Source organism: Waltera acetigignens, from assembly GCF_025567015.1.
GTDB classification, from domain to species: Bacteria; Bacillota; Clostridia; order Lachnospirales; family Lachnospiraceae; genus Acetatifactor; species Acetatifactor acetigignens.
The window spans coordinates 57,672-173,014 of record NZ_JAOQJO010000002.1; the positions used below are offsets into that span (position 1 = coordinate 57,672).

The 115,343-nt window shown below is 45.5% G+C and carries 87 protein-coding genes and 2 pseudogenes (2 of these 89 cut by a window edge); 11 read left to right on the plus strand and 78 right to left on the minus strand.

The window, feature by feature from the left end; genetic code table 11:
• The 20 genes from clpX to OCV96_RS03080 all read right to left on the minus strand — a co-directional run.
• A protein-coding gene (gene clpX, locus OCV96_RS02985; protein ID WP_262593455.1) for an ATP-dependent Clp protease ATP-binding subunit ClpX crosses the window boundary here: on the minus strand, nucleotides 1-891 show its 5' portion. The gene continues 693 nt to the left of window position 1, outside the view; only the first 891 of its 1,584 coding nucleotides appear in the window; its start codon is at nucleotides 889-891; its stop codon lies off the left edge, out of view.
• Between the two features lie 382 nt (nucleotides 892-1,273).
• Nucleotides 1,274-2,737, minus strand: coding sequence for a S1C family serine protease (locus OCV96_RS02990; RefSeq protein ID WP_262593456.1), 1,464 nt, complete (start codon nucleotides 2,735-2,737; stop codon nucleotides 1,274-1,276).
• Between the two features lie 200 nt (nucleotides 2,738-2,937).
• Entirely contained in the window at nucleotides 2,938-4,764 is a 1,827-nt protein-coding gene (gene glmS / locus OCV96_RS02995; protein WP_022313599.1) for a glutamine--fructose-6-phosphate transaminase (isomerizing), read from the minus strand.
• Nucleotides 4,765-4,766: 2 nt separating this feature from the next.
• Nucleotides 4,767-5,705 (minus strand): glycosyltransferase family 2 protein, encoded by a 939-nt coding sequence (locus tag OCV96_RS03000; RefSeq protein WP_227731975.1) that lies wholly within the window; start codon nucleotides 5,703-5,705, stop codon nucleotides 4,767-4,769.
• Between the two features lie 178 nt (nucleotides 5,706-5,883).
• Nucleotides 5,884-7,116 carry an LCP family protein gene (locus OCV96_RS03005; protein ID WP_118502320.1) on the minus strand — a complete coding sequence of 411 codons (1,233 nt, stop codon included), beginning with the start codon at nucleotides 7,114-7,116 and terminating at the stop codon, nucleotides 5,884-5,886.
• 17 nt (nucleotides 7,117-7,133) lie between these two features.
• Nucleotides 7,134-8,540 (minus strand): undecaprenyl-phosphate glucose phosphotransferase, encoded by a 1,407-nt coding sequence (locus OCV96_RS03010; RefSeq protein WP_227063632.1) that lies wholly within the window; start codon nucleotides 8,538-8,540, stop codon nucleotides 7,134-7,136.
• Between the two features lie 101 nt (nucleotides 8,541-8,641).
• On the minus strand, nucleotides 8,642-9,658 hold the full coding sequence (locus OCV96_RS03015; protein ID WP_022313595.1) for a glycosyltransferase family 2 protein: 1,017 nt from the start codon (nucleotides 9,656-9,658) through the stop codon (nucleotides 8,642-8,644).
• Entirely contained in the window at nucleotides 9,655-11,079 is a 1,425-nt protein-coding gene (locus OCV96_RS03020; RefSeq protein WP_262593457.1) for a glycosyltransferase, read from the minus strand. Before OCV96_RS03020 ends, OCV96_RS03015 begins: the two co-directional genes overlap by 4 nt.
• A 149-nt stretch (nucleotides 11,080-11,228) precedes the next feature.
• Entirely contained in the window at nucleotides 11,229-12,950 is a 1,722-nt protein-coding gene (locus OCV96_RS03025) for a phospho-sugar mutase (RefSeq protein WP_117467082.1), read from the minus strand.
• Between the two features lie 97 nt (nucleotides 12,951-13,047).
• On the minus strand, nucleotides 13,048-15,114 hold the full coding sequence (locus tag OCV96_RS03030) for a glycosyltransferase family 2 protein (RefSeq protein WP_022313588.1): 2,067 nt from the start codon (nucleotides 15,112-15,114) through the stop codon (nucleotides 13,048-13,050).
• Nucleotides 15,115-15,165: 51 nt separating this feature from the next.
• Nucleotides 15,166-17,199 (minus strand): glycosyltransferase family 2 protein, encoded by a 2,034-nt coding sequence (locus tag OCV96_RS03035; RefSeq protein WP_262593458.1) that lies wholly within the window; start codon nucleotides 17,197-17,199, stop codon nucleotides 15,166-15,168.
• A gap of 13 nt (nucleotides 17,200-17,212) precedes the next feature.
• Nucleotides 17,213-19,285, minus strand: a complete 2,073-nt coding sequence (locus OCV96_RS03040) for a class I SAM-dependent methyltransferase (protein ID WP_262593459.1) — start codon at nucleotides 19,283-19,285, stop codon at nucleotides 17,213-17,215.
• Between the two features lie 3 nt (nucleotides 19,286-19,288).
• The gene (locus tag OCV96_RS03045; protein ID WP_262593460.1) at nucleotides 19,289-20,629 is read right to left on the minus strand and encodes an ABC transporter ATP-binding protein; all 1,341 of its coding nucleotides are present in this window, start codon (nucleotides 20,627-20,629) and stop codon (nucleotides 19,289-19,291) included.
• 5 nt (nucleotides 20,630-20,634) lie between these two features.
• Nucleotides 20,635-22,161, minus strand: coding sequence for a hypothetical protein (locus OCV96_RS03050; RefSeq protein WP_262593461.1), 1,527 nt, complete (start codon nucleotides 22,159-22,161; stop codon nucleotides 20,635-20,637).
• A gap of 152 nt (nucleotides 22,162-22,313) precedes the next feature.
• A complete protein-coding gene (locus OCV96_RS03055; RefSeq protein WP_227063619.1) occupies nucleotides 22,314-23,306 on the minus strand; it encodes an ABC transporter permease in 993 nt (330 codons plus the stop codon).
• Complete coding sequence (gene rfbC, locus OCV96_RS03060; protein ID WP_117467090.1) at nucleotides 23,293-23,865, minus strand: dTDP-4-dehydrorhamnose 3,5-epimerase; 573 nt, start codon at nucleotides 23,863-23,865, stop codon at nucleotides 23,293-23,295. The genes OCV96_RS03055 and rfbC overlap by 14 nt, the downstream gene beginning before the upstream one ends.
• Before the next feature lie 31 nt (nucleotides 23,866-23,896).
• A complete protein-coding gene (locus OCV96_RS03065) occupies nucleotides 23,897-25,189 on the minus strand; it encodes a glycoside hydrolase family 25 protein (RefSeq protein WP_262593462.1) in 1,293 nt (430 codons plus the stop codon).
• Nucleotides 25,179-26,048 (minus strand): glucose-1-phosphate thymidylyltransferase RfbA, encoded by an 870-nt coding sequence (gene rfbA / locus OCV96_RS03070; protein WP_022313580.1) that lies wholly within the window; start codon nucleotides 26,046-26,048, stop codon nucleotides 25,179-25,181. The genes OCV96_RS03065 and rfbA overlap by 11 nt, the downstream gene beginning before the upstream one ends.
• Before the next feature lie 97 nt (nucleotides 26,049-26,145).
• Nucleotides 26,146-27,231: a dTDP-glucose 4,6-dehydratase gene (gene rfbB, locus OCV96_RS03075; RefSeq protein ID WP_118502337.1), complete on the minus strand. Its 1,086-nt coding sequence runs from the start codon at nucleotides 27,229-27,231 to the stop codon at nucleotides 26,146-26,148.
• A gap of 478 nt (nucleotides 27,232-27,709) precedes the next feature.
• Complete coding sequence (locus tag OCV96_RS03080) at nucleotides 27,710-30,562, minus strand: GH25 family lysozyme (protein WP_262593463.1); 2,853 nt, start codon at nucleotides 30,560-30,562, stop codon at nucleotides 27,710-27,712.
• Between the two features lie 207 nt (nucleotides 30,563-30,769).
• Between OCV96_RS03080 and OCV96_RS03085 the strand changes: the two genes are divergently transcribed.
• Nucleotides 30,770-31,996, plus strand: a complete 1,227-nt coding sequence (locus tag OCV96_RS03085; RefSeq protein WP_227731955.1) for an SGNH/GDSL hydrolase family protein — start codon at nucleotides 30,770-30,772, stop codon at nucleotides 31,994-31,996.
• Nucleotides 31,997-32,070: 74 nt separating this feature from the next.
• On the opposite strand, the gene OCV96_RS03090 is transcribed toward OCV96_RS03085, so the two are convergent.
• From OCV96_RS03090 to OCV96_RS03235, 30 genes are all read right to left on the minus strand, one after another.
• Complete coding sequence (locus OCV96_RS03090) at nucleotides 32,071-32,838, minus strand: hypothetical protein (RefSeq protein ID WP_022312211.1); 768 nt, start codon at nucleotides 32,836-32,838, stop codon at nucleotides 32,071-32,073.
• An 18-nt stretch (nucleotides 32,839-32,856) separates the two neighbouring features.
• The gene (locus tag OCV96_RS03095) at nucleotides 32,857-33,927 is read right to left on the minus strand and encodes a DUF6077 domain-containing protein (protein WP_262593464.1); all 1,071 of its coding nucleotides are present in this window, start codon (nucleotides 33,925-33,927) and stop codon (nucleotides 32,857-32,859) included.
• Between the two features lie 38 nt (nucleotides 33,928-33,965).
• Complete coding sequence (locus OCV96_RS03100) at nucleotides 33,966-35,738, minus strand: hypothetical protein (protein ID WP_262593465.1); 1,773 nt, start codon at nucleotides 35,736-35,738, stop codon at nucleotides 33,966-33,968.
• Nucleotides 35,739-35,760: 22 nt separating this feature from the next.
• Nucleotides 35,761-37,632, minus strand: a complete 1,872-nt coding sequence (locus tag OCV96_RS03105; protein ID WP_262593466.1) for a DUF6044 family protein — start codon at nucleotides 37,630-37,632, stop codon at nucleotides 35,761-35,763.
• A gap of 36 nt (nucleotides 37,633-37,668) precedes the next feature.
• A complete protein-coding gene (locus tag OCV96_RS03110; protein WP_262593467.1) occupies nucleotides 37,669-39,138 on the minus strand; it encodes a hypothetical protein in 1,470 nt (489 codons plus the stop codon).
• Between the two features lies 1 nt (nucleotide 39,139).
• Nucleotides 39,140-40,291, minus strand: a complete 1,152-nt coding sequence (gene rffA / locus OCV96_RS03115; RefSeq protein WP_227063603.1) for a dTDP-4-amino-4,6-dideoxygalactose transaminase — start codon at nucleotides 40,289-40,291, stop codon at nucleotides 39,140-39,142.
• A 25-nt stretch (nucleotides 40,292-40,316) separates the two neighbouring features.
• Nucleotides 40,317-41,285 carry a glycosyltransferase family 2 protein gene (locus tag OCV96_RS03120; protein ID WP_262593468.1) on the minus strand — a complete coding sequence of 323 codons (969 nt, stop codon included), beginning with the start codon at nucleotides 41,283-41,285 and terminating at the stop codon, nucleotides 40,317-40,319.
• Between the two features lie 3 nt (nucleotides 41,286-41,288).
• Nucleotides 41,289-42,845: a glucosyltransferase domain-containing protein gene (locus OCV96_RS03125; protein ID WP_118537918.1), complete on the minus strand. Its 1,557-nt coding sequence runs from the start codon at nucleotides 42,843-42,845 to the stop codon at nucleotides 41,289-41,291.
• A 7-nt stretch (nucleotides 42,846-42,852) separates the two neighbouring features.
• Nucleotides 42,853-43,701, minus strand: coding sequence for an SGNH/GDSL hydrolase family protein (locus OCV96_RS03130; RefSeq protein WP_022312219.1), 849 nt, complete (start codon nucleotides 43,699-43,701; stop codon nucleotides 42,853-42,855).
• 20 nt (nucleotides 43,702-43,721) lie between these two features.
• Entirely contained in the window at nucleotides 43,722-44,771 is a 1,050-nt protein-coding gene (pseG, locus tag OCV96_RS03135; RefSeq protein WP_262593469.1) for a UDP-2,4-diacetamido-2,4,6-trideoxy-beta-L-altropyranose hydrolase, read from the minus strand.
• Nucleotides 44,772-44,780: 9 nt separating this feature from the next.
• A complete protein-coding gene (pseI, locus tag OCV96_RS03140) occupies nucleotides 44,781-45,854 on the minus strand; it encodes a pseudaminic acid synthase (protein ID WP_022312221.1) in 1,074 nt (357 codons plus the stop codon).
• Between the two features lie 12 nt (nucleotides 45,855-45,866).
• The gene (locus OCV96_RS03145; RefSeq protein WP_262593470.1) at nucleotides 45,867-46,412 is read right to left on the minus strand and encodes a GNAT family N-acetyltransferase; all 546 of its coding nucleotides are present in this window, start codon (nucleotides 46,410-46,412) and stop codon (nucleotides 45,867-45,869) included.
• Nucleotides 46,409-46,630, minus strand: a complete 222-nt coding sequence (locus OCV96_RS03150; protein ID WP_022312223.1) for an acyl carrier protein — start codon at nucleotides 46,628-46,630, stop codon at nucleotides 46,409-46,411. The genes OCV96_RS03145 and OCV96_RS03150 overlap by 4 nt, the downstream gene beginning before the upstream one ends.
• 84 nt (nucleotides 46,631-46,714) lie before the next feature.
• A complete protein-coding gene (locus OCV96_RS03155) occupies nucleotides 46,715-48,364 on the minus strand; it encodes an HAD-IIIC family phosphatase (protein WP_262593471.1) in 1,650 nt (549 codons plus the stop codon).
• Between the two features lie 20 nt (nucleotides 48,365-48,384).
• On the minus strand, nucleotides 48,385-49,077 hold the full coding sequence (gene pseF, locus OCV96_RS03160; protein WP_022312225.1) for a pseudaminic acid cytidylyltransferase: 693 nt from the start codon (nucleotides 49,075-49,077) through the stop codon (nucleotides 48,385-48,387).
• Nucleotides 49,078-49,116: 39 nt separating this feature from the next.
• Nucleotides 49,117-50,148: a glycosyltransferase family 2 protein gene (locus OCV96_RS03165; protein ID WP_262593472.1), complete on the minus strand. Its 1,032-nt coding sequence runs from the start codon at nucleotides 50,146-50,148 to the stop codon at nucleotides 49,117-49,119.
• A gap of 5 nt (nucleotides 50,149-50,153) precedes the next feature.
• Nucleotides 50,154-51,908, minus strand: coding sequence for an ABC transporter ATP-binding protein (locus tag OCV96_RS03170; protein WP_118731088.1), 1,755 nt, complete (start codon nucleotides 51,906-51,908; stop codon nucleotides 50,154-50,156).
• A gap of 15 nt (nucleotides 51,909-51,923) precedes the next feature.
• Nucleotides 51,924-53,009, minus strand: a complete 1,086-nt coding sequence (locus OCV96_RS03175) for a glycosyltransferase family 52 (protein WP_022312305.1) — start codon at nucleotides 53,007-53,009, stop codon at nucleotides 51,924-51,926.
• A gap of 340 nt (nucleotides 53,010-53,349) precedes the next feature.
• Entirely contained in the window at nucleotides 53,350-55,107 is a 1,758-nt protein-coding gene (locus OCV96_RS03180; protein ID WP_262593473.1) for a DUF6044 family protein, read from the minus strand.
• The gene (locus tag OCV96_RS03185; protein WP_262593474.1) at nucleotides 55,094-56,836 is read right to left on the minus strand and encodes a glucosyltransferase domain-containing protein; all 1,743 of its coding nucleotides are present in this window, start codon (nucleotides 56,834-56,836) and stop codon (nucleotides 55,094-55,096) included. Before OCV96_RS03185 ends, OCV96_RS03180 begins: the two co-directional genes overlap by 14 nt.
• A 32-nt stretch (nucleotides 56,837-56,868) precedes the next feature.
• Nucleotides 56,869-58,362: a glycosyltransferase family 39 protein gene (locus OCV96_RS03190; protein WP_262593475.1), complete on the minus strand. Its 1,494-nt coding sequence runs from the start codon at nucleotides 58,360-58,362 to the stop codon at nucleotides 56,869-56,871.
• 80 nt (nucleotides 58,363-58,442) lie between these two features.
• On the minus strand, nucleotides 58,443-60,119 hold the full coding sequence (locus OCV96_RS03195; protein ID WP_262593476.1) for a hypothetical protein: 1,677 nt from the start codon (nucleotides 60,117-60,119) through the stop codon (nucleotides 58,443-58,445).
• Between the two features lie 34 nt (nucleotides 60,120-60,153).
• A complete protein-coding gene (locus tag OCV96_RS03200) occupies nucleotides 60,154-61,095 on the minus strand; it encodes a glycosyltransferase family 2 protein (protein ID WP_227731920.1) in 942 nt (313 codons plus the stop codon).
• Between the two features lie 9 nt (nucleotides 61,096-61,104).
• Nucleotides 61,105-61,707 carry a GNAT family N-acetyltransferase gene (locus OCV96_RS03205; protein WP_262593477.1) on the minus strand — a complete coding sequence of 201 codons (603 nt, stop codon included), beginning with the start codon at nucleotides 61,705-61,707 and terminating at the stop codon, nucleotides 61,105-61,107.
• A gap of 12 nt (nucleotides 61,708-61,719) precedes the next feature.
• Nucleotides 61,720-62,826: a DegT/DnrJ/EryC1/StrS family aminotransferase gene (locus tag OCV96_RS03210; RefSeq protein ID WP_262593478.1), complete on the minus strand. Its 1,107-nt coding sequence runs from the start codon at nucleotides 62,824-62,826 to the stop codon at nucleotides 61,720-61,722.
• 123 nt (nucleotides 62,827-62,949) lie between these two features.
• On the minus strand, nucleotides 62,950-63,675 hold the full coding sequence (locus OCV96_RS03215) for a glycosyltransferase (protein WP_262593479.1): 726 nt from the start codon (nucleotides 63,673-63,675) through the stop codon (nucleotides 62,950-62,952).
• Nucleotides 63,672-64,631, minus strand: coding sequence for a glycosyltransferase (locus OCV96_RS03220; protein WP_118537909.1), 960 nt, complete (start codon nucleotides 64,629-64,631; stop codon nucleotides 63,672-63,674). The genes OCV96_RS03215 and OCV96_RS03220 overlap by 4 nt, the downstream gene beginning before the upstream one ends.
• 22 nt (nucleotides 64,632-64,653) lie before the next feature.
• Entirely contained in the window at nucleotides 64,654-65,784 is a 1,131-nt protein-coding gene (locus tag OCV96_RS03225) for an FAD-dependent oxidoreductase (protein WP_262593480.1), read from the minus strand.
• Entirely contained in the window at nucleotides 65,777-67,501 is a 1,725-nt protein-coding gene (locus OCV96_RS03230; protein ID WP_262593481.1) for a DUF6020 family protein, read from the minus strand. Before OCV96_RS03230 ends, OCV96_RS03225 begins: the two co-directional genes overlap by 8 nt.
• Nucleotide 67,502: 1 nt before the next feature.
• The gene (locus OCV96_RS03235) at nucleotides 67,503-68,444 is read right to left on the minus strand and encodes a glycosyltransferase family 2 protein (RefSeq protein WP_227731906.1); all 942 of its coding nucleotides are present in this window, start codon (nucleotides 68,442-68,444) and stop codon (nucleotides 67,503-67,505) included.
• A 228-nt stretch (nucleotides 68,445-68,672) separates the two neighbouring features.
• Between OCV96_RS03235 and OCV96_RS03240 the strand changes: the two genes are divergently transcribed.
• Complete coding sequence (locus tag OCV96_RS03240) at nucleotides 68,673-70,379, plus strand: hypothetical protein (RefSeq protein ID WP_262593482.1); 1,707 nt, start codon at nucleotides 68,673-68,675, stop codon at nucleotides 70,377-70,379.
• 252 nt (nucleotides 70,380-70,631) lie between these two features.
• On the opposite strand, the gene OCV96_RS03245 is transcribed toward OCV96_RS03240, so the two are convergent.
• Together OCV96_RS03245 and pseC are read right to left on the minus strand one after the other, a co-directional pair.
• A complete protein-coding gene (locus OCV96_RS03245) occupies nucleotides 70,632-71,924 on the minus strand; it encodes a hypothetical protein (protein ID WP_262593483.1) in 1,293 nt (430 codons plus the stop codon).
• A 42-nt stretch (nucleotides 71,925-71,966) separates the two neighbouring features.
• Nucleotides 71,967-73,166: a UDP-4-amino-4,6-dideoxy-N-acetyl-beta-L-altrosamine transaminase gene (gene pseC, locus OCV96_RS03250; protein WP_227731901.1), complete on the minus strand. Its 1,200-nt coding sequence runs from the start codon at nucleotides 73,164-73,166 to the stop codon at nucleotides 71,967-71,969.
• Between the two features lie 191 nt (nucleotides 73,167-73,357).
• Between pseC and OCV96_RS03255 the strand changes: the two genes are divergently transcribed.
• On the plus strand, nucleotides 73,358-74,773 hold the full coding sequence (locus tag OCV96_RS03255; protein ID WP_227731895.1) for an SGNH/GDSL hydrolase family protein: 1,416 nt from the start codon (nucleotides 73,358-73,360) through the stop codon (nucleotides 74,771-74,773).
• Here OCV96_RS03255 and OCV96_RS03260 read toward each other — a convergent pair.
• From OCV96_RS03260 to OCV96_RS03275, 4 genes are all read right to left on the minus strand, one after another.
• A complete protein-coding gene (locus OCV96_RS03260; RefSeq protein WP_262593484.1) occupies nucleotides 74,727-76,049 on the minus strand; it encodes a sugar phosphate nucleotidyltransferase in 1,323 nt (440 codons plus the stop codon). The two genes, OCV96_RS03255 and OCV96_RS03260, sit on opposite strands and share 47 nt — an antisense overlap.
• Before the next feature lie 12 nt (nucleotides 76,050-76,061).
• Nucleotides 76,062-76,871, minus strand: coding sequence for a hypothetical protein (locus tag OCV96_RS03265; protein ID WP_262593485.1), 810 nt, complete (start codon nucleotides 76,869-76,871; stop codon nucleotides 76,062-76,064).
• Nucleotides 76,868-77,533, minus strand: a complete 666-nt coding sequence (locus OCV96_RS03270) for an ArnT family glycosyltransferase (protein ID WP_262593486.1) — start codon at nucleotides 77,531-77,533, stop codon at nucleotides 76,868-76,870. Before OCV96_RS03270 ends, OCV96_RS03265 begins: the two co-directional genes overlap by 4 nt.
• Nucleotides 77,534-77,640: 107 nt before the next feature.
• Nucleotides 77,641-77,985 carry a helix-turn-helix domain-containing protein gene (locus OCV96_RS03275; RefSeq protein WP_262593487.1) on the minus strand — a complete coding sequence of 115 codons (345 nt, stop codon included), beginning with the start codon at nucleotides 77,983-77,985 and terminating at the stop codon, nucleotides 77,641-77,643.
• 296 nt (nucleotides 77,986-78,281) lie between these two features.
• Between OCV96_RS03275 and OCV96_RS03280 the strand changes: the two genes are divergently transcribed.
• Entirely contained in the window at nucleotides 78,282-81,302 is a 3,021-nt protein-coding gene (locus OCV96_RS03280) for a hypothetical protein (RefSeq protein WP_262593488.1), read from the plus strand.
• A gap of 3 nt (nucleotides 81,303-81,305) precedes the next feature.
• Here the strand turns inward: OCV96_RS03280 and OCV96_RS03285 are convergent, their stop codons facing one another.
• A complete protein-coding gene (locus OCV96_RS03285) occupies nucleotides 81,306-82,406 on the minus strand; it encodes a glycosyltransferase (RefSeq protein ID WP_178163221.1) in 1,101 nt (366 codons plus the stop codon).
• Between the two features lie 190 nt (nucleotides 82,407-82,596).
• Between OCV96_RS03285 and OCV96_RS03290 the strand changes: the two genes are divergently transcribed.
• Both OCV96_RS03290 and OCV96_RS03295 read left to right on the plus strand, forming a co-directional pair.
• Nucleotides 82,597-83,517 (plus strand): tyrosine-type recombinase/integrase, encoded by a 921-nt coding sequence (locus OCV96_RS03290; RefSeq protein WP_148446905.1) that lies wholly within the window; start codon nucleotides 82,597-82,599, stop codon nucleotides 83,515-83,517.
• A 135-nt stretch (nucleotides 83,518-83,652) separates the two neighbouring features.
• Complete coding sequence (locus OCV96_RS03295; RefSeq protein WP_262593489.1) at nucleotides 83,653-86,856, plus strand: hypothetical protein; 3,204 nt, start codon at nucleotides 83,653-83,655, stop codon at nucleotides 86,854-86,856.
• Between the two features lie 30 nt (nucleotides 86,857-86,886).
• Here OCV96_RS03295 and OCV96_RS03300 read toward each other — a convergent pair whose 3' ends face one another.
• The 6 genes from OCV96_RS03300 to OCV96_RS03325 all read right to left on the minus strand — a co-directional run bounded on the left by OCV96_RS03300 (nucleotide 86,887) and on the right by OCV96_RS03325 (nucleotide 93,800).
• Nucleotides 86,887-87,861, minus strand: a complete 975-nt coding sequence (locus OCV96_RS03300; protein WP_227733912.1) for a glycosyltransferase family 2 protein — start codon at nucleotides 87,859-87,861, stop codon at nucleotides 86,887-86,889.
• Nucleotides 87,862-87,924: 63 nt separating this feature from the next.
• Entirely contained in the window at nucleotides 87,925-88,917 is a 993-nt protein-coding gene (locus OCV96_RS03305; RefSeq protein WP_227733910.1) for a DUF4868 domain-containing protein, read from the minus strand.
• Nucleotides 88,918-89,571 carry a hypothetical protein gene (locus OCV96_RS03310; RefSeq protein ID WP_262593490.1) on the minus strand — a complete coding sequence of 218 codons (654 nt, stop codon included), beginning with the start codon at nucleotides 89,569-89,571 and terminating at the stop codon, nucleotides 88,918-88,920.
• Nucleotides 89,564-89,917: a helix-turn-helix domain-containing protein gene (locus OCV96_RS03315; protein WP_148446909.1), complete on the minus strand. Its 354-nt coding sequence runs from the start codon at nucleotides 89,915-89,917 to the stop codon at nucleotides 89,564-89,566. Before OCV96_RS03315 ends, OCV96_RS03310 begins: the two co-directional genes overlap by 8 nt.
• 147 nt (nucleotides 89,918-90,064) lie before the next feature.
• On the minus strand, nucleotides 90,065-91,633 hold the full coding sequence (locus OCV96_RS03320; protein WP_262593491.1) for an FRG domain-containing protein: 1,569 nt from the start codon (nucleotides 91,631-91,633) through the stop codon (nucleotides 90,065-90,067).
• Nucleotides 91,634-91,646: 13 nt separating this feature from the next.
• Nucleotides 91,647-93,800 (minus strand): zinc-ribbon domain-containing protein, encoded by a 2,154-nt coding sequence (locus tag OCV96_RS03325; RefSeq protein ID WP_262593492.1) that lies wholly within the window; start codon nucleotides 93,798-93,800, stop codon nucleotides 91,647-91,649.
• A gap of 207 nt (nucleotides 93,801-94,007) precedes the next feature.
• Here OCV96_RS03325 and pseB point away from each other — a divergent pair, with 207 nt between their 5' ends.
• Complete coding sequence (gene pseB, locus OCV96_RS03330; RefSeq protein WP_262593493.1) at nucleotides 94,008-95,006, plus strand: UDP-N-acetylglucosamine 4,6-dehydratase (inverting); 999 nt, start codon at nucleotides 94,008-94,010, stop codon at nucleotides 95,004-95,006.
• A gap of 87 nt (nucleotides 95,007-95,093) precedes the next feature.
• On the opposite strand, the gene OCV96_RS03335 is transcribed toward pseB, so the two are convergent.
• The 6 genes and pseudogenes from OCV96_RS03335 to OCV96_RS03360 all read right to left on the minus strand — a co-directional run.
• Nucleotides 95,094-95,822: a hypothetical protein gene (locus OCV96_RS03335; RefSeq protein ID WP_262593494.1), complete on the minus strand. Its 729-nt coding sequence runs from the start codon at nucleotides 95,820-95,822 to the stop codon at nucleotides 95,094-95,096.
• An 18-nt stretch (nucleotides 95,823-95,840) separates the two neighbouring features.
• Nucleotides 95,841-98,963: a metallopeptidase domain-containing protein gene (locus OCV96_RS03340; RefSeq protein WP_262593495.1), complete on the minus strand. Its 3,123-nt coding sequence runs from the start codon at nucleotides 98,961-98,963 to the stop codon at nucleotides 95,841-95,843.
• A 22-nt stretch (nucleotides 98,964-98,985) separates the two neighbouring features.
• On the minus strand, nucleotides 98,986-99,939 hold the full coding sequence (locus OCV96_RS03345) for a hypothetical protein (protein WP_262593496.1): 954 nt from the start codon (nucleotides 99,937-99,939) through the stop codon (nucleotides 98,986-98,988).
• Between the two features lie 134 nt (nucleotides 99,940-100,073).
• The gene (locus OCV96_RS03350; RefSeq protein WP_262593497.1) at nucleotides 100,074-100,736 is read right to left on the minus strand and encodes an RloB family protein; all 663 of its coding nucleotides are present in this window, start codon (nucleotides 100,734-100,736) and stop codon (nucleotides 100,074-100,076) included.
• Nucleotides 100,737-100,738: 2 nt separating this feature from the next.
• Nucleotides 100,739-102,040 (minus strand): AAA family ATPase, encoded by a 1,302-nt coding sequence (locus OCV96_RS03355; RefSeq protein ID WP_262593498.1) that lies wholly within the window; start codon nucleotides 102,038-102,040, stop codon nucleotides 100,739-100,741.
• 292 nt (nucleotides 102,041-102,332) lie between these two features.
• Nucleotides 102,333-103,304: pseudogene (locus OCV96_RS03360) on the minus strand (acyltransferase); the annotation flags it as partial.
• A gap of 109 nt (nucleotides 103,305-103,413) precedes the next feature.
• On the opposite strand from OCV96_RS03360, the gene tnpA reads away from it, so the two are divergent.
• The 3 genes from tnpA (at nucleotide 103,414) to tnpC (ending at nucleotide 105,869) form a co-directional block, all read left to right on the plus strand.
• Complete coding sequence (tnpA, locus tag OCV96_RS03365) at nucleotides 103,414-103,803, plus strand: IS66 family insertion sequence element accessory protein TnpA (RefSeq protein ID WP_262593500.1); 390 nt, start codon at nucleotides 103,414-103,416, stop codon at nucleotides 103,801-103,803.
• On the plus strand, nucleotides 103,797-104,138 hold the full coding sequence (gene tnpB / locus OCV96_RS03370) for an IS66 family insertion sequence element accessory protein TnpB (RefSeq protein WP_262593501.1): 342 nt from the start codon (nucleotides 103,797-103,799) through the stop codon (nucleotides 104,136-104,138). Before tnpA ends, tnpB begins: the two co-directional genes overlap by 7 nt.
• Before the next feature lie 120 nt (nucleotides 104,139-104,258).
• On the plus strand, nucleotides 104,259-105,869 hold the full coding sequence (tnpC, locus tag OCV96_RS03375) for an IS66 family transposase (protein ID WP_262593502.1): 1,611 nt from the start codon (nucleotides 104,259-104,261) through the stop codon (nucleotides 105,867-105,869).
• Between the two features lie 196 nt (nucleotides 105,870-106,065).
• On the opposite strand, the gene OCV96_RS19575 is transcribed toward tnpC, so the two are convergent.
• The 7 genes from OCV96_RS19575 to OCV96_RS03410 form a co-directional block, all read right to left on the minus strand.
• Nucleotides 106,066-106,263, minus strand: a complete 198-nt coding sequence (locus OCV96_RS19575; RefSeq protein WP_262593503.1) for a mobility-associated LCxxNW protein — start codon at nucleotides 106,261-106,263, stop codon at nucleotides 106,066-106,068.
• A gap of 166 nt (nucleotides 106,264-106,429) precedes the next feature.
• Nucleotides 106,430-106,873 (minus strand): ATP-binding protein, encoded by a 444-nt coding sequence (locus OCV96_RS19485; protein WP_330672120.1) that lies wholly within the window; start codon nucleotides 106,871-106,873, stop codon nucleotides 106,430-106,432.
• Nucleotides 106,874-107,031: 158 nt separating this feature from the next.
• Nucleotides 107,032-108,582: an IS21 family transposase gene (gene istA, locus OCV96_RS03390; protein ID WP_262593504.1), complete on the minus strand. Its 1,551-nt coding sequence runs from the start codon at nucleotides 108,580-108,582 to the stop codon at nucleotides 107,032-107,034.
• A 137-nt stretch (nucleotides 108,583-108,719) separates the two neighbouring features.
• The gene (locus OCV96_RS03395) at nucleotides 108,720-108,890 is read right to left on the minus strand and encodes a sigma factor-like helix-turn-helix DNA-binding protein (protein ID WP_262593505.1); all 171 of its coding nucleotides are present in this window, start codon (nucleotides 108,888-108,890) and stop codon (nucleotides 108,720-108,722) included.
• Nucleotides 108,891-109,118: 228 nt separating this feature from the next.
• Nucleotides 109,119-109,946, minus strand: a complete 828-nt coding sequence (locus tag OCV96_RS03400) for a hypothetical protein (protein WP_262593507.1) — start codon at nucleotides 109,944-109,946, stop codon at nucleotides 109,119-109,121.
• A gap of 2 nt (nucleotides 109,947-109,948) precedes the next feature.
• Complete coding sequence (locus OCV96_RS03405; protein ID WP_262593508.1) at nucleotides 109,949-110,713, minus strand: alpha/beta hydrolase family protein; 765 nt, start codon at nucleotides 110,711-110,713, stop codon at nucleotides 109,949-109,951.
• Nucleotides 110,714-110,943: 230 nt separating this feature from the next.
• Complete coding sequence (locus OCV96_RS03410) at nucleotides 110,944-111,699, minus strand: WbqC family protein (protein ID WP_262593510.1); 756 nt, start codon at nucleotides 111,697-111,699, stop codon at nucleotides 110,944-110,946.
• Between the two features lie 436 nt (nucleotides 111,700-112,135).
• On the opposite strand from OCV96_RS03410, the pseudogene OCV96_RS03415 reads away from it, so the two are divergent.
• Nucleotides 112,136-113,508 (plus strand): annotated as a pseudogene (locus OCV96_RS03415) (IS4 family transposase).
• Nucleotides 113,509-113,957: 449 nt separating this feature from the next.
• On the opposite strand, the gene OCV96_RS19705 reads toward OCV96_RS03415, so the two are convergent.
• Together OCV96_RS19705 and OCV96_RS03420 are read right to left on the minus strand one after the other, a co-directional pair.
• Entirely contained in the window at nucleotides 113,958-114,554 is a 597-nt protein-coding gene (locus tag OCV96_RS19705; RefSeq protein WP_425609800.1) for a class I SAM-dependent methyltransferase, read from the minus strand.
• Nucleotides 114,555-115,106: 552 nt separating this feature from the next.
• Nucleotides 115,107-115,343, minus strand: the final stretch of a protein-coding gene (locus OCV96_RS03420) for a hypothetical protein (RefSeq protein ID WP_262593512.1). Its footprint extends 1,284 nt past the window's final position; only the last 237 of its 1,521 coding nucleotides appear in the window; the start codon falls outside the window, past its right edge — the gene reads right to left on this strand; its stop codon occupies nucleotides 115,107-115,109.

Below are 115,343 nucleotides of genomic sequence, written 5' to 3' on the forward strand. Positions count from 1 at the left end.
ATCCCGGGAGTTGGTGTTTTTCTTCTTGGCGATCTTGTCGATCTCATCGATGAAGATGATACCTTTTTCCGCCTTTTCTACGTCATTGCCCGCCGCTGCCAGCAATTTGGATACCACGCTCTCGATATCATCACCGATATAACCGGCCTCAGTCAGAGAGGTGGCATCAGCAATAGCCAGAGGCACATCCAGAAGTTTTGCCAGTGTCTTTACCAGATAGGTCTTACCGGAACCGGTGGGGCCGATCATGAGGATGTTGGACTTTTCGATCTCAATCTCATCCATAGTGTCAGTGGCCACTCTCTTGTAATGGTTGTATACTGCTACAGAGATGACCTTCTTGGCTTTTTCCTGTCCTACCACGTATTCATCCAGACTGGCCTTGATCTTATGAGGTGCCGGAATGTCCTTGATATTGAATACCGGTTTGGGACCTTCCGCCTTCTTTTTCTTCTTGAGTTTCTGCTTGTTGGGAATACCGCCGTCTCCCTGAAGATCCGCCAGATTCACAAAACTGATGTTGGGGAATCCGTTCTGTCCGTTAAACTGGTTGAAATCATTGGGATTGTTCAACATTCCCTGATAATCGAACTGGCTCACAGTCTCCATGGTCTTGTGCATGCAATCATCGCAGATGCAGATATGGTTGGGCAGCTTGAACATTCTGCCGGCTTTGCTCTCCGGTCTGCGGCAGATAAAGCAGACATCTTCGTATTCGCTGCTGTCCTTTTTGTCCTCTGACTTTTTTTCGGTGGAATTTTCTTTTGCAGTATCCGCCACCTGTGTGTTTCCATTATTTTTTTCGTTATCCTGAGTTTCACTCACATCGGTCTCTGTTTTTTCCTCCTCAGGGATCACTTCTCTATAATCATCATTATAATTATCTGTCATGTTATTCTCCTCTTTGTTTCCTACCACTATTCCGCAGTGTATCTCGGTAACACTTCGTGTTCCCTCGATATCCGGGCTTCGCCCTATCATCCCCGGCTCCAAAGCATCTTCGCAGTGTATCTCGGCAACACTTCGTGTTCCCTCGATATCCGGGCTTCGCCCTATCATCCCCGGCCATTATGCAATAATGCCTGCAAGCAGTCATATTGCATAATACCCGTGTCTGACACTTCTCATTGCCTACGCTTATTATACTCAATGAAGTAGCGGGGCACAAGTTAAGTTTTTCTAAACCATTTATAACTATTCATATTTTGGTAAATATTACAAGACCCGGGCAAAACCATATGTCTCGCCCGGGTCTCTTTCCATTTCCTTTTATTTACCTGTTATTTCTTTTTTTCTGGCTTGCAGGTCTGCTGCCCAGTGTCAGATTCAGCTCGATGGATACATATTCACCGTTCTGAGGTCTCTGTACCGTTACGGTTACGGAATCACCGGCCGCATAATACTGTAACGTTTTCTGCAGATCAGAGTAGGAAGAGATACTGCTGCCGTCAAATTTGGTAATGATATCACCTTTCATGATACCGGCATTGGCTGCTGCGCTGCCTTCCTCTACAGATACTACATAGATACCTTCCGGCATGTTGTACATCTGGGAGATCTGGGAAGTTACTTCCTGCAGGGAGATGCCGATGTAACCGACTTCATCCTCAGCTACCTTGGTTCTGGTCTGACGCTCCATCAGATCTGCAATGATAGGACTTGCCGAAGTAATCGGGATAGCATATCCCATACCTTCTACGGCAGTACCACCGATCTTGTTGGAGTTGATACCGATAACCTCACCATTCATGTTCAGCAGTGCACCGCCGGAGTTACCGGGGTTGATGGCTGCGTTGGTCTGGATGAAAGTACCGGTAGAGCCGTTCTCCAGACCGGTAGAGCCGTTCTCCAGAGTGATCTCACGATTCAGGGCACTTACAATACCGTTGGTAACAGACTGACCATAGCCAAGGGCATTACCGATAGCGATGACCGGCTCACCAAGCTTCAGATCATCACTGCTGCCAAGTGTTGCTACTGTAATAGCATTCTTGGTATCATCACTCAGATCATTTAAAGATACTGCGATCACTGCCAGATCCATGTCGGAATCCAGTCCTTTGACCTGTGCCTGTGCTTCACTGCCATCGATAAAAGTAACGGTCAGAGTATCTGCACTCTCTACTACATGATTATTGGATACGATCAGCAGTTCATCATCGGTCTTACCTACAATGATACCGGAACCACTGGCTGCTTCTTCCTGTGTGTACTGCTGTCCGAAGACATTGGCTGTCTCGGTAAAGTTATTTACGATGGATACCATGGCAGGCATTACTTTTTCTACCACATTGGATACATCGGACTCTACATAAGTAACATTGGTAGCCAGCTGTGCACTCTGGGTACTTTCTGTCGTTGCCTCAGAAGCGATCTCATCTACCACTGCGGTATCTGTGCTGGTCGTAAACATCCCGGTTCCCTGCTGTACTGCATAGAAACCGATTCCTGCGAACAGTCCGAAGAACAATCCCAGGCTGACACTTACCATTGCCTTCCGGAAGTAACCGCCATGTTTTTGGGTTTTCTTAGGCTCCGTATTGTTGCTGCCTGTGGTTCCGCCCATCTGATAAGTGGTGTAACCATTCGTGCTTCCTGCTGCACTCTGGGTAGTACTATGATTTTCATAGCCATAACTGTTTTCTGTTCTTGTCTCATTCAGATCTGCTCCACTGAATGTACCGGTTGTATTTTCATTGCCGGTTCCGTAACCGGAAAAATTATCATTCTCGTACATATTGCTTCCTCCTATCCTGTTGCAAGTGAGAAACTCTTTTTACCATTACCTGTTTCATTTCTTCCTCTCACCTTATGAACACAGTATATCCGTCAATTGTGTCCGAATTGTGATAACTTTCTGAAGCAATTATGAATCCTGAAAAAACAGAGAGTCTGTTCTGCCTGCAAGCAGTCTCTCTATGGGTAAGTTATTACACTCTACTCAACAGTAACGGATTTTGCCAGGTTTCTGGGTTTATCCACGTCACAGCCGCGTCCCACTGCCACATAGTAGGAGAACAACTGCAAAGGAATGATTGCCAGAGAATTGGTAAAGTACGGATTGGTCTCGGGGATGTATATTACATAATCCGACGCTTTCTCAATGGCCTTGTTGCCTTCAATGGTGACTGCCATAACAAAGGCTCCTCTTGCTTTTACTTCTACCATATTACTGATGGTCTTCTGGAACAGATCCGGCTGGGTTGCCAAAGCCACTACCAGCGTACCATCTTCGATCAGAGAAATCGTACCATGCTTCAGTTCTCCGGCTGCATAAGCCTCGGAATGAATATAGGAGATCTCCTTCAGTTTCAAGGATCCTTCCAGTGAAATCGCGTAATCAATACCGCGTCCGATGAAGAAGATATCTCTTGCTCCCACGTAACGGTTGGCAAAATGCTGGATCTTCTCCTTCTGTCCCAGAAGCAGTTCGATCTGATCCGGCAGGCATCTTAAATCTGTCAGCATACCGGCGAACTTCTCCTGATCAATAGTACCACGTACCCTGGCGAATTTCATAGCCAACATGTAAAGTGCAGTTAGCTGTGCACTGTAAGCCTTGGTGGTAGCCACTGCGATCTCGGGACCTGCCCAGGTATACATAACACTGTCTGCCTCTCTGGCAATGGAGCTTCCCACCACATTGACAATGCCCAGTACCTTGAAGCCCCTTTCCCTGGACTCTCTCAGTGCTGCCAGAGTATCTGCCGTCTCACCGGACTGGCTGATGACAATGACCATATTACCCTTCTGAAGAATCGGATCACGATAACGGAATTCACTGGCCACATCCACTTCTACCGGGATTCTTGCCAGACCCTCGATCACATATTTTGCGGTAACTCCGGTATGATATGCGGAGCCGCAGGCCACAATATGGATCTTCGTAATCTCTTTGATCTCTTCATCACTCATGTTCAACTCTTCGATCACAATATCATTATCCTTGATTCTCGGAGAGATGGTATCGTTGATGGTCTTCGGCTGCTCATAGATCTCTTTCAGCATGAAGTGCTCATATCCAGCCTTTTCTGCCGCATTGGCATCCCAGTCAATGGTCACCGGCTGCTTCTCGATCTCTTCCTCATCCACGGAGAAGAAACGCAGACTACCCTGCTGTAATTCCACAACTTCCTGATTGTCTACATAATATACGGTTCTGGTATATTTCAATATCGCAGGAACATCGGAAGCGATAAAGCTGCCGTTGTCGCTCTTTCCTACGATCAGCGGGCTGTCCTTGCGGGCTGCAAAAATCTTATCCGGCTGATCTGCAAACATGATCCCCAGCGCATAAGAGCCTTCCACACGATGAAGCACCTTCGTGATGGCTTCCAGAGGATTTCCCTTGTAATAATAGTCTAACAGATGTGCCAATACCTCGGTATCAGTCTCGGATACGAACTGATACCCCTTATCCTGCATCTTTTTCTTCAGGGGAATATAGTTCTCGATAATGCCGTTGTGTACCACGGCAATGGTTCCCGCATTGTTCATATGCGGATGGGAATTGATATCGCTGGGAGCTCCGTGAGTTGCCCAACGGGTATGTCCGATACCGGAGGTTCCTTTCATATTCTCTCCGCCGTGGGTCAGGTTCTCCAGAACCTTAAGTCTTCCCACTGCTTTTCTGGTGTTGATCTTCTCACCGTCAAAAATCGCCATACCTGCGGAATCATATCCACGGTATTCCAACTTGGACAGACCGTCCAGAATGATCGGTGCTGCCTGTTCTGTTCCAATATAACCTACAATACCACACATAGTCATACATCCTTTCTGTTCTGTTTCCAGTATTCCTTGTTGGAAGTAAAAGCAAGTACCCATTTTTTCGGGAGCCTGCGATAGTTCTTTCCCAGTAAATAACCTGCATATTTACAGGCGCATTGCATATAAAAATGGGGCAATCCGGCAGACATATGGTTGCTGCGCAAATATACCGTCACATCTTTCACCATTCGTTTTCCCTCGGACTCCGAAGGATATGCTGCAAAAATCTCGGGATGCTCTGCCTGCGATACTCCCAGGTCAAAGTTTCTGTGGAACTGCTGCCCGTTGGTATAATTATGAGAATGCACCACCTGCGCATCCGCCGCATAAGCCACAGAGTATCCTGCTTCCACCGCCTTTGCCGCATAGATCATATCTTCATTAAATATCGTATGTCTGACGAACCCGCCCAGTTCCTCATAGATCTCCCGGCGATAGGCCGCACAGACATTGGAGCAGAAAAAGGTCTTGATCCCCAGGCTGTCCAGGTCTGCTGCCGATTTGATCCGGGACTTTGCCGGATAGTTAAATTCTCTGGTATAGCTCTCCACCGGTGTCGAATCCTCTCGGGGCAGCTGTCTCGCATAGGCCACCGCCACTTCCCCCTGCAGGGGTTCCACCAGTTTTTCGATCAGCCTGTCATCTTTCGGCATGGCATCCTGTGTCATCATCACGAAGACATCCGCAGAAGACTTTTTTACTCCCATCCGTCTCGTACCGCCATGATCGAACTCTCTTTTGGATACATGGTATATCTTGATATTCTGATAGGTTTCCAGAAATCTGATTCCGTAGATCAGCTGTTCAAAATATTTTTCTTCCGTATTCAGAAGAATCACCTGATGTACCGGTACGCTCTGACTGCCCAGTTTATCCAATAATGTAAATAATTCTTTTCCCGGCTTATACAGGGGAATGATCACATCTATCTCCATGTCAGAGTGCTCCTCACTTTTCCAATCTCTGGTTCATTATACTTTAACTCTTATTGCGGCACAAGCCTTTTCCTACTGTCCAAGAGGATTATAACCTTCTGGGTAATGCACAAGGGAGCCCCGGCAGATTCCGGAAGACTCCCTTGTATTCCTGTTGCTTTACTCTATACACTGTTTCTTACTTATTCATATAAGGTGATGTGTCAGATTCAATCTTATTGCTGTATTCCTTCACGTTGCTGGTTACGGAATAGTTGGCATCATCAAACAGGAACTGATGCAGCCATACTACATTGCTTTCGAGATTTACCGGAATAACACAGCTTCCCTTTGCACCGATATTGCCGGTGTCACGCATGGTCTCTTCGGGGAAACCTCCTTCGTCCACTATGCGATAATTTGAAATATTGCCCAGCAGATCCAGGATGTCCTTGGAATCCAGACTGGTGTAAATGTCGTCGATGGCACTGTTGAATACCTTGGACAATGTTGCATAATCTGCTTTCTTTGCCTGATCTTCGATTGCCTGAATAACTTCACGCTGACGGGCAGCACGCTTAAAGTCGTTACCAGCGGTATAACGGATACGGCAGTAAGCAGTAGCCTGCAGACCATTCAACAGCTGCATACCGGTCTCAGTTACCGGTGTATAATCGCATTTCAAAACTTCTGCAATACCGATCTGATAGTTGTTGATATGCTTGATCTCCTCAGAGTCCACATCAATATAGATACCGCCCAGACCGTCGATCACTTCGCTCAGTCCTTTATAGCCTACGGTCACAAAGTTCGTAATATCCATATCCAGATTCATGTTCAGCATCTTAACCGCCTGCTCTGCTCCGCCATAGGAATAAGCGGCATTGCATTTCTGGTAGGAATCCGTACCGATATTCAGGTACGTATCACGATATACGCTGACCAGTTTGATATCACCGGTATCCATGTTGATGCTGGCGATCATGATACTATCGCTTCGGCTGCCCTTGTACAACAGGCTTTCCTTGGTGGCATCCACACCGAACAGGGCAATGTTCATATAGCCCTTCATAGTTTCATCCTGCTGCACCTCTTCGGGAATCTGAAGTTCTTCTGTCTCCAGAACGGTTACCTTGGGGCCCTCATTGCTGGTATGAGTCATTACCAGATACAATAATGCTACCATGAACAGGATCACTACGATCTCTATGCCAAAGATGATAACCTTTTTTCTCTTCTTGGCTGCACGCTGTTTGGCAGACATTCTCTTCTGTCCGTTCGCAGCTCCGGTTCTCTGTCCACTGCCGGCAGGTCTCTGACCGCTTCCGGCGGGTCTCTGTCCTGTAGGTCTCTGTGCGCTTCCGGAAGGTTTTCTTCCGCTTCCGGCAGGTCTCTGACCATTGCCGCCATTGTTGTTAGAATTTGTTGCCATCTTGTCTTCTCCTTGTACTAATAAGCATTTTTATTGATAAATCCTGTAAAGAACGTCATAAGAATGATCTTGATATCAAATCCAATGGTCCAGTTCTCAATATAGTAAATATCATATTCGATTCTCTTCTTGATGGAGGAATCACCGCGCAAGCCATTCACCTGTGCCCATCCGGTCAGTCCCGGCCGTACCTGATGTTTTACCATGTAACGGGGAATCTCTTCCTTGAACTTTTCCACAAACTGCGGTCTTTCCGGTCTGGGACCGACCAGACTCATATCTCCTTTTAAGATATTGAACAGCTGGGGAAGTTCATCGATACTGGTACGTCTGAGAATCTTACCGATACCGGTGACTCTGGGGTCATTGCGTACCGTCCAGCCCTTTTTCTCTTCCGCCGCCGTCTGCATTGCCATGCTGCGGAATTTGTACATATAAAACGGCTTATTATGAAGTCCTACCCGTTCCTGCTTAAAGATCACCGGTCCCGGGCTGGACAGCTTTACCAGAATTGCTGATATGAGCATGATCGGTGAGGTAATAATGATACCGAAAATGGAACCAACGATATCCATTGCCCGCTTGATCACCATATTGCCTGTATTCGTCAACGGTACATACCGGATATTGATCACCGGTAACCCCATCAGATCCTCCGTATAGGGTCTGCTGGGGATCAGACTGCTGTAATCCGGAATGAATTTGGTGTGCACCCCGGATTTCTCACAGATATCCACCACACCTTCCAGATAATCATAATCCTTCAGGGAAAGTGTGATTGCGATTTCATCCAGCTTGTTCTCCGGAAGGATGTATTCCAGATTACCAAGCGTTCCCAGTACTTTCACTCCCTTATAGGTCGTGCCGCCCGGGATGTGCTCATCCAGAATACCACACACTACATATCCCCATTGGGGATTGCTGAGGATTCTGTCAATATATTCCTCCGCCGCCCGGGAATAACCTACCAGCAAAATATGCTTCAGATTGTATCCTTTTTTCCGTATGGAACGCAATGCCTTGCGCATGATGATACGGAATACGGAAGTCAGAAAAACATTCAGGACATAAAAAATTGCCATGACGGATCGTGAAAAATTGATCTCACGGATGATCATATACAAAATAATGATCAAAGCCGCCAGGCCAATGGTATTCGCCTGCAGGATACTGTATATCTCATGTCTGCGGCGAACCGTACGCTTCGGGGAATACACACTGCACCGGTAATACAGGAACATATAACCGGGTACAATAAAGGGAAGCAGCATATAATAATCCTGCACCGGCAGGACACCGATCCCCGGACCGTCATTTAAGATATAAAATTTGATATAATAGGCAAGGACAAAAGATACTGCCGTGATCAGCGCATCTATTATCACAAGAAGCCTGTTAAAGACTTTCTGGTTGTCTTTTATCATACGGGTCACCCAATCTTTAAGTCCGAAAAGCTTCTTTTCAACGATTTCATTCTACAATAACGGTGGTTTTTTCTCAACTTAAGAATTTATGAAGCAATTTCTTAAGATTTCATAAGAATTCGAAAAACATTCAGGTATAATTGCCACTGAATCTTCACATAATTCCATAGATGGCTCCATTGAAAGTGCACCTTTGCCTGCTTTCCCACAGGACCCACGGTACGTTTCCACCCTTCGGCCAATCCCTTTAAATATAGTTTTCCCATTCTCTTCTTACAAAAAAACAGAAATTTTATGCCAAATCCAAGCAAAAAGAACGGCAGATTCAGGATCCACTGTAGTAGCGGCATATTTTTGCCGATGACATAGATATTATTGGAAGAAGAAAGTTCCGTTTTCCGGGAATTGTAGCGGGATCCCGTAGAAGCACTGCCGTAATGCAGAACGGATGCCGTCGGCTCGTACCGGTTCTCATAGCCGTAGATCCGGGCACGGTAACCGATATCCAGATCTTCCAGATAAGCAAAATGCGCTTCGTCAAAATAGCCGATCTCCTCAAATACCTGACGTCTGTAAATTGCCGCTCCGCCACAGGCTGAGAATATGCTGACATTCTTGTCATAATCCACAGCAGGCCGGCCTTTTCCCCGGGAATATGCCCATCCCAGAACGCAGTAGCGGTCTCCCGCATCATCCAGCAGCTCTGGCTTATCCCACATAAGCATTTTGGCGCTGACGGAAAAGATCTTTTCATCCTTCCGAATGGCATCATACAGTCCTTTCACAAATCCAGCTTCTACTCTGGTATCGTTGTTCAACAGGATCACATAGGGGCTTCGTGCCTCCCGGATTCCCAGATTCACCGCATGACAGAAGCCGGTGTTCTCCGGCAGGGCGATCAGACGCACCTGCGGTTTTCCCCCCTCTTCTGCCGGTGCCTCTTTTTTGCGACACCATTCGCTGTCCAGATATTCCACGCTCCCGTCAGCAGAACCATTGTCTATGATCAGCACTTCATATTCCGGTGCATTTTCCTGTCCCTGACACAGGGAAGCCATGCATTCCGGTAAATATTTCATTCCGTTGTAATTGGGTATAACGACGGTTACTTCCTTCATAGTCTCTCCCATTTCTCCGGATACTCCGGCAGATACAGCAGTCTTCCCCGTTTTCGTAATGCTTCCGATAATTGCAGACTTAAAAGCCGGATATCTGCCCCGGCAGGCAGTGTGGAGCTGTCAAATACCGGCTGTTGTTCCGGACCTCTTACTACTTCCGTATAAGGCACTCCCACGATTTTTTCAAACAATTCCCTGTCAGCTGACCGGATCCTGATGCAGCGAAGGTCTAACGCTTCTGCATCCTGGGACAGCTCCGCCCGATGAAGATAACCACCATAGTCCTTCGGCAGTCCCTCATAGAACACCTTTCCGTCCGCAGTCATTCTGCCGCCGGCGATCCTGCCGCGGTTTTTCCCAGACAGCACTCTGCCACCTACGGCAGCCACATCCGGTCTCTCCTGTAATACCTCTGTATATTGTAACCGATAAAATCCTACATGTCTGGTCTCCTCTGCCTTTGCCGGGATCCCACGCTCTGCCGCATGATCCTGCAGTGCACGCAGACCCGCTTCGTAAGCATATTTCTTGCTGTGGGGATTGGCTGCTGTAGATGCTTCATGGCATCTCCAGTGATACAGCACTCTGGGAATATGAAGAATTCTCTCCTCCCCGGAGCGGCCATCTGCAGCCAGCACCTCTGACACTGCCCGCAGCACCAGATCATAGTCCTGGGCACCGTCGCATTCTGGCCGGAAGGCCAGTTTCTTCATCAGATCTGCATCCATCACCAGAAAATGGCAGATATAGTTATTACTCAGGATTAAATCGTAATTAAAGTCTTCTTTATGGTTGGGATCGTAATATTTTGTCTCATCCCCGTTGCATTTGTCTTCATCCGAATAAGCGAATGCAACTCTGACACCTCTGTCATTTGCTTTGGTAATAGCATCTGCCATCTCATACAGAGCATCCGGTGTCAATACATCATCATGATCCAGCAGGCCGATATATTCTCCCCTTGCATAGGGTAATGCCTGATTGGTATTCGCCGCAATTCCGGCATTTTCCGTAAGGTGTATATAGTGGATCCTTGCATCCGCTGCAATAGTTTCCGCATTTTCCAGGAGCCGTTCTGTCAGGAATCCCTGATTTGTCAACGTCTCCTCCACACTGTGATCCTCTGTGGCATCCGCCAGAATCAGTTCCCAGTGAGGATAGCTCTGTTGCATAACGCTTGTTATCATTCTGTTCAGATAGATTTCCGGGGTACGATACAACGGCACTACAATGCTGAGTGTAACCGGATTATCCCATTTTCTGCAACTTTGCCTTTCCAGTTCCTCTTCCGGACAGGGCACATAAAAATAGCGGTCTGTCTCTGTCAGGCGTTCCCTTACAGAGATCCAGGTTTCCCTCAGGCCGTTGCGTTGCAAATAATATAGAGTTTTCTTAAGGTTTGCTATGTTCAGCTTTGCCACGGATACCTCCACTTTTATAAAAGAGCAAATCGCCCTTCCCGGGCGATTCGCTCTTAAAAATAACATTAACTATTCAGAACCCCATTCGCAAAATCGCTCTTCCAGAGCTTTCCTGAATAACATACTTGCATGCTATTTGCTCATGGTGGTTACAGTACAGCCTTTACATCCTCGGTCAGCTTCTCTACCTTGGCCTGTGCATCCTCTATGCTGTTACCTTTAACACCCATGTAGAACTTGATCTTGGGCTCGGTTCCGGAAGGACGGGCGCAGCACCATGCATTGTCGGGAAGCTCAAAATACAGGACATTAGACTTGGGAAGTCCGGTAGTGGTCTTCTCGCCGCTCTCCATGTCGATGACTACATCGTTCAGATAGTCACGGAATTTCTCCACTTTCAGGTCACCGAATGCCTTGGGCGGATTCTTACGAAGCTTATCCATGATCTCGGCGATCTGTCTTGCACCGTCGATACCCTTCATGGTAATGGTGTACTGGGTCTCCTTGAAGTAACCGTATTTCTCATACATGGATACCATCATATCCCACAGAGTCATGTTGTGCTTCTTGCAGTAAGCCGCCACTTCACACAGACACATAACTGCTACAACTGCATCCTTATCTCTTGCATGAGTACCTGCCAGACAGCCGTAGCTCTCTTCCAGACCGAATACATAATTGTTGCTGCCGGTCTGCTCGAAGAACTTGATCTGCTCACCGATGAACTTGAAGCCGGTCAGTACTTCGATCAACTTTACACCATAAGCTTCGGTGATGGGCTTGGTCATATTGGTGGTAACGATGGTGGTTACCAGTGCGGGATTCTCGGGCATAGCGCCGGTAGCAGTCTTCTCTCTCAGGATATATTCTGCGATCAGCATACCGGACATGTTACCGGTAAATGCCACATACTCGCCGGTCTTGGTATCCTTGGCATACACACCCAGACGGTCTGCATCGGGATCGGTTGCCAGAACGATGTCCGCATCCTTCTCCTTGGCCAGACGCAGTGCGTATGTAAATGCCTTGGGATCCTCAGGGTTCGGGTAATCCAGTGTGGTGAAGTTTGGATCCGGATTCTCCTGTTCGGGAACTACATAGACGTGCTTAAATCCCAGCTCGGACAGGATACGTCTTACCGGCTTGTTACCGGTACCGCATAACGGAGTATATACGATCTTGATGTCATCAGCCATTTCCTGAATAACATCGGGATGAATGATCTGCTTCTTCAGCTCAGCCATGTACTTGTCATCGATCTCTTTACCGATCACCTGATAGAGGCCTGCTTTTTCCGCATCTTCTCTGCTCATGGTCTTCACGGTATGATAATCCTTGATGGCCTGTACTTCGGTGATGATGTCCTTATCGATAGGAGCGGTTACCTGTGCGCCGTCCTCCCAGTATACTTTGTAGCCGTTGTACTCAGGAGGGTTGTGGCTTGCGGTCACTACGATACCTGCGGTACATCCCAGCGTACGAAGGGCAAAGGACAGTTCCGGGGTAGGCCTTAAAGATTCAAAAATGTATGCCTTGATGCCATTGGCTGCCAGACATCTTGCTGCCTCATCGGAAAACTCGGGAGACATGCGGCGGGAGTCAAATGCGATAGCCACACCCTTGCTCTGGGTGCCGCGCTTAATGATATAATTAGCAAGACCCTGAGTTGCCTTACGAACGGTATATACGTTCATGCGGTTGGTTCCTGCACCGATCACGCCACGTAAACCGCCGGTACCGAATTCCAGTTCCTTGTAAAAACGATCTTCCACTTCTGCCTCGTTGTTGCGGATTGCCAGAAGTTCATCCTTGGTCTTCTGGTCAAAATAATCATCATTCAACCAGAAATTCAGTTCGTCCATATAACTCATTTTCCTATCCTCCTGTTTTATCGCTATCTTTATCTTTCTTCAGTAAACGCTCTCCGCCATTATTTTACCATAGATTACCTTTACTGAAAAGAGCAATTTAACGTCCGCTAACCGGATCTCTCAGCGCGTAGTCACTGCGATCCAGAGAGAAATTCGGGTTGTAATAGGGGTCTCCTGCTTCCAGCTCTGCCTTCCATTTTTCACGGAAATGCTCGGATTCTTTGTTGTAACGCTCCGCCTTCTCTCCCTGATCATCCAGACCTCTGGAAATAGATTCATAATGATACAGTTCCGCAAAAGGGGTCCATACATTCAGCAGTCCCAGTTTGCGCAGTTTCAGGCAGAAATCCACGTCATTCAGAGAGATCACAAAGCTCTCGTCCAGTCCTCCCACCTGCTCATACAGACTCTTTTTCACCAACAGACATGCTCCGGTCACTGCCGTGGCATTCTGGGTATAACACAGGCGTCCCATGTAGCCGAGGTTCTGTACCGGAATACGATAATGGGTATGTCCTGCGGTGCGATGTGCCCCCAGTCCGATGACTACACCGGCATGCTGGATCGTCTTGTCCGCATAATACAGCTTTGCACCTACGGCACCCACATCTTCCCGCTGTGCATACATCAGCATCTCTTCCATCCAGTTGGCAGTGATCACTTCCGTATCATTGTTCAGCAAAAGGATATAATCTCCGGTGGCATAGGATACTCCCAGATTATTTACAGCAGAATAATTAAAGTCACCATGATAGGTCACCACAGAGATCCGGCCGTCCTCGCTGTGCAGAATCCCGCCGTCATGACCGCAGACGGTATGCAGCTTGCATCTTTCTGCGTAGGAATCATTGCCGGACAATCCCAGCAGCTGGGAATAGTAATCCCGGATTTCCGGTGTGGTGCTGTTGTTCTCCACCACGATGATCTCGTAGTTGCTCCAGGTGCTGTTCTTCTGAATAGAAGTAATACATCTCTTCAGATCTTCCACGTGATCCTTGTTGGCGATCACGATGGAGATCTTCGGATCTCCCAGAATCTGATAGCGGATCCGGAAAATTGTGGCACAGGCTCTGGTACTGGTGATCTGAAAATGTTTGAATCCATGCTTTTTCAGATGATCCGCCACGGCACCCTTTGCCGCCTCGATGGCATAGGGCTTTGCGTCAATACTGGCGGCGGTACTGCCCGCATGGCTTCTCCAGTAATACATCAGTCTGGGCACATGTACGATCTTTTGTGCTCTGTCCGTCAGACGCAGGATCATATCGTGGTCCTGCGCACCGTCAAAAGCCGTACGGAACAGTTCCTCGCCTTCCAGAAGTTTTCTGGAAAAGACGCTGAAATGACAGATATAATTGTTGGCCCGCAGATTATCAGGTGCATAATCCGGCTTAAAATGCATGGTCAGCATTTTATTAATATTGTCCTCCTGGAAGGTGGTCTCATCACAGTACAGATAATCCGCACCCTGTTCATTGATTTCCTTGACATAGGCATACAATACGGAAGGATGCAGAATGTCATCCTGATCGAACAGCCCGATATAGTCTCCGGTGGCCAGCTTGTAACACTCATTGGTGTTGTAGGAAATACCTCCGTTATGGTCCAGGTGCTTATATACAATACGGCCATCTGATTTCGCCGCGTACTCCTTGCAGAGTTCTTCGATGTAAGCATGTTCCGCATCGGAACCGTCCGCCAGACACAGTTCCCAGTTCTGATAGGTCTGGTTCATGACGCAGTCCAGCATCTGTATCTGGAACTCTCTCTTGTTATTCCACAACGGCACGAGAATACTGATCTTCGGCATATAGGGGAATACCGTTTCTTCCTCTTTCTTCCTCTGCTCCGCATCGGGAAAGCTTCCGGTACCGTAGGATTCCATCAGGCTCTTCTGGTGACTCTTGTTACGGATCTTCCGCAGAATATCTTTGGGACCACCGCAATGAGACAGCCGTTCCTTCTGTCTCTGGGCAAAATGGATCACACTTCTGGCAGGTCCTGTAGCCTTCCAGAATTTATTTTTCTTGATTCGGTCCAGTTTGAACTGCAGATCTTCCTTCTCCGATTCCAGTACTACGATCTTGTCCGCCAGATCCGCACATTTTTCATGCTCTCTCTCGTAGGCTTCCTTATAATTGATCTCGGTGTTGCTCTCTGACATATGTCTCCTCCGTGATGCTTTCACCGCATTTTAGCGGATCATGCATCTGTTTTATTCTTTTGCTGCCGGAAGCTCTACGGTCAGATATTTTCCCGTAGTATTCCAAAGTTTCAGCTTGCTGACACGATTCACCACAAGAACAGCGATCGTATAGTTTCCCGCCGGCAGTTGTTCTCCTTCTCTGAGGACACAAAAGCCGCCCAATGCCACATTTTTCTGATCCGGAAGATTTTCCTCCAGTTCCTGTCGGTAGGCAGGCATCAACTGCATGGACCACACATCCTGTTCTTCTGTTTCCCCACAGGGAATCAGCAACAGATGTTTTTCATAGCAGGCATTATCGTCTCCCAGAATTACACTGTATCCCTGGATCCGCTCCGGTCCCGCTGTCTCTACTCTGGCCATCAGGCAGTTATCCCTGCGGATCTTCTGTAATTCCTCTCCGCCAGGAAGTCCCCTTTTCCAGAAAGGCTCCTGTAAAACATTCCGATCTGTCAGATATGCCGGAACCACACGGCTGTCCAGTCCCTCCCGGTTCAGCCCCTTCGGGTAAAAAGGATCCTCTCCCCGGAACTGTGGATGCATCTGGTAGAGCAGTTCTCTCTCCTGTACCAGACGCTGCATTTTCTCAGGACTTTCATCGCTTCCCCGGCTGAGAGATTCATGGTGATATGCAAAGCGGTCGTTCCACACCACATTGTAGTATCCCATTTCCAGAAGCCGGAAGCCCAGTTCCACATCATTATAGGCTACCCGCAACACTTCCCGGAATCCTCCGGCCTCCCGGAACACCTCTGTCCGGATCAGGAGACAGGCTCCCGTCACGGCCACACAATCCTGTGTAAAACGGTTCCGTCCAAAATAGTAGCTTCTGTCATCCTCCATAAATTGTAGCTTATGCACCGGTCCCACCGGCAGATTGACAATGCCGTCATGCTGGATCTTCACGGAATCCGGATAATAAAGTTTCAGTCCCACACTGCCCACATAAGGCTGCAAGGCTCTGGACACCATTTTATCCAGCCAGTCATTCTCACATAATTCAATATCATCATTTAAGAACAGCAGCAGCTTGCCATCTGCCAGTTCTGCGCCACGATTACACATGGTGGAAAAATTGAACTCCGCAGGCTCATATACATACCGGATCGGTGTTCCGGCTGTCCGGATTTCTTCCACCAGCTGTTCTGTTTTTTTCCTGTTTTCCTCGTTACTTCCGTTATCTATCAGCAGGATTTCCACCGGAACACTGCCCTCCGGGCGTTGCGTCAGCGACCGCAGACATTTTCCCAGTACGGAAGGATTATCTTTGGAAGGAATGATCACAGAGACCCTAAGCTCTCTGGCGAACAGTTCTCTGGCTTCCTCTGCCGCTTTGGCCGCCAGTTCCACGGACAGTTTTGCGGATTCCGCTGCCGTCCGGTACTCTTCCCAGGGGTTCTGCTCATCTTCCGCTTTCTCCCGGCTGGTTTCTGCCGGTCCCTGCAGTCCGATTCCCGCAGTACCAAAAGTGCCGTGAAACAGCACTTCTTCCAGATGTCCAATGGTATGACAGCCTCTCTCAAATCCACCGGCCGCCAGAAACAGCCGGTCCATCAGGGGACGGATCTCTTCCGCTTTCGAAAATACTATTTCCCTGCCGGTGCTCTCTCCTTCTGTCACAGCCCCGGGCTCCCCCAGTTTCTGCAACAGTCTGCTCCGCACTGCCACGACGCTTCCCACATAGAAGAAAGCCCGGTAGGTATCCGGAGCCCAGCAAGGCTTAAACCAGGGGATCACACGCTCTCCGTTCTCTGACAGCAGATCTTCATCTCCATAGACGATCTCTGCCTCCGGATGCTTCACAAAATACGCATTGATCCGCTCCACAGCATTTTCCGCCAGCTGTCCTTTCTGCTGCCTGTAGATCACGAATTCCGCAAGACCGGCTCTTTCCCCGATCTCTGTGACCACTGTTTCCGCAATCTTTTTTTCCTGCTCCGCAGCCCATTGCGCGTAGGTCACCCGCAGCTTTGCCAGTTCTGCTTCATACTTTTTATCCTGTTGTCTGACAAGCATCTGCTTTACTGACGTCCGAATGCTCAAGTTTCCTGTCTCCTTAGAAAAATTTTTTCACCGCTCCCACCATGTCACTTGCCACAGCAAGGGGAATCTGCACGATCTCCATTTTCACAGTCAGGATGTTCTCTGCCTTTCTGTCCAATGCATCCACACGGATCGTCAGATTCGGATCCTCCGTGGGAAATACCACGCTGGGATGCTCCGCACCGTCTGCGGACTTTAAGATTTTTCCATTGGTGGTAACGATCTTTTTGTCCTGCACAGGAACCGGCTGTCCGTTCATGGTAAGCTCCCGGATTTTACACACGCAGGCGCACATGGCCGGATCCAGCCGTAAATAATGGACATTTCCATCGAAATTCACCGTAAATTCCGCCTGTTTTTCCTCTGCATAGACGTTCTCCGGGAAATAGGAATTTTCTTCGGAAAATCCCTGTCCCTTGTCCTCATAGATCTGTACCCTGAGTTCTCCCTCCGTCTGACGGAACCGTCCGATCCATTCCGTGGGCTTATAAATTTCGCCGCCTAAGAGATTGCGGATCTCACCCATGGACAATTTCTGTCCGGTCACATATTTCTGAAATTCCATCTCCTGCTCTCTGTACTGTCTGGCTTCGTTTTCCGTGATGCCCAGACGATCCAGAATACGATCCAGTTCCAGTGCATTACGTCTTTCATCTTCCAGTACATAACAGTATACAGCCCGGAAGGCCAGAGCTCTGGTCTCTATGGGACGGTCAAAAGTCCATTCATAATCAATCAGTGTCCAGTGGTCACCATCCACCAGAATATTGGCAAAGATCAGATCAAAGTCCGCCACCGGCACATCCTCCCCGTAGCCCACTCTCTCCAGATATTCTGCGAACAGGTTGTGAAATCCCTCCACATCCTGCCTGTCCAGGCATTCGTCCATCAGTTCCGACAGCGGTCTGCCCGGCACGAACTCAAATTCCGCATAAGGTATGCCGTTCTCTTCTCTCAGATGGCAGACATTGACATCCAGACTGCTTCCCGCATACCGTTCCTTCAATTTTTCATAAGCCTCCGGCATATGACGCACATGGGCTTCCGCTTCTTTTGTCAGCGGATATTTTCGGACCGTCTTACAGCCTTCCTTGTCCCGCAGGATCTCGGTGCGGATCCGGAAGCTTTCCGCACGGTCATTGGAATATCTGGCATATTTCAGATCCAGAGGTGCTCCGATCACCGCCATATAGGAATTGGAAAAAACGGAAAACAATCCTTCCTCCACAATTCCGTCAAAAGCACTCTTCTCATCGAACAACAGCATTCTGTCCCGGTCAAAATTCCGCAGATTGTTGGACAGCTCTCCACGTCCTGGAAGATAAGCATCGGAATAGACTGTGGTCATAAATTTATAATCGGGATACGGATAATAAAAACTGCGTTCTCCCACACCGCAGGCATCGAAAATGCGCTCCAGCTTTTTCCGGGAAAACGTGCGTACCACACCGCCCTCCGGATAATTTTCAATGCCGGAAAACCAGCTGCCCAGATGATCTTCCTTGCATCCGGCAAAATATTTCAATCCGTATTTGTTCTCAATGGCAATCACGATCCTGCCGTCCGGTGCCAGATGCTTCTGCAGGATCTTAAGGAAATCCTCGTAAGGCGTCTTGCCGCCTATGTAAGCCTGTCCGTACTCAAAAACACCGATCAGACAGATATAGTCATAGTCTGCGGGAAGTTCCGGTTCCACATCCGTGAAATTGCCCACATGGATCGTCACATTTTCACATTCGCTGTGGCGGTAGGCGTTGATCAGGCTGCGCTTCTTCGAGAGATCCACACAGGTCACTTCCCCGGCTTTTCTTGCCAGTGCACCCGTGATGGCTCCGCATCCACTGCCCACTTCCAGCACTTTCTCTGTTTTCTGTATGGGAAGGAAATCCACGATATTTTCCCGGAGAGCAGACAAATGATACAGGATCGGCCAGCTCTTTCGCTCCGCAATGATCCTGTCATATTCCACCGTACTGTATTTTTTTACAATGTCTAAGATCTCGTCCTCCACACTGCCGTCGCAATAATAATCCTCGCCGGGATATTTATCCAGATTCAGTGTGATCTTCCCGATGGTCTCTGTCATTCCTTACTTCTCCTCCGCATCCCATACTTTTGTTTCGGAATCCATATCATAATATCCTACGGTGTTCTTGTCCGATACCACCGTAATATTCAAGGCATCATACAGTCTGTGATATACCTCGAAGGTATCCTGATTGTAGCCGGTCACTCCCAGAGACAGCAGATACTCACCACCCTGTAAGTTCATCTTCTGGGTAAAAGTCACATTTTTCACCTCTCCCGGCTCCACGCTGTCCAGAAAAGCCTTTTCAATCATGGTATTTGTACCGGTGATCTCCACACCGATGACGTTTTTTACAGAAAATGCAAAAATGGGGGCCGGAATATGATCCATAAAACGAACCCGCATATGGATGGTAAACATACTGCCCTTCAGGATCGCATTGGTGGGAACCCCTCTGTCATCCGTAATGTAAAATTCCTCAATCTGTGCCTGCTTCGTACCGTATTCCAGGGCATTGGGATTCTGCCCCTTGGCCTCCATGGAAGCCTGGGAAGCATCGGTCCCCTTCTCATCTGCTTTTTGGGCAGCTACTCTCTGCAGGTCTTCATCATCCAGCAGACTGGCAGTCTCTTCTCCCACACTCTCCGGGCCATCATACTGTCCCACCAATACCCTCTTGTAGGTGTCGATCATAGCCTTGGGACTGCCTTCGCCCAGGATATTTCCCTGATTCAGCAGATATACACGGTCACAATATTTGCTGATACTGCTCAGATCATGACTGACGAACACAATGGTCTTGCCCATCTTCTTGAATTCTTCGAATTTATGATAACATTTTGCCTGGAAAAATACGTCACCGACACTCAGAGCCTCATCCACGATCAGGATCTCCGGCTCGATATTGATGGCCACCGCAAAGGCCAGCCGGACGAACATACCGCTGGAATAAGTCTTCACCGGCTGATAGACGTAATCTCCGATATCCGCAAAACTTAAGATCTCCGGAAGCTTTGCCTCGATCTCCTTCTCGGAAAATCCCATCATCGTCCCGTTCAGATACACATTTTCAATGCCGTTATATTCCATATTGAATCCGGCACCCAGCTCCAGCAGAGCGGAAATACGGCCATTTACCAGCACTCTTCCCGAAGTGGGATTCAATACACCGGTGATGATCTTCAGGATCGTGGATTTACCGGAACCGTTGGTACCGATAATACCCACCGTTTCTCCCTGATAGATCTTCATGTCCACCCCCTTCAGGGCATAGTGAAGCTTATGCTTCTTCTTTTTTCCGAAGCCGAAAGCCTCCTTCATCCGATCTGAGGGCTTATCATATAGTTTATAGATCTTCTGGACATTATCGACTTCAATGGCCAGCTTTTTCTTTTCCTGCATCAATTTTAATCCTCGCTTATCAGCGTTACACTGTCTTTGTCATACCATATGGCCAGAGAACGGTTGGCCTCGTTATTTTCATCCTCCGAGAGGTCTCCCATGCACAAAAACCAGGGCTTGTAGTGATAAGGTTGCAGCTGTACATCATCCTCATCTCCCAATAGCTTCTCCACCCGTTCCAGATATTCCTGATGGAAATTATACGCTTCTCCGGTATGCACATAGTAATAGGCCCCATAAGCCGAATAATGTCCTGCCTGATTGGGTGACACCTGAAAGATCATGATAAATTCCAGACCCATAATCGCATAAAACCACCACACTGCGGCTCCGTTCCAGTTCGCCAGCCATCTTGCCGTGCTGCCTGATGCCTTCTTCTGCAGTCTTTGCTGCAGCCAGCCACACCAGTATATTTCGTTCAGGAACAACAGCAATAAATATGTGATCTTCACCGCATTCAGAGTTCTGGACAATCCGGCATGTCCGAGGGAATACAGGCTTGGGGTGTAACCGGTGGCATACAGGCAGAAGGACCACAGAAGTACGACTCCCGGATACCGGAAACGATACTCCGTCTCCTTAAGTGCCTGCCAGATCAGGGGTAACAGCATCACCATTACCATCAGAACAATAGATCCCGTAAACTCTGGAAGATGTTTTACTCCTTCCAGAAAAGATCTGCCGATGGACTCCAGGGGACTGTATCCCCAGCCGACATAGCTGCGGGCCCGCACGGAATTGCCCGGTGCCGCTACATTCAGCCCAAATCCTATAATGTATACCAGCGTAGCAGGCAACAGCCACAGTCCCTTTTTCCGGTGTTCCACTACCACACTTACAAACAGAATCGTCAACAGCGATAAAAGTCCCTGCAATGCCGTGACAAAATTGCTTCCGGCCGTGATCATGGAAAGCAGCACCGAGGCCGTAAATAGCAGCCCGGTAGCAGTTCTTCCTTCTGCTCTCTCCAGGCAGATTGCCACAGACAACATCAACAATCCAAAGCCGTGCATTCCCACGTAATGAACTCCGCCGTTATACCAGTAGAAGCCACTCTGTGCGGAATAAATAAACATAAAGACTGCCACTGTAATCACTGCCTGTGCTGCCAGGCCGGTCCACTTTTCCATGCCCAGTACTTTCCGCAGGATCACATGGGTAAATATCATGGTACCCGCCAGCAATAGCAGCAGGATGAACACTGGACCGAGGAAATAATACTGTTCTCCCCAGATTGCCGGCATCAATGCCATAAAGAAAATAGAAGAATAGGTTCCCTGCCACGCATACCACTGCGTTCTGGAGCAATCCAGTGCACCGGAGATGGCAGCCCATTTTGACTGTTCCTGCTCCATGGCAGCTCTGGCAAATCTTCCGAAATTGTAATCATCATAATACGGAACCGCATAGACTGTCAGACGAAACAATGGAATCAGCGTCAACAGCAGCAGTCCGCAGCATCCCACGGCCAGCAGGATCTTTCCCGGCTTCCATAACCAAAATTTTCTAAATTTTTCACGAGCACCCTTCAATTACTTTCACCCTTTCTGTTTTCCCCACAACAGTTTTGTAATGCAGCTCCTCCCCACAAGGTTCTTCATCTATAAAAGTTTTGCTATGCTCTGTTTTTTATAATACGATTTCTCCGTTCTTCGAACTCTCGAAATCGTAACAATCATTCGTATTATAGCACGTCTGCGAAATGTACCTTCAATCGTTTGAAAATAACGGCTCCCAACCCGAACAGTACTACCGTTACGATCCAGAAATACATGGTGGAAAAGAAATCCTGGAAAAACCATTCCTTCTCATAAATAGCACTTCGATAACCGTTTACAATATACACCAGCGGATTCAGCTTCAGAATCGTGATCCAATTGCCGGACAGGGAATCCAGATTCCACAAAATAGGAGTGGCCCACATGCCGATCTGCAATCCGATACTGATGATCTGAGACAGATCCCGGAAAAATACTACTACTGCACAAGTCGTATAGCTGAGTGCCAGTACAAAAATGAACAGGCAGAAGCTATAGTATACGATCTGTATCGTATATATGGTAGGATAATACCCATAAATTGCTGCCACAATCAACAGCAGACACACAAAAAATACATGAATAAAGGTGGCTGCAATAATCTTGATGATAGGCAGGATACTGATCTTAAATACTACTTTTTTCACCAGATAGTTATATTCCAGCAGCGCATTGGTTCCATTGTTTAATGCCTCACTAAAATAGAACCAGGGTACAAGCCCAGCCGTCAGGAACAATACAAAGGGTACTTCCACACCCTCCCGCAGGGGAGTACTCGTATTACCCATGATCTTATCAAAAACAATGTAATACATAGCCACCGTGACCACCGGCTGTGCCATAGCCCATACCGCACCCAGATAAGATCCCGCATATCTTTTTTTGAAATCATTTTTGGCCAGTTTCCAGATCAGATGCCGGTTCTGGAACAGCTCCACCGGCAGTCCGGTGAATTTATCATACCAGTGAATAAAAGCAAAGCATGCCGCCGCGATCACCACACAGGAAATGATCTTCTTGGCCAGTTCCTGACCCGGATCCGCCGCAGGTCCCAGATTCTTATGGAATACAATAAGTACTGCCATGATCACTGCCGTTGTCACAAACAGGGCAATGCCCGCTTTTTTACTTACCTTCATTCTCTTTTTCCTTCACGTACTGTTCCAATGTGCCCCACTTGGTATCCTTCTCGGAAAGCGTCAGTTCCATGCCTTCTGGAATCGGCCATTTTACACCGATATCCGGTGTATTGTAAGCAATACCGCCCTCATCATCGGGATGATAAAAATCCGTACATTTATAGCAGAATTCCGCATAATCCGACAGTACCAGAAAACCATGTGCAAAATTCTTCGGGATAAAGAACTGCTTCTTGTTCTCTTCAGACAAAAGCACTCCGTACCACTGGCCGAAAGTCCTGGAACCTTCCCGCAGATCCACTGCCACGTCATAGACTTCTCCGCGGATCACGCGCACCAGCTTGTCCTGAGGAAAATGTTTCTGGAAATGCAGTCCACGCAATACACCCTTCTTGGAAGCGGACTGATTGTCCTGTACGAACACCTCAGGAATTCCCGCAGCCTTGAAATCGTTATAATTGTAAGTCTCCATAAAATATCCTCTGGCATCTCCGAATACCGTAGGAGTAATGATCTTTAATCCTTCAATTTCACAGGTTTCTACTGTTATTTTACCCATTTATTTCGTCCTCACTCTCTATTTTTATTGACTATTCGTAGGTGATATTCATGTCCACACGACCTTCGATGCCGTCCACTTTTCCCTTGGAGGTATACTGCCAGGTCTTATAATATCCCTGATATAACGGAACACTGCGATACTCTGCCAGCCAGATATGATAGTTTTCCAGTCTTGCTGTCTGCAGATTATTGTTGTACCAGTTACGGCTGGCATAGACACCCGCCATGTATCCGGCATTTTCTATGGTCCTGCAGAACGCTTCACATACCAGTGTTCTGGTCTCCGCATCCAGACTGTCCGCACGGCCGTTACCGCCCGCACCTTCGGTATCGATAAATACCGGATAGTTCAGCCGGTAATCCCGGATCAGTTCGATCACCGCGGAAGCCTCTTCCACAGCTTCCTTCTCATCCACAGCCTGGGTGAAAAAGTATACGCCCACCGGAATTCCTGCGGCCTGTGCACCCTTCATGTTCGTCACGAACATGGGATCTTCCACCAGGCTTCCGGTTACCGAACCGCGGTATCCGGCACGGATAATGGCAAACTGCACTCCTGCGTTTTCCACCTTATCCCAGTCGATCTCCTTGTTCCATTTGGAGACATCGATACCGACCTTTGCGTTACCGGACGTGGTCTGCAGCTTCTGGATCTCTGTCTTGTCCGCATCTGCCAGAGCACCTGCCACGGCGCTGTCCTCGGCTTCTGCATCCACTTCATCCTCCGTCTTGATCAACAGGGAAATATCGTCAATGGCCAGAAACTCCACTTTATCCTTGACGTGAACTCTTGTCTCACTGACCGGAACCTTATATCCCTCAATGGGAAGGAGCTCAATATAATAGTCTCCGGAATCCAGATCTCCAATGTAAATGATACCGTCCTGATCCAGATCCTTGTAATCTCCCAAACCGTCCAGTCGTACGTAGAAGCTCTCCCCGGTCACCGGACTTCCTTCGTTGTCCACGATCTGGATCCGCAGATCCTTTTCTATGGAGGTGGCTACCAGAGATAGACGGTTGCTGTTATCCTTTGCAGCTTCCAGAATTGGATTTACTTCCTGATCAAAAAACGTATTATCTTTTAAAAATGCCTTCAGATCATTGCCGATCTGACCATCCGGTGAGACCGTCTCTTCTGCCTGATCGCCATTTTCCGCCGGAGATGCACTGTCACCCGCTCCGGCATTCTGAGTGCCGGATGCCGGCGGTCCGGAAGCTGCCGTAAACTGCTCCCTGTTGACATACATGACCAGCAGTGCCACCAGCAGGATCACCGCCATGGAGGCCAGAATCGCCATTTTCCGCAGCTTAGAGTCCATTTGCTACCTCTACCAGATATTTTCCGTAGTTCGTCTTAAGCAGCGGCTCTGCCAGAGCAAGCAGCTGCTCTTTGTCAATGAATCCTCGCTTGAAAGCGATCTCTTCAATACAGGAAATGTACAGACCCTGTCTCTTCTGGAAAGCCGCCACAAAATCTGCCGCATCCAGAAGGGCATCATGATTGCCGGTATCCAGCCATGCAAAGCCTCTTCCCAGTGTCTCTACCTGTAAACTGCCTCTGTTCAGGTACTCGTTGTTGATGCTGGTGATCTCAATCTCTCCTCTTGCAGAGGGCTTTACATTCTTTGCGATCTCCACTACAGCATTGTCATAGAAATACAGTCCGGGAACCGCATAATTGCTCTTGGGATGCTCCGGCTTCTCCTCGATGGAAAGTGCCTTGCCGTTCTCATCAAATTCCACTACACCGTATTCTCTGGGATCACGCACATAATAGCCGAAAATAGTTGCGCCCTTTTCTCTGGCAGCTACTCTGCGCAATACTGCGGAAAAGCTCTGTCCGTAGAAAATATTATCTCCCAGTACCAGTGCCACTCTGTCATTACCGATGAAATCCGCACCGATGATAAAGGCATCTGCCAGCCCGCGGGGCTGATCCTGCACCGCATATTCCAGGTGCATGCCCAGCTGGCTGCCGTCTCCCAGCAATTCCTGAAATACCGGAAGGTCTCTTGGGGTGGAGATGATCAATACCTCTCTGATATCTGCCAGCATCAGTGTTGACAGGGGATAATAGATCATGGGTTTATCGTACACCGGCATGATCTGCTTGGAAATCGCTTTTGTCAGGGGATACAGTCTGGTTCCGGAACCTCCCGCCAGTATAATTCCTTTCATTTCGTCCTCCGATCCGCCCTTTTCGGGCTTCTTTTTACTTGTTTTTTAACACACCGAATGGGAACGACGTTCATCGTTCCCATTTAACAGGTATTCTTTACTTTTCTTCGTACATCTCATTGTAGTACTTCTGGTAATCACCGCTGGTCACATTATTCATCCAGTCTTCATGCTCGAAGTACCAGGCGATGGTCTTGCGGATGCCTTCCTTGAACATGGTCTCGGGATACCAGCCGATCTCTGCCTTGATCTTGTCCGGTGCAATGGCATATCTTCTGTCATGTCCCTTACGATCCTCCACGTAAGTGATCAGGTCGTTGTTAATATGCGCCTTGCGGGGATCGGAATCCGGAAGCATCTCCTGCAGAGTCTCAATGATAATGTGGATGATCTCGATATTCTGCTTCTCATTATGTCCGCCCACATTGTAGGTTTCGAACAGTCTTCCCTGTTCCTGTACCATATCGATAGCCTTAGCATGGTCTTCCACATACAGCCAGTCACGGACGTTCTTACCGTCACCGTAGACCGGAAGCTTTTTGCCATGCAATGCATTATTGATGATCAGAGGGATCAGCTTCTCAGGGAACTGGAAAGGACCGTAATTGTTGGAGCAGTTGGTAATGTTGGCAGGGAAATGATAGGTATCCATATATGCCTTCACCAGCATGTCCGAGCTTGCCTTACTTGCGGAGTAAGGGCTGTGGGGATCATACGGAGTGGTCTCATAGAAGAATGCATTGTCATCATCGGGAAGAGATCCGTAGACCTCATCTGTAGATACATGCAGGAACTTCTTGCCTTCTTTGAAGCTGCCATCGGGAAGCTCCCAGGCTGCCTTGGCACAGTTCAGCATCACTGCAGTACCCAGGACATTGGTCTGTACGAAGATCTCCGGGTTGCGGATACTTCTGTCTACATGGCTTTCTGCCGCAAAATGTACCACACGGTCGATATCATTCTCTGCGAAAATTTTGCTGATGGCATCCTTGTCACAGATATTAGCCTTGACAAAGGTGTAGTTCTCACGCTTCTCCACGTCCTTGAGATTCTCAAGATTGCCTGCATAGGTCAGTGCATCCACGTTGATGATACGGATTTCATTATCGTATTTTTTAAACATGTAATGAATATAGTTGGAACCGATAAAACCGGCCCCTCCTGTTACCAGATAAGTTCTCATTTTTTCTCCGTTCTGCGCGAAGCGCACATTTTTTGTTATAGATAGGGGTATTTTACCATAAAACAAGCAGGATATCAACACGGCTCCTCCGCACTTCGTGCTCTCGGACCCGTGACACCCATTCGCATTCCGGGCTATCGGCATTCTTAGCGCCGGGTATTAACACGGCTCCTCCGCACTTCGTGCTCTCGGACCCGTGACACACATTCGCATTCCGGACTATCGGCATTCTTAGCGCCGGGTATTAACACGGCTCCTCCGCACTTCGTGCTCTCGGATCCGTGACACACATTCGCATTCCGGACTATCGACATCCGCAGCTCTGGGTATTAACACGGCTCCTCCGCACTTCGTGCTCTCGGACCCGTGACACCCATTCGCATTCCGGACTATCGTCCTACATGCTCATGTGTGTTTGATTTGCTAATAAAGTCCCAGCCTCGCCTGCAAGCAGTCGGTCTGGGCTTTATTGCAAATCTTAATATCCCAGGTAGCTGAGGTTCAGATCCACATTGCCGCTGATGCCGCTGACTTTTCCTGTGGATTTGTATTGCCACAGATCATAGCGTCCGGTGTAGGTGGGTGCTGCTGCATACTGGGCCAGCCAGATCTTGTAGCCACTCAGTGCACTTGCATCCATCTTCTGGCTGAGCCAGGTCTTGTTGGCATACACACCTGCGGTGTATCCTGCATTCTGAATGGTATTGCAGAATGCCTTACATACTGCCGTTCTGGTAGCGGAATCGATCTTATCACCTCTTCCGCCGCTTCCTTCCACATCCAGGAATACCGGATAGGAAATCTTGTAACCGCTGATACGATCCAGTACCATGGAGGCTTCCTGTACTGCCTCGACCTCATCCACTGCCTGGGTAAAGAAGTATACACCCACTTTCAGTCCTGCTGCCGTAGCTCCCTTGATGTTGGTCTTGAAGGTAGGGTCATCGATCAGTGCTCCCTGAGAGGAACCGCGATAACCCACACGGATGATCACGTAGCTGACACCGGAATTCTTCACGGCGTTCCAGTCAATTTTTCCATTCCACTTGGACACATCGATTCCCATGGTGCCGGAACCAACTACCAGAGATCCGTCACTGGCAAAATTGTATTTTGCGCCCTGAATGACCTGTTCTCCGGTAACCTTGTTGCCATCCGCTGTAAAGAAATAAAGCTTTCCGTCCAGTGTCTGCCATCCGGTGTATTTCACATCACCTTTGATAAAGAACTTAGAGGCAGTAAAGTAATCCGCATAGACTGCTTCACGATAGCTGTCACCATCCTGTACATACAGCTGTACACCGCTCTTGTCTTTCAGCTTGGTAGTTTTATCTTCTCTCGCATTGGAAGCCTTTACTGTTACTGTGCACTTGGCTTCCACCTTGTTGCTGCCTTCTGTATACGTTACCGTTACCGTAGCACTTCCCGCTTTCACACCGGTGATAGTAATGGTCTTGCCGCTTACAGCCACAGTTGCTATACCGGTATCGCTGGAAGCCGCACTTACGGTTCCACTTCCGCTGACTTTTGCGGTAACTGTATCCGTTGCCTTCTGATAAGTCGTCACTGCCGTTTTATCCAGAGTAATTGTCGCCGCCGGAGTCGCTGTAGGGGTTGCCGTAGGAGTCGCTGTAGGAGTTGCCGTAGGGGCCGCTGTCGGGGTTGCCGTAGGGGCCGCTGTCGGGGTTGCTGTTGCCGCCGGGGTTGCTGTTGCCGTCGGGGTTACTGTCGGAGTCGCTGTGGGCTCTGCAGTCGGGGATACTGTCGGTTCTTTTGTAGGTTCTGCTGTGGGCTCTGTTGTAGGTTCTGCTGTCGGTTCCGCTGTAGGAGACACTTCTGCCATCCGCAGGAACTTACCGCTGTAAGCCACCGTTACGGTCTCCGGATCGGTAATGGTATCCTTGGATACTTCTTTATAAGTATTGGCAGTCGCGGTACTTGCCACCCACTGCACAGTATCCTGCAGTGTTGACTCTACAGTAGTATCCTTGATCTGTGTATCCTCTTTTGCAGCATTGATCTCAGATTCTTTCTTGATCTCATTGGAGACATCGACCTTTTTATAGGCGATATCTTTCTTTACTTCTACTTTCTGTGCTGCTGTCGGCAGAACATAGTCCTTGTATTTATCATCCGTCAGTGCGTTTACCGCTACGGAGTAATTCCCCGGCGTAATACCCTTTTTATAGATAATACCGTCCATATCGTCATCAGTCCAGGTCTCGGTCTTGCCGTTGGGATCTGTGATGGTTACGCTGAAGGGTACGTTGGAGATCAGCTTGCCGGTCTTTTTATTGTTAAATTTGATCTTCAGATCCTTCTGTACAGAGACCAGCTCCAGTTCTACCGTACCGCCGTTGGTGTACTCTGCCTCTTCATATTCCTTCTGTTCTTCCGGATCTTCTTCTACCGCATTGGCTGCCGCGATCTTTGCCATCTGTGCGTCTGCCACTGCCAGAAGTCCCTGCTCACCGATCATCTGGATGCCGTCCAGCTGTGTTCCCACGCTGACGAACTCCGATACCTGTCCATCCACTGCCCGGGCACTGGCATAGACACTTCCGGTCACGATAGCCAGAATCAGTACCGCCACTCCGGTAGCTGCCATGATCCGGTCCATGGTACTCAGGTTCAGGAATTTTGTCCAGATTACAGCGATTCCGCCCTGCTTTTTGCCCCCGGTCTTTCTCCTGCCCGTGGGAGCCGGCTCTTCCTCGTAATCCTCGTCGGCATAATACTCTTCATCGTCACTCTCTTCGATGTACTCCACGTCATCGGCATAGTACTCCTCACCGTCTTCTTCTCCGGTGTACTCTTCTTCATCGGCATAGTACTCCTCACCGTCTTCTTCTCCGGTGTGCTCTTCCTCATCGGCATAGTACTCCTCATCGTCTTCTTCTCCGGTGTACTCTTCCTCATCAGCGTAGTACTCCTCACCGTCTTCTTCTCCGGTGTGCTCTTCCTCATCGGCGTAGTACTCCTCATCGTCTTCTTCTCCGGTGTACTCTTCCTCATCAGCATAGTACTCTTCGCCGTCTTCTTCTCCGGTGTACTCTTCCTCATCAGCATAGTACTCTTCGCCGTCGTCTTCTCCGGTGTACTCTTCCGCATCGGCATAGTACTCTTCACCGTCGTCTCCTCCGGTGTATTCTTCCTCATCGGCATAGTACTCTTCGCCGTCAGTCTCTTCCGGATACTCTTCTTCGTCGGCATAGTATTCCTCGCCGTCGTCTTCTCCGGTATATTCTTCCTCGTCCCAATCGTAACCATCCTGTACGTCTTCTTCCCAGTTACGGTCCGGACGTTTTGTATGGTTAAATAATTTTTTCATCTGATCTATCCCTTCTGCTCATAATTCTCGGTGTAACAATTCCGTAACATTATAGCATTGTATTTTCCCCACATCAAGGCATTCACCCATTTCTTCAGAATTTCTTAAATCTTTCTAATATTATGGACTTTCTTTTCGTATAATAGTAAAATCAATATAACTCTTTTTACCACTACATTATTGAATTACCTGAAACGGAGAGAATACATGAAACGAAACAATAACAACCATAATATCCACGCATCTTCTGTGAATGACATGCCGGATATTGAGATTGTAGATCTGGAAAACGACACAATGCAAGACACAGATTCTGGTAATTTCCATTCCGGGAATACTCGTTCCGGTTCTGTGCACAATTTCCATACCGATTCCGATGACGACATAGAAGACCTTTACGTAGATGCCGATGAAGAAATCCCTGAGGGCGAAGAGTCTGTGGCCCCTGCCGGTATCCGGCGCTTTCTGAATTTTCACGTACTGTTTGCTCTCGTGCTTCTTATTGTTGTCGGCGTGGTAGGATACCGCGTCACACACTGGGGACAGAGGATCAGCCAGTCCGACATCTTCAAGGACGGACAGGGTTCCTACGACGACAGTTGGGATTCCATCCTTCCCCTGACCGACGAAAACGGTCAGATGATCATTAATGATGCTTCCAATATCGTTGTCTTCGGAAATGCTCCCTTCGCAGATGACAGGGACTCTTCCGACAATCTGGCCAATCTGATCGCCAAAGAGACCGATACCACCGTTTATAACTGTTCCATCAGCGGAAGTTACCTTGCTGCACAGCAGTTAAACTACGACCCCACCGTTGCCCCCATGGATGCTTACTGTCTCTACTGGCTGGTGAACCTGGCCGTTGGGGTTCCTCTGGATGGCTACTACACCGATGCAGCCAATGCTCTGGGCGACAAGACACCGGCCGAAGCAGAGGAAGTAATCAACACACTGAAAACTCTGGATTTCAACACGATCGACACCGTTGCCATTATGTATGATGCTACCGATTATCTGTCCGGCAACGCCATGTACAGTGATGAGAATCCCACGGATCCCACGCAGTTTACCGGCAATCTGGAGGCCAGCATTGAAGTATTGCAGAACTATTACCCCCAGATCCGCATTATCGTTATGTCTCCGACCTATGCATATGCTGTGGATGAGAACGGCGACTATGTAAGCTCCGATATGTATATTTACAACGGCCGTGATGTCTTATCCACTTATGTGATCAAGGAATGTTACTCCGCCAATATCCACAGCGTATCCTTCATGGATAACCTGTACGGCAGCATTACCGAAGACAATGCCGATGAATATCTTGTCGACAATCTGCACCTGAATGTAAAAGGACGTAAGCTCATCGCCAAACGTTTTGAATACTTCCTGAATTACTATTCCAAGGATTATGCATCCCAGGAAAAATAATTCCGGTCAAAAAAGGCTCCCGAAGCAGCCAGTTACTTTGCTGCTCCGGGAGCCACTTGTTTTTCCCTGAAATCTCATTCCTTCATAAAGTAATACAGATCCACTGTGGAATCTTTGTAGATCACATATCCGTGCATTCTTCCGAATTCTTCAAATTCCTGATCCTGCATCTTCCCCACCAGTTTTTTATCTTCCGACAGGATCACATAGGCACAGGCCTCTTCTCTGGCCAGTTCTGCCAGCTCCTGTGCATCAATGACCTCCTGCTCCATAACATCATAAAGATCATTCTGCACCGTCCACTTGCTCACCATAATGTCCCGGCCGTAGGGCATACAAATCACATTGGAATACTGTCTCACATACTGCAGCAGTTCTCCCGGGAATGCCGCCATGACTTCTCTGCCCGGAACCTCAATGGTATCACAGATATCCACAACGCTCTGGGGTACATGATACGCATTTTCCGCCTTCTGAAAATTGGGATTCCTGTAGATCAGACTGCCGGATATCGTAAACAGCACAATAGCCAACGTTATCCCCACATATCTTTTTCTACCGGCGAGTTTTCCACAAAGCTGCACCGTACCGAAAGCAATCACCGGTGTCACAGGCAACAACCACAGGATCCGGTAATAGATTTCCCCATCCGCCATCTGAGAGACGATCTTCGCCACCAGCGGATTAAAAAAGACAAGCAGCAATACTAACGGCACATAAAGAAACATCACCCGGATATATTTTCTTTTCTCTGTGAGCCACAGATACAGCAGACTCACCAGGAACCACAGAACGATCAGTCCGGTCCCCATATATTCCTGAAACAGCTTTAAAGCATCCATTCTTCTCCTCCGGTCCTATCATCCCAACAGCAAATACATTCCGGCATACACAATGCAGGGAATACAACAGCCGATCAATGGCAGTATGAGTTTCCATTTTCTGTAACTGACCGCGCCACAGAGCCCGGCCGTTCCCACCAGCATGCATGCCAGCAATGCTCCCATGGTACTGGCCAGACAGCAGGCCGTCATCACAGATCCCAACAGCACCCAGAAACCGACAGTGATCTTCTGTTCTTCCTGTATTTTTCGAAGCAGTGTCAGCAGCAGGAAAAATATCATGGGGATCAGGATACTTCCCAATGCAGCCTTCCCCTGTCTGCTCCTGGCAATCATAAAATTCTCTACAGTATAATAAGAATAATCTCCGAAAAGCACCAGCACTTCCGTACAGAGTAAAAATGCAGGCAACGCCCATTTTTTCTTCCGGTATGCGCCCTCTCCTGCGAATAATACCCTGCTTCCCAGAAGATAAAATACTCCGTAAGTCATGGAGATCAGAGCGACCGGCACCAGAGTCTTCGCCACAATCACCGTAGTGATGCCGGTCATCTGGGCCAGCCATGCGATCCAGATGGGAAAAGGTGCCAGCCCGTGTCTCACATCCAGTTCCGTATGCATTCCCGTATAAGGGATCTTCTGATACATCCTGCCGGATTCCTCTGCCGCTGCGGAGATTGCCACATAATAGGCATCGTCACCATCACCGTAGACCATCAGCACTGCCAATACCAGCTGCACCAGCAAAAGCACACCAGCCAGCACCCACAAAACAATCTCTGCTTTCTCCGGCTTTGCTTCCCGGACTGCCCGCAGAGTACGGGACTGCCGGAAATACCGGACCGTTGCCGCTGCCAGCAGCACCAGGATGAAGCCGCAATAAGCTGCGGTCACCATCCACATACGGCCTTCCAACAGGATCACCGGCACACAGATCACCTGAAATCCCGCCCATAGCAGCATCTGACCGCTAATCCACAGAAATACCAGATTTCTACAGGGTTTATCCACATTTAAAAAACAATTTCCCACCCATGCCGGTATCGCTACCAGCAGAACGGCAAGCCACAGCAAACGAACTGCGATCATGTTTCAACCTCATTTCTGTCTTCTTATCATTTCATTCCTTATCTGGAAAACATATATATCATATCTCCGTGCACGCCTTCCGAAAGCAGAAGTTCCTCCGACGTATAACCATACTTATCCCGGAGCACAGACACTGTTGCTTCTTTATCCACACCCGGTTTGATCAATACGATCACCCGGTCCAGTGCCTCCACGGATTCCGTATCCTTACGTTCCTTCAGTTCCTCTGCCGTTACCAGCAAAGTTTTGGTGTAATGCATAAATTCCGGCAGGTTCTCATAATAGCCCACTCCCGCATAAACGCAGATGCATGGGAACTCCTCATAATCTTCCGCCAATGCTTCCTGTCTGGCATATCCCTGATAGATGTATTCCCCATCATAGGCCGCAAGCCGCAGCCCCTGTACCACCATGAGCAACAGCACCAGCATGCCTCCCACGATCTGTTCTTTCCATCCGGAGATCTCTGTCAGTTTTTTTCCAAGGAGACACAATAGCAAAGCAAGCAGCAATGCCACAAACGGAAACAAAGGCATAATATAGCGGTCCACCAGATACGGTGACATGCGGGATGCCAGCAGAAAATATCCGGCCACCGGCACCATCAGCATCCAGGCCGCATCTCTTCCGGAATTTACACCTTTCTGTTCCTGTTTCCCGGCCCGGAAGCTCAGATACAGCTTTCCCAGAAGCAGGATTGCGCCGGCGGCACATCCGCCGGTCAGAAGAGGCGCTCCCACTGTCCGATCCGCCAGAATTCTGCCAAATGCAGCCAGTCTCTGTCCGTAACCGGCAAATCCGGAGGCCAGATTGCCTAGAGCTTCCGTCCCTCTTCCGCTGGAGAACACATCCGAAATTGCAAAAGGGAACAATACCAGTCCGATCACTGCAGCGATCACCATGGACCGGATATAGCACCATAATTCTTTGTTCCTGTGCCGGTACAGCAGGATCACTGCGGTAACCGCCGCCAGCAGAAGGCAGTAAAACAGGAAAAAATACTGTGTCAGGAAACCCAGCACCGTAATAGCGATAAGGCCCTTGTTTTTCTTGTCAAACCCGTTATTCTTCCATTTTTCCACATGGACGGAAAACAGGGCGACACACAGACAGGAAAGCAGCCCATACATACGGATCAGCAGCACCGTACCCAGTGCTCCGGTACTCATTCCATAGAGAAGCACCGCCAGGATCCCCAGCTGTCTTCCCTTTCCTTCCAGGGAAAACACATCTGCCAGCTGTCTCCCCAGCCGCAGTAAAAGCCACAATGTAATTCCCAGACAGACCAGATTGATGCTGCATCCAAGCCACGGTGACAATGTTCCCCGAAAGACAGAACTCATGGTATGCAGCAGCATAAAATGTACCGGCGGATGATTGTCATCTTTTACATTAAAATAAACCGACAGGTAATCAAAGGCATCTTTCTGATCCACCGTAACATAATCCTGAAACTGCCGGTCCGTGATCCAGACCGGTTCCTCATAGACATCTGCTTTATAAGACAACAGCTTGCTGTTTCCCCGGTTCCTAAGCACATCTGTTACTGTATTTTTCAGATTCTCCAGAGTCTCTCCCGCACTGTCCCCCTCGATCTCCTCGTTCACGAATTTGGCCAGACGCCCTTCCGGCTGGGTAGGTACGATCCAGGGATTATACCTGGCATTTGCCAGTTCAAAGCTCAGAAGTTCGTCCATGTGATAGCCTTCCTTCCGGCTGACTCCCGCGCCCATCAATACCAGGCACAATATAACTGCCAGCAGTTCCGGCAGGATTTTTTTCCATTTATCCCGTTTTTCCTGTCCAATCATAGGAATCTTCCCATCTCCGTTATTATTCATTATCCATTACCCGATAGAGATAAATGCGGTAATAGCTGCTCTCTGTCTCAAAGGCCTCCGGCCTCATCAGTTCCAGACCGGTATCCTCACTGTGATCGATATAGGCTGCTGACAACAGATAGTTTCCGCCCAGCTGCCTCAGACTTTCCGCATCGATCGTATAGTCCTGAAAATAAAAGCCGCCTTTTTCGATCGTATAATAGCCGGGGCATTCCGCGCTGAACAAATAGCAACGATTCCCCCAATGGTCAAAGCTGTCTTCCAGATATTCACTCTTGTCCAGCTCCGGTGCAATGATCTCCCGGAAACGGTGCTTGTACTCCAGAGAATAGTTATTTGAATAGCCGTCCAGACAGTAAAATCCATGATACAATGCCGCAGCGGGATCGATCCCCAGACTTACGACCCGGTAATCCTGTGGTTCTTCCCCGGTATTCTCCCGCAGGTACTCCTGTACCTGATCCAGCACATCCACGGCATAATAATCCCGGAAGCTCATGGCTGCATAATTCCGGTTCACCAGTTTTCGCAGATTGGGCTTCAGATTGCTCTCCAGCAAAATCTTCCCGGCTGTTGCCACGGTAAGAAGCATTGCGGCCATTACGATGATCCCCGGGATCACACCGTTCCTGCGTCCGTTCCCTGTTTTCTCCGCTCCTGTGTCTCTTTCCGGGAGCTGTTCCGTCAGCAATAACAGGCTGCACCCCAGAATAAAATACCACAGGCAGGGACTCAGCCACAGGACTCTGTTGGCCTGAAAGCCCTTCAGAGCACCCAGACTGGAACGGATAGCGATTCCGATACTGCTGTCCCACAGTGCGGCCACTGCCGCAAAGCCTGCAATAACGGCCAGTGACAGGCCCACGGCTTTCCATAACCGTTTTTCTCCGCCCTCAGGTACATTCTTTTTATCCGCTATGTCCTTCTTCGTTGCCCGATTTAGGAAAAATAAAACAACTGTTGTCATCAACAGCACCACGAGGATCAGTCCATGATAATCCACACTGTGCTGTCCTCCCTGCAGGAGGTTTGTTTTCAACTGACTGAAAAAGTCCACCGGGCTGAGCAGATATTCCGATTTGTGAGAAATCTCTTCTCCCTGTCCTCCGGACAGCTGAAGCAATAACGAACCATTCTCAACGATATACGTAAGCAGCAAAATCCCCCAGGCTGCAGCCTGTCCGGCGGAGAACTGTTTCCTTTTGTCCACCAGTGTGACGATCTCCCATACCGCCCAGATTCCCAGCACAGCAAAACCGGATAACACCAGGGAAGAATTACATCCGAAAAGCAGTACATAAAAATAACAGAGAATCCTAAAATTCTTCGGTCTGTCCCTTTCCCCCAGCCGCAGTACACAATACATTAACAGCGGCAATCCATACTGGGACAGCCCGTACACCGGCAAAAACGGCAGATACGCATACATACATCCGGTCAGCATGGCTATAAAACCGACAAGTTCTTTTCTTCTCCGCAGTGTTTCCGATGTTTCTCCGGCCCATCCAAGCAGGCAGAACATTCCCAGATATCCGGCAAAGCTGCCAGCCACCTGCATACAGGCCAGTGCCAGTTCCGCAGGCAGCCACCGGTATAACAGCACACAGGCGGGGGCCGGCATGGTAAGCGCTGTTTTTGCTGCACCGTTCATGAATTCCGGCAATACACCGCTGCCATCCCACAGATGTCTTGCCTGCAGAAGATAGGCGATCACTTCACCGTCCAGCTGATCGTGATACACGAACACAGAGTCCTTCCCTAATACAAGATACGGAACTCCCATAAAAAATACTGCCAACGCTCCCAGAAAGAACCAGACTTTTTCTGATTTCTGCGTTTTCACTTTTGTTGTCATCTTCGTCATGGTCCTCCTTCCCGCGTTTCTGCTGTCACAATTCTATTATTTCTCCGGGTTGTCTTCTGTATCTCCGGCGCTTATGGTCCTATCGGTCCAGAGGATCATTCCCACAAGCCACAGAGAACCCGGCAGCAATCCGTTCTTGTAATCCAGGCATCCGGCATCCCGCATGGCATACCACAGGATCATGCCTGCCGCAGTGATCACACAGACTCCTGAGATCTTCCAGAACAGGCTTCTGTCCGGTACTGTTTTTTCTTTTTTCTGTCGGAGCATGGCAATGATCCCGCATATCATGCCGCTCACGACCACAACAGCGATTCCCGACAGGAACCACCAGCTGCTGTATTTTAACAAAAGCTCTGTCAGCCTTGGATCTCCCGTCATCATAATGTCTACATTTCTGCCAGAGAAGGAGTCATATCCCCTGCCGTCCAACAGCAGCTGCAACAGTACCGTAGGCATGGCATATCCGAGGCAATCCCAGGCGATCTGATGGATATTGTCTGAAGTATACGTCTTCAGATGATACTCGGCATACTCTCTGAATATCTTCTGTGCTTCCGCCTTGCCGAAATGATCCTCCAGCGTCTTTTGTATGCCGGACTCCATGGTTCCCGCATAATACCCGGCATTCCTCATCTCTTTCCAGGTCATCCAGGTACGTAGCTGTTCCGGCCATTCATCGTATTCTTCTTCCTCTCTCATATGCGTCCAGCTGAACCGGCGCATCATGGCGGCGCTCACCGTATTCTCCGCCTTCCCGTAGCTGCCCGGTGTCTGCCACATGGGCACCAGCGTGAATAAAATTCCCGCCATTGCCAGAAGGAGCAAAAGTTCCCGTCCTACTCTCTTTTTCTCCGTCTTTCTGCTCCGTAGCTGCCACAGATGTATCAGCCACAGAACAATAAGCGGTACCAGCCCCAGATACAGATTCTCCACCACACACAGTGTACTGAGCGCCCACCAGATTCCGGCTTCGAACAGACCATGTAACGGTCTGGCCGGCGCTGTCGTCTCACCATCCTCCGCCACAGCATCCTGCCGCAGGATCCGGATCACCGCCGACAGTTCCAGCAGTAAAAAGGAATATCCCGGAGAATTCGGCAATACGGCCAGATGACTTTGCATGGCACAGGGAAAGGTCAGAAGCGCCAGGCTTCCCCAGCACAAAAATATCTTTTTCCCTGTCACTCCGCATGCCCGTAAAAATACTACACCGGCATAAAATGCAATCAGGATCTGTACCGTATATACAAAAAAAGTATAAGGGATAGAACTTATGGATTCTATCCCTTTTACAAGCATCAGAAAAAGAGGGTAGCCGATCCCCATGTAGTCATCACACACAAGTGTCTCTGACGCTTTCAGCCATGTGTAGCTATCGCCGAATTCCGGAAAAATTCCAAAGGATCTGACGCCCCAGCAAATTCCCAGAAGAATCTGCACGGAGACACCCAGGAACAGAAATCTGCCTGCAACCTGTGCAGACGCTCTGCCAATTTTTTGCATGTTACTGCTCCTCTAATTCAAAAAAGTTTTTCACCAGTCCACAGATGAAATCCACCTGATCCAGTGTCAGCCCATAGTACATGGGAAGTCTTACCAGGCGCTCGCTCTCTCTGGTAGTATAACGGTCCTCGCCGTGGAACCGGCCGAACTTCTGTCCTGCGGGAGAAGTATGCAGCGGGATATAATGGAATACCGTAAGCACACCGTTCTCCTTCATATAGCTGATAAATCTTGTTCTCTGTTCCAGATCTCTTGCCTTGATGTAGAACATATGCGCATTATGCACACAGCCTTCCGGTACGGTGGGCAGGTCGATCTTTCCCGCTTTCTTTAAGGGAAGCAGCTGCTCATAATAGCGGTTCCAACAGGCAAGTCTTGCCTCATTGATCTCATCAGCGATCTCCAGCTGTGCATAGAGATAAGCCGCATTCATATCACTGGGAAGATAGGACGATCCGTAATTTACCCAGGTATATTTATCGATCTGGCCCCGGAAGAACTTGCTGCGGTTGGTTCCCTTCTCCCTCATGATCTCCGCTTCTTCCACATCCTTCTTATCACGGATCAGCAGTGCTCCGCCCTCACCCATGCTGTAGTTCTTGGTCTCATGGAAGCTGTAGGCACCGAAGTCACCGATGGTTCCCAGTGCTTTTCCCTTGTAAGATGCCAGTACACCCTGTGCGGCATCCTCTACTACCTTTAAGTTATGTCTTTTTGCGATGTCCATAATGGTGTCCATCTCGCAGGCCACACCGGCATAATGCACCGGAACGATGGCTTTCGTCTTCTCCGTGATGGCATCCTCGATCAGTGTCTCGTCAATGTTCATGGTATCCGGGCGGATATCCACGAACACAGGAACCGCACCGCGCAGTACAAAGGCATCTGCGGTGGATACGAAGGTGTAAGCAGGCATGATCACTTCGTCCCCGGGCCGAATGTTACACAAAAGTGCTGCCAGTTCTGTCGCATGGGTACAGGAGGTCGTCAACAGACATTTTCCGGCTCCGGTCCTCTCCTCGATCCAGGCATTACATTTTTTCGTATATTCTCCATCTCCGCAGATCTTCTGATTTTTTACACATTCCTGAATGTAATCTGCTGCTTTATCCACATAAGGCGGTACGTTAAACTTAATATCAATCTCTCTCATAACACATCCTCTTTTCTACTGTCTTTTAGCTTTCTCTATGTTCCCGCTTCCAACTTCCTACGGCTGTCCCAGGCACATTTTCCGTCACATGACTGATAATATATTTCGGTCTTCCCTTGACTTCTTCATAGATTCTGGCAATATAATGGCCAATCACACCAAGGCTTAACATAATAAATCCGCCAATAATGAGGATCAGCAGGATCACCGTGGTAAAACCTTCCACCGCCGTTCCCATCAGATAGCGCACCAGGGTCTGAATCGCCAGGATCACACTGAACAGAATGGATACCCCGCCCATGATCGTCACCAGCTGCAATGGCAGTGTGCTGAAGGAAGTGGCATTGGTAATGGCATATTTCATCAGACTCCAGAAGGACCACTTGCTCTGTCCGTATTTCCGCTCCTGTACTTCATATTCCACAGTCTCCGTACGGAACCCTGCCCAGAAGGTCAACGCCCGGAAAAAGGTATTGCGTTCCGGCAGTTCCAACAGGACCTGTACTACTTTTCTGTCTAAAAGCTTGAAATCGGAAGAAGCATTCATGTCCATCTTGATCAGTTTGCTCATGATCTTGTAAAAAAGTCCGGCAGACAACTTATATCCCAGACTCTCCTTACCGCGGTCGGCCTTGATACCTTCCACGATCTCGGCACCCTGCTGCCATTTTTCCCACATCTGTGGAATCACCTCAGGCGGATGCTGCAGATCACAGTCCATAACGATCACCGCATCCCCCGTAGTCAGCTCCAGGCCTGCAAAAATTCCGGCTTCCTTTCCGAAATTCCGGGAAAACTCCGCTCCCCGTACTCTCGGATTCCTGGCCGATTCTTCCTTAATGCGTTCAAAGGTTCCGTCCTTCGAACCATCACTGATAAATACCAGCTCATAATCGATCCCGTGCTGTTCCAGCAGTTTCCCCAGTACTTTTGCGGTATTGGCAATATTCTGTTCTTCGTTATATGCCGGTAAAACAATCGATAATAATGACATCCTCTAATCCCTTCCGCAGTTCTCGGTCTTGACATACAGGATTCCATCCACAACCCTGGTGGAATTCGCTCCCGGAAAAGTATCCATGTCAATGTATTCCTGCGTCATATAAATCTCACCCACAGTATCCGGATCCAGAAAATTCAGGGTTGCGCCCAGATAGTTCTGCATAAATGCCTGATAATCCGCTCCCTTATAGATCAGATAGTCTCCGCTGAGACCGATCATACCGTCCGTGACTTTTCCGGTAATATCCGTAGTGGGGAATTCATCATACCCGATGACACCCACCAATGCAATGGGAATTCCCTGATAGTACCCTTCCGTCTGCTCGATCCTGTCCAGCAGACGTACACAGTACGCATAGGTCTTCTCGTATTTTTTCTCCAGATTGGAATATCCGATATTATCCGATACTCCATAATTGAATACCAGGATTCCAGCCGCCAGTAATGCCACCCACTGGATCCCGATATCTGTTTTCCCGTCCTCCGACGCATATCTGTCCACAAATGCCAACATCAGGATCAGATATAATACCCACTGATACCGCATCAGCAAATGATAGGTCAGATTCGGAGAAATCACCAGAATCACATTGGTCAAAAGCGGAAGTCCCGCCGCCAACAGAATTATTATAACGAAAAATGCCGGATTCTTCCACCATTTTCTTCGCAGCATGCTTCTCACCAGCAGATAAGCCACCAGAAGCACCAGTGCCGCACAGGCCGTAAAAGAGAAAATATTGTTCACCAGCACATTTCCATGCACCGTAAATGCCAGAAAATCAACATACATTCCCCGGATCGTTGCAAACAGCCCCAGACCGGAACCTCCCTGCTCCATGGAATTGATCCCCTGATAGGTATCCAGCACCTTTCCCTGTAATTTCAACAGAATCTGCAGGATTACGTAATACAATGCGGCTCCGGCAACTCCCATGCCCAAGTAACGAAGTACATAGAACGCTTTCGTCTTCCAGCCCTTCTCTTCCATAAAAAAGAGCAGGATCACATATACGCACAGCAGAATGGCAAAGGGCAGATATGCCTGATAGATCCCCATACTGAACGCAAGACATACCGCCCCGGCCAGCCAGCCTTTTTTCTGTTTTTTCGTAAAAAGCACTGCCAGAATTGCGAGGAACAGTGCCATCATATAGCCATCCATGGTAAACACATAGGCAAAAGTGGATGCCAGTGCCGGAAAAGAAACCAGCAATCCGCTCACTGCCATGATTACCAACGGGTCTGCAAGTTCCAGCAGTTCCGTCAATGCCACCGCCGTCAGCGCCAGCCAGAGCAGACCGATCAGACCAATGATCCACGGAATGGTAAAATACGAAGAAAAGCCGCATGCCACAGACAGAAACCACCGTCCGGAAGTGATCATATTCTGATCAAAATACATACTGCTCAGGCCGTCATGATTCGGAATATCCGAAAGCATCACCGGCAGATGGATCAGAATCCCCAGTACAAACGCTGAGAGAAAGGCGATCTTCCATGTATTTTTTATTTTTGTTCTGCTAGATTGAAAAAAATCCCACGGGGTCTTCATCCGTCTGTCACTCCTTATTTAATCTTTCCGCGATCGTCTGTGCGATCTTCTCTCTGCCGGCCTCATTGGGATGCAGGCCGTCATCGGTATAGAGATACAGATCATCCCAGGTGTCATGTGGATAATAGTCATGATAGATGTCTATGACTTCTACATTCAAAGCCTCACACAGCCCGATCTCCGCATTGACATAATCCTCCAGCACACCACCGCCCAGATCATATTCCTCACAGGTCAGTTCCGGATCCGTATACCAGGTATAGGGCGGGGTGATGAAGATAATGCGCAGCTCCGGATAGGCTTCCCGCAACTCCTTCACAATACTGCGGATAGCTCCACAGTAGGTATATTCATCATACGGATCTGCCGTGGATTCGATGGGAGTGCCGGAGTGATAATCATTCAGTCCGGAACCGATAAACAGGATCTTCACCTGGTCAAAATCGATCTGTCCCAGATCTCCCAAAGTATCCTCAAAATAATCCGTGGCTGCTTCTCGGATGTGCACGGTCCTCTGGACACCGAAATCCTTCACCACAAAGGAACGTACCAGTCCGGCCGCAGAAATGGAATCCTTGGTATATCCCAGCCTTCTCTCCGCATCCGCTCTGCCAAGAACCGTTCCTCCCAGCCCACCGTTGTAGCATTTTAAACCTGTCTTCTCCTGAAGCTTCGCTGCGATGGATGTCTCATCACGGCACAGACCATATACACTGTCTCCCAGAAACACTACATCATAAGGAATCCTCTGATATTCCCGGTCCCCCGGAAAAAACAGTACCAAAAGCAGCACGAACAAAACAGCTGCTGTCACACTATATAAAATTTTTTTCTTCCAGCTGCCGTTTTTCTTCATAAACCTCAGATATTATCCTTCTATTCTTCTATTCCCGCCGTCTGCAGGATCTCTGCGATCCGGGCAGCTCCCTGCCCGTCGATCAGGGTTCTCTCCGCTTCATAGGTTCTCTGCCGCAGTTCCCTGTTCTCACAGACATTCCGGCACCAGCTGCCGATGGCTTTCCTTGTCTCTTCCGGTGTGTAATGCCATTTTCCGGCATATCCGGCAATTTCCTGCTTTCCCAGCCATTCCGTCAGCCCTTCCTGGTTCTCTGCGTAAGAAAAACAGACAAAAGGCACTCCCAGAACTGACAATTCATAGATTGTCGTTCCACCGGCAGTCACCGCCAGCTGACAGGCCGTCATCAGTCCCGCCATGTCTTTCACATCGCAATGCAGAACCACGTTGTTTTGCTCCGATGCATATTGCTCCAATTTTTCCCGGTTCGGATTAAACCTTCCCACCACCAGATGATACCTTATATTTTTTCCCGCCAGACTGTGCTCACACAGTTCCCGCAGGATTTCTCCCGCAATGTTGTCTTTGTCTCCGCCACCGGTGGTGATCAGGATATCCGTTACATCATCCTGCAAAATATACTGTGCTGCCGCCTCACAGAACTGCTGCCGCACCGGCACATAAGCAGCTCCGAGATACTGTCCAGTACTGCTTCCATACAGTTCCCGATACTTTTCCCGGGAAGCAAACAGATTGTAATTGATCACACCGTCCACCGGAAATGCATGCTGCTGCATATCATCCAGCAGATACACCCTGCCAAACCGGTGCAATGCCTGCAAATAAGCATCCGTCACCGCATAGCTGTCCACCAGAAAAACATGCCCGCTTCCACGGATCAGTCCTTCCAGCGCCGAAAGCTCTCCTTCCAGGTCGGCAGGATCCGTCCCAAGGATTTTCACCGGCATGTTCCAGCTCTGCAACAGTTCCGCAGATGCCTGCTCCGCGCACAAAAAGCAGAGTTCTTCCGGATGCTCTATTCTTTTTTGTAATTCCTGTGCCACCGTGAGGCAACGCATCAGATGCCCTGCCCCCGTAACAGCACTGCCGTCCGCACGAAAATAATACATTTCCGCTCCTTACTGCTGTTCCTTCTCTGTGAAATCCACAAGAGACCAGTCCATAGGGGTTCCCAGCCTGGCATCTCTGGTGATCCGTTTGCCCAACAGTTCCTCATAATATCTGGTATGCAGTCCGCAGGAAGGTCTCACAGACCGCAGATTCTCCGGAGTAAACACATCCCCGGCCTTCATATCCTGTGCCACGAACAGGGAACGGGAATGTTCTCTGCTCTTTTTCTGCTTCGGTGTCAGATCGTAGGTCACCTTTCCTACTGCTTTCTCGATCATGCGGATGTGATCCACCATCTCTTTGAATTCTTCCGGTTCCATGGAGAATGCCGCATCCGCACCGCCGTCTGCTCTGCGCAGTGTCAGATGTTTCTCCACCACCTTGGCTCCCAGCGCCACGCCGGCACCGGCCACGGCACAGCCCATGGTATGATCAGAAAGACCTACCACACAGTCAAAGACTTCCTTCATGGAAGGAATCGTCTTCAGATTAATATCCTCATAGGGTGCCGGATAAGCGGAGGTACATTTCAACAGGATCACATTCTCGTTGCCCTCTTCCTTACAGGTACGCAGTGCCAGCTCGATATCCGCCAGATAGGCAATTCCGGTAGACATGATAATCGGCTTGCCGGTACGGGCGATCTTGCGGATGAAAGGAATGTCGTTAATCTCGAAGGATGCCACCTTGTATACCGGTACCTCCATCTCTTCCAGAAAATCAATGCTGGTCAGATCAAAGGGAGAAGAAAAGAATACCAGTCCCATCTCCTCTGCGATCTTTTTCAGCTTTGGCTGCCACTCCCAGGGAGTATAGGCGGTCTCATACAACTTGTGCAGTGTGGTTCCGTCCCAGATGGTTCCCTGTGTGATCTGGAAGCAGGGATCATCACAGTCCAGTGTGATGGTATCCGGGGTGTAAGTCTGTATTTTAATGGCATCCGCACCGGCATCCTTTGCCGCCTGCATGATAGCCACTGCTCTGTCAAAATCCATCAGATGATTCGCAGACATCTCTGCAATTACAAAAGTGGGAGAATCTTCACTGATTTTATGATTCCCGATCATGATCTCTTTGTTCATAATAGTGCCTCCTTAAGGAAATACAATATGTTCGTACTTCTTGCTGTCCCGGATCTCTTTCCAGTGTTCCGCTGTCATGCGCATATATGTCACGTCATAAGCAGCTCCGTTTTTCACCACGTGGGCTTTTTTCTCTTCCACGACTTCACAACCGCAGATCTTATGGAGCTGGATGACTCCCTGATTCAGGGTGAATACATCACTGTATACCGCATTTTTCCCAAGATCCAGAAACGCATGGTCATACATACTCATCTCCAGCGCCAGTGCCGTCTGGATGCTGCGCAGTTTTTTCTCGCCCACGTAATAGGCCCATCCCAGATCTCCTGTGGGATTCGTCAGCCCTGTGTAATTGATGACGCCGGCTGCTGTGCCGTGGATCTCAATGATCCAGTAGCTCACATCCGGATCCTGCTGCACTTTGGCAAACCATTTCTTCTGCCCTTCCAGAGTCAGCTTCGGATCCGTATTCATATAGCGGGTAATCTCCGGATCCATGCGCCAGCGCATGATCTGTTCCAGGTCTCCCTCTGTCACTTTTCTTAATGTAACACTCATTCGCAGCCCGCCTTTTCCAACAGTTCACGCATTCCTTTTAAATCAATGGCTTCGTCTAAGGGAATGCTGACACCAAGCTCTTCCTCCAACTGTCCGATGATCATGACATGCGCCAGGGAATCCCACTGCTCCACATCTTCGATCATGGTATCCTCGGTGATGGTTCCCGCCGGAACCTTTAATACATCTTCAATCAGCTTTATGATCTTCTCTTTCATATGGTTATCCTCTGCTTATCCTCATTTTTTCTAACATTTACCTCTGTCCGGTCTTCCGTCCGGCAGCCGTCACCCAGCCCCAGGTCAATCGTATAAAGTCTCCTTCAGCCAGTAGGCCCTCTCCGGTCTCTCTGCCAGTGTGATCTCATAGCAGGTACCGCCCTCCTGTGTACTTTCCGTCCTGTGGTAACCCAGCTTTTCATACAGAGTTTCCACCGGCTTATTCTTGGCTGTCGGGATATATCTGCCGCGGAGTCCGGTATATCCTTCCTCCTGCATCTGCTCCTCGATACGGTCGATCACCGCATTCTCGATATTCCTTCCCATGACACGGCAGCTCATGACCAGATCCGTGATCTCCGGCAGTTCTCCGTCAGTATCCACGATGGCTGCTGCCACGATTCCGTTGTCTCCAAATGCATCCGTCACCTGATACAGAAATACTCTCTTTCCGGCATCTTCCACGATCTGCTGCATCTGCTCTCTGGTGTAGCGTCTGGTGGTCAGGTTGAACTGGTTTGTTTTATTCAAAAGCTGTGTCAGCCGGTCCAAATGTTCCTTCGGATCCACCGGGATCAGACAGATCTCCAGCTTTTTCACATAGTCTTCAAAGCTCACCGCCTGCTCTGCCATGGCATTTCTGCCAGCATTGGCCCGGTACTGTGCGGTCTTCTCCCGGTCCTCTTTCGTGATCACTGCCCGGGCAAAATATTCTTCATAAATCTTTGCCATGCAGGGCGCCAGTTCCTCCGGTCTTGCCGGGAAATCGGGCACAGTCACCTCCGGCAGCATCTGCCGTACCATTTCCCGTTCCGCTTCGCTGTCATCAAAAAAGACAAAGGAATCCGTTCCCAGATTCAGTTCTTCCGCCATCTTACGGATATTGTCCGGCTTCGGGTCCCAGTTGATCCTGCGGGCTGCGAAATCTTCCGGCCCAAGCAGCATATGGGGATGATGTTCCAAGATCTCCATGGCATCCTCTTCATTATTTTTGGATGCTATGGCTAACAGCACACCCTGTTCCTGCATCAGCTTTATGACCCGTTGCAGATTTTTATAAGCAAGACCGCTGTGGTCTTCCGACAAAAGCACCGGTGTGTGATCCGTCTCTCCGGCCAGACCGCCCCACAGGGTATTGTCCAGATCCAGGACCAGCACCTTTTTAGGGGTGCGTTCCTCCAGTTCCGCCTGCTGTACTATTTTTTCCGCCAGAAGAGACTGAGTCTCCATCCCCAGCAATACTTTGCCCATATACCACATTTTCAGGGAAAACGCCTTCTCCTCGCCCTGATGCTCTATGATCCGGCGATAGGGGAATATCCTCACATTCGCATGCTTCACCGCAAGCTTTTGCAATTCCATACTCCACAGGCTCTCCAGCTGCTGTTTGCGTTCCGGATCCGCCAGCACAGCCAGTTCCACCGCCCACAGATATGCATCGGAGACATAGAACACACCATGCTCCGACAGACAGCCTTCCAGCGTCTGAAACCAGTTTCCGATCCGCTCTTTTGCTGTCTGCGGATCATAGTCATGTTCCAGCAGTTCTGCCAGATCCATGATCAGAAAGGTAATGTCCGGCTGAAACGCATGATAAGAGGAAGCCGGGTTCAGCAAAGCTCCCAGTTCATTTCCATAGCCTTCCGCATCGTAGACTTCCGCCTGTTTCTGTAACATACGGATCACCATATTCATATTTACATTGGACAATACTGCCAGTCTGCCTGTTGCCATAGTCTCAGATTCCTCCGGGATTATTTTTCCTCCGTCATCAGACGGTATTTCATCTCTGCGATCTTCCAGTCTGTCAGATTATCGATATCCTGCACTTCCAGTTCCGATACGATCAGGGGCAGAATATTTCCCACCATCAGCTTCTTATTCACTGCAAAGCGGTCCGTACGGAAGACATAGAACTGTCCCACATCATGATAATGGGGCTGCAGGTCCTGGGATCTGCTGTCCAGATATTCGGGATATTTAAATACCAACCGTTCCTGCTCCACTACCATGGCCCGCTGGGGCGGGTAGGAAAAGCTGACCACCGGAATCAGGGTGTCCGCATCGCTTGCTTCCAGCTGTTCTACCGCTGCTTTCAGTTTTTCCGCTGTCACAAAAGGCGCTGTGGGATAGATGCAGCATGCCACATCAAAATGCATGTCACGCTTCTCATATTCCGCCAACACTTCCGCCAGCACATCATTGGTGGTGGCAAAGTCTCCAGAAGTCGCCTCACTGCGGAAAAACGGCACCTCTGCACCGTACTTTTTCGCAATCTCCGCAATCTCCGTATCGTCCGTGGATACCATCACATGGTCAAAAAGTCTGCTGGACAATGCCGCCTCGATGGAATATGCCAGAATCGGTTTTCCACAAAAATCTCTGATATTTTTCTTCGGGATCCGCTTGCTCCCACCTCTGGCGGTGATAATCGCTAATCTGCTCATTTTCCTAACCTCATCTTTCTCATGCCCCATGGCCGCCCTTCAGGCCCGTAGCTTCCATACAAACTGCCGGATCCTGTAATAGAGATAAAAACAAAGATCGCTCTTTTTCTGCATGGCGATGAATTTGCGTTCCTCCGGCCCGGTATATTCCAGATAATATTTGTTCCTGTCGAACTCCGGAAAATGTCGTTCTGTCCCCTCCCGTAGTTCTTTTACAAAAGACAGCTTCGGCTTCTCCACTCCCGACAGATAGGAGAATAAAGTGATCACATAATACAGCTCCGTAAAACGGTATTCGATCTGCTCCCGGTATTCCGCAAGGAACCCTCTGTTCTCGCATTCCGTGTACAAAAGCTCTGCTGCTTTCATGCGGTCACGGCATTTTTCCTCCGTGATGTGATGTACCGTGGACACCGCATGCTGGTAATAATAATACAGCGGTTCCTCCACTCTCTCAAAACGTCGAAAGTACAGGCTCCACAAGGGGCCTGCACAGTTGTCTTCGTAGAAAATATGCTCCGGAAAATCCAGATGATTCTCCCGGATCACACTATGTTTGTAAATTTTCAGCACCATACTGCCGGGACGCATGAACAGTCTCTCATGCTTTTCCTTCGTCAGATCCCCGGTCTGATCCGGTGTATTGTTGACGATGACCTTCCCGACCTCAAAGGTATGATGATCCACCAGACTGTAATCGCAGCCCACCAGATCCGCTCCGGCCTCTTCCGCTTTTTTCAGAAGCTTCTCGTAATAGTCCGGTGACACCCAGTCATCACTGTCGATGAAACCGATCCATTCCCCCTGCGCCACCCGCAGTCCGGCATTTTTGGCACCGCCCTGTCTTAAATTCACAGGGTTCGGAATGACACAGACCAGCTCCGGATAACGCTTCTGATAATCCAGCAGGATCTCCAGAGAATCGTCTGTAGAAGCATCATCCACGCAGAGGATCTCATAATCGTACAGTCCCCGGATGGTCTGTCCCACCAGGCTGTCCAGACAATAATTCAGTTTTCCCTCCGTCGCCATATTATAGACGGGCACGATGATGCTCAGTTTTTTACTCATAGGCGTTACAGATTTCCCCGTTCTATTTTTGCTCTGCCGTCTTCTACCCGATAGACAATGTCACATTTTTCAATGGTCTGCAATCTGTGGGCGATAATGATCAAGGTCTTGCGGCCGTGCAGTCGGTTGATAGACTCCATGATGGCTGCTTCCGTATCATTATCCAGTGCGGAAGTGGCCTCATCCAGGATCAGTACCTCCGGATCATTATACAGCGCTCTGGCGATACCGATACGCTGTCTCTGTCCTCCGGAGAGGCGGATACCCCGCTCGCCGATGCCAGTCTCCAGACCTTCCGGCAGAGTCTTGATAAATTCATCCAGCTGTGCCTCTTTCAATACTTCCCACAGTCTGTCCTCATCAATCTTGTCCTCCGGCACACCGAAGGCTACATTTTTACGGATGGTGTCATCCAGCATGAAGATCATCTGGGGGATGTAGCCGATATTCTTCAGCCATTTCCGGTAATTGCCCGGTTCCTTTACATCCACGCTGTCTGCATAGATATGTCCCGTACTGGGCTCCAGCAGTCCCAACAGAATATCCACCACGGTACTCTTGCCCGCGCCGGAAGTACCCACGATACCTACCGATGCACCCACCGGGATCTTCAGATCCGCATGGTCGAAGATCAGACGCTCCGTATTGGGATAGGCATAAGTAATATCTTTCATCTCGATGCTTTCTTTTACATCCAGCTTTTCATCTTCATCGGTAGCAAAGGACATGTCGATATTCTGTCCGTTGATCTCATCCTGTAAATTATCGCTGACACCCATGAAGAAAGGTTCAAAATAGGCGATGGAATTGATCTGGTTGTTGATACGGTTCACGCAGGGCAACAGTACCAGTGCCGCTGCCGCCAGAGTTCCGAACACTGTCAGCATATTTTCTGTAGGCACACCGGTGGCCACCAGAAAGATCATGTATCCTACCATAGTGGCAACGCAGGCTGTCTCGATCAGCAGCTTCGGCACCTGATTGTACAGGCTGTAACGCTGTACGGCATCCACGTAGCCTTTTCCGCATTTGCGGTACTCGGATACGAAATACTGCTCCTTGCCGGAAATCTTTACTTCCTTGATACCCTGTACCGTCTGGGAGATCCATTTGAACAGACTGCTGTAATAGTCCTGATTGTCCTTACCTGCCTTGTACATGATGGGCTTCAGCACTCTCTTGATCAGCCACATCAACAGAAGCAATACCACCGCCATCAGGATCGTCATGGTACCGCTGGAAATAAAGCAGTAGCTGATGACAAACAGGGAAACCACGCTGTCGGATAACAGCTGTAACAGTGCCAGGATCAGTGCATACATATTGTTGACATCGGAAGTGATACTGCGCTGTACCACAGCGGTATCCGCATTCAGATAAAATTCATAACCTCTGCGCAGGTAATTACGCATCATGCGCTCGGAAGTGCGGAACTGGTTCGTATAGACAAAGGATAAAGTCAGCTTCTGCTGTACATAAGTAAACAGGTTCTTCACCACAAATACCAGAATCAGCAGCACCATGACAATAATGGAGAACGTACGATAGCTCTCCACACCCATGATCTCATAGCAGGCTTCCGCCACCCGGCTGTGTTGTACCGCTTCGGGATCAATGACGATCTGCATGACCTCCACCAGCATTCCCACACCGGCAGTCTGCAAAAAGGCACTGATCACCATGAGGATAATGAGTCCCACCATGGTTCTTTTCTGTTTTTTGTCCAACAGGACACGTAATTTCTTGATGATCTGTATCATTGACGGTCTCCAAACTTATATCTGTTCATTCTGCCTGTGGATCAGTGGATCCTCATAGGCATCCATAAAATCAGGTCCGAGGCGTACCGCTTCATCCGCAAAAGGAAGTCCCTTTACCTCCGTAAATATGGTTACCACCTTTTTAAAACGCAGATTCGGGAAAAAGTTCAGCATCTCCATGGGCATGGATGCATCGAACTGGGGATATTCCGCAAAAAGCTTCTGGTAATCCAGCAGGTCTCTGGGATGGGGCTTTAAAAATATGGTGCCCTCTTTTTCATACATCTTGATAATATCCCGGAAGATCTGTTCTCTCACATCCAGTGCACATACCGGATCCGTGAGGATCAATATTTTATCTCCCACCTTATTGCTCTCTTCGATCTGGTGTTCCAGTTCGTCTTTATTTCTCACGAATGCCTGCAGGAGCAGTTGCTTATCCTCCGCTGTCAGCCGGTCTTCCAGCGGCTTTCTGGGAAGTTCGATATACCGGGGACAGGGATAGCGGATGGCGGAAATGTCATTTACTTCCATATCCATGCAGTATTTTCCGTAGCCGTTCTGAACAAAGATCAGGTTCAGATACATGGACAGGAATGCCTTGATCTTAAAATGTCCACGGTTGTCATATCGCGCCGCGTCAAAGTTCTTGAGACAGTTCAGGCCGTCTTCCACGGCATGATAGCGGATATGGTTCTGATTCAGGTAGTAGCCGATGGGATCGGAATCGCAGTAGACATAAATGTCCTTGTAAGTCCGAAGATCTACCGGCACATAAGAAGCCTCGAGTCTGGCGTACTCCTTCGTAAAGCGGATCCGGTTCTTCAGATTCCCCAGAAAGCTTCCGGTGTCCTCCCGGTATTTTTCCAGTTCCGGGAAGAAATCTTCACGCTTCTCATCAAATTCCAGTACCTCTTCGAACAGTCCCGTGCTCTCCACCCGGGATTTCAGGTTCTCGAAATTATTGGACATTTTGGACAGCACTAAAGTAGCAGCCCCTGCTTTCTTCGCAGGATCTGCCTCCGCCCTTAATTTCAGTTCTTTTAAAAAAGTCACATATACATGATAGTATGTGTGACAGATATAGATTCTGTCTTTCATATATAATCTCTATTATTGCTTATTGCCGTATAATTTAGTAACTATTCACTCCCCATCCGCAGAATCGCTGCAATACGGATTCCATGAATAGTTACACTATAGCACACTTTTCTCTTCCAGTAAAAAATCTTATGAAATTTTAAGAAAGTTGGGGCAACAGTTCAGCCATAGAATGACAGAATTGGTGCCTGGGTGCTTGCACACAAGGCAACGATTCTGTCATTCTATGAGCGGAACGCAAGGTCAATGAAATAAAAGATGAGCCGCGATGCGGCGCCGGCTGCGAAGCAGACGCTTTTATGAATTGGCCTTGCGCTGAACTGTTGCAACGGCTGCACCTTTACAATCTATACACCCAGATCCCCCAGTAAGAGTCTTCTGTTTCAAAGTATCCCACAAGTTCCATGCCCATCCTGTCGGCATCGCCGATCTCAGCTCCGGAGAACAGGTACTCACATCCCAGCTCCCGCAATGCCTCCATGTCAAATTCCAGGCCTTCATAGACCAGTGTGTTTCCCTTTTGCAGGCGCATGTAATTGCCGGTAATGCTGTTGAACAGATAACAGCGGTTCCCCCATGTATCAAAGTATACCCGCACTTCTTCGTTTTTCTCAATCTCCGGTGCAATAACTTCCCGGAATCTGTGCTTGTACTCCAGAGGATAATTGTTGGAATATCCGTCCACCGTATAAAAACCATGCATCAGTGCCGGTGCGGGACTGACTCCCAGATGTGCCACACGATAGGTGCTCTTGTCCCGGCCAATCGCATCATCGATCTCCTGCATCAGATCCTCTGAAAACCAGCTTTCCCAGGAGATATATCCCGTGATTCCGGATCCGTTATTGATCTGGTTCACATTGAGATACATTCCGGAATTCACTTTCAACAGCTGAAGCGTCGGCAACAGACATACTGCCAGGATCACCAGTTTTCCCGGCAGCATCCTGCTGTCGGTATGCGGCACTTTCGTTCTCCACAATACCGCTGCCGCCAGTGCGAACTCCAGATACCAGTCCGCAGGATACAGCCAATAGAACCGGTGGATCTGAAAATAGTGTAAAAATCCCGTGACGCTGTTTTTGAAATCAACGACCACCGTCATATGACAAAATGCATAAAACAATGCGATGCCGATCAGGAATAAAAAGTTGATAACAGCCGCCTTGTATATCATTCTGTCCGTTTCTTCCTTTTTGCAAAATGCTCCCAGAAGCAGGAATATGACAATCGGCAGGATCAGATATTTATGTAAGGACGGTGCGTGTTGTGCGCTGTTCCGGAAGATGCTCCAAAAAGTCTCAAAAAAGGGAGTCGCAGAAGACACCATCTCTTCCCGGTGGCTGACATAACTGCTGTCTCCTACCAGAATCTCCAGGATCAGTGACCAGTTGACAATGACATAAGTCACCAGCAACTCTGCAAATCCAAGAACCGGCCATTTATTCTTTCTTTTCTGAAAGAAAGCAACAAGGAGTGCCAAAAGCCACAATCCCAGCACCACATAACCGGTATACACCAGGTGGCTGGTCAGGCCGAACAGTAACGTACACATCAATGCGGGAAGGATTCTTTTCCGTTTCCACAGACACAGAAAGGCATATGCCACCAAAGGAATGCCGAATTCCGAAAGACCGTAGACCGGATATAAGGGCAGCACACAGAAACATGCCCCGGCTATCACCGCCAGAATACTGCTCTCCGTGCTCTCCTTTACCAACAGATACATTCCCAGAAACGCCAGCACAAAGCAGATCATATATTGTGTAAGAAACGCCACCCTGGCAGAAAACAGACAATACAGCGGCAGGAATAAAATGGCCGATGGCTGCATACCGCTGGCATTGACTCCGCCCAGCATCTCCGGATATACCGTACTGCCGTCCCATAAATGTCTGGCGGGAAGCATATAGTTCATAATGCTTTCATCCAGCTGATCGTTGATCTCAAAGATGCAGCCATCCCCAAGAATAAAATAGGGGAAAAAAAATACAACCACGATCAAAATTCCGGTCCACCAGAGAGGAATCCTGTCCAGCCACAAGAGGAACCGGTTGATCTGTTTGCCTATTGCAGGTTTTTCATCAGAAGTGAACAATAATATAGTCCCCCTTATCTACAATATAACCCTCCTGCGGATATTCCGGCAGATCCAGAGACTCTTCTTCCGCTGCCGCATAAAGACTGATGTCCTCCAGAGCCACCAGCTGATGCCCGTGCATTTCAAAAAATTTCACCAACTCCGCATCAGAATCAAAGGCATAGCGTCCCCAGTCGATAACAGACAGTGCCGGTGTCTGTGCCACCCACACTCCTCTGGATCCACGATTGTATTTATCCAGCAGATCCGGGTCCACCAGATCCGCCAATCGTTTCATCTTATAATAAACAGGGCTGCTGTAGCTCACATAGGCACCCTGAACTATGCTATAGGGAATATCATAATTTCCCGTGAAGATCACCGGTTTTGAAGTATCAAAGTCCCGTTCCAGATCCATTGCAATCTGATCCACGGTCTTCACTGCCGCATCATATTTTTTCTTGTCAATATAGAACCATCTGGTCATATCCATACACTGGTTCCAGAGGATCACCGCCAGCACCAGAACTGCAAGTGCCCTCACACCAGCAGAGATTTTTCTGCCAGCCGTATTCTTCGCTTTTGGGGCCAAAGTTCCCGTCAGCTGCCAGATCCCATACACAAAAAGCAGCGCTCCGTATCCACAGAAGACCGGCAGGAACTGTGCCGAACGGTACAATGTGGCTTTTCCTTCAATGAACAGAAGAGAAAACGCTGCCAAATAAGCGGCAGGCAACAACAGAAGTGCCCACAGATCTCTGCCGCGGATCACCCGCACCAGCGTCACCACAAGGATCGCAGCCGCTGATAATATAAAAATCCGGATCGGCAGATACGCATAGGCAAACACACCATACAGCACAAAGGTCCTCTTGAGGATCATGGCAAGCTCCCCGAAAGCCCCCGGCTGCAGCATCCAGCCCAGCATTTCCGTCACGGAACGCTGTACCGCCTCTCCCCGCAGATATTCCAGGTGAAATGCTTTCGTCACTACCACGATCATCACACTACGCAGCACAATGGCCACAAGCGCCGCCACCGCACCGGCCACCAGTGTGGCAAATATGTCCTTCTCCTGACGTCCCTGTGCGATCCGCTCCGTCAGCAGCAAGAGCATCAGCCCCGCCAGCCACAGGATCATAAAGGACTCGTAACATCCCATGGCGATCCATAAAAAGACTGCCGCCGTCAGGATCTTAGCCACTGCCAGGCATCCCAGTTTCTGCCGGATACCGGATCCTTTTTGCATTTTCCGGGTACTGCTCTGCCATTCCCTGACACAGCACAGGCTGATGCCACAGCACAGGTAGCCAATGGCGATACCGTTATGCAGGAAATAAGTAAAGACTTCACTGATCAGGGGACTGGAGAGAAAGACAGCACCGAAGAAAGCATAGCCTGCCGTCGGAACCTTCTCTCCCAATACAGAATAAAACAATGCAGACCAGACGACTGCTGCCAGCACCAGTATCACAACTGCCGCAAAATCCGTCACGAAGGGAACAAACTCTGCCAGCGATACCACCTTATTCAGCAAAAACAGAACCCACCGCCCCACAATGGCGATCAGTCCTTCTTCAAAATAATATAAGGATGGCGTATCATCGATGCCGATGGTTGCATTGGTCACCTTATAGCCGTAGGCACACACCGCTGTCAGTAACAGGATCCCCATATACAGGCGGTTCTGCTGGAAGTGTTTCCCGTAGCTCTTCCATTTCTGCATCACTTTTTCCATGCTTTTCATCCATTCCTTTTTCTTATTCGTCCATTACTGTGCTACTCTTCCTCCAGCTTCTCCAGGCGGAAGATTGCAAAATCATAATACATATAATGAAATTCCAATACCTGTTCATAGCTGTACTCATCTTCCATTTCATTGGGGTAGCCCCCCTGGAAGCAGATATACCACAGATTATCATAAGTGTCCAGCTGACTGTAACTGCTCAGTGCTTCCGTATTCACAAAAGGAAGACTGTACAGCTTATATGCGATCGTGTAGTAATGCAGTTCAGGATGATACACATTCAAAAAGATCGTATGCGTATACGGTCCGATGATCGCATCATTCTCCGTCATGTATTCCTCCACGAAATTCTCGTAGGTTGCCAGACCGTCATCATATTCCAGCCTGATCTCGGAGGTATACTGTAACAGGAAGCAGAGACCTGCCGTTCCCAGAAGGCCTGCAGCCCATATTTTCCTGCTTTTGCCTTTTGTGTTCTCCGTGATCTGTGCAAATCCCACGGCATACCACAGCATGACAAAACCCATGCCCGGGAACGCATAACGGCCCATAAAACAGTTATTGACCGTAGCGGAGATCACGCCTCCCACGATACCCGTCAGGGCAAATGTGCTAAACGCGATGGCCGGTGCAATGTTATGATTCTGTCTCACCCAGTCCACGGCTCCGTAACTGAGTACCAGACATAATGCCATTCCCAACAGTACGACAATGCCGATGGGAGTCTCCACCGCTGAAAACCATTCCTTACAATAATCCATCACGGAATACAGCGTTGCCAGTTCCGCAGTGGAACCGTCATCATAGCGCATCCGCAGGACAAATTGCCGGATCGTCACCGCCAGCCAGGGAGAAAACACCAACGCCACCGTAAATCCGGAGATAAAATACCCCTTGATCAGCTCCTTCTTATGGCAGATCAGGATCACCGCGAAAAACAGCAGATAGAATAAAAACGTCTGGATCAGTGCAAAGGTATGACAATATACCGTGCCGATACTGGCGATGCAGAATACGATCCATTTTTTCCGGGCCGGTTCTCTGAAAATGTCATAGGCAGACAGTCCCGTCAACGTCAGAAAGAACAGGGCCACCGCATACATTCTCACATTTCCCGCCTGTACACTGAAGATCGGCATCAGCAGGGAAAACAGCATAAAATACACCGAAATCTTACGATCAAACAATTTTGCCACATAATATTTTCCCAGCAGCATATATCCCAGCATGAACAGCACGGACATCAGCTTCAGTGCCCAGAAATGGGTTCCTCCCCCACACAGATGATAGAAGCTTTTTAACAGCACATAGTAAAACGGTGAGTGATCATCCGTGGCTGTAATATAGATCAGCCGCTTCCAGGGCAGGGATACCATGGATGCCGAATAAGCCTCATCATACCAGAGGCTGTTGGTAATGCAGAAGGCTCCCCAGAGAAGCAATGCCGCCACCGGCAGTCCATGCCACAGCAGTGCCCACATATTGTTCTCTGTGAAATTATGCTGTTTTCTTCTCTGTGTCTCCATTACGTCTATAGTTCCTTCCCGTTCTGTCTTTTTTCACATATCAGATTTCAAAATCTTTTTCCATATCTTTCGATCTTTTATCAGTATCTCCGGTACAGCACCATATCCGCATCCCTGCCGAGCTCTTCATACCCTGCCGTCCGGCACATTTCATCGATGGCTCCACCGCTCACCGTTGCCAGATAACGACTCTGCAGCTCTGTCAGATGCTCCGTAATATATTCCCGTTCACAGCAGCTGATGCCAAAACCCTTCGGTGCACTGTACAAAAGCTGCCATTTCAGATTCTGATGGCCTTCCGGGGTCTCATCTCCGAAGGTCCAGATCACTACATTCTCATAATTCGGCACCTGTTCTGTATCCATGGCCAGTTTTTCCGAGAAGATTTCCCGCCAGTACTCCACCTGTGCCTGCCGTTCCTCTGTCACATAGGGAATCTGATAGTCATAAGGCTCCACCGCTTTGAAGCTGTACAGATACAGGAAAGCCGCTCCCAGAAGCACCGCTTTCTTATAATATCTGGTCTCCAGCATACTGACGATGAAAATGCCTGCTGCGATAAAGGTCAGGAAATGTTTGCTGCCTTCCACCATTTTGTACATGAGCAAATGTGCGAACAGCATGGCGATGAGGCTCAGGGCAAAATGCACTTCAATAACCAGCTGGTTGTGCAGTTCCCGTTTTCTGTCCTCTGTCAGTGTGTACGGTCCGAACAACGCCTCCCGTACCTTCTTATCCTCCGGCTCCATCGCGATCCGTTCCACCCGCTTCGCCCGGCGCAGTGTGCGGATGTCCAGAAAACTCTGCACCAACAGGATCAGCAGCACCAACAGATAACCGTCAAAAAAGGCTCCGGAAGCCAGACCATTCCGTCCCCCTTCGATACAATGTCTGTAGAATTCCAGTCCTTTCCAGTAAAGTGTTCCGAAAAGGTTGCGGAAGCCCGCGCCGATCCCATCAGTGAAAAAGGTAGTGATCCAGTCCGTATAAAACAGCGGTGTAAAATATTCCGCTCCCAGATAATGTTTGATCAGGGCATAGGTAATTCCCGTTGCCGCTACTATCAGAATCGATCCGATCCACCCTGCCTTTTTATTACGGCAGATCCAGAAATAGCAGGCCAGAGCCAGAAACAGCAGCATATAAGGCCGCATCAGGGTCAGCAGTACCGAGATCACGAACATGGCGATCAGTTTCCCGCGGCTCTCCCTTTTCAGATAGCTCATGGCCAGTCCGTAGAACAGGATCAGCAAGCTGAAGCAGATCACCTCCGGCATACCGGACAGCATATATCTGACAAACAGGGAATACAGGCTGAACAATACCGTCAGGATCCCCAGCTGTTTCCAGGTGGGCTTCACCAGCCAGACAAATACAAACATGGTGATTGTCAGCAGCACGATATTGCAGATCACCGGAGACAGCAGATTCCAGCCGAATAACAGTCCCCACAGGATCCAGGGAAATACCAGCACCGGACTCCATGCTGCAAAGGACAACTGCAGCGCATGACTTTCGTTAAAACCGAAATATCCCCGGGGAAAACCGTAATTTACGATTCCCTCCACCTGCTTGAAATAGAATAATTCGTCGTTCCATTCCGAAGAGGGAAGATACACCTGTCCGATGCTTCTTCCTTCCGCTGCCGTCCGTACCAGACAGCAGAGCAGGGGAAGCAGTGCCATCAGTACCGCTTTCAGCAGTGTCATATAACGTTTGTCCTGTTTCCACCAATCCACAAAACGTTCTTTCTTCATCCGTTTTCCTGTTACCCTTCTGTTTTATTTCGATTTACCGGTCTTCCTCACCCAGATGGATCTTTTCCCGGATCACATACTGGGGAGAATTATTCATGCTGATGTAAATACGTCCCACATATTCCCCGATCAGTCCCAGCATGATCATGATCATGCCGCCGAAAAATACCACGGCTGCCATCAGGGCACTAAAGCCCATGGGCACATTAGGATTCACCAGACGCTTGATAATGGTATAGATTCCATAGAGGAAGCCCATACCGGCACATCCCACACCCAGTGTAGTGGCAATCCGCAGCGGTTTCACCGAGAATGCGGTAAATCCGTTGAACCATAAGCCCAGCAGCTTTTTCAATGTATATCCGGAACTGCCTTCCTCTCTTTCCCTGTGACACACCGCCACATTGGTAATGTTTTTGGTGGCCCGGAGCACCAGTCCAATGACATAGGGGTAGGAATTCTCATAGCGGATCATATCCTCCACCACGAATCTCTTCACTGCAAAATAGCTGGAAATATACAGATCCGCCGGTTTATCCAGCATCATCCGGGTCATCAGCTCATTGACCTTGCTTCCCATATTCCGGAATGCGGAATGCTGTTTATGTTCGTAGCTGGCGTAAACGGCATCGAAACCCTCTTCCAGCTTGCCCAGCAGCTTGTCCACTTCATCCGCCGGTGTCTGTCCGTCATCATCCAGACACACCACGTAATCGCCGTCGGAATGACGAAGTCCCGCCATCAGTGCCGCATGCTGTCCGAAATTCCGGGCAAAGCCGATTCCCTTGATATTGTCATATTTATCACACAGATCCCTTATGGTTCCCATGGTATTGTCCGGGGAAGCATCGTTCACCAGAAAAATATCGTATTCATACTGCGTGAGTTCCTGCATTTTTTCCCGGATCTCCTTCACCACATGGGGTAAGGTATGTTCCGAGCGATAACAGGGGATTACAAAACTTACTTTTTTCATAATTGTGTTCTATTCCTCGTTTTCCTGATCATTTCCGGAATTCACTGCTGCCATCCAGACGATGTCCCGGTAGTCGCCTTCAATACACACATCGTCCCGCAACAGTCCCTCTCTGCGAAATCCCGCTTTTTCATAGCTGCGGATCGCCTGCCCGTTCTCCGACAGAGCCCGCAGATACACTCTGTGCAGCTGTTCTTCCTCGAAGCAGTACCGGAGCATCAGCTTTGCCGCTGCCGTACCGACACCTCTGCCTCTGGCATCGGCCTCTCCGATGAAAATACCGTATTCCGCCTTGTTATGATGTCTGTCAATATCCCGGATATAGACGGATCCCAGTGGCTTGTCGTTTGCCAGATCACAGATGATCATCTGCACCGCATCGCCGGTCTCCACATGGGTCCGGATCCAGTTCTCATGGGACTCTCTGGTAAAAAGAGCCTGATAGATAAAATTTTTCCGCACAGCATCACTGTTGCGCCATGCCACGATCCGGTCGGTATCCTCACGGGTCATCAGCCGTAAATAGATTCCTGCTCCGGTATCCCGGTAAACTCCGGGAATCCGTTCCGGCGCTATCCGCTTTTTTATTTCTGTCCGCATGGTATCCTGCATAATATTCACTCCTTATGCCTGTCTATAGGCATTGCACAGATCGATCACTCTGGCGATCTCATCCTCCCGCATCTCCGGGAACAGCGGCAGGGTCACGCAGTGTGCGGCCAGATATTCCGCATTGGGACAGTCTCCCGGCTGATAGCCCAGATTGGCATAAGCCTTCTGTAAATGGCAGGGTACCGGATAATGCATGTTACATTCCACATCATTTTCTGCCATATACCGGATAAAGTCTTCATGATCCGGCACCGTGATGACAAACAGATGGAAGACCGGAGTGGTGTTCTCCGGATGTCTCTGCATGGTGATCAACGGATTTGTGATCTCCTTCAGATAACGATGTCCGATCTCCTGCCGTCTCTTCGTCCACTCCGGCAGATATTTCAGGCTGACACTCAACACTGCCCCCTGCAGACCTTCCAGCCGATAGTTGTAACCGATCTCATCATGATAATACCGCACATCACAGCCTTGATTCTTCAGACGGTCGATATGCTTATAATATTTTTCTTCCTGACAGGTAACACTGCCGCCCTCACCAAAGGCGTAGAGGTTCTTGCCCGGGTAGAAGCTGAAGCAGGCCAGATCTCCCAGCGTTCCCACATTTCTGTCCTCAAACTTTGCTCCGTGAGCCTGGGCACAATCCTCCACCACAAACAGTCCGTGACGGTCTGCGATCTTGCGGACTCCCGCATAGTCAAAAGGCTGACCGTAGAGGTGAACACCGATAATGCCTTTCGTCTTTTCCGTGATCTTAGCCTCCAGTACAGAAGGATCGATCTCCCAGGTATCCGGTGTACAGTCTGCGAACACCGGTGTGGCTCCCGTATAGCTTACCCCCCATGCAGTTGCTATATAAGTATTGGCCGGAATGATCACTTCATCCCCGGGGCCTACGCCCAATGCCAGCATTGCCAGATGCAAAGCGGAGGTACCGTTGTTGACACCACTGGCAAATTTGCTTCCCACATAGGCGGCAAACTCTTTGTCAAAGGCATCTGCATATTTTCCGCCGGAAAAAGCGGTCTCTTTACATACGTTCTCAATGGCTTTCCGGTAGGCTTCCGCATGCGCCTCCACATCTCTTGTCAGATCGATTCTTTTAATATGTGCCATGGTATTATCCTTCTTTCTTCCGTTTCCGGGGCAAAAGCCCTCAACCTTGATGCCTACGGATTGTTCCGTGCTACGCACTTATGAGCGAGTTCATGTGGGCTTAGACCTTTTTCCCCTGGCATCTTATATATGCTTCTTAATATAAAACTCGTTAAACAATCTTGCAATCTGTACCAGATAATTACAGATCGTCTTAAATACCTTAACAGTAGTATTGTAATCTTCCTGCCACTCCACCGGGTAATCCAGGATCTTCACGCCCCGCTTCTCCGCCCGTAACAGGAATTCGATCATATAGAACCAGCCGTTATCCTGACTGCAGCCCGCAATCAGGGAAAGAGCAGTCTGTCTGCGTACAAAGGTAAAGCCGCAGATGGCATCCGTGGACTTCATCCGCAGGAACAGTTTCAACAGAATCAACAGTCCCTGGGACGTGATCTTGCGATACCATTTTCTTCCCTTTGTATCGGATTCTCTGGCGAAACGGCTGCCGTTAATGTATTCGATCTGAGGCTGTGTTTCAAAAAGATGGATTGCCTCTCCCAGATGTTTGATATTGGTAGACAGATCAATGTCCATATATCCCACCACGTCACCGTGGCTCAATTCCACACCTCTGCGGAAAGCCGCACCGACACCGCGGACATTGATTCTCTCATATCTTACTTTTTCATATTTCTGACAGAGCATCTCCGCGATCTGCGGGGTCTCGTCCTCGGAACCGTTATCCACAATAATGATCTCATAATCTTCAAATGCGATCTTGCGCAGATACTCCACCGTCCGTGTCACACCGCTTTCCAGCCGCAGACGCTCATTTAATACCGGAAAAATTATCGTAAACATCATTTTGTCAGTTTTTCCACTCCTTCTATTACATAACGCTGTCTCTTAAAGCTCATATTCAGAATGACGGACAGGTATTTGAAGATCAATGTCAGCATCACCGACATCATGAAAAATCCAAAAGAAATCAGAGTCATCAGGCTCATCCAGCCTTCCACCGGGCGTACCGTGCTGAAGATGGAATAAACGATCCACCCGAACATGATCACCATGACTGCAAACAGAATACTACTGATCAGCATGGAAAATTTCTCCAGTACATCCGTGAAAATGATCAGCGTATCCAGAGCCAGACTACTGCGGGTATTCCGCTCTTCCCGGTTCCTGGTTCCCTTTGCCATCTCTTTATTGTCATAGACTATGGTCTCCGCCCGCAGTCCGCAGTTCATATACATGGCCTTGCGGTAAGGAATATACGCATTCATCTGGTTCACACGGTTCACTGCCCGTCTGGAAATAATGCGGAAACGTTCCTGACGCAGCTTATGGGTATTACGGCTTCCCAAATTGTACACCGCATAGAAAAGTCTGGAGGTAAATGCTACATCCCGCTTCGGTGCCGCAGCCACCACGTCATAGCCTTCCAATGCCTTATGATAGATATCCATGATCAGGGACGGTTCAAAATCCAGCAGACAACGGTCGAATTCAAAGAGAAAATCTCCAACAGCCAGATCTCTTCCGGCATTCATGGCCATTTCCACCCCCTGATAAAAGCTCAGATTGATCAGGCTCACCACATGGCGGGTATTGCTTTCTTCCAGATACCGGTGGATCTCCTCAATGGTATCATCCATGCAGCAGTCATTCACACAGACGATCTCATATTTTTCAAAATTCTGTTCCATGGTCCCGCAGACAGTCTTCAGGAACTCTCTGATATTTTTTCCATCGTTGTGCAGATACAGCACGCAGGATACGAAATTTTTCTCTTTATTCTGTATTGCTTCTTTCTCCATAATGTTTCCTTTTTCTTCGCGATTAATCTAAAAACGGATCCAGATCATATACGGTATTGATCTTGCCCGATAATACACTGATAAAAACAGGATCTTCGGAAAGAGCCCGGATTACTGTGGGTCTCGAATCGTCGATCTCCGAAGCCTTCAGAATGGGCTTCATGGAAAACAAAGATTTCTCATAGCTGAACGCATACTCTTCCCGCATATATTTCCGTGCCAGTGTGGACATATACTCCCAGGCGCTCTCCGGTCTGCCGGGGCAATCGTTACAGTTCCCCAGAAAACCTCCCTGACAGCAGTTGCCATTCTCTCCCACACAGGGAAACTGTGGTGTCGCATCATAGCTGGTCTTATGAGGAGTAAAGGTTACCGAAGTCAGGGAATGATAACCGGTCTTTCCAAACGGCATAATGGAGAAAAAGGGGCCATCCATTACCGTAAAACCGATATTCCGGATCTTATCGCTGGCTTTGCAGAGAATGATCTCGCACAGTTCATATTTCAGTCCGAAATCCTGAGTCTCTGCGCCCTTTACTTTCCTCAGGATCTGATTCACAGAAGCATAGGTGGCATTCAGGACAAAGGGAGCCCGGTAGACCTCCTGTTTTCCTTCGTGAAGTGCCGTCACCTCATAACAGTCCGTCTGCTTTTCGATCTCCGTGATCTTCCGTCCGAAATGCAGCTTTATGCCGGGATATTTTGCAATCTCCTCCATGAGGTAATCCCGCAAAATATGGGCATCGTACGTATATTCCTCCGTCAGGAACGCTCCATCACACAAGCCAGGCTGAAAATACTCTTCCACCGGAAGAGGTTTGCAGGGGATCCCCGCATCCTGACAGAATTTGCGGAACTCGGCTGCGTCTGTCCAGGAAAAATGGCTGGAAGTCGCGTAGATCTGCTCAAACTTCGTATGAATACAGAAGGAATAGTCCTCCACAAAACGCTTGAAATACCCCGCTGATTTCATAGCGGTGGACAGAGATCTGGGATAATGGTAGCCCATGTGAACTCTGGCCTGATTGATATATGTGGCTCTGGTAAAAGGAGCCTGTTCGATCTCCAGTACCTCTACCTGTTGTCCTCTTTTTCCACAGTACAGGGCCGCGTACAAGCCATACAGTCCCGCACCGATGATCAGTTTATCCATTTTTCCTCCTGCCGGTGACAATCGCCAGTACATAAGGCAGCGCCAGCATCACCGGATATACATATCGCATCTGTACGGTGGGCCCGAACAACATGGTCCCGTAATAGCCTGCCACAATGGCAAGGGGCAGACAGAACCGCTTCCTGTCTACGATCACCAGCACTGCTGCCAGGGCCAGATACAACCACAGATAGCTTCCCGGCACGAAGAGATATTTCAATACCGGAGTCCGCAGATAACTGTTGTTCTCCGCCCAGCTCTCCAGCTGTTCAAAGAGCCACGGCCATTTGCTGTCCTTGTAGATCCCTCTGTCATTCAGCGTGTCTTCTTCCCATCTGGTCTGCACATAGCTTAATCCTGCTCTGCCCTCCACACGGTTCACATCCGCATGGGTCGTATCAAACGGAGACAGGAACCCGGCATTGGTAGCCAGTGCCGCATTGATCATATCTCCCGGATACTGCGTCAGCAGGTGCAGATATACCCGGATAAATTCACCGGAACGGTAGCGTGCCACATAAGTGTTGGTATGTCTTTTGACAGGATCCGCAATTCCGGGATCATAATCCCGATACGCCTCATCCAGAATAAAATCATTGATCAGTGCTTTGTCCGCCGCATCCATGGTATTGTCATCCTCCGCAAGGACGCTGACTCCCCCGTGATAGATCATACAGCGGGATAACTGCTGGATCGGCATGCTCAGCATCTCCCGGCGGTCTCCCTGTTCCGCATGCGTGGCGGAAAATACCGCAGACAGCACAAAAAGCCCTACGCAGAAAGCTGCTCCGCATACCACCAGCAGTCTCCCCCAGAGCTTCCTCGCTTTTTTTCCGAAACAAAAGGTCAGGAATGTAAAAGCCAACAATACGATCATTGCATATTTTCCGTTGTTACGGAATAAGATCATCCCCACGGTTCCCAGGGCAAACAGCAGATCCCGGATCCCGGGCCGCCAGGCATTGCGGTCTTCCCACAGCAGATCTGCGAGACTGACCAGCTGCAACAGCAAAAATGCACTGAATACCGTGTCCTTGGTCATGCTGACACTCATATACCAGTGAAACGGGAAAAACATCCCCAGTAACTGAATGGTCAGCTGCCACCCTGCGGCAGTTTTACGGTGATGCAGTACCAGCATTCCATAAGCCATGCTTCCCGAAAGCAACAGCATCTGTACTGCCGTATAGAATGCCATTCCGGCATTCACACTGCCGAAGATATGACTTCCCAGCCACAGCATCCCCTGCAGAAACAGAGTGTGCACAATGGGGTGATGATCGAAATAATAATGTTCCATGATCTGTCCCGTCTGCACCGGTGCATCATAGGCACAGATTCCGGGATAATATGCCAGATATACCGGCAGCCAGGCCAACAGCAGAAACAACAGACTTCCGAAAAATATCTGCACACCGGAGCGGCGCTGCAGCCAGGCGGAAAGGCGGGCATACCATGCAGCCTGCTTTTTCCCGGTGTCTTCGGCGGTCTGTGCCCGGTTCCAAAGTCGATGCACCACCCAGGTTCCAAGAAATCCCAGAAGGCACCCCAGCACTACCGTCCACAGCAAAGTACTTCCGATGTAGCCTGCCGTCCACAGGATGTTTCCCGCAGATGCCAGGTCTTTTTCTGTTTTTGCAAAAAATACAAACAGACATCCCAGAACACTCAGCAATACAACGCCTTTGCGTCTGGGAAGAATTTTCTTTTCCTGCATATTACAACCCTTTACGCACCTGATGCTCCCCATGGACGCGATTCAGGCGATATTCAAAATCTTTCCGGTCCTTGGCCGCCATGACTTCCAGCATCATACCGGCAAAAAACGACTGGATCCCCGCCAGCAGGATAAAGCCACAGGCGATCAGTGTCGGGAATCTGGGCACCAGACCGGTATTCAGATATTCCAGGAAGACCGGTACGAACAGGATCGCGGAAACAGCGATCAATAACAGGGCCAGCATACCGAAAAAGTGCAGCGGCTTGTAATTTTTGTACAGCTGCATCATTTTACGGATCACACGGAAGCCATCGCTGTAGGTATTCAGCTTGGACTCACTGCCCTGGGGACGATCGCGGTATTCCACCACTACGTTTTCCACCTGCATGTTGTAGTTCACCGCGTGGATCGTCATCTCTGTCTCGATCTCGAATCCCTTGGAAAATACCGGGAACGTCTTTACAAATTCATAGCTGAAAGCGCGATAACCGGTCATGATATCCTTAATGTTGGCATGAAACAGGCTGTTGATCCCCGCCCGCATCAGACTGTTGCCGAAATTGTGGAACGGGCGCTTGTTCTCCGTAAAATAAGTAGAGGATAGCCGGTCTCCCACCACCATATCCGCCTGGTGCTGCAATACCCTGTCTACCATCTCCTGTGCGCAATCCAGCGGATATGTGTCATCTCCGTCGATCATCAGGTAACATTCCGCATCGATCTCACGGAACATCCGGCGTATTACATTTCCCTTTCCCTGTGCATATTCATAGCGTACGATTGCTCCTGCCTCCGTAGCCAGCTCCACAGTGCGGTCGGTGGAATTGTTATCATATACATAGGTCACTGCCTGGGGCAGGAACTTTTTCACATCCGACACCACCTTGGCGATGGTCTTTTCCTCGTTATAGCAGGGAATCAATACCGCAATTTTATCCATTTTCCATTCCTCGTATTTCATTTTATCATTCAGAGCATCACATAAATTTGCAAAACCGCCTGATAAATCAGGCTTTCCTTTTGCATATATAAAACTATTGTACCACGCTTATTGATTTACAGCCACTGTTTTTTTATGCTATAATCAAGCGTGAAAATGCAGCGCTCAAAAGTTCCGGAAGACTTCCAGTCTCTCGCCGGTGCTTGCTGGCAAGAAAGGACTTTTCCCATGCAAAAGTTTTATCGTCTGTCTGTAAATATCGTAAAGATCCTGACACTGCTGCTGGCAGTTTTTCTGTTTATTGGCAGCTTTCTCACTACCTGTTATGCCGAAAACATGGAGACCCAGCAGGTGCTTCTGCGCTTTGACAATCCCTTGTGGAATCTGCTGGAGCTTGCCGGATACGGGCTTTTATTTGCCTGTTGTCTGTCTCTGTCCGGCAAGGCCGGTGCAAAATTCCGCCGCGGGCTGCTTGTTTTTACTCTGGGGCTGATCCTGCTTCTGGGTGGGATGCTCATCGTCTTCGGCCGCACAGTTCCTGCTGCGGACGCCTTATCTGTATACAATGCTGCCGCTGAATGGATCCTTGGAAATAAAGATATTATCCACCCCACCTTCTCTTATCTGTCCTATTATCCACAGCAGATCGGCCTGATGGCCTTTCTGGAGCTGCTGCTCCGCCTGTGGAATCTCACCGGGCTGAGCGCTCCCGCCTGGCATTTTGTCAAGCTGGTCTATGTCTGCCTGCTGTGCGTGGCCGTTCTGTTCCAGTACCGTTCCCTGCGCTATCTGTGGCCGGATGATTGGGAACCGGTCTCCTGCTGTTATCTGATTCTGGTATGCTGTAACCTGCCTATGATCCTGTACAGTTCCTTCGTCTATGGCGAGATCCCTTCCTTCGCAATGCTTTCTGTGGGACTATTTCTTCTGTTAAAGCTGTTGGCAGACTGTATTCCGGCACATTCCGTGGAGACCACTTCCCCGGACGACACCAGCGTCGTGGGTACTTCCCACGCATTATCCGCAGTTACGGTCTTTACCGCCCTTGGCAGTATCCTGTTCCTTACTTTAAGTGTGATGCTGCGCAAGAACTCCCTGATCCTCATTATTGCTGTGCTGCTGGTGCTGTTCTTCGAAGCGCTGCGTCCGGGACGCAGCGGCAGGGCGTGCATCGGCCTGATGGCTATGGCAGTCTGTCTTACCATTACCTCCGTGGGAGTCCTGCCGCTGGTGCAGAAGTGCTACGAGAAAAAAGCCGGCAATACCTTAAGTTCCGGTGTCACCGCCATGTCCTATTTTGCCATGGGGATGCAGGAATCTTCCCGGGGATGCGGCTGGTACAACGGCTTCAATATCGATACCTATGATGCTGCCGGGATGAATTCCGACGCAGCCAATGCAATCAGCCGGGCGGCGATCAACGAGCGTATAGCCTATTTCCGGGATCATCCCGGCTATGCCGTGAACTTCTATCTCCACAAGCATCTGTCTCAATGGGCAGACGGTACTTATGCCAGCCGGCAGGCCACTCTGGCCACCTACGGTGGGCGAAGCGACTTTTTGAAGGAAGTCTATGAAGGTTCTCTTGCCTCTGCTTATATCGAATGGGGCAATGCCTGGCAGAATGTGTTGTATCTGGGCATGCTGTTGTTCTGTATTGCTACAGCCAGAAAGCGCCGTCCCGGCAATGGCTCCGCGAATGCCGCAGTCAACGACGATTTCCGTTTCCGCAACATCTGCCTCTACACCTATACGGGACTGATCGCCGTGCTGGGCGGTTTCCTGTTCCACACGATCTGGGAAGCCAATTCCCGCTATATTTTCGTGTACAGCCTGCTGCTGATGCCTTACTGTGCCGCCGGGATCCATGATGGACTGGTGCGTCTGGCAGCATGGCGCAGCAACAGAACGCTGACACGTCACTCAAATTCATAAAAGCAAAAAACTCCCGTGAATCGAATAAAATAACATTCCATTCGGTTCACGGGAGTTCTCGTTTGTATTTTAAACCTCAAAATTCACAAATAAAATACAAAAATATGTTTTTTCAAGCCTAAAAAAATTATTATTTTCGTTAATAAAATATTTTGAACAAATTTCGTACAAAAAATCCTATCTTACAATACTTTTTGTACGAGAATGCTTATAAACGGCTTATTTACGAAAATCCTACGGAAACAGTATTTTCTAATAATACATGGCACCCTGTAAAAAGCCCCAGAAGTAATACAGGCCACACACCAGATGCCACAGATAGGCCAGCCATTGTATCGCAGCCAGTCCCTTTTTCTTCTTCGTATCCGCCTTTCCGGTAGCCCGCAGCAATACCAACAGTGCTCCCACAAATGCAAAAAAGATACCGTACATATATCCCCAGGAAAAGTTAAAATCCATCTCCCGGAATCCCTTCTCGTACAGGCAAAACGCCATCAGAAAACTCATACCGTAAATCTGCCAGGAGAAGCGGTAAATGCTGTCTCTGCACAACTCCTTATAGTTCAACAGAAGCACCAGGATCGGGAAACCGACAGCCAGACCGATAGCCAGCGGAAGATTACCGCAATACTGCAGCCACACATGTCCCAGCGTAAAACCGATGCCGCCTTCCTGTCCCTCCTGCGGGACGAACACACCGCGGAACTGGTACAACAGATCCGCAAAAGTAGGAAGGAAGCATACTCCCAGCCAAATGGTGGGCATGAAGTTCCGGAATTTGCTGTGGAACATTCTCCACAGCATCAGAATTCCCGCGGCCCCCACCAGTACGATCGTAAAGCTCGGCTTCGCCATCGTTGCCAGTAACAGATACACAGAAAAGAGGATATAATCTCTTCCATACTCCTTGTGGGCATTGTCCTGTTCATACAGAGGCATCAGCTCTGCATACTTGAAAAATGCCAGGATTGCAAAGGGTCGTGCCGCCATATAAGTAGCATTATGGAAAGGATTTGCCGTAAATACTCCCAGATACTTGTACTTGATCCCCGGCAGATAGATTCCCGTTGGCGGATATACCATGGATACGAAAAACAGGGATACCGCTACCGTTCCTGTGAGTACGCCGGGAAGCCAGGCTTTCCCGGGCATGGCTTTACGCAACTCCGCCCCCACGTGCCTGTCCAGCATTATTTTCAGGGCGATCATCGCTACGCTGTTCAGCAACATCGTTGCCAGCGCCATGGCCAGTTCCGTTCCGGTGGGCAGACTGCCTGTGACCAGATGGATCACTGCCGCCAGCTTGAAGAGGATCGGATAGGGAAAGCTGTAACCGCTGTCCAGTCCCTGCATTTCCAGAATGTATGCCTTCATATCGGAATGATACAGTCCCGTCCCCAACATACTTTCCACGCACTGCCGGTAAAACAGCCAGAGAGTAACCGCCGAAGCAATCCCCACCAGTACGGCAAACACAACGATCTCTATGAAATTTTCGACATTATTTCTTTTTCCCGTACTGTTTTCTGCTGTTTTCTGTCTCATGCCGCCTTTTCCCGCTATCCGTCCAGGTTTCACAGTCGGATCCTATTTCAGCTTCGTGTAATATGCTACCACTTTTTTCACCGCATGGATCACATCTTCCACGTCTTCGTCGGTCAATCCGTAGTACAGAGGAATACTCATGACTTCGTTGTAGTATTTCTCCGCATTCGGGCACAGCCCTTTTTCATAACCCAGTTTTTCATAATAAGAGTGCCAGTATACCGGCAGATAATGTACCTGTGGGCAGGTATTCTCTGCATACAGCGCGTCAAAGAACTGCCGTCTGTCGCAGTTCAGATTCTCCAGATTCAGATGCAGTACATACAGATGCCAGGTCGTGTCAGACTCCGGGATCTCCTTCTGTGGAATCAGTTCCGGCATGTCTGCGAAGGCTTCGTTGTAGCGTTTGCGGATCTGTTTTCTGCGTTCAGAGAACCGTGTCAGCTTCTTCAGCTGACTCAACAGCAATGCAGCCTGAAATTCAGTCATTCGATAGTTAAAGCCCAATTCCACCTGCTCGTTATACCAGCGTGCGTCGGTAGGATGTACCATCTCTTCCGGATCTCTGGTAATGCCATGCGTACGCAGACGCAGCAAATGGCGATACAGCTTTTCATCATTGGTAGTAATAGCACCACCCTCTCCCGCAGTCACCGTTTTCACCGGATGAAAACTAAAGCAGGTCATATCCGCCAGACTTCCCACCGGCTTTCCCTTATAGGTTGTCCCAATCGCATGGGCTGCATCCTCGATCAGGAGCAGGTTATGCTCCTTGCAGATCTCTCTGATCTCATCCAGTTCCACAGCCTGTCCGGTGAAATCCACTGCGACAACCGCCTTGGTCCTGGGGGTGATCAGCTTCCGAATGGATGCCGGATCAATATTATAAGTCTCCGGGTTAATATCCGCAAAGACCGGCTTTGCACCGGCATATAATACACAGTTGGAAGAAGCCGCAAATGTAATGGAGCTTACGATAACCTCATCCCCTTCGCCAAAACCAGCGGCCAGAGCCGCCAGATGCAGGGCTGCCGTTCCGTTGCATACTGCCACTGCATATTTTGCATGTGTGATCTCACACAAGTGCTTCTCCAGATCGCTGACCTGCGGTCCGCTGGTGATCACATCTGCAGTCAATACTTTGGTCACCGCCTCGACATCTTCCTGATCAATATACTGTCGTCCGTAGAATATAGGCTTCTCACGGACCGGTTTCCCTCCAAAAACAGCTAATTCTTCCATAAATATCCTCCTGTCTGATCCTTTTCGGCATCTATGTTTAAAAATACTTCCATTTGTCAACTCAACTTACTAATTTTATCATACTGAAGGAAGAAAAACAACAATGGTGTTGGCATCCACCGCTTTGCTGCGGTATAATAAAACCGTTATAAATCCATACTTACTGTTCACAGAAAGGATCTCTTCGCCTTATGAGTTCAAATACGAAAAAGAAAATAAAATCATGGAAACTCTTTTCCGGTATCGTTATTGTAGTTCTGCTGCTTGCCGTAACAGCCGCCGGAATTCTCTATGTGAAAATATATGAACCCGGAAAACGTTCCGCCGATCTTGGACGCCTGCAGCAGGAATCCTATCAGGGGGTCTTCTGCTCCATGTATGCGCCGGAAGCTTTCCCGGAAGACATTTACTCTACCTATATGGGTTACGATGCTGTCAGCTGTTCCCATCGCCTGACTTCCTTTTCCGATATCTCCGATTATCTGGAAACTGCTTTTTCCTCCGGAAATGAGGTCACTCACGTATTGCTCATTTTGGACCCCTTACTGCTGTGGAACAGCAATTTCCATAATAACAGTCGATTTTATGCCTCTTTCGATGAGGACCTTTTGGCATATGTCGATTCTTATTCCGGTGTTGAATTTACCATAGTATTCTCCTGTCCTTCTCTGGAATACTGGCAGGCCCACAGCAGTGACACCGAAACCTACGAAAATCTGGTGCAGGTTCTGGCAGCTCCCCTGTCTGTCCGGGAAAATGTCTCTCTGTTCTTCCCCGGCGGAGAAGAATGGCTGATCTCCAATCCTGATGCCTATGACACTCCTCTGGAATTAAATGCTGTCGCTGCCCGCTCCGTCATGCTGCTGGTATTGAGCGGCACCTTGCAATACCATGGTATAGATGCCGATAACTCCAGTCTGACACAGTTTGATACCCTGGTGCAGGCAGCCATTAATGCCCCTGCTTCCTACTCCGATCTGTCCGATTATGACATCGTCTTTTTCGGTGACAGTGTATTCGGAAACTATCAGGATTTTGCCTCCATCCCCGGCATTATCGGTGCCCTGACGAAAGCCTCCGTTCACAACCGTGCCATCGGAGGTTCCTCCGCCACACAATTGACCCCCGATGACAAATCCTTCCCCAGTGCCGTACAGCGCTTTTTATCGGAAGATACTGCCGAAATCTCCGGGGAGAAAAAACTTTGTTTCGTAATCAATTACGGATTGAATGACTATTTTACGGGATATACTGTGGAGCAATACCGTGACGGTCTGCAAGCAGGGGTGCAATCTCTGCAGGATGCTTACCCGGATGCTGAAATTCTGATCGCTTCCTCGAATTTCATTACAGCGTTCGCCAACGGTACCGCTTTCAACAATGATCTGAATGAAATTCTGAACGATTATGTGACCGGTGCCGAAGAAACCGCGGCGGCCATGAACGTTTTCTTTCTCAATACCAACGAGGCATTGCAATGGAATCCCCAAAATGCTGCCTGCTATCTGGTGGATGCCGTTCATCCCAACGAAGAGGGACGTTTCCTGTTTGGCACAGCAATTATAAAGGCTTTAGATGAGGATATTTTTTCTTATCCTGTACACTGATATCTTTTCCCAGCTGTACTTCGATCACCTGGAGTTCCGTGTCTGCCAGAAGCATATGCCGGCATCCCGCCGGCATCCGCAGCACATCACCGGCCTTTACTCTGCGTTCCTCACCATCTATCACTGCCCGGCCTTCTCCGTAGATCACCGTCCATACCTCATCCCGGAATTCATGGCTGTGATAATTCATCTTATGTCCGGGATTCAATGTCACTTTGATCGTCAGACTTTCCTTTTCCACATCCATGATCCGGAAGCTTCCCCAGGATTTTTCTGCGAACATGACCTGCTGGGTAAAACTGCTCACATATGGTTTGATATAGCTGGACTGCTCTTTGTCCGATACCAGAATCCCCTCGGGGCTGGCCGCCACGACAATATCCTGCAATCCCATGCACAGCACCGGCATATCCAGCTCATTCACCACATGGACATTCCGGCAGGTCTCATTGAGCACCGCCTCCCCGACGCATGCACTGTCCATGGCTTCCGTCAGGGTGTTCCAGGTACCCAGATCCTTCCAGGTTCCGGCAAAACGCATGACCTCGATCTCAGGTTCCTTCTCTACTACCGCATAGTCGAAACTGATCTTCTGTAGGGTTTCATATTTTGCCAGCAAATCTTCATAATCGGTAAACTCTATAAGTTCATGAGCTTTCTGCAATACATAATTCAAGCGGAAGGCAAACACTCCGCCGTTCCACAGCGCTCCCTGTCTGATATATTCCGCTGCCTGCTCCTTGTCCGGTTTCTCTTTAAACATTTCCACCGGGCTGATATTTTCCGCTGTTTTCGGAATGATATAGCCATATTTTTCGCTGGGATACGTCGGTTCCATACCCATCAGCACCAGGTGGGCCGCACTCTGTGCCGCACGCTCCTCCAGCCGCTGCAAAGCTTCGAAATAATCCTTTTCCACGTACGGATCCACCGGACATACGATCACCGGCTCTTCTCCTGTCACTCCCTGCACATCCTGCAGATATGCCACCGCCAGTGCAATCGCCGGGAAGGTGTCTCTTCTGCAGGGCTCCATGCTGATACCGACATTTTCTCCCAGCTGGTTGTGGATGGAAGAGATCTGTGCCTTGGATGTGGCAATCGTGATCTTTGCCTCCGGATCCGCCTCCCGGATCTGCCGGTATACTCGCTGCACCATGGACTCCAGGCCGCCGTCTTCCGTATGGAATATTTTGATAAACTGCTTGGAACGGATCCCGTTGGACAGGGGCCACAGCCGCTGTCCGGAACCGCCCGATAAAAGTATGATATTCATAAGCGTCCTCTCTTAATTCTGTACGGTAAGCAGCAGATAATCTCCTACCGTATCCACTACATCATAGGAAAAATCAATGTATTGCAGATCTCCCTGATACAATACCAGCAGGCCGTCTCCCACCATCTCCACCAGTTCTGCTGCCTGTTGTTCTGGATAGATGTAGTGATACCGGTCCGCATAAGCCGGAAGCTCTCTTCCGTTGGAGACATTACTCTTCCCCTGATAATACTGTGCGTCTATCTTACAGACATACTGGGTCAGGATTTCCGTGGCATCCCGGTTGAACTGCCAGCCCAGATTGCCGGTGATGTACAGACTTTCGTATTCCTCCAGAGAATCCGCTTCCGCCACCGCCTCCATGAAATCTTTGTTATAGTACTCTCTGCTTTCTTCCGCATAGGTAGTAAAATAAGTCCCGAAGAACAGAATACTGCTGATTCCATAGGCAGCTACGACCACCGGCCACAGCTTTTTCCACTTCCGAACCGCCAGACCGATTCCGTAGGCACATAACAGGATGATCGGATAGAAAATAATATTCACACGGTTAATGTTAACTTCATAAGTGATCAGGCCGACCCAGATTCCGGTGACCAGGAAGCCCCATAATGCCAGCATCCGTGTCTGTTTTTCAATGTTTTTCTCCCGGAAGAGCTGTATGGTAAATACAATGATCCCCGCAAAGACAAACGGGATCGACACATGATACAACGGGCCAAAAGCCGGAATCGAATTGAAGAAAATATCCGGCAGCTGCAGGAATACATGGCTGAACAGAGCCCAGGCATTTTTCCCCAGCTGTGCAAAGGAAAAGTTCAAAAGCGGAATTTCAGCCGGCGCTTCCACAGGCACCATATGAAGAATACAAAAAGAAATGCAGTTACGGAATAGGCAGCGATACCGTAACAGTAAAATGTCAGTCCGAAAAAGACCATGGACAAGTATAAATAGCGTCGTTTTTCCAATCCAAGAAGCAGTAAATAAAATCCCAACAGGAAAATATGCGGGAAGAGATTGCAATCCAGCGACCAGCGGCTCTGCATAAACTGCCAGGGATTCACAGCGGTCAGCAGCATTGCCACCAGGGCGATCCGTTCAGAGAATAATTTCCTGCCCACAAGATATACCAATGCCACCGCGCCAGAGGAGATCAGTACCATCGGCAGACGCACCGTTACCGTGTTGAATCCGAACAGTTTGATAAAGGGGACCATGCAATAAGCAAGGAGAACGCTCATCTGACTGTATCTCCAGGCAGTAAAATGAACCGGCAGAAAAGTACCATATCTGTCGGTTCCGTATTTTGATAATGCCCAGGCATCCACCGCTCCCATGGCCTCGTCCTGGTTGATACCGTCCGGCACTGTGGCAAAACGGATGCAACGCAGGATCATGGCAAGTGCGAGGATGCTCCAGAAGAAAATTTTTCTGTTTTTACTGTTCCAAAGACCGGTGGAAGTATCCTGTGTCATAGTATTCATAATCGTACGATACCTTTCGATGTTCTCTTTCAGGCCTCCTGCGTCATTTTTTCCGCCGCATATGGCCTGTCACTATCACATCATACCACAGAATGCTGCGTTTGTCCCTATTCTTCCTGATACTGATTCAGCATTTTCAGGTAAGTCCGTAAAGCCATTTTCCTGTCCTCCGGCAGATTACGATACATTTTCAGGATATTTTCTTCATCCTCAGTCTGTGTCTGCGACACTTCCCGTTCTCCAAAGAAATCACTGACCGAAATACCAAGTTGGTTGCAAAGTATCATCAGGGTATCTACTCTCGGTACCGTTGTAGCCGCCTGAAAACAACTGACCGTAGAGGAAGATAGCCCGGATTTCTGAGCGATCTTATAAGGCGTTGTGCCTCTTTCAGCACAGATCTGTTTGAATTTTTCCGCAAGCTCTTTGCATTTTTCTTTGGTATTGTACATATAGTTTTACCGCCTTTGCCATTTATTTATGTCTCTATATAATACATGACAAAAGTCGACAGAATCTTACATACTTTTTGATTTATACTCCTTCGTATACTCCTTCGTTTTAACCGCTGTGTTCCTTCGGTATTTCGAAATGTAATTTTCTTGAAATTGTATGATTTTATAATATACTTATTTATATATAGTGCGGATGGATTATAAGGGATAATTAGAAGTTATCTGTTGATTGCGTTTTTTGGATAATAGATACTACATGATTATGTTTAATACAATGTGATAAGGTACAGAAGATGTTAAATTGGAATTTTAAAGACACAATCTCATATCAAGGAGAAACAACAACACAGGATTCAAGAAAATTTGAGTTTTTAGTTGAAGTATATTTGAAAAAAAGATTTCCCTTGGAAAATTGGAGACTGACTAAAGCCACACGGGATGGTAATAGAGATCTTGAAAATTTTTGTGAATTTAGTGGAACATCCATGTGGGCGGAGGTTAAATATACTATACATACGGATGAAAACATATCTTCTAGGAAATATGACTCTACATTAGTGTCTTCTATGTTTGAAAAAAATCTGATTAAAATTTTTTTCATATCCAGTACATCTATGGGAAATAATTTAATAGAGCGAATAAAAAAATTTTACTATTTATCAACAGTTAAAAAAATTGCATTTGTTGATGGATATGCCTTAGCGTACTGGTTAAAGAAAAACCCTGATGTAGAAACATTCTTTTTCAATACTCCTGTAAACTATACGCCTCCAACAGCACCTAACGTTCAGCTTCAATGTATTCGCATACTTTACGAAAGCGACTCATATACAATAGATAGTGTTTTAGAAGATGAAGTAGTATATCCGTTATATTTATCAAATAACTATATTTTGGAGGGAGAATTCACTGCATATGGTTTTGATACTACTCCGCTTTTTCTCTATTGTAACAATGAATTATTGTATAAGGAAACCGTTCCTCCGGAAATAACAACATTTTCTTTAAACTTAGGTGAGCTAGAAGAAGAATTTGATATTAACAAAGAATTTTCTCTTGACATATATTACAAATTGCACAATAAACGCATTGATTGTGGAAATTATAAATTGCGTTTTGCATCGCTGGGAAGAATATTTTCGAATCAGTCACAGGTTTATATTTCCGTTCAGAACGGAATCAAATCAGCGAATAATAAAATGTATAATATATATGGCCCACATGGTTCAGGAAAAAGTTGGTTACTTAATAATCTGAAAAATGATACGTTAAAAGGAATTACACCAGACAAAAAAATTATATATATTAATTTTACTGGTCAAATGACTGATGGTGCAGATATTTGCCGATTAATTTTTACATTGGTCTTCAATTTTTATAGTCTGAGTATTAGTGCCACTGCGTTTACGCATTATTGCCGCGAAAACAGCATTGCAAATTCTTTTTTTAATAGTAAAAACATTGAATTACTAATTCAGGCATTACAAGATGAGGATTACTTAACAATTCAAAAAACATTGTGTGGTTCTATTTTTTCAAAAACCAAAAAAATCTTCGAAGCTTGCAATGCCTTTGCTTATGAACGAATTTATTTTATAGATAATGTTAATTTGCTTAATGAAACCAATTATTCCATTTTTAAAGAAATATTAAATGCTTTCAACCCTCGGAAGAACATTTCTTTTGTTATAGCCGGAAGAGAGCCACTTGATTTTTCAAATATGGAAAACATACCTTTAGAGTATATTGAAGATGCCGAAATTCTTGGCATAATAAATGAATGTATTCCCTTTACCGTTAATAATTTGAACGAGATTGTCCCCAATAAACATTATCTAAAATACCCGGGATTGTTACATTCTTTTGCGCAGGAAATTGGTAGTTTTCATAGTTCTAGAGAAATAAAGCAATTTTATATCGACTCTTTTTATAACAATGCAGTTCGATACATTAAAGGCACCTTTGTTTTTGATGATGTACTGTTGTTGCTAATCTGTATCATGAAAGACGGAGTACCCTATGCTGTTTTGCAGGAACTGGCCTTTAATAAAATAAAGTATCTGCTTGGCAAGAAATATATCATACATAACGGGGACTATGTTTATCCCAATTTTGAAATTTGGAACAAATATATCCCCCAAAAAGTTATTGAGGATTATAAGGAAAAAATTGTTCCCTGTTTACAAAACTTTATGGTACGAGATAAAGATCGCAAAGAATTGTACCAGTGTGCCTTAATAGAGTATTATCCTCAATATTATAATTTATATTTTGATTCAATTTATGAATACATTGATGTATGTTTTAAAAATAATAAATATAGCAAGGTTCTTTCTTTGTGCGAATCTCTTAAAAAGGGATCCGTATATTATGGAGGGCCTGCAGAAAAAATAGAGAATGTAAAATATTTTTTAGCTTTCAGCTATATGCATTGCGATATAAGCCAAAAAGCTCTTGGTATTTTTTATGAAATCACATCAAACTATAAATTAAAAGCGAAAGATAATTTATATTTTAAGGCAGAAGCGCAGATTATCGATGCAAAATATTGGAGCTTTCAAGAGTTTAAAACACTCCCGGCCTATATAAATGAGTTTAGAAAAAGTTGGAGTATTATTGAACCAAAGAATCCACAATTAGAAGCACGATCATTTTTAACTGCAACAAATCGCATGATGGTGACTTATCTTGCATTAGATAAAATAAGACTTGCAAATAAGTGGCTGCAGAAAAATGTAAGATTAGCTATTAAATATGAGTCTGATGAACATTTAGGATATACTTATATGGATTATGCAAAGGGTATTTATCATCTTAATCTTTCATTAGCTTTAAAATATTTAGAACTTGCAGATTTACATTTTCAAATGCCATCTGAGCACAGAAGGCATTTAGACTGTCAATGCGAAATACAATATGTCAAATTTCTACTCGGAACCGGCAGTATTGAACAATTGCAGTTATCTCAAGAAGCGTTATTTGAAAACCAATATTGGATTCAATACTATAAATGTCATTTGAAGCTTTCAGTTTGTTATATTTTAATGGGCAAAAGGGAAGAAGCATTACAGCATTTGTTAGAGGCAGAGGCCCCCGCTATTATGAAAAATGATGAACGGATCAAATATCTTTGTTGCATGATAGGTACTTTTCTGTATAGTGATCCGATACCATATGAAAATTTAGCCTTAGCAGGAACCTCTTATCATAAAATAATTAGAAATACGCATCTTAATTTTAAACAATCCAACGCTGTAATTTATAACGCAAAAGAGACCTCTCCATCATATAACTTAGATCCCAGAGTATGGTAATTTTCACTTTTTCAAATAAATCTGAGGGTATATAACATTACCATGAAGGTCTAAAATTATATCATGCACCATAAAAGATTTTCTGTAACTAAAAATCCGATGGTTATTTATAATATCTTTAAAGCTGTCTACCACAAAAAGAAGATTTGACTTACTTTGTAAAAAGGATGCCGGAACAGAATCTTCTAAGGATATCGAATTTTTAACCATAGATTTTTCAATATTATAATGTCCAATAAAGTTGAATGGAAGCTCCTTAAGAAGAATTGACCATATATTATCTCTTATTGAGCTTCCGTTTATCAATAAATAATGGTATTTGTAGTCTTCTTCTTGTAACTGCTCGTGATATATATCCGGGATATCTATTTTAATTTTGTCTCCCCAGCAATGCCAAAAATAACCGGTCTGATATGATTCATCTCGAAATCTGCGATTTCGCCCAGAGCCTTTTACATGGTAAGCCTTTGCTTCTGGATAATACATGCATTTATATCCTTTGCAATGTATTTTCAAAGAATATTCTAATCCTTCCCATGCATTGTAAAATAATTCGTTAAAACCATTTTCTTCAACAAAAAGGGAACGCCTAGTGATATAAAATCCTGAACCTAACGCTTGCCGTTCAGCCATTCTATGTACTATAGGGGCTTGTTGATCCAATCCATCAAATGCATGTGAAGTTTTATAAAAACCAAATATATGACCAGCACTTTGCACAAGATTAGTTTGAGGATATAAAATTAGTCCTTGCGCAACTCCAATTTCGGGTGATTTATCCATGAAGTTTATCATTTTGTACAGTGAATCATCAATAGGAAATGTATCTGAGTTTAAAAAAATCAAATATGGGGAGGAGGATAAAAATGCGCCAATATTGTTAGCTTTGGAATATCCAATATTTTCATTATTATAAATAACAGATATGTTTGGGTACATATTTTTGAGTTTATCTAAAAATTGAATTGTTTTTCTATCAGTTTCTCCATCAACCACAGCAAACACGTCTATATCTCCATTTATAATACCAAGCAGGTTACCAAAAAAATTTTCTGTTAATGCATATTCATTACTTAATGAGACAATTATACTAGCTTTATACATAACCACTCGCATCTCCTATCGTATGCACTGGCAAATAACTATATATTTTTTGCCATTTTACCGGATCACATTCAACAGATAACTTCTAATTATCGTTCACTTATCTTTCAATTCACCCCTTTGTTTTCTTGCAAACATCCGATATAATAATTCACATTGCCTATCAAAAAATAACAAAGGAGTTTCTGTAATGAACAATTTAGACGCACAAATTATCGATTACCTGACACACTGTGAGTTTCAAAAAAGACTAAATTCTAAGACTTTGAAAGCCTATAAGATTGATCTTAGACAATTTTCAGAGTTTATTCACATTTCTGATGTAGCTGACGTCTCATCTTCCGTTTTGGAAACTTACATCAGTAAGCTTCATCAACTCTATAAGCCTAAAACCGTAAAGCGGAAAATTGCATCAGTTAAAGCGTTCTTTCATTATTTGGAATATAAAGAAATTATTACTATAAATCCTTTCAACAAAATTCAAATTAAATTCCGTGAACCAACCATTTTACCCAAAACAATCCCCCTCCCAATTGTGGAATCAATGCTATCAACTATCTACGCATATCGCATTCAGGCTTCCACTACCTATCAACGCCAAAATGCTTTACGTGATGCGGCTATCATTGAATTACTTTTTGCCACCGGGATACGAATTTCCGAACTATGTTCCTTAAAAACAAGCGATGTCAATCTGGTGGACCGATCTATTTTAATTTATGGGAAAGGAAGCAAGGAGCGGCGCATGCAAATAGGTAATGATGATGTCTTACATATTCTGACTGAATATCGCAACAGTTTTCACGATAAGAATAATCCCTGTAGTTTTTTCTTCATTAACCAAAATCAAACTCCCGTCTCAGATCAGGCAATTCGGCGGATGATTAATAAATATGTATCTTTAGCAGCAATTGACCTTCATATTACTCCACATATGTTTCGCCACACCTTTGCCACAAGCCTTTTGGAGGCCGATGTCGATATTCGTTATATTCAAGAAATGCTAGGACATAGTTCTATTAATATTACTGAAATCTATACTCATGTCGCATTATCCAAACAAAGGGATATTCTTACCTCTAAACATCCCAGAAAAAATTTTCAAGTATAACGAAATCGCAAAAAACAATCGCCGGCACATTCTCCTCAATGCCGGCGATTCCTCTATTCTGTTGTAACTGACTGATAATCAGATATTATCATTTAATTTTACAATTATTTATAAAAATAGAGGTGGTTGCATAGAATGAATATTAATTGGGAAACAATAGTAGATGGTTTTAGGGGATTTGAAAAATTGGCTCTTGAATTTGTAGAAGAAAATGAACCACAAAATGGATGCTCATGGAAACCAACAAAGGAGACGCGAGACGGAAATCATGATGCAATTCTGGCCAGAGAAGTTTCAGACACTCCAAAGCCGGATTTTGCTGTATTTGTTGGATATGCAAATAATGTGGATGTCTGGTGGATGGAAGCTAAATATTCTGCTGAGGCAACTCAGGAAAATAGCATAATAAGCAGATATCGCTTGGATGCAACTATTGTTAGCGCAATTTTGTCACGCAATATTTCAAAAATCATTTTTGTTACAAATTTAGAGATAGCATCAAAAACAATTGCGGATATTCGAAAAGCTTTGATATTCTCCAATAGTTGTAGCGAGGTGAAATTCTATACAAAAAGTCATTTGGAAAACTGGCTTTTAGACAAGCCGTTTTCTTTTTTTGGATCTAAATTTAAATGTACTCTTGATATGTATAATCAATTAGAAAAACCATATTTCAACCATATTGAAGAACTTTCTTTTTACTCTATTGGAAATAATTTTTTTCAAGAACCGCTATCTTCTGTATACGTTGGTGGAATATATGAAATTCACTTTTCCATTTCTGTATACAAGGATTTTGACGCCACATTGAATAGCTGTATTAATATCCAACTACTATCAGAGGATTCGAAAAAAATTCATTTAAAAAAGGGAATTAATGATTATGTTTTTTATGCCTGTATACCGGAAAATTTGGAATATGAGCCTATTTCAAAATTGGATTCACCTGGCGAATATAAGACGCTACAGCCCATATCCATTGCTTATTTATTAGAAAACGAATCTAGTACAGAAGATTTTGAAATACAAATTATTCCGGCAACTGCAATAAAAATTATAAATTCAGAAAATATATTTTTTGACATTCCATCACAAAATAAGTTGGTTGATAAATTATGTAAGGATCTGACAGATCATACCCATAATCCGGATTGTGAATTTTCGTTAATATCAATATATGGAAGTTCCGGAATTGGAAAATCTTATGTCCTACAGTTATTTAAAAATAAGTTAATGAAAGAAAAACAGCATATATTATGTAGCACTTATACTTTTTCAGGCGATAAAATAGATGACATAAAGGTTATTAAAAAAATTATTTTTCAATTGTTTTTCCCGTATTTATATTTTGAGGATTTAGATTCGGATTATGTAAATGAATTACGAAAAAATTTTCCTAAAATCAAAGATATTTTTTGGAATTTTGTTTTTTTCTCAACCGAAATAGAAGATTTTATAAAATATGTTCAAAATCCTGAACTGTTAAAAGATATTTTTCTCAGCAACATATGTATTAATAATCGCATTATACTTTTGGATGATATTCATAAAGTACCACGTGAATACGGAAATATTTTAAAGGAAATGCTTAAGTTACTAATAAGTCGGGAATACCCTGTTTTTTGCATTATAACTTCACATCAAAAAATTTCTATGGAAAAATATAGAAATGGTAAAAAACAATTTTTTGATAGTATTGAAGTGAACGTCACCAGTAATGATATATGTACACTTCTTGGCAATAAAAATATTGATGTTGATGCTGCTGGCATAACAACACTTTTTGGATCGGTAATAGAAGTGGTATATTTTTTGAAATATTTGTCTACACTGAACGATGCTATAAAAAATATCGACGATTTTAAGCTAGCATATCACTCATTTATGCGATGTGAGCTTCTCAAAAATGAAATAATTTCTAAATTCAAAAATACGTTTAGCAGAAATGCTGATGCGGAAGCATTATGTTCCTGTATTTATTATACCTTATCAGGAATACATCGTAAGTTAATAAATGATATTCCACAATCTGCTGAAACCCTTAATTTACTATTAGATGCCGAATTAATCAGAAAAAATGATGATGATTTTTTTGTGAGTTGGCATGATTACTATAGAGATATATTTATTAGTCATTTTTCTTTAAAACCATATAATGGTATACATATTCCCTTTGAAGATGTTTACCATATGAAATTACAACTTGAACTAAAAAGCCAGGAAAACAATACCGTAGAGGAAGCATTAAGCAAAATGGAGGAGTTATTTGCTGAGCAGAAATATTATTCAATTTATTATATTTTGGAAAACATTTTTCTGGAAGACACTGTAAAAAGGCAGTTCAAAAACGGTGTTTGTACTCAAAATTATTTTATGTTTTTTGCATATTTTGCTTATGCAAATGCAAATGCCGGAACAACTTATTCTGGATATGATCTGTTTCAACGTTTATATACAGAGGCAGCTTCGGTATCAGACACAACAGTAATAATAATTCGATATATTGCATTGTGGGAAATAATCAATTCACTCTATGAAAGCAATAAGTATCAAGAAGCTTTGCAAAAAATAGATTGCTTTAACAGAATGGCAACAGCTGTTCAAAATAATTGGAAAGTTCTGTTCGGCTGGGATCTTCCATCGATAAAATACGCTGTAAACACAGTAAAAATGTTTATTGACAGTGAAAATGGAATTAATTGTTTGGATAAAATTCCGGCAAAAGATTTTTTGTTTTCAAAAGATATTCCTTTTTCCACGTATCGCTTGATTTTATGTAATCTTACAAATGATTTTGATACAGCGCAAAAAATACTTAGAGAATATAACAGTCTGGTACAGAATAGACCGGATTGCGATGCCAAGACAAAATATATGTATAATTTTGCTGTTATATTTCTCGATTGTATTAATGATAAAGTAGATATCAGCGAAGTCATTGTCGCAAATAATCTATTAAAAGAAAACTTTGTTCATGATTATAATAGACACATTTTTGCTACCTCTCTTCTATCATTAACCAAAGGAGATTTACCACTGTGTGAGAAGTATAGGCTGGAATATATGAAAACGCAGCGACCATTGAAAGTGCGTCAACTTGCTTTTGAAGCAGCATATTCGGCATTAGTATATTTGCATAAGCATCAAAAAATGGCAGCAATAAATGAACTGGAAAAAGAAGTGACATTATTCGCTGAAAGGTCAACGTACCTTCCTGTTATTAGTCACAACATAAAATATATAAATCAATATGAATTTTCATTAGATGATTTAGAGTTTTATTTAGGCGGGCATCTTCGGGAAGGGAAATATTATATAGATATCCGCATGCTATATTAAGTGTAATAGCATGCGGATATAGAGTTGCTTTTAATATATAGTAGTATCAGTGATATTCGGTTGAATATGCTTTCGCAGTTCTTCAGAAGATAAAAAATCAATATATTCGTCTATGTCTATAACCTCCTTCAGACGAATGAAAGAATATTTGAGATATTCTTTTTTAGATTTTTCGTCAGGGACAAACTCAAATATTTGTCGAACAATTAAATTATAAAAATGCTGTAATGATGAATAATAGTTAAATCGAAATTTTTTATAAATGTTATTTTTCTGCAGGTATTCCTTAATCATTTTGTATGCAGTCATCATATCGTCTATATTCTTTTGATTAAATGACTGTACAATGGATCCCGAACGTTTATAGTGGTGATACACAACTTGAGGGACACAAACCACTCTATTTGCAGCCAGCGTGCAACTATATGAAAAAGGTTGATCTTCAAAAAAAATATGCTCTGGAAATGTTAATAAATTATCCGTCAAAAAAGTTTTTCGATATATTTTATTTAAAGCTGACGGCAAGAACTTTATACCATAATTATACTCGTTTGTCATAATACGAAATGCAATCTCTCCAGAAAGCACATAATCTTGATCGTATTTGCACTTATATACGGGAGAAGTAGTAATATAATCGTATTCTCGCATCAAACTACATGTAACAATATCGGCATTTAATTGTTGCGCTTTATTATACATTACTTCCAGATAATTTAGGTCCATCCAATCATCACTGTCAATAAATGATATGTACTCTCCAGATGCCTGTTGGAGCGCTTTATTTCGGGCTCCTCCAGGCCCAAGGCTGGTAGAAAGCGGCAAAAACAAAACATTTTCGTGCGTTTTGGCAAGTTCAGTTGCTATTTGAGGAGTACTGTCTGTAGATGCATCATCTGCAATAATAATTTCAATGTCTGATAAGGTTTGGTTAAAAATGGAATCCATACATTTTAATAGATACCTTTCTGTGTTATGGGTTGTAACGATAACGCTCACTTTCATAATTAAATCCTCCTTTGGGCTGTTTGGAATACTAAAAACCGACTGATAATATCTGATTATCTATCACGTTTCATTCTTCTTTGCTATTCGCTTTACATCTGTATCAAACTCATCATTTGTTATTAATGACTTTGTATACCTTTCATCAAACAGATCTATCAAGTGTTCTACGTCTTTATAAGTGTTTAGCTGTATTTTTCCATTTATAATCGTAAATGTTTCACGCCATCTTTCCGTTTTTTGAATTTTCTTTATTAACTCCTTTGATTTCAGTTTCACAACATTGTACTGCTTAATTCGAAGCATTTTTTTGGCGTATGTCTTTGATGGACGACTTACATATTCCTGTAATTTAAAATTGTTTTCCACAAGACCCGTTTTGGTTATATCCTCCACAACTTTCATGGCTTCTGAACGAATATACTGTTCAAAGCCAAAGTGCCTCTGCATCAGCTTTATATCCCTGGTCAGTATATTCTCTCCCACCACCAGTAAATTTACTTTTTGAGTTATCGTAAAAATTCTATCCGTAAATTCCTCGAACTTGTCCATATCTTCTGTAGATATCGCCTTGACCAAAAAATTTTCTTTTTTCTTGTTCGGAATCAATATAGGCTGAACACTTTGATATGCCCATATACACCTGCTCTCTCTTTTAAACCGAAAGAGTATTGCATCCACATTGTCAAAGTCATTTACTCCAAAATAATTTTCCTTCGGCTCAACAGCTTTCAAATATTCAAAAGGGGCATATTGTTCGTTCTGTGGCAGCACATATATTCTGTGTTGATCATCCGCCACATAATCTACACTTACATATTGTGATGCTTCAACTCCATAATCTCTTTTCACAACCTCAGCAATTGTTTTCTGAATTTTGTCTTTGAAATTATCTTGATTGTTTTTACTTTTTTCATAGAACGCAAAGCGCTTTAGTGTCTTTTCATCACCTTTTATAAGTGCATATACTTCGAATCCATATTCTTCATCGCAAAACATAGTTTCTATTTCCGTTACTATGTTTTGCATTGTACATTCTTCTCTTACATCTTCCATTTACTGTTCCTTTCTGTTCTTGTTGTACATAAGGCACACATCATCCGAAATATATTTCCATTTTACTACCTTATTTTCGTCCAGTTCCTCACGGCATATAGCAATATATGTTTTGGGATTTGGTACATTCGCTATGTCAGAAGTAAATTTCACCCTGTAAAGCTTGTATTGCAATAAAATCAATACAGGATTCTGGTAATATAAATCCGTTTTGACCATAAGTTCTGCAACAAACCACATCACCAGTATATATGAGATAAACTCATTAACTGTACTTACTTTATCCACCAACAGCGAAAGTATAAACGTCATAAAAAAGCTGATACCGGAGTCTTGTATCTTGTCTTCTATCACAATTTTATCCCCATCATCATTAAATGCTGTAAAACGCGCCTGCCGAAATTGCCAGAACGTAATGAATCCACTGATTGCAAACCAAAGTGCAATAATACCAATTAAAATCTGCCAAATATCGTCCCTCAGTCCTGTCTCTTGAATCATCTCAATGATATTGCATTTATGTAGTATGCTATCCAGCAAACAATATATTTTCCCAAGCGTTTCCTTCGTTACGCTTTTGATTACTATAAGAATCGACAATGGCAAAAATGACTGTACAATTAATTTTCTTTTCAATTTTTTATTCTCAGTCATCTATTCTCCCGCTATATTCCTCAAGCATTTTCACATATGTACCTAATTGCTTTCTCTTCTCTCCTGATAAACTTCTATATACTTTTACCAGTTCTTCTTCCTCCTTGGCATACTGTTCCATAACCTCCCGTTCTTCCAAAAAGTCCGTCATAGAAATCCCAAGTTGATTACAAATAATCAGTAATGTATCAATTCTTGGTTTTGAATTTCCCTTCAAGAATTCACTTATTGTAGACGAAGAAATACCTGCTTCTTTAGCAAGTTTGTACGGTGTACTTCCCTTGGCTTCACATATTTTCTTAAGTTTCTCCGCCAATTCCATACATTTTTCTTCAGTATCATACATTTAGCTACCACCTTTGTCCTGTAATATAAAATCCCTCTATTTAGTACATGACAATAAATGACAAAATCTTACAAACATTTTTAAATTTTTTATCATGAATTTTTTATCATGAGTTTATGCACCAAAATTTTCAGGTGCTGTTACCATTTACCCGGTTATCACTATCATAGGCTTGGCTACCGGTTTTATATCGGCTATTCTCCGGGCATCCTCTAACGTATATTTTTCATTCAGTTGCTTTAATTTGTCGGGTTCTATAAACGTCAGTTCTCTGTCACTAATGAAAAATCCCTCCTGTTTCAGACTATTCTTTAATATTTCACTTCTTTTTTGATTGTATTGATTTAATTTGCAGTATTCATCAAAAACACTTTTGCTAAATATATGTGTATTGGCTATCTTTGAAATGTATTTGGTAATATCGGGGACATCCTTATGAGGATATATTTTTTCGCCTTTTTCCATTTCCTCATAGATCCATTCACAGAAATCCTCATCCAATAAGAATTTCGCCTTATCGAATTGTGCATCCAGATACAGATCCTGTATTCCAAGAACCATATAGGCATGCTGCGACCTACACCGGTTAAACGGCTGATACCCCACCGGTATCACATGCTTTTCCATGGATTGATATTCCGAATTTTCCCCACAGTTATTTTTTGCGGTTTCCACTACCAGCCACATCAGATCTTCTATCTCCGTCCTTGCCTTATAAATCATTCCATACCGGGAATCTCCACCTATTTCAGCCACATTGGGTCTGGAATCCTTTTTCTCAAAATCACACTTTCTGAGAGGCTCCCATCTGCTAAATGAATCTTCCTGTTTCCACTTACAGCACGCAAAAAAGAGAGCCGTTTTTATATCACCGGTAATATCCAGCATATGCGTGGGCAATCCATAATGCTGCATAATCGCCATGTAAGAAACATCGCTGATTTGTCTGGACCACTGCAATGGTGCCTCCATCTGATCCAACAGTTTGCCACACTCATCGTATCTCATTTTAGTCACTGCCTGGAATATCCCTGGGGACAAATTTCCGGTGCTCCTGTAAATACTCGGTTTCGAAGAGCCGTAAGATGCGTTTTCTCCTCTCCAGAAAAGCTTTCCTCTCGGCTGCGTAATCATTGTCCCCACACCGGGATAGGTACACAATAAACCATCCCGGTAAAACGAAACCATCAAATTAACAACCATCGAAAGAAGCCTGATAGAATTTTCGTCCGACAAAACTTGCGCCCTGATTTTTTTCCGTTCTTCTTTTTCTCCGGGAAATACTACGTAATACTCATTTAGAGAAATCCTGCTCTCTCCCGGAAACACTCCCAGTATCTCCGCAGCCTGTGCCAGTGACTGCACATTCTGGGTATTACACCAGTTCTGATACAGTTCACATGCCATTGCGGCCATCCTTTGATTCTGTTCTTCAAATTGCATTGCAGCCTGCAAATGATCTGTAGTAATTTCCAGTACATTTTCTATCTTATCCACGAACAATGTCGAATGCTTTCTTTCCTCTGACCGCAAATAGATTCCCAGATTTTTGTTCCAGTCTGCCATATCCCCATATAAAGTCTTTAAATGTTGTTGAATGATATAGAGTACATTGCGATAGGATAACGTTACCCCTGAATTATCAAGAGTCATTTGCTGTGCCATTTGTTTTTCCCATGGTGTTTTATTCAATTCCTCTACTGTTGGATGATACATGCCGTTCCTCCTCTCAATGTTTACTGCATTTCGGGCATTTGCCCTTTCCTCTGGTTCTTTCCACAATAACTGCCGTCCATTTCGTCTCGCAGAGATGGCACTTCCAGCCTGCTCTTTTTCCGGAACCCGCTGTCAGAAAATCAGGATTCAGGTTGCTGTTTTCCTCATAGTCCCAATCCTGCATCAGTTCCGGATGCGTCATGGTAATCGGCTGCTTTTTACTCAAAAGCTTCCTTTGTCTCGCTGCGGCTCTGCTCTTTTCGGCACAAGCAGGACAGCCCCGTCCATTATTTCTGGAGATCACCGTGGCTTCCCATTCATTTCCGCATTGTTTGCATTTCCACCAAACTTTTTTCGTATATCCTGCCAGGATTTCATAGGGACTGACTGTATTCTTCTCCCAATCCCACGCTTCCAGCAGAGCGGGATTCTTCTCCGCAAGGTTCCCTCTGTCTTTTACCATATTCCTTCTGGAATTTGCATATCGGATCCTCTTCCCACATTCCGGGCAGCCATTTCCCTCCGCCCGTCGGCGGATCATTGCCTTCCATTCGCATCCACACACAGGACAAAGCCACCATACTGTTTTCTCTGATCCAATGCTAAGCTTTGTTGGATCCAGTCCACTATTTTTCTCAAAATCCCATGATTTCAGCAGTCTTTCATTTGAAGTAATGTCGTTGTATCCTTTTAAAGCAATACGATTTGCACAGATAGGGCAACCATTTCCTCGATTTCTTGAAACAATGGAAGCATACCAGAAATGACCTTTTTCACATCTCCACCATACTTTTTTACCGCTTCCGGCAGTAATTTTCTCCGGGGATAATTCATCATTCTTTTCATAATCCCATTCTTTTGCAATTGCCGGATTCACCGTTGCCAGATCATTAAACCCTTGTAAAACCCGCATTCCGGAACAATAAGGACACTTTCCACTGCTGATTTCATAAGAAACTGTACTCATCCATTCGTGACCGCAATCTCCCTGCCACCAGAACTTTTTACTGGACCCGACAGAAATATCTTCCGGCGTTACCCGGCCGTTCTTTGTGGGATGCCACATTTTTGCAATCTGAGGTGCCTTTTTCAAAATTGAATTTTCTTTCTCGCTGAATGCAATCAGTGAATAAATCTCTGCCGCATCCCGTTCCGGATCCACCTCATCCTCTTTCATGTGTATCTCAACTGCGTATTTATCTGATAAATACTGATACAAAAAATAAATTGCATCCCTTAATCCATTTCTGTCTTCCAGTCTGTAATCGAAAGAAGAATCATTCAGTTCCGGACAGTCCTTCTCCCGTATCCGGACCAGTGCAATGTGATTTTCCTCACATTTCCGGTTTTTCCGAAGATCTCTGGCTATTCCGTTTCCCCTAGAATGTCCGTAAGTTCCGTCATATTCAATTGCCAGACGATATTCCGGCAAATAAATATCCAGTTCATAAGGTGCTATGTTCTCGTCCCTGTAATTTGCCTGTACATTCTCTATATGTAGGCGCAAATAATAGAGGATTGCCTTTTCCGGAAAAGATACCCTGCGTTCCTCTGAACATTTAGGGCATCCCGTTCCCTTGCTCCGGTCGCTGACAGTCGCCTTCCAATGATGCCCTCTTCTGCAATTCCACCATACCCTTTTTCTGCTAAAGCATGCACATTCTGACGGGTCAATCTCATTTCTGTCGTAGTCCCATTCCGACAGCAGCTCCGGGTGCTGTGATGCAAAATCATTATAGGATTTTAAAACGATTCTATTCGCACACACCGGGCATCCCGTGCCACCATTTCTCTGAATCACACGTGCCTGCCATTCATGACCTTTATCGCATTTCCACCAAACTCTGTTTTTAGAGCCTGTCCCCACATCCGTAGGTTTCAGATTGCCGTTTTTCTCCCAATTCCACTCCGCTGCCAGTTCTTTGTTCAAGGTGGCCAGATCGTTGTATCCCGGCAAAATTCTTCTGTTATTACAATAAGGACACCCCTGCCCTTTCGTTCTGCTTCGGATATCCATGTCGAAAGAATGCCCCTTCTCGCAGATCCAATATACTTTCTTCTGAGAACCGGCAGTAACTTCCTGCGGAGTAAGTCCATTGTTTTTCTCATAATCCCACTGCCTAATGAGGCCAGGATATAAAACGGCTAAATTATTTGGTTTTGACATATTCAAGTATATTTTCACCTCCGCAGATCGCTATTAAATTACTGCCGTAAGGCATTCTTTTATTCCTATTATACTTCATACTGCATCCCTTTTGCTTTTATTTATTTGTTAAATATCATTAGGATAATATAAACTGCGTAATAATTGCGTTTTTCCATACAATATGTTATTATGATAAAGAATTTAAGTTTCGAAAGTGAGGACATTATGTTATTAGATAATAAATCCATTTTGATCACCGGCGGTACCGGCAGCTTCGGTAAAGCTTTTACCAAGTATGTATTGGATAATTACAATCCAAAGAAGATCATCATTTATTCCCGCGATGAATTCAAGCAGTTCATTATGCAGAACGAGTTCAAACAGTATGCGGACAAGCTTCGTTTCTTCATCGGCGATGTCAGAGACAAAGAGCGTCTGACCAGAGCATTTGAGGGTGTCGACTATGTCATCCACGCCGCAGCTCTGAAGCAGGTTCCCGCCTGTGAGTACAATCCCGCAGAAGCTATCAAGACCAACATCCACGGTGCGCAGAATGTCATTGATGCCGCACTGGATACCGGAGTCAAGAAAGTCGTTGCTTTATCTACCGATAAGGCCGTTAACCCCGTTAACCTGTATGGCGGCACCAAACTGGTATCCGACAAGCTGTTCATCGCTGCCAACGCTTATGCCGGAAGCAAGGACATCTGCTTCTCCATCGTTCGTTATGGCAACGTAGCAGGAAGCCGCGGATCCGTGATCCCGTTCTTCCATAACATTATCAAAAACGGCGGTACCGAACTTCCTATCACCGACTACCGCATGACCCGTTTCTGGATCAGCCTGCAGCAGGGTGTGGAACTGGTGATCAAAGCTCTGGAAGAATCCAAGGGTGGTGAGACCTTCATCTCCAAGATTCCTTCCTTTAAGATTACCGATCTGGCACAGGCAATGCTGCCCGGATGTAAAATGCCCGAAGTAGGAATCCGCGAAGGTGAAAAGCTCCATGAGATCATGGTCACAGTAGAAGACTCGCTGAATACCTATGAATACGATAAGCATTTCATCGTATATCCTCAGATGGTATGGAGTGAATCCAGACGTGCCGTTCCTACCGGCAAGAGAGTACCGGAAGGCTTCTCCTACAGCTCCGGCAATAATACCGAGTGGCTGAGCGTGGAACAGATTCAGGAATTGCTGAAGACAATTGATTTGGAGAAATAATTATTATAGAAAGCATTACTGTTTAACATCTTTACAAAAATTCCCAAACCATCAGTTCTTTAAACTATGGTTTGGGAATTTTCATTTCTACAGAATCTCATCCGTCCATCCGATATCTTCGCCATCTCCACTATCAGAGGAATCTCCACCGGAATTACTGTCTGAACTGCCATTATCGGAGCTTCCATTATCTGAAGAGTCATTGTCGGAATGATCATTATCAGAGTTATTATTGTTATCCGGCTGCTGTACCGGAGCAGGTGTTGCCACCGGAGTTGCTGCCGGTGCTGTTACCGTTGTCGTACTATTACTGCCTGTCTGTGCTTTCGGTGGCTGTGCAGTTGTTTTGTTATTGCTGCTCTCCACCTGGGATGCGGATACCAGTGCTACGCCTGTCAAGGTACCTGCTTTAGCCATCAGCGGAGAAATCTGTTCTGCACTGATGGTTCCATTCTGCACTGCTTCCCGGTTCTGTGTGATCAGTTCCTGCATCTTGTTTCTTCCTGCCAGTACCGGATCCGCCTGCAGCAGATCTTCTACCGGTGCCACATCTACCCATTGTTGATGCTTATCCTGTTGCTGTAATATACCGTTCATAATGCGGATTTCCTGTAAATTATCTGCTCCTGCCAGTTGTTGTTGCTGATCCATTGTCACTGCCACCACATCCTGTGCTCCCGCCAGCTGACGCTCCAGGAGTTTCCTGTCACTCTGAGAACGATATAATGCCATTCCCAACACTAATGTCGTCAGTGCAAATACACAGGTCAGTATGATCCATACTGTATTTTTCTTATTTTTATTATTACTTTCCATTCAGAATTGCTCCTATCTCTACTTTTCTACGCTGTCCACAATATTTTTCAGGAAATTATAACCAGACGTTCCCGGTCTGAAGTCTCCACGGTTCAAAATCTGTTTGCAGACAGTGTACATACTACGGGACATTTCCGGTCCATAGATTACCACATTGCTACCGTCCTTTTCCATGACTGTATAGGGGCGGAAGATATACGCTGTGTTATAACGAGCCGGTGGAAGATTCGTAAGGACATTTGCAAACTGATCTCTGCCATTCACTCTTCTGATGACCTTATCGCTGAATCTGCCGTTGATGACACCATATGTTTTTCCTCCGCCTAATTTATTGCTTCCATAGACCATAGGATATTGTGTATAGAGATCCGGGCGCATAATCAGCGTACCGATTTCCTTGATCCGGTATCCCTGCAGTCCGGAAGCACCGGTCAGCTGCTGTTTTTTTGCGGAATCTATACCAAAGGTACATCTCAGTCCGGTGTTGCCGGTATACCGCACAGAAAATCCGTGGTAGGAAAAAAGATTCTCAAACTCAGGGATCGCCGCAGCCGTATAATAGCTTCCATTATAAGAGAGGCTCCATACATACATGCCGGTGGGAATGCCTGATGCATTGTATTGAACTGCCATAGCTGTCTGTGCCGTAGTCCCCAACGGTCCTGTGCTTCCGATGCTTATCAGCCGTTTCGACTCGTCATTCTGCCATGCTGTGCCGGAAAACTCTACACCGTCAATATACAGCCTTGCACTTCTGTCATAGCCTGCGGGGAGAGCCAGGACAACATTGCCATTTCCCACTTCCGGTTCTGTAACCTGGGGCTTCGGTGTCGGGGTTGGGGTTGGGGTCGGGGTTGGTGTTGGTGTCGGTGTAGGCGTTGGCGTCGGATTTTCCACCGTCTTCATTGTTTTTACAGAAGTGATTCCGGTAGTCGTAGCTCCGGCAGCATACAATGTATTGCCCCCGCAAAACACATCAAAGCTATTGATATCTGTCCCTATGGTGGACGCAAGCTTCTGCCAGCTGCCATCCAACAGATATGCTGCCTGCAATTTTTTATCATTTCCCGCCGTCCAGAAGATATACGGTATCCCGTCCTTCAGTGCCAGCCTTACGGTATCCGTGCTTTGAATTTCCTCCGGCAGAATTTCTTCATTCCATTTCGTACCATCATATGTAATCAAGGCTGTCTTTGCAGTCGCATTATTCAGGGCTGCCAGATACAATACATTACCAGATACACAGACATCCGCATAACTGATCTTTCCCAGACTATTCATGGTATACACATCCTGCCAACCTTGCTGCTGAAGGACAGCGACTCTGCCATTCGCCCCTGGTGTCATATAATCACAATAGGAAGCATACCAATTACCACCATAATAGAACAGCTTTGCACCCGAGATACTCGCCCCCTGTACCGTCAATGCCGGAAGCGGGCCGGACTGATCTGAAAGATTGATCACCTGAAGGGATTTGTCGTCCATCCAGCTCACCCACAGTTTCCCCTGTTCATAAAATAGTTCCAGACGCTGTGGCCAGACTGCTGTCTGTGAAGTATACACGCTATTCAGACCCATAGAATCCGCTTGCGACACGTGCACATAACCTGAAGTGTCCATATAGGCCACATAAATATCCCCGTTCACATTCAGAAGATCCACCGGTGACATTTTTTGAGATATAGCACTACCCGGCATTTCTGTCCATCTACCGTCTGCAGCCTGTGAAGAATATATTTTCAACAGGCTCCATCCCTGTTCCTCTACAATACCTGCCAGATACAGACAGCTGCCCGCCGCATCCCCAGTAATTGCAGGAGAACAAAGTCCGGTGATACTCTCTCCTCTCTGCTGCCAGTAACTGTCAGCAGAAAGTACCGGGAATTCCACATGAAATGAAATACTTCCGTCAGCCCCAGGCTGAACCTGGTCAATCACAATTCCACTGTTACTTCCATCCGAATAAAAGATAGTATCTGCCGTATAGGGAGCATCCATATCGCTGCTTCCCAGAGCTTTGCGGTATTGTCCTCCCACCGTGGCGTACATTACCTCTTCCTGTGCCTTTGCCGGATCCAGCGTATCCTTCCGGAACACATAAATATAATTGTCCCCTGCCTTATTGGTATGATTCTCCACCGCATTGTTTACCCGGTAGACGATCAGTCCGCTCTCCGGAATATAGAAATCATAGTCCTCCCGCTCGGAAGGGGAAGGCTTTTGCCGGTATTCCACCACAAAGAATTCCGAATCACTGCGGGAAGTCTTCAGAATATATGCCCGGGTGCCGGAGGATTCTTCTGCCGGCCGCAGGGTGTATGTCCCACTCTCCGTCAATGTCCCAATGCTCATCCACCCGAGTTCCTTCCGTGTATAGGTCAAAGGATAAGATGCTGTATAATTAGGTCCTGCCATCAGATCCCACCATCTCCCTACCGGATCCCCAGTCTCTCCCGAGGTACGATACAGATCCGGTGCTCCCAGTGTATGCAGGAATTCATGGGAAGCCAGTGAATATCCTGAGTCCGTGAGCGTTCCGACCCCAAGCATGTTAGTCGGCAGCACATTATAAGCCCCCACTTTCCATTGTCCACCTAACAGGGTATTGGAATCTCCCCAATCTGCCTTACGAGAGCCGAATGCTCCTGTCATTTTATCCTTATCTACCTGGACGATAATCGTAAGATTATCTATATATCCATTATTGTATCTGCTGTCCAGCTTCGACGGCAGAGACAAACCAGCCTGGTTTACTGCGTTAATGACAGCTCCCACAAAGAGCTCTCCATCGGACGCATTCGGATATTGTTGTGCTGTTCCGGTGATAGTGATCGGTATGAATTGTCCATTTACTACCTGTGGGAAATAATTATTTACCTTGACCTGTTCATCTGATATTGTTGAAATATATTTTTCCAGGGAACGTTTCGGCGCTGATGCCGTACCGGTGTACATTTCCTGATACTTATTGAAGTTTGTGCTGAAGGTATTATCGCCATCTTCACTGAAATTAACCATCAGTACCAGATTATCAACCTGTGTTGTGGCGGCTTCTGCATGCAGTGGGGCTTTCCAGAAGACAGCCAGCATTATTACCAGCAGAATCCAACTATATCTCTTTATTCCTTTTACTATCATAACTATGCTCTCCGTTTACTGATCAATCCCAGATTGTTACCATTCCCAGCTGTTCCGGTGTAAATGCATTTTGTACTTCTACCTCCGCTACCGTCAGGTAGAAAATATTATTGCCTTCCTGTCTGACAGCATAAACAGCATTACCTTCCTTCTGCAGCTTTTTCGGAGTCTCTGCCGCAGGCTTTCCCTCTGCCGTAAACTCTCCTTCATAGGTCACCGCCTGTGCACTTCGATTACGAAATGCTTCTGCTGCCCCGGCTTCCGGATCCGTAGTTCCCATATGAACTGTAAGCTTCCCCTCCGGAAGGTTTGCTGCAGATAACGTTCCTTCATATCCCGTATAGGTGCCATCTGTCAGATTCAGGCTCCCGCTGGTAAACGCACCGGTTTCATTCTCAGCACAGACGTAATACCGGATTTCGTTATCACTGACCTGTACGTAAAATTCTCTGCCATCAGCAAGCGGATACTCTATCGCAGTGCAATGCTGTCCCAATTCATCCGATAAAATCAGCATTTTCCAGTCCCCATTGTCGGTGGTGCCGGTATAATTTCTCTGTCCGATCAGAAGATCCGACAGCATTACCGTGTACCAGTCTTCTGCCAGGATACTATCCACTGCTGCATCTGCATTTCCCTCTGCCATGGCATCCAACACCGGCTGTGCCTTGCTCTGCACTTCCTCTGTATCCTGTGTCAGTTCCACCGTAAGCTCCGCTAACTGTGCCTGTCTCTCCGTTGTGTAATCCAGGCGCTGTTCCCACTCCAACGCATCACGCTGTGCTAAAGGACCTTCTGTCTCGCTGTCCGTCTCTGCGGTCTGTCCGGCAGCCGCTGTACTCTCTGCCGATGCTTCCACTGCCTGTTCAACGGTCGCTGTTAATATGCCGGAGTTCTCTGTTCCGCAGGCTGTCAGGGTGATGCACAGACTTACGGCGATCATGGATAGGTTTCTGATGTACTTCTTATTTTTCATTGTATTTTCTCTTTCTGTAATTAGTATTGTAATTATATTTCGGCAGGGATTGGGAATTTCATTAGTTTCAAAAGGCTGTATTTTCGCACAGTCTTTCTGTCAATGGATTGTTCCAATAGAAAATATTTGTTATACTACTGCCATTTCAAATCGCATAAATATTGCACTGCACGGTGCGTATTTGTAAAGGTACTATCAGTAAAATAGAATTTTTCTGTTATTGCATCCTCTGTTGATACTCCCTTAAGTTCGTCTGCAATCCGTTTTAAGCACCATTCACCATTTTCTATAGCCATTGTGTACCTTTCAGCAATCTTCCAAATAGTCTCTTTATCACCCTTTTTATACCCCGGGCAGTAATCTTTTGTCGAAAGACGTTTCAAAAGATTTTCTTTATCCTGAACTGTCACAATTAATGGCTGTGTCTTTTCATAATGTAGAAGAAAATAATACTCAATACAACCTTTTGTCATAAATAATTTTACAGTTGCATTCTTACACTTTTTTCTTATTTTTTTTACAATATCCCAGTTTTCCTTCCACTTTGCCCGCATCTCCACTTCAGTATCAAACACAAGCCATATTTCATCAACATCTAAGACATCATCAGAGTAAACACCCTTAAGACTAAATGCTTTATCGGCTGCCCCAAATAATCCTTTCTTATTGTGCACATTCAGGTTCGCAACCTCATGAAATCGATCTTTCAGAAATTTAAAATATTGTTCTTCACTTTCCCCCTCCCAAAAAACAATAATATAAGGATTCCGAGACTTATTCTTACTTCTCCGTGCCATAGCTATTCCTCCCTGATATAGGGCACTGCACCATACTTTCCCAGAAGATAAGCTTTCCCAACTTTTTCATCATTTCTAACTGAGAAATCAGATATAGAATATAATTCAGACACACCTGTTTCGCTGTTCTTATCAACAAGATAATATTGATCTCTTCTTAACATTTCACGGTTCATGATATCTACACTATGTGTTGTGAAAATCAGCTGTGCTTTTGTTTCATTATTATGCTGAAAACGCTTAATAATATATTCTACGAGCATTGGATGAAGTCTGTCTTCTATTTCATCAATAACCAGAATGCCACCATTTTTAAGAGCTGATTCCAACGCCGTCGCTCTTGCCATCAGTCGAATGGTACCATCCGATTCATCTGAAAGGCTTAGCGGATATTCCGTTTTCTTTCCCTTTGCATCCAAACCGGTATGAAATGATGTTGCTTTCAATTCATTATATTGTATAGTTCCATTGACATTATCCGCATCTCCAGACAAGCTTTCTTTAAATTGAGATAATGCCTTCTCGATTTGCAGTCTGCTTTCCATGGGAAAATCTTCCGGTAAGTCATCCAGACTTGTAATCGCCTTATTGTCAATCTCAAACTTCATATCTGAAATACCAATATCTGCAATCTTAGCAATAGAAGCTACAGATTTCAACATTTCAGAATCATCACTATATTCCAATAGATTCTTACCCAAATCAGAATAATCTCTGGAGAAAAACAGTTTTGTTCTAAACCACTTCATTGCCTCAATACAAGGTTCATAATTCATTGTGCAGGAAACAGCAAAAAACAATTGATTCGGTGCAACAGCCTTACTGATCATTTCCTTTATTTTTTTATCTCCATTTACAGGGAATGAAAAATCTTGATATTTTCTATCAACCACAACAGACTTTTGTCCCTTGGGTGCCCAGTATAAATGCTCCTCGCAAATACATTTTCTCGTAGCAGAAAAACCATAGCAATACCAGATACCTTCTTCTTCATATTCAAATTCAAAAGAAGTCGGCTCGTTTTTTGAATAGTCATTTAATTCAAACGGTCTTACCGGAACCTCTGCCGTCTCATGTTGCGTACGCTGTGCATTTTTAATAAACTGTGCGGCCAACCACATTGCCCGAATCAGATTACTCTTTCCGCCGCCGTTTTTACCATTGATGGAAACAACTGGAAGATATGAATTATTTTTATATTTCAGTAAGCATTCTTTCTGATCTCCAAGCCCCGCTGCTTCCATATCAAGTATTGACTCATCTCTTAATGATCTGTAGTTTTTCACTTTGAATTGTAATAACATATGATTTTTCTCCTCTTTACTTGTATGATAATTCTTTTTTGCAAGTAATTCAATATATTATTACGAAAAATTCACGTTTTTATTCTTAATTTATTAAATCATTCTCATTCATTCTCATTCTCATTCTCGATTTCATGATTTCAAAAAAATCCACTGTTCACTTACGCCTATATTTTCCAACACTCCATTCATTTTATGGAGATCCCTTCTATTTTTTCAACATTCCGCACTTCAGCGCCTTATTGATGATATATGGACAAATAGAATAACCATCTGCAATGAAGTATTTTGATTATACAATGTACTTTTTTACAACTGGAATATTATTTAAAATTGCCGAAATAACTAACGAAATAATAAACACTATACAAACAACCAACGGAACCGCAATAACCGGATTCCATCGTGAGGCAGTGATTCCTAAGCGGCCCAATTGCTCAATAACTATAATATGAACTAAATATATGCCAAAGCTATACTGTGATATCTTCAATATCACTTTTTTGTACCATAGTCCCTGCTCAAATGAAATGTTCTTAAGAAATGTAAATATAGCAACGGCCTCTAAGAAAACATTGATACATGTATTCGAATAATATGTTTCTAAAGGCGTCTGCATTTTAATCGCAAGAGCCCATGAGAGAATAATCGTAAATAAGAAACCACAGAGCCCCGCCAAATATATTGCTGTTCTTTGCTTTTGGTTCAATTCCAGTTTAGAAATTTTATACCCTAATATGAAGTAAAATACATAGCTGCATACAAGGCCCATATTCATATTGTTTATATTTCCATTAATTGCATTTGTAATAAGGATCATTTTTTCATTACCAAAATCATTTACAAGCTGACTTATTTGAGGTAATAAGAACCAAAATACAAAAGATATTATTAAAAAATAATTGGATATTTTATCATCTTCTGAAATCTTTTTAATTATAGGCAGGCAAATATATATTCCGGCTATCATTGGCAAAAACCATAAATGATAATAGCTTGTAATAATACCTGCGAGCCTCCCAACCCTTCCCGGCGAAAACAATCCTACAAATTGCTCTGCGATTTCACCTTTTGATACTAAATAATATATGAAACTCCACGCAGCAAACGCCGTAACTATTCTAAGCACATACTTTGAGAATATCACTTTTGTTGATATTTCATTTTTGCTCAAAAACAATGCTCCACTGATCATAACAAAAACAGGAACGCCCCATCTCATAATACTGTCATAGAAATTAAATGCAAGCCATTCTTTACTATTTACATCGTAAGCGCCAAATAATCCCGCGGCTAGCCAACAACCGCCTCTAACTTCATAATCGTAGTTAGACTATTTTACTACAACAACTACAATTATGGAGGACAACATCATGGCAAACACCAGAAACTCCCGAGTTCCAAAAGAAGAACAGCTGAAACTTATCAATGAATGCCGGACCAGTGGCATGACAGATACTGACTGGTGCCGCGAGCACGGCATTGCTGTCAGCACCTTTTACTACTGGGTAAAGCAGCTTCGAAAGGAAGCTGCCCAGATACCGACACCTGCCTATGGTCATTCTGAGAATCCCCGCCCCAAACAGGACGTGGTTCCCATTGACATAGTACCGGAACGTTTCCCGGTACAGCATACTCCGTACCTTGACAATCCTCATACATTAGAGATCATTCTTGGATCTGCAACGATACGCGTCACCAATGAAACGGATCCACAGCTGCTTTCCAGAACGCTTCAGATTCTGAAAGGGTCTTTATGTTAGGCGATATTTCAGGGTTGGAACGGATCTACATTGTCTGCGGTTACACCGATATGCGCAAATCCATTGACGGACTTTGTGCAGTCGTGGAAGAACAGTTGAAGCTGGATCCTGCATCCAGTTCCCTGTTTCTGTTCTGTGGCAGACGCCGGGACCGGATCAAGGCATTGTACCGCGATGCAGATGGTTTTGTACTGATCTATAAAAAACTGACAGTGCATGGCGGATACCAGTGGCCGCGGAAACAGTCTGAGGTCAGAAATCTGACCTGGAGAGAGTTTGACTGGCTCATGTCCGGTATTGATATCGACCAGCCCAAAGCCCTGAAACAGGAATAAAAACATGCACAGAAAAACGCCTGCAAACCGCATATTTTCAGCATTTTTCAGGAGTGATTTTCCTTTAGGAAGCCTGCTTTTTCTGGTATAATAAAGGTATCAAAACCAAGGAGAAAAAGTGTGGCTTCCAGTGCAAAGGACATTCAGCTGCGAGAGCTGAAGGATACCATTTCACAACTGAACATGATGATGTCCGAACAGACAGAACTGATCCGTTCCCTCAGAACGATCATTGAGGAAAAGACTGCCCATGAGATGGTGCTTCAGGAACAGGTGGACTATCTGACGAAAAAACTTTTCGGCTCTTCCAGCGAAAAGACACCGGCGGACATTCCCGGACAGCTGAATCTGTTTAATGAAGCTGAAGCTGAACAGGATCCGGAACTTCCGGAAGAAGACTACAGCCGGGAGCTGCGTCCAAGGAAGAAAAAAGCTACCCATGCGGAACTTTTTAAAGGTCTCAAGGTTCATAAGGAAGTAATACCGCTGAACGAAGAAGATAAGGTCTGTCCGGTATGCGGTACCCCGATGGAACGTATCGGAGAAGAATACGTCCGCAGGGAACTCGTTTTTACTCCTGCCAAATGTGAAGTTTATGAATACTACACGGAAAGCTATGGCTGCCCTGACTGTAAGGAAGGAAAGGGCGATACGGAAAAGTCTATGATCGTCAAATCCAAAGTACCGCCCGCACTTATTGGCAAGGGTCCGGCCTCTTCTTCCACGGTTGCCTGGACGATCTATCAGAAGTATGCAAACGGCATGCCTCTCTATCGTCAGGAAAAGGACTGGAAGGAGTATGGCGCCGCTGTCAGCCGGACGACCCTGGCGAACTGGATCATCTACAGTGCTGAGCATTATTTCCGGCCACTGTATGATTACTTTCACCGCCAGCTTCTGCAGAGGAAATTTCTCATGGCGGATGAGACCCGGGTACAGATCCTGAAAGAACCCGGACGCAGTGCAGAAAGCCAGTCCTTCATGTGGCTGTACCGCACCGGGGAAGATGGTCTTCCGGTCATCCTGCTGTACGGATATACCCCGACAAGGAGCGGAGACAATGCAGCAGACTTTCTGGATGGCTTTCAGGGATATCTGGAAACCGATGGTTACCAGGGGTATAACAAGGTATCCGGCATCAAACGGTGCTCGTGCTGGGCACATATCCGCCGATACTTTGTAGATGCGATCCCGAAAGGAAAGCAGCTGGATTACAACCAGCCGGCAGTACAGGGAGTGCATTACTGCGACCGTCTGGCAAGACTGGAAAGCAGCATTTCTGGCAAGTGCGGAACGGATTATGAAAAAAGGAAACAAATGCGTCTCGAGAAGGAAAAACCGGTTCTCGAGGCCTTTTGGGCGTGGGTCGACAGCCAGAATCCAGTCCGCAACAGCCGCCTGGATAAGGCACTGACCTATGTGAGGAACCGTAGGGAAACATCCATGACCTATCTGGCGGACGGGCGCTGCAGTTTTACTAATAACCCTAGCGAGAATGCCATCCGGCCTTTCACAGTAGGACGTAAGAACTGGCTGTTCAGTGATTCCGTAGAAGGTGCAGAAGCCAGTGCTATTGCCTACACGATGGTAGAGATGGCGAAGGCACACAACCTGAACATTTATCAATACCTCAGCTACGTTCTGGAACAAAGGCCGAATGAAAACTGGAGTGATGAACAGCTTGCAGAGCTGGCACCCTGGAGTGAAAAACTCCAAACTCTAAAAATATGAGAATAAATTTGTAGTAAAATACTCCAACCTGAAATGGGTTGGGGTAAATTTATAGGTGCCTCCGGATTATTTGGCGCTTACTGTGTTTCCCTCCGGATGAGTATTCCAATGCAATAGTGCATGCTTTCCAAAGATTCAGAGCACCCTTTTCCGGAAAAATAGTGCATATCTTTCCGGAGCAGAGTGCAGCATTTAATTAGTATTCATCAAGAATAGCTATTCCGTGTTCTGTAAGAAGTACTTGTAAACGGTCAATATATTCTCTTAAGTGCTGGATTTCTCTCCAATTATCATGACACAGTTCATCGGCTTCCTCTAATTCGTGGCGGGTTATTTCATAATCCGTAAATTTGATGCATTTATGGTCTTTGCTGAAGGCGCAATAGTCAGTCATGGACAGCTTCTTTCCGGGAAGCGTTAATGCAATGGCGTTCTCTCATGGATACACGGCCATCAATCATCACCTCGTAGGAATTATGAATGATTCGGCCGATGATTGCTTCGCAAATAGTGGCATCACATTCATTTCCAATGCGGTTGTACCAGCCTTTTGGTTCAAACTATGTACAGAAAATCACAGAGCCTTTTACACTATGGGCTTCAATGATCTCAAGAAGTTCCCGTGTCTGTTCTGTAGATACTGGGCTTAACAGGAATTCATCCAGAATCAAAAGATCAATCTTTTGATATGCTTTAATTACCTTTTTCAGCGTGCCGTCCCCATGTGCAACAGCCAGCTCATTCAATAGATCCGGCAGACGTACATAACGTACTTTGATAAAGTTCCTGCAGGCTGCGATCCCGAGCGCACAGGCGATGTATGTTTTGCCATTCCCGGAGGCTCCTTTTAAAATGATATGGTGGTCATCGGATATATACCGGCAGGTGGAGAATTCCAGCATTTGTCCTTTATCCAGATTTCGGTCAGGATGATACTCGATATCTTCCATGCACGCATTGGGATAACGGAATTCAGCACTGCGGATAAGCTTTTGCAGTTTTATGCTTTTTCACTTATCCCATTCTTTATCAACCAGCATACCGAAGCGATCTTCAAAGGATAATCCCTGATAGGTCTCAGGCTCCCTGTACTGGCATTCAAAAGCATCTGACATTGCAGATAATCGCAGATCATGCAGCTTATCTATGGTTGACTGACGGATTATGAACGGTCACCTCCTTCGTAATAGGAGGCACCTCTGGTAATGCCATACTTGGAACTTTCTTTATTAAAAGCACTGAAAGCAGCTTTCTCTACTGCCACTTTGTCCTGACCATTTTTCAAAATGGTGCTGATATTTTTCAAACTTGGGCTTGGCGTGTAACTAAGTGCCTTGACACAGGCGTTTTCCAAACGTTCCGTACCATAGCGATCCGCAAGTTTCATCAACGATGCACAGGATTTGTAACCCTGTTGTTCTACCTTATGCATATATAAAAAATGTTTTACTACAATAAGGGTGGAACAGCCAACATTCTTTCCCCAGTCCAGAAAACCGTCGGTGTTGTATTCCAGAAACTTTCTGTGATTTTCAGGCATATGTTCTGGTACATAAATCGGTTCCGGAGAGTACAGCCTACGCACATGCGATGCTATACGGTTGTTATGGTAAAAAACTTCAATACTGTTTTCAGTGACACGGATATCGACCTTCTTACCGATAAATTCATACGGGACAGAATACTTGCAATCTCCGATTTTTATGAGATAATCGGGTTGTATGGTGGCAGTTGACCAGACAGCCGTTTCATACGGGAAAGCAGGTAATGGCATGAGGAAGTCCTTTTCTTCTTCAATAAATGCAGATATCCTGCTTCCTTTCTTTTTCTGGAAAGGTTTCGTATTGAATTCTTCAAGTTTTTCATGGATGGCTTTATTAAGCTCATCAAAAGTGAAGAACTTCCGGTTTCTTAAAGCTGCAAGGATCCATGTTTCAAGAACTTTTACAGTACCTTCCGCATTTGGTTTATCCTTCGGCTTTACCGGACGGGCAGGAATAATTGCAGTTCCATAGTGCTCTGCCATTTCGTGGTAGGATCGGTTAAGTGTAAGCTCTGTCCGTGTGTTTTTGATCACACCTGTTTTAAAATTATCTGGTACAAGAATACGTGTTACACCGCCAAAGAATGAATAGGCATGGATATGAGCTTCTATCCAGTGGTTGGATTTCATATCGGGGAATGCTTCCGCATATCCATACAAACTGCATGGAAGAACAGCAACAAATATATATGCAGATATGTCGCTGCTACTGGCAACATCATAAACTTTAAGCGTATCGCCTACCCAGTCTACCTCCATTGTTTCCCCAGGTTTGCGCTTGATTCTAAGAGTTGCCTTCTTTGATGCAGCATAGGCATGATATTTGTCATTAAACTGTGAATGCTGATACGGAATCGTATGCTCAGCTTCACACTTTGCACAGTATTCCGCCCACAAAAGTAAGAGTGTTACACCGGGCTTGTCCAGTTCATTGTAAACATACTCGTAATCAGGGAGTCTTCTTCCCTCATTATTGCCCCTGCCTGGATAAAACAGGTACTCAATATCTCTGTTAGTCAGAGTTTCTGGAATAGGCCATTCCAGAGAATGTGTTTCAGCAAGCTTAAGCACCTCTGAAACTGTGTTGCGTGAACAGCATAAGCTGTTGGCAATGGCTACATTGCTGAACTTCAGACTATGCAATCTGATGATTTCTCGATAATCAGTCATGGTTATCGACCTCCTGTAATGAATTTACACAATTTTATGTGCATGGATTCATTATAGGCGATTGCACTATAGAGCGGAAATATCTGCTCTAAAATATCGGATTTAGGTGCTCTGAATTTCCGGAAAAGATGCACTACTTAAATGGAATATACACCGGAAGAGAGAGGAAAACTTAGCGCCTCGCATTTTTTAAATGCGTTAAGGAAGTCATTGACTCCTGATTTGCTACATCCCAACTGTCTTGCAATCTCTGCACCGGACATGTTCAGGGCATAGCTTTTGATAATGATGTCTTTGTAATCAAGCATACCATTATCCTCCTTCATAATGTATTGACTGCCAGATAGCAGCTACTGCCATTATAATGGATAATTCAGGTAATTAAAAGCGGACTACGTCCGACCGCTCAGCTACGTATCGCGACCGTTTTGCTCCGCAAAACGGACCGATGGGATGCACCATTTGCAAACTGAATAACTGCCAGGTATTGAATTTTCAAGGTGCATAGCTAAAATTTATGTGCGAAGTTTGAGTAACTACTTATATCTTTCACTAATTTCCTTAATAAGATCATCATCAACCTGATTCCTATCCTTTATTTTTTTACTCAGTTCCCATGCTTGCTCAAAATAATTACAAAATATACTTGCAATCCTAGTATTTTTTATAGAACATAGATTTGGTTTATAGGCTGATGAAACGAATACAACCTCTCTGTCGTCTATAACAACAAATTGAAGTTTGGGAAATCTAGTGTTTATATCTTTGTTTTCATAATATGAGCAACAATAAACATCTCCATATTTTATATGATTAAGCATTTTTCCAATATTTTGTGGATATGAAAAGGTAAATATCTCTTTATATATCCTTGGCTTCATTGTTTTTTTGGAACAAAAAGACTTTATGCTTGCATCTATTTTAGTTGCAGCATACTCCTTATCGGCTAACTTTCTATGGTATGGATTAATTGGCATGAAATCCTGCCAGTTAAAATCATACACGCACTCCGATGCTGCCAGTATTCTTTTCGCAATATACATATCTACTTCATTTATATCATCAAAAAAAATTACTTCAACACCATTGAGAGAATCAATAATAGTACCAACAGCCTGTTCCAAACCTTGGGTCAATTCTTTCTGTCTACTAGTTATTTCATCTTCTAAAAACCCAACTAATATAAAATGAATAGCTATTGCAAGCAAAAGAGAAGTTGCTACAAACGCATAATCAATTTTCACTCCATTATCAACATAACTATTATACCCATCTATTATAAAAGCAATAACACTTATAATAATGGCTACAACAATTGTTATAATATCTGTAATTTTTATTATTCTTTCTTTTGCATCTTTCATTTTTACCTCAAATTCACATCGAAAAAATCAACAAATAATTCTGCCATTCTTTCCCAACAATTCCCAACCGAATATCCATGATCACAGTTTTCAAACACTACTAATTCATGGGGTGCTTGCCACAATGCATCTAAATATTTGCTTTGAGATAATGGTACAATTTCATCACTATCTCCATGTGTAATTAGACATTTTGTTTGTATCTTTCTTATATCATCATATATGTTATAGCTAAAAGCATCTTTGAGTACTTCTATATCATATCCGTTTGCTTTGCAAAAACCATTTTTCAACCATTCATTAAAGTTATCATTCGAAATTTCATTAATATATGCATCCGGTAAAAAACAACACGGTGATTTTAAACCAATTGCTTTTACAGTATTCAATATTTCATGACAATGCAATGCCACACTTCCCCCATAGCTTGACGCCATAACGCCTATATTATTTAAATCTATCCAATCATATCTTTTAATTGTGTTAAAAATCGATTTAAAATCACATATACCTTTTGATAATGTCAAATACCTTCTATTTCCTTCACTATTTCCCAATCCGGCAAAGTCAAACAACAATGTCGCTATGCCCTTTCTAGCTAATCTCGGAGAAAGATTAATCCAACTCATACTATTTGAACCCCTTGGTCCATCCCCCGTCAGCATTATAACTAATGGGATTTTTTCATCTACAACAGGTTTTACAAAGCGAGCTCTAATTAATTCTCCTTGCTGGTTTCTTTCTTCAAAATTTATAATTTTTTCCATGCTGTACTCCCTTCTACTGCTTTTAAGTTAATAGTATAAATACTAAAAAAATTAATTTCTTTGTGATATAGATAATTATAAGAAAAGTCCACACAGCAAAGCATCTTAAGCGAAGTTATAAGAGTTTTCTTCATTTCAATCAACATACTAATATGTATGAATTCTTCTTTTTCACGCACAACGAGATGCTGCTCTGAGGCTGTACACTAAGAATTGTCTAACCGCCCTAACTATATTAACTCATATGGTCTAAATTTTTCATCTAATAATACTTTTCTTGTAAAATCTATTCCTTCATTAAAAATGCAATCAACTATCGAAAGGCCTTTAGCAAATCCTATTCTTTGCCTCCTTGTTTGATAGTATGAAGGATGATGGTTATAAAAATCTTGATAGAGTATTGAAACTCCCTCTTCTTTTAGCTTCGATATATTATGAATATCCACGCTCCCTCCCGAGCCCATTATAATTTTAGAGCATTCCGTCTCCTTGCATAATAAAATTAATCTTTCAGTAGGATTATCAACATACTCAAAGTTGCTACCATAATATATTTGTGGTGATGGTAACGATAACAATTTTAATATCAACTCCACAATTTTAATATCAAATTCAACTAGACCATCAGAAAAATCACGCGCTCTTTCCAGTATTTCTACTATCTCAGAATAATACATTCTGTAGTATCTTGCTTTTGAATAAGAATGTGCTAATGTTTTTGCAATTTCATCAACCAAAAATGACTGTGGCAATTTTATTTGATCACATCTTGTATTATAATTTTCTCCAGTTTTTAAACTCAACCACATCAATTCTCCTTGTGGATTTATTATTTGAACTCTGTCTATATAATGCCTCTTTGTAAAAAACACATCATCCATAACAACAAAAACATCTGCATATACCAACTTTGCAAAATATCCTAACCACGGCATAAAATACGGTCTATGTATGACTATTGTCTTTTCTCCATTTTCGCATTCCATTCTATTCCCTCTTTTCTTATGTTTACTTGTGTATATTTATTTATCTCACCATATACTATTATTCCACCTTTTATGTAATCTCAATCTCAGCCCCCTTATTCTTAATAGTTATAACTGTTCCATTGTAATATCTCATCATATTTCCCTATTTTTCTATCTTTTACTACTAACTGATATTATTATACTATACTTATTCTTTTTCGGCACTTCGTTTTAATAGCAATGCCATTTCGTTTAATCGAAGTATTGTAAGCAAAAATAAATGTCGTCTTAATAGAAATGGACCTTTTTTAATTATTAACTCAAACTTCGCACTTAAATAAGCGCCTATGCACCTTGAAAATTCAATAATAACTGGCATAAAAATAGCATGAAACCGTCTGGTTTGGTATAATTGAGTTGTTCAGAAACAAATATACTTCCAGAGGCTCATGCTATGAATAAAAGTATAACACAAGCAACTCAAAATGATAAGCAGATTTCAAAATCTATCAAAAGATTTTTTCGAGATTTCATGTTTCTTCAGCTTTGAAGGCATCCAATGCTTACAAAAAGAAAGGGGTTCCAGTAATGGAAATTTTCCAGTATCTGTTCCTTCTGATCTTTTCTAACAGAAGCATGTACATAAATCTGATCACAGGACGCAACACTCCTGATTTTGCGAAGGATACTGCATATCGTTTTATGAAAATGATTCAGATCAACTGGATCCGTTTCACAACAACACTTTCAGCCCGGATCATCAGGGATGCCATTCTTCCTTTGGATTCTGAGGATCGTGCAAATGTTCTTATCATTGATGATTCCATGTTTGAGCGTAACCGCTCAAAAAAGGTTGAACTCCTTGCCAAAGTCTATCACCATGCAAAACATAAATATCGCTTTGGATTTCGAATGCTTACGTCAGGCTGGTCCGATGGAAGTACCTTCCTGCCAGTCAACGGCGTTCTTCTTTCCACAGAAAACAGAAAAAACCGTATCAATGAAGCAACAGAAGTAGACAAACGAACCGTTGGCTACAGACGCAGAAAGCTATCAATGGAAAAAGGAACACAAGCTATGCTTACGCTTCTGGATGCAGCCAGGAAAGCTGCAATTCCTGCGAAATATGTTCTTTTTGATAGTTGGTTTTCATCACCAAGTACTCTTCATGCTGTAAAAAATAAGGGCTACGATGTAATCGGTATGGTTAAGAAAACACCAAAGATGTTTTTTCGTTACAATGGCGAAGATATGTCTCTAACTTCCATCTACAACAAAAACAAAAAGAGACGCGGAAGATCAAGATATCTGCTCTCCGTTATGGTTGATGTTGTAAAGGATGGTGAAATCATTCCTGCCAAAGTAGTTTATGTTCGCAATCGCAACAAACGCAAGGAATATCTCTGCCTTATTTCCACTGATGTAAATCTGGATGAGAGCGAAATCATCCGGATCTATGGAAAACGTTGGGACATAGAGGTATTCTTCAAGGTGTGCAAAAGTTACCTTAACCTCAGCAAAGAATGCAACTCTCTTTCCTATGATGCAATGGCCGCACATACAGCGGTTGTTTTTACACGATACATGATGCTGTCGCTGGAAAGCAGGGAATCCAATGATAATCGGTCTCTGGGCGAACTTTTTCTATACTTTTCAGATGAAATGTCCGATATCACATGGATACAGGCTTTTCAAATGTTACTTCAAATGTTCCGGACAATGCTTTCAGATAACACCGAACTTTCAGACGAAAAAATCAACGAATTGGTGGATACATTTATGAATACACTTCCGACCATGTTGAAAACACAACTGCAAGCTGCATAAAGTCTGAACATTGACAACTGAATAACTGCCAGATATTGAATTTTCAAGGTGCATAGCTAAAATTTATGTGCGAAGTTTGAGTGCTCATTTATTTTCATATGTTTTTTCTCAACATTTTCAGGATAACGACAGAATTGAAGAACATATACAGTTCCTTTTAGATAAGATTGAAAAAGAATTTCCTTGTTCCCTTACTATAGATGATATAACATTGGTAAATTGCGTCTTATTTCAAAATGGTTTATGTAAACAGGTTGACCCGGAAAATATTACTTTAAAAAAAGAACACATATATACTTTAAAATCGATTGCTCTTACTATTATCACTTTTGCGTTTACAGTTATAACTTTTGCGGTGTGCTGCATATATGCATTTGAAAAACCGGTTACTATTATCACTTCGTTTTTAACGATTGTATCAAGTGCTATATCTATAATCTCCTTTATTATTAAGGAATAGTCTTCTTAATTAATAATATGGTATTATGAGCAAACAGGTAACCAATCGGCTGCAATATTTTGTCCCAAACATAGTATTTTGCAGCCTTATTTTCATCAACCCACAAACGATATAATAAAGAGGAAAATATGTGAAATCGGTACTTGCAGACACACTTTAAATGGTAATAGTCACACAATTCTCTTATAAAATTTTCCCGGTACATCCACAAAAGGTGTTTTTGATTGTTATAGGCGTATTCTTGTCTGAATACAGTTTTCCCGTAATTTGCTGTTAGCAGAAATTCTGCACTGTTGGAACGCTCAAATTCTAAAATGAGATCCCCGTCCTTCTTTAAAATTCTGGAGAATTCCGAAAGCATCTTTTGTATATCCACATAATTCGCAACACTGCCTACACAGATGATACAGTCCACAGAAGCATCCGGGAGTGGAATGTTTTCAACAGAGGCCACAATATGATCAGGGAAATCTTGCACATATTCTTTTACAATGTCCATATAAATCACTTTGGACGATGTATGATAGGCCGTCTTACCGCATCCGGCATTCAAAATCACTTTTTGCTCAGAACAATATTGATCCAATAATCGCTGAACTTTTGAAGAAAGAATTTTATTGGTATGGAAATGCCATTCATCGTGATCCGGCCAGGGCTATGTAGATGAGTAATTGTCCAAGGCTCTTTTATATGTCTGATCCTGTTCCTGACTATTCATAAGTTTTGTCCCCTTTATCTATGGATAACTAAGAATTATCCTTCAAATATATTATAATTCTTCTGTTTCTTTCCTGATAGCCATTCGCTGTCATTGTCTGCCTCTTTATTTCCATAACATCTATAAACCCGTTTGCGTCGACCAATATAAAATTGAGACGTTTATCATATCCATCAACGTCCTAAAGAGGCAGTTCCCTCGTGTACAATATGTATTGAGGATATAATAGCTGTAATTTCGAACTATCTTTCAGTGTCGCTCTGTGATTATATCGCTGCTGATTTTAGCGTTATATCTTTTTATATTATACCTTATTTGTCATATTATTTTATTTCGATTTAACAGCAGTCTTGTTTCGATAAATCGAAATAAAATTTGCGTATGCGCCATTCATGGGAATTGAACAGCATCTGTTAAACCTCATCCAATCAACACACAGACATGATACAAAATAGTATCACACCCATTTCTATCATGCCTCGTTTGCATTACTCGAATATCTGCATAAGGAAAGTTCTCAACATCATACCTGTCATCAGCTGAAATTAAGGGGTAAACATATTGATATTTTTTTATATGCTCAAAATATTTCTCGCAAAACTTACTAAAATTGGATATCCTGACATATACCAATATTATGTTAAATACATTTCCAAC

What these genes read in the sequence shown, in the direction of transcription:
- OCV96_RS02990 (WP_262593456.1), bottom strand. Translation starts at nt 2,737, where the DNA reads ATGTACGAGAATGATAATTTTTCCGGTTACGGAACCGGCAATGAAAAT.
- glmS (WP_022313599.1), bottom strand. Translation starts at nt 4,764, where the DNA reads ATGTGTGGTATTGTAGGTTATATTGGAACAGAACAGGCAGCACCGATC.
- OCV96_RS03000 (WP_227731975.1), bottom strand. Translation starts at nt 5,705, where the DNA reads ATGGAGATAGATGTGATCATTCCCCTGTATAAGCCGGGAAAAGAATTA.
- OCV96_RS03005 (WP_118502320.1), bottom strand. Translation starts at nt 7,116, where the DNA reads ATGGCAACAAATTCTAACAACAATGGCGGCAATGGTCAGAGACCTGCC.
- OCV96_RS03010 (WP_227063632.1), bottom strand. Translation starts at nt 8,540, where the DNA reads ATGATAAAAGACAACCAGAAAGTCTTTAACAGGCTTCTTGTGATAATA.
- OCV96_RS03015 (WP_022313595.1), bottom strand. Translation starts at nt 9,658, where the DNA reads ATGAAGGAAGTAACCGTCGTTATACCCAATTACAACGGAATGAAATAT.
- OCV96_RS03025 (WP_117467082.1), bottom strand. Translation starts at nt 12,950, where the DNA reads ATGAGTTATATGGACGAACTGAATTTCTGGTTGAATGATGATTATTTT.
- OCV96_RS03030 (WP_022313588.1), bottom strand. Translation starts at nt 15,114, where the DNA reads ATGTCAGAGAGCAACACCGAGATCAATTATAAGGAAGCCTACGAGAGA.
- OCV96_RS03040 (WP_262593459.1), bottom strand. Translation starts at nt 19,285, where the DNA reads ATGACAGAGACCATCGGGAAGATCACACTGAATCTGGATAAATATCCC.
- OCV96_RS03045 (WP_262593460.1), bottom strand. Translation starts at nt 20,629, where the DNA reads ATGCAGGAAAAGAAAAAGCTGGCCATTGAAGTCGATAATGTCCAGAAG.
- OCV96_RS03055 (WP_227063619.1), bottom strand. Translation starts at nt 23,306, where the DNA reads ATGAAGGTAAGTAAAAAAGCGGGCATTGCCCTGTTTGTGACAACGGCA.
- rfbC (WP_117467090.1), bottom strand. Translation starts at nt 23,865, where the DNA reads ATGGGTAAAATAACAGTAGAAACCTGTGAAATTGAAGGATTAAAGATC.
- OCV96_RS03065 (WP_262593462.1), bottom strand. Translation starts at nt 25,189, where the DNA reads ATGGACTCTAAGCTGCGGAAAATGGCGATTCTGGCCTCCATGGCGGTG.
- rfbA (WP_022313580.1), bottom strand. Translation starts at nt 26,048, where the DNA reads ATGAAAGGAATTATACTGGCGGGAGGTTCCGGAACCAGACTGTATCCC.
- rfbB (WP_118502337.1), bottom strand. Translation starts at nt 27,231, where the DNA reads ATGAGAACTTATCTGGTAACAGGAGGGGCCGGTTTTATCGGTTCCAAC.
- OCV96_RS03080 (WP_262593463.1), bottom strand. Translation starts at nt 30,562, where the DNA reads ATGAAAAAATTATTTAACCATACAAAACGTCCGGACCGTAACTGGGAA.
- OCV96_RS03085 (WP_227731955.1), top strand. Translation starts at nt 30,770, where the DNA reads ATGAAACGAAACAATAACAACCATAATATCCACGCATCTTCTGTGAAT.
- OCV96_RS03090 (WP_022312211.1), bottom strand. Translation starts at nt 32,838, where the DNA reads ATGGATGCTTTAAAGCTGTTTCAGGAATATATGGGGACCGGACTGATC.
- OCV96_RS03095 (WP_262593464.1), bottom strand. Translation starts at nt 33,927, where the DNA reads ATGATCGCAGTTCGTTTGCTGTGGCTTGCCGTTCTGCTGGTAGCGATA.
- OCV96_RS03100 (WP_262593465.1), bottom strand. Translation starts at nt 35,738, where the DNA reads ATGATTGGACAGGAAAAACGGGATAAATGGAAAAAAATCCTGCCGGAA.
- OCV96_RS03105 (WP_262593466.1), bottom strand. Translation starts at nt 37,632, where the DNA reads ATGACGAAGATGACAACAAAAGTGAAAACGCAGAAATCAGAAAAAGTC.
- OCV96_RS03110 (WP_262593467.1), bottom strand. Translation starts at nt 39,138, where the DNA reads ATGCAAAAAATTGGCAGAGCGTCTGCACAGGTTGCAGGCAGATTTCTG.
- rffA (WP_227063603.1), bottom strand. Translation starts at nt 40,291, where the DNA reads ATGAGAGAGATTGATATTAAGTTTAACGTACCGCCTTATGTGGATAAA.
- OCV96_RS03120 (WP_262593468.1), bottom strand. Translation starts at nt 41,285, where the DNA reads ATGTCATTATTATCGATTGTTTTACCGGCATATAACGAAGAACAGAAT.
- OCV96_RS03125 (WP_118537918.1), bottom strand. Translation starts at nt 42,845, where the DNA reads ATGAAGACCCCGTGGGATTTTTTTCAATCTAGCAGAACAAAAATAAAA.
- OCV96_RS03130 (WP_022312219.1), bottom strand. Translation starts at nt 43,701, where the DNA reads ATGAAGAAAAACGGCAGCTGGAAGAAAAAAATTTTATATAGTGTGACA.
- pseG (WP_262593469.1), bottom strand. Translation starts at nt 44,771, where the DNA reads ATGTATTATTTTCGTGCGGACGGCAGTGCTGTTACGGGGGCAGGGCAT.
- pseI (WP_022312221.1), bottom strand. Translation starts at nt 45,854, where the DNA reads ATGAACAAAGAGATCATGATCGGGAATCATAAAATCAGTGAAGATTCT.
- OCV96_RS03145 (WP_262593470.1), bottom strand. Translation starts at nt 46,412, where the DNA reads ATGAGTGTTACATTAAGAAAAGTGACAGAGGGAGACCTGGAACAGATC.
- OCV96_RS03150 (WP_022312223.1), bottom strand. Translation starts at nt 46,630, where the DNA reads ATGAAAGAGAAGATCATAAAGCTGATTGAAGATGTATTAAAGGTTCCG.
- OCV96_RS03155 (WP_262593471.1), bottom strand. Translation starts at nt 48,364, where the DNA reads ATGGCAACAGGCAGACTGGCAGTATTGTCCAATGTAAATATGAATATG.
- pseF (WP_022312225.1), bottom strand. Translation starts at nt 49,077, where the DNA reads ATGAGCAGATTAGCGATTATCACCGCCAGAGGTGGGAGCAAGCGGATC.
- OCV96_RS03165 (WP_262593472.1), bottom strand. Translation starts at nt 50,148, where the DNA reads ATGAGTAAAAAACTGAGCATCATCGTGCCCGTCTATAATATGGCGACG.
- OCV96_RS03170 (WP_118731088.1), bottom strand. Translation starts at nt 51,908, where the DNA reads ATGATACAGATCATCAAGAAATTACGTGTCCTGTTGGACAAAAAACAG.
- OCV96_RS03175 (WP_022312305.1), bottom strand. Translation starts at nt 53,009, where the DNA reads ATGAAAGACAGAATCTATATCTGTCACACATACTATCATGTATATGTG.
- OCV96_RS03185 (WP_262593474.1), bottom strand. Translation starts at nt 56,836, where the DNA reads ATGAAAAGCATGGAAAAAGTGATGCAGAAATGGAAGAGCTACGGGAAA.
- OCV96_RS03190 (WP_262593475.1), bottom strand. Translation starts at nt 58,362, where the DNA reads ATGGAGACACAGAGAAGAAAACAGCATAATTTCACAGAGAACAATATG.
- OCV96_RS03195 (WP_262593476.1), bottom strand. Translation starts at nt 60,119, where the DNA reads ATGAAGAAAGAACGTTTTGTGGATTGGTGGAAACAGGACAAACGTTAT.
- OCV96_RS03200 (WP_227731920.1), bottom strand. Translation starts at nt 61,095, where the DNA reads ATGAAAAAAGTAAGTTTTGTAATCCCCTGTTATCGCTCGGAACATACC.
- OCV96_RS03205 (WP_262593477.1), bottom strand. Translation starts at nt 61,707, where the DNA reads ATGCAGGATACCATGCGGACAGAAATAAAAAAGCGGATAGCGCCGGAA.
- OCV96_RS03210 (WP_262593478.1), bottom strand. Translation starts at nt 62,826, where the DNA reads ATGGCACATATTAAAAGAATCGATCTGACAAGAGATGTGGAGGCGCAT.
- OCV96_RS03215 (WP_262593479.1), bottom strand. Translation starts at nt 63,675, where the DNA reads ATGATGTTTACGATAATTTTTCCGGTATTAAATGAGCGTCTGCGGCTG.
- OCV96_RS03220 (WP_118537909.1), bottom strand. Translation starts at nt 64,631, where the DNA reads ATGGAGAAAGAAGCAATACAGAATAAAGAGAAAAATTTCGTATCCTGC.
- OCV96_RS03225 (WP_262593480.1), bottom strand. Translation starts at nt 65,784, where the DNA reads ATGGATAAACTGATCATCGGTGCGGGACTGTATGGCTTGTACGCGGCC.
- OCV96_RS03230 (WP_262593481.1), bottom strand. Translation starts at nt 67,501, where the DNA reads ATGCAGGAAAAGAAAATTCTTCCCAGACGCAAAGGCGTTGTATTGCTG.
- OCV96_RS03235 (WP_227731906.1), bottom strand. Translation starts at nt 68,444, where the DNA reads ATGGATAAAATTGCGGTATTGATTCCCTGCTATAACGAGGAAAAGACC.
- OCV96_RS03240 (WP_262593482.1), top strand. Translation starts at nt 68,673, where the DNA reads ATGCAAAAGTTTTATCGTCTGTCTGTAAATATCGTAAAGATCCTGACA.
- OCV96_RS03245 (WP_262593483.1), bottom strand. Translation starts at nt 71,924, where the DNA reads ATGAGACAGAAAACAGCAGAAAACAGTACGGGAAAAAGAAATAATGTC.
- pseC (WP_227731901.1), bottom strand. Translation starts at nt 73,166, where the DNA reads ATGGAAGAATTAGCTGTTTTTGGAGGGAAACCGGTCCGTGAGAAGCCT.
- OCV96_RS03255 (WP_227731895.1), top strand. Translation starts at nt 73,358, where the DNA reads ATGAGTTCAAATACGAAAAAGAAAATAAAATCATGGAAACTCTTTTCC.
- OCV96_RS03260 (WP_262593484.1), bottom strand. Translation starts at nt 76,049, where the DNA reads ATGAATATCATACTTTTATCGGGCGGTTCCGGACAGCGGCTGTGGCCC.
- OCV96_RS03270 (WP_262593486.1), bottom strand. Translation starts at nt 77,533, where the DNA reads ATGAATACTATGACACAGGATACTTCCACCGGTCTTTGGAACAGTAAA.
- OCV96_RS03275 (WP_262593487.1), bottom strand. Translation starts at nt 77,985, where the DNA reads ATGTACAATACCAAAGAAAAATGCAAAGAGCTTGCGGAAAAATTCAAA.
- OCV96_RS03280 (WP_262593488.1), top strand. Translation starts at nt 78,282, where the DNA reads ATGTTAAATTGGAATTTTAAAGACACAATCTCATATCAAGGAGAAACA.
- OCV96_RS03285 (WP_178163221.1), bottom strand. Translation starts at nt 82,406, where the DNA reads ATGTATAAAGCTAGTATAATTGTCTCATTAAGTAATGAATATGCATTA.
- OCV96_RS03290 (WP_148446905.1), top strand. Translation starts at nt 82,597, where the DNA reads ATGAACAATTTAGACGCACAAATTATCGATTACCTGACACACTGTGAG.
- OCV96_RS03295 (WP_262593489.1), top strand. Translation starts at nt 83,653, where the DNA reads ATGAATATTAATTGGGAAACAATAGTAGATGGTTTTAGGGGATTTGAA.
- OCV96_RS03300 (WP_227733912.1), bottom strand. Translation starts at nt 87,861, where the DNA reads ATGAAAGTGAGCGTTATCGTTACAACCCATAACACAGAAAGGTATCTA.
- OCV96_RS03305 (WP_227733910.1), bottom strand. Translation starts at nt 88,917, where the DNA reads ATGGAAGATGTAAGAGAAGAATGTACAATGCAAAACATAGTAACGGAA.
- OCV96_RS03310 (WP_262593490.1), bottom strand. Translation starts at nt 89,571, where the DNA reads ATGACTGAGAATAAAAAATTGAAAAGAAAATTAATTGTACAGTCATTT.
- OCV96_RS03315 (WP_148446909.1), bottom strand. Translation starts at nt 89,917, where the DNA reads ATGTATGATACTGAAGAAAAATGTATGGAATTGGCGGAGAAACTTAAG.
- OCV96_RS03320 (WP_262593491.1), bottom strand. Translation starts at nt 91,633, where the DNA reads ATGTATCATCCAACAGTAGAGGAATTGAATAAAACACCATGGGAAAAA.
- OCV96_RS03325 (WP_262593492.1), bottom strand. Translation starts at nt 93,800, where the DNA reads ATGTCAAAACCAAATAATTTAGCCGTTTTATATCCTGGCCTCATTAGG.
- pseB (WP_262593493.1), top strand. Translation starts at nt 94,008, where the DNA reads ATGTTATTAGATAATAAATCCATTTTGATCACCGGCGGTACCGGCAGC.
- OCV96_RS03335 (WP_262593494.1), bottom strand. Translation starts at nt 95,822, where the DNA reads ATGGAAAGTAATAATAAAAATAAGAAAAATACAGTATGGATCATACTG.
- OCV96_RS03340 (WP_262593495.1), bottom strand. Translation starts at nt 98,963, where the DNA reads ATGATAGTAAAAGGAATAAAGAGATATAGTTGGATTCTGCTGGTAATA.
- OCV96_RS03345 (WP_262593496.1), bottom strand. Translation starts at nt 99,939, where the DNA reads ATGAAAAATAAGAAGTACATCAGAAACCTATCCATGATCGCCGTAAGT.
- OCV96_RS03350 (WP_262593497.1), bottom strand. Translation starts at nt 100,736, where the DNA reads ATGGCACGGAGAAGTAAGAATAAGTCTCGGAATCCTTATATTATTGTT.
- OCV96_RS03355 (WP_262593498.1), bottom strand. Translation starts at nt 102,040, where the DNA reads ATGTTATTACAATTCAAAGTGAAAAACTACAGATCATTAAGAGATGAG.
- tnpA (WP_262593500.1), top strand. Translation starts at nt 103,414, where the DNA reads ATGGCAAACACCAGAAACTCCCGAGTTCCAAAAGAAGAACAGCTGAAA.
- tnpB (WP_262593501.1), top strand. Translation starts at nt 103,797, where the DNA reads ATGTTAGGCGATATTTCAGGGTTGGAACGGATCTACATTGTCTGCGGT.
- OCV96_RS19575 (WP_262593503.1), bottom strand. Translation starts at nt 106,263, where the DNA reads ATGACTGACTATTGCGCCTTCAGCAAAGACCATAAATGCATCAAATTT.
- istA (WP_262593504.1), bottom strand. Translation starts at nt 108,582, where the DNA reads ATGACTGATTATCGAGAAATCATCAGATTGCATAGTCTGAAGTTCAGC.
- OCV96_RS03395 (WP_262593505.1), bottom strand. Translation starts at nt 108,890, where the DNA reads ATGCTTGATTACAAAGACATCATTATCAAAAGCTATGCCCTGAACATG.
- OCV96_RS03400 (WP_262593507.1), bottom strand. Translation starts at nt 109,946, where the DNA reads ATGAAAGATGCAAAAGAAAGAATAATAAAAATTACAGATATTATAACA.
- OCV96_RS03405 (WP_262593508.1), bottom strand. Translation starts at nt 110,713, where the DNA reads ATGGAAAAAATTATAAATTTTGAAGAAAGAAACCAGCAAGGAGAATTA.
- OCV96_RS03410 (WP_262593510.1), bottom strand. Translation starts at nt 111,699, where the DNA reads ATGGAATGCGAAAATGGAGAAAAGACAATAGTCATACATAGACCGTAT.